Origin of the sequence: Ideonella sp. (assembly GCF_041287625.1) — a bacterium.
Lineage (GTDB): Bacteria > Pseudomonadota > Gammaproteobacteria > Burkholderiales > Burkholderiaceae_C > Ideonella.
Genome location: NZ_JBGGNH010000061.1, coordinates 1 through 92,676, shown reverse-complemented (window position 1 = coordinate 92,676; position 92,676 = coordinate 1). Strand labels below are relative to the sequence as shown.

Sequence of the window (92,676 nt, the reverse complement as noted above, 5' to 3'; positions counted from 1 at the left end):
GCCAGCCGCTGCGCGAGGCCCTGGGCCCACGCCTGGCCTGGCAGGCGGACCAGCGCAGCGAGCAGGCGCAGCTGCGCCTGTCGCCGCCGCAGTTGGGCCACATCGACATCCAGATCCGCCACGAGGGCGGCAGCCTGCAGGTGCAGCTGTCGGCCAGCCATGCCGAAGTGGCGCGCCAGCTGGCCCAGGTCAGCGACGGGCTGCGCCAGGACCTGTCGCAGCGCCATGCCGGCGAAGTGCGGGTGCAGGTCAGCCAGGGCGCGGCCAACGGCAGCGACTTCGGCCAGTCCGGCCGCCAGCAGCAGCAGCAGCGCGCCACCTCCGATGAAGCGCAGGCCCCCGGCCGCGCACTGGCCGAGGCCGATGCAGAAACCGGCACGGCCACCACCCCCTTCCGTCTGCGCAAAGGCTGAACGCGATGTCCAAGAAACTGATCCTCGGCGGTGTCGCCACCGTCCTGCTGTTGTCCGCTGGCGGTGCCGCGGCCTGGTGGAAGCTGAAAGACCATGGGCCGGCCGGCGAGGCCAAGGCGCATGTGGCCGAAGCGGTGGACTACAAGTACGTCACGCTGGACAAGGTCATCGTGATGCTGCGCAACGGCGAACAGGAAAGCGGCTCGCACTACCTGGCCGTGGACCTGGTCTTCAAGGCGCCGCCCAAGACCGAGAAGCAGACCCGGGACCACCTGCCGCTGCTGCGCAGCGTGGCGGTGAAAGCGCTCTCGGAGCGCACCCGCGCCCAGGCCAGCTCGATGGGCGTGGACGCCCTGGCCAGCACGCTCAACGAGGCGTTCCATGAGGCCTATGCAGCCGAGCATCAGGAGATGCCGTTTGCCGAGGCCATGATCGGCAAGCTCATCGTCGAATGACCATGGACTTGCACGCGGGTCATTTCGAGGTGGCGGCCTATGCCGAGGCGGGCGGCGAAGCTGCGCGCGCCGCGCTCGACCCGGCCCGCGAGCAGCGCGAGCTGATCGCGCACACGCCGCTGGTCAAGCGCGTGGTGCGCCAGCTCAGCGCCCAGCTTTGCGCCACCATGGACCGTGACGACATGCAGCAGATCGGCCTGATGGGGCTGCTGGAAGCGCTGCGCCGCTACGGCCCGCCGGACGAGAAGTTCGCCGCCTTTGCCTCGCTGCGCATCCGCGGCGCGATCCTCGACGAACTGCGCCGCCAGGACTGGCGCCCGCGCAGCGTGCGCCAGGACAGCCACAAGCTGCGCGACGGCCTGCGCGAGATGACCCGCCGCCTGGGCCGCGAGCCGACCGAGGCCGAAGTGCTGAAGGTGCTGAAGCTCACGCCCGAGGCCTACCAGGCCCACCTCGCCGCAGAGAACGCCGAGCAGATGGCCAGCTTCGACGAACTGCTGCACGAGATGGCCGAACTGCCCTCGGCGCAGCGCTCGCCCGAAGAGATCCTGATCCAGCGCCGCAGCCTGGCGCAAGCCCTGGGCGCGCTGGACCAACGTGAACAACGCGTGATCCAGCTGTACTACGAGTACGAGCTGAGCCTGAAGGAAATCGCCGCGGTGCTGGACCTGACCGAAGCCCGCATCTGCCAGATCAACAAGGCCGCGCTGCAGAAGATGAAGCGCCACCTGGCCACCTGACGGCCGCCTGACCCGCCAGAACCTCAAGAGACCACCCCATGCAATCCATCCTCGGCATCCTCATCATCGTCGGCTGCGTCTTCGGCGGCTACATGATCCACGACGGCGACATGAAGATGATCTGGCAGCCCACCGAGCTGCTGATCATCGTTGGCGCCGGCGCAGGCGCCATCGTGCTGGGCAACCCCAAGCACGTGCTCTCGGAAATGTGGCTGCAGGTGCGCAAGGTCATGATGCGCAAGAAGCCCGGCGAGGAATTCCAGCGCCAGCTGCTGCTGCTGATGTACGAGCTGCTGCAGACGGCGGCCGGCGGCCTGAAGGCACTGGACGCACACGTTGAAGCGCCGCATGAGAGCGATCTCTTCAAGCGTTATCCGCTGATCCTCGAAGAGCCCAAGCTGCTCCACTTCATCGTCGACAACTTTCGTTTGATGGCGATGGGCAAGATCAATGCACACGAGCTCGAAGGTGTGCTCGAACAAGAGATCGGAGCGATCCATGAAGAAATGGCGCAGCCGGCCAAGTCGCTGGCCAAGATCGGGGAGGCGATGCCGGGCTTCGGCATCCTGGCCGCGGTGCTGGGCATCGTGATGACGATGAACGTGGTGGCCGAAGGCGCAGGCACGGCCGAGATCGCCGTGCGCGTGGGCGCCGCGATGGTCGGCACCTTCATCGGCATCTTCATGTGCTACGGCGTGCTGGACCCGATCAGCAACATGATGAAGCAGCTGGTCAGCGAAGAGCTGCAGGCTTTCGAGTCGGTCAAGGTGGTGCTGGTCACGCATGTCTCGGGCAAGCCGGCACTGCTGGCGATCGACGCCGGCCGCCGCCTGGTGCAGCTCAACATCAAGCCCAGCTTTGCCCGCCTGGAAGGCTGGATCAACGCCATGCAAGGCGGCGGTGACCCCGGCGCCACCCCGCAACGCCGCGCAGGAGACAAGCGTGTCCAAGCCTGATGCCCACGGCGAAACTGTCGTCAAGCGCGTCTCGGCCAAGGGCCACGACGACGCCCACGGCGGCGCCTGGAAAGTGGCCTTCGCCGACTTCTGCCTCGCGCTGCTGTGCCTGTTCCTGGTGCTGTGGCTGCTGGCCTCGCGCGACAAGGAAGCGGCCGAGCAGAACCTGCTGTCCGTCATGGGCTCGCCCATCGACGAAGGCAGCCAGGGCCACATCCCGGACCTCAAGGGCAGCCAGTTCGGCAGCCTGATCACCCGCGAGCCGGTGCCCGGCCAGGGCGGCACCAACGCGGCCCAGGGACCGAACCAGGGCAACGGCCAGACCGACCAGGCGCACCCGCTGCAGCGCAAGCACATGGACGGCCCGGAAGACATGCAGCTGCTGGCCCGCAAACTCTCCGGCCTGGCCGAAGACGCCGGCCTGGAAAGCCACCTGAAGACCGAAGTCACGCCACAAGGCCTGCGCGTGCTGCTGCACGACACCGAAGGCGAAGGCATGTTCGCCCGCGGCAGCGCGGTGCCCAACACCAAGTTCCGCAAGCTGCTGACCCAGATGGGCCCGCTGTTCGCCGAGATCGACAACCAGCTGCTGGTGCTGGGCCACACCGACGCCACGGCCTATGCCAACACCGACGCCGCCGCGTTCTCGAACTGGACGCTGTCCAACCAGCGCGCGATGGCCGCCCGCCTCAGCCTGACCTACGGCGGCATGCCGGCGACCAGCGTGCTGCAGGTCATCGGCATGGCCGACCGCGCACCGATGAAGATCGAAGACCCGCGCGCCGCCGTGAACCGCCGCATCGAAATGGTGGTGCTGAGCACGGCCCAGGCCCGCGCGCTGGCCGCCGCTTTCGGCATGCCTGGCCAGGTACAGCCGCTGGCCGAGGGCGCCGACATGGTGGTCAGCCAGGCGGCACCTTTGCGCAACGGTGCGACGTCGACTTCGAAGATGGGCCTGCACCCGACCCGCCTGCCCACGGCCGAAGCCTTGCCGCAGAAGGCCACCGAAGCCGAAATCGCCAAGCTGCGCCGCCAGCTCGCCCAACAAGCCTCGACGCTCGCGGAGCGCTGAGATGCACACAAAGACCACCCGAGGAGCCCGCATGCGAATCACCGGCCGAACGACCCTGGACCCCCTGACCGGCGCCGCCGCGCCCGTCGCTGCCGAACCAGTAAGCGCCGCCGCCCCCGTTGGCGCCAGCGCGGCCGCCGACACCGCTGCGCCGCTGCAGTCCGACGCGCTGGCCCCCGCGATGCAGGCGCTGGACGCGATGCCGGAGATCGACAGCGCCCGCGTGGCCGAGCTGCGCGACGCGCTGGCCCGCGGCGAGATCAAGTTCGACGCCGACCGGCTGGCCGGCCTGGTGCAGCGCTTCCACAACGGCCGCGGCTGAACCTGCCATGAGCCACGTCCAAGCCCGCGCCAACAACAGCCGCCAAGCGACTGCGCTGCTGCTGCAGGACCTGCGCAGCGACTTGCAGGAGGCGCGCCAGCTGCAGGTGCTGCTGAACCTGCAGTTCGACGCGCTGCTGAAGCACGACCCCAGGCCGCTGCCGGCACTGGCGGCCGACATCGTGGTCTGCGTCGAGCGCATGCACAAGCGCCGCACCCGGCGCAGCGCGCTGGTCGCACGCCTGGTCGGCCCGCAGGCCGGCATGGACGAGGTGCTGCAAGGCCTCGGCCCGTCGCTGCAGTCGACCGGCACGGCCTGGTGGAAGGCGCTCGAAGACCTGGTGCGTGCCTGCAAGGACGCCAACCTGCGCAACTGCGCGCTGCTGACCCAGCAGCACGAGCTGATGCAACGTGTGCTCGAACCCGACAGTGACCTGTATGCGCCTGCCTGACCCGTTCACCACCGCCACCCCGGCCACCGCGCCAACGGCCGCCACCCGGCCCACCGCGGCGCTGGGCGCCGCCGGCGCGGGCGGCTTCGGTGCCGTCTACGACAGCCTGGGCCACTCGCTGCGCCAGGACGTGCAGCATTTCATCGAACAAGGTGACAGCGGCGAAGCCTTCAGCAGTGCCGGTGGCCTGAATGCCGAAGCACGGGCCCGCCTGGCCACGATGAACGGCATCACACCGCCGGTTGCCGGCGACAGCGCCGTGCCGGCCGGCCCGCAAGGCCCCTTGACCGGCCCGCAGCAAGCCTTCCTCGAACAGCTGGCGCCACTCGCTGCCGAAGCCGGTGCGCGGCTGGGCGTGTCGCCGCATGTGCTGGCGGCGCAGGCCGCGCTGGAATCCGGCTGGGGTCAGCGGCCGCTGCGCGACGCGCAGGGCGCCGACAGCCACAACCTGTTCGGCCTGAAGGCCGGCCGCGGCTGGCAAGGCGCCAGCGGCGACAACACGACCACCGAATACGCGGGCGGCGAAGCCGTCTCCGAGGTGGCGCGCTTTCGCGCTTACGACGACCCTTCGGCCTCGTTCAAGGACCTGACGCAGCTGCTGCTCAAGGCGCCGCGCTACCAGGGCGCGCTGAACACCGGCCATGACGCGCTGGCCTATGGCCAGGGCCTGGTGCGCGGCGGTTATGCCACCGACCCGGCCTACGCCGCCAAGCTGGCACGCGTGGCGGGCCAGATCCGTCAGTCGCGGGATTGATCGGGCGCCGCCATGTTGCTGCTGTCCATCTCCACAGGCACCACCTCACCGGCACCGGTGATGCGCGCGCGCAGGATGCGGCCGGTGCGGCTGTTGCGCACCCGCACGGTCTCGTTCAGCCGGCCCGGGTCCATCGCCTCGCCGGCGTTGGTGACCTCCACCGGCCCGCTGCGCGCGACGATGCGCACCGACTCGCCACGCCGCACCAGCAGCGGCGCAGACAACATTCTCTTCTGCAGCACCTGGCCGGCCCGCAGCGCGCGGCGCGGGCTCATGCCGACCAGTTCGGCCAGGTCCGAGCTGGCGTCGGGCAGCGTGCTGATGTCGCGCCGCTCCAGTGCCACGTCGCGCTCGGCAATCGGCTGGTTCGCATTGAGCGCCACCAGCGCCACGCCGACCTCGGCCGACAGGGTGGCCCGCACGTTCACCAGCTGCCGCGCACCCACGCCGGGGCAGACCAGCACAAAGCGCATGTGCGCCGGCTGGCGCAGGTCCACCGGCTCGATGCGCGGCTCCGCGCAGGTGGGCGGCGTGCTCGGCACGGCGGCCAGCTCGGCCTCGACTTCCACGCCCTGCAGCCCGTCGCGCTCGGCCTGCTCCATCACCGCCTGGCGCGCTGCCGCCGCCACGCGCGCGGCCAGCGGTTCTGCCGCCTGGGCCGCAGACAGCAGCAGCGGCAGGCAGGCCAGCCCCCACTTCACGTTTGACCGTCGTCCTGAACAAAGGAATCGCATGAGCATCGACTTCACCAAGGCCCTGGGCACACACCCCGAGGCGCTGCGCTTGCGCGCCGAACGGACACAGGTCCTGGCCGCCAACCTGGCCAACGAAAGCACCCCCGGCTACCAGGCCCGTGACCTGGACTTCGGCGCCGCCTTGCACACTGCCACCGCCGACGAGGCCAGCGGCCTGTCGCTGGACAGCGACGGCTCGGCGAAATACCGGGTGCCCAACCACCCCTCGGCCGACGGCAACACCGTGGAGCTGGGCGTGGAGCAAGCGGAATTCTCTCAGAACGCCAGCGACTTCCAGGTCAGCCTGACCTTTCTGAACATGCAGCTCAAAGGCCTCGCCAAGGCCATCGCAGGACAGTGACATGCCATTCCACGACATCACCCGCATCGCCGGCTCGGCGATGACCGCCCAGACCGTGCGGCTCAACACGGTGGCCAGCAACCTGGCCAACGCCCAGTCCGCCGCCAGCAACGCGACCGACGCCTACCACGCCCGCAAGCCGATCTTCGCCGCCGTGATGGGCCACGACAGCGGCGCCGGCGCCCGCGTGCAGGTGCTGGACGTCGTCAGCAGCACCGAGCCGCTGCGCGAAGCCTACGAACCCGAGAACCCCATGGCCAACGAGGAGGGCAAAGTGTTTTATCCGAACGTGAACCCGGTCGCCGAAATGACCGACATGATGGCCGCCTCGCGGGCCTTCGAGACCAACGTCGAAGTGCTGGGCCGGGTGCGCTCGATGCAGCAGTCGGTGTTGCGGCTTGGGGAGGCATGAGCATGAGTGACACGCTCACCACCCAGACGCAAAGCACGGGCAGCACCAGCGCCTTGTCCAACGCGCTGGTCAGCGCCAACGGCAGCGGCACCGACCTGTTCACCACCCTGCTGGTGGCGCAGATCCAGAACCAGAACCCGCTGGAGCCGAACGACCCGAGCGACTTCGTCAACCAGCTCACGCAGCTGAGCCAGATGGAATCGCTGCAGTCGCTGAGCAGCCAGAGTGCGGCCACCAACACGCTGCTGGACAGCCTGCAGACGCTGGCGCTGGGCAACCAGGTCGGCAACAGCGTGGACGTGGTGACCGACCACGTGCAGCTGGACGCCTCCGGCACGGTGCCGGCGAAATTCACGCTTGCCAGCGCCGAGAACAACGCCACGCTGGTGCTGACCGGTGCCGATGGCGTGAAGCACAACGTGGACCTCGGCAGCAAAGGCATTGGCGAGGTCTCGCTGACGCTGGACCCGGTGGCGCTGGGCCTGCCGGCCGGCACCTACGACATCGCGGTGAAGACCACCAGCGGCGCGACGCCGGCCGTCGCGGTGACCGGACGGATCCAGAACATCCGCCTGTCCACCGCCGGCATGACGCTGACCGTCAGCCACCTGGGCGAAGTCTCGCCCGGCAACATTTCCCAATTCAACGGCAAGTCCTGAACTTTCCCGTCAGCACCTTCCCGTCAGCTTTCCCAAGGAGTCCCCACCATGAGCTTCGAAATCGCCCTGTCCGGCATCAACGCCGTCAACACCCAGCTCGACAGCATCAGCAACAACATTGCCAACTCCGGCACCTACGGCTTCAAGTCCAGCCGCGCCAACTTCAGTGCGATGGTGGCCGGCGCCAGCCCCACCGGCGCCGAGATCGGCTCGCTGACGCAAAGCATCGGCACCGGCGGCAGCACGCTGTCCACCGGCCGTTCGCTGGACGCCGCCATCCAGGGCCGCGGCTTCTTCGCGCTGCGCGACAGCACCGGCCTGATGAGCTACAGCCGCGTCGGCAACTTCGTGGTCGACAAGGCCGGCATGCTGGTCGACGCCAGCGGCCGCAAGGTCCAGGGCTACGCGGTGACGCCGGGCACGACGGCGCTGGGCGCGATGGGCGACATCAGCGTGCCCAGCGGCCAGATCGCGGCCCAGGCCAGCAGCAAGCTTTCGTACTCGGCCAACATGTCGAAGGACTGGACCACGCCGACGCTGACGCCTTTCGACAAGACCAACGCGCAGACCTTCAACAGCTCGATGGTCTCGGTGGTCTACGACTCGCTGGGCACCCAGCACACCATGACGCAGTACTTCGTCAAGTCCGGCAGCAACGCGGTGGACGTGCACTACACGATGGACGGCAACGACCTGGGCACGACCAACACGCTGAGCTTCAGCACCAACGGCGTGCTGACCGCACCGGCCGGCGCGGTGACCCTGGCACTGGGCACACCGGACGGCGCCAGCGCGCTGAGCATCGACGTGGACTACACCGGCACCACGCTGTACGCCGGCGAGGCGACCAACAGCGTCAATGCCGCCGACGGCTATGCCTCCGGCACGCTGACCGGCACGACGATCTCCGACGACGGTTCGGTGCTGGCCCAGTACAGCAACGGCCAGAAGCAGACCATCGCCAAGCTGGCCCTGGCCACCTTCCCCAGCGAAGACGGCCTGACCCCCACCAGCGACACCAGCTGGACGGCCTCGCAGGCCTCGGGCCAGCCGCTGTACTACGCCCCCGGCACCGGCATGGCCGGCTCGCTGACGGTGGGCGCGCTGGAGCAGTCCAACGTGGACATGACCGGCGAGCTGGTGAACCTGATGTCCGCCCAGCGCAACTACCAGGCCAACACCAAGGTCATCTCGGCCGAGAGCGAGATGATGCAGGCGCTGTTCCAGGCCGTCTGAGGCAAGCCGCATGGACGCCCTGATCTACACCGCGATGAGCGGTGCCGAACGCGCACTGCGGGCCCAGCAGGTGCACGCCAACAACCTGGCCAACCTGGACACCTCCGGCTTCCAGGCCGACATGGAGCTGGCCACCAGCCAGACGGTGACCGGCTTCGGCTACGACGCGCGCCACCTGAACAAGCTGCAGGCCAACGGCGTGTCGGCCCGCGAAGGCACGGCCAAGCCCACCGGCCGCGACCTGGACGTGGCCCTGCAAGGCGGCGGCTACCTGACGGTGCAGTACGGCGCCAGCGAGGCCTACACCCGGGCCGGCCAGCTGCAGCTGGCCGAAGACGGCGCGCTCACTGTCAACGGCAGGCCGGTGATGGGCGAAGGCGGCCCCATCGTGCTGCCGCCGTACCGCAAGCTGGAGATTGCCAGCGACGGCTCGATCTCGATCCAGCCGGCCGGCGAAGAGGCGATGCAGGTCGTCGACAAGCTGAAGCTGGTCAAGCCCGAGGCCAAGGACGTGGTCAAGAACGAAGCCGGGCTGATCGTCTCGCGCCGTGGCGACACGCTGGAGAGCGACGACAGCGTGCGCGTGCACGGTGGCTTTGTCGAAGGCAGCAACGTCGGCGCGGTCGAGGAGATGGTCGCGACGATGACGCTGAACCGCGACTTCGAGATCCAGATGAAGCTGTTCCACGCCGCCGACAGCATGGCCGACAGCGGCAACCGGCTGATCCGCGATTGAGCGGTCTTCCCAAGCAACCCAACAGGAGCTCCCTATGAATCCCGCCATGTGGATCAGCAAGACCGGTGTGCAGGCGCAAGACGCCAAGCTGCAGGCCATTGCCAACAACCTCGCCAACGTCAACACCGTCGGCTTCAAGCGCGACCGGGTGATGCTGGAAGACCTGTTCTACCAGGTCGACAGCCAGCCTGGCGCGCAGAAGGCCGAGGGCACCACTTCGCCGGTCGGCACGATGCTGGGCACCGGCACGCGCGTGGTCGGCACCCAGAAGGTGTTCACCAACGGCAACCTGCAGACCACCGGCCAGAGCCTGGACGTGGCCATCGTCGGCAACGGTTTCCTGCAGGTCGCGATGCCCAATGGCGAAACCGGCTACACCCGCGCCGGCCAGCTGCAGGTCAATGCAGAAGGCAAGCTGGTCAACTCGCAAGGCCTGGCGCTGCAGCCCGAGATCACCGTGCCGGCCACGGCCACCGCGGTGTCCATCTCCGAGTCCGGGCTGGTCACCGCCACCGTGAGCGGCAGCACCGCACCGACCGAACTCGGCCAGCTGCAACTGGCCGGTTTCATCAACCCGGCCGGCCTGATGGCGCGCGGCGAAAACCTGTTCCAGGAAACCGCCGCCAGCGGCACGCCGACCACCGGCAACCCCGGCAGCGACGCCTTCGGCAAGCTCAAGCAGGGCGCGCTGGAAGGCTCGAACGTGCAGGTCGTCGAAGAGATGGTGGACATGATCGCGGCGCAGCGCAGCTACGAGATGAACACCAAGGTGCTGTCTGCGGCCGACAACATGCTGCAATCCCTGGCTCAGGCGGTGCGCTGAGATGCGCGCCCTCCTGCTTGCCGGCCTGGCGGTGGCGGCCGTGTTGACGGGCGGCTGCGCCAGCATCGAGCCGCCCAAGGTGCCCGAGCTGGCGCCGCCGTCACCGCTGCCGCTGGTGCAACAGGCGCCGCGCCGCGGCAGCGCGGGGGGCGTTTTCGTGGCCGACAACGGCTGGTCGTTGACCTCCGACGTGCGCAGCTTCCATGCCGGCGACGTGCTGACCGTGCTGCTGGACGAGACCACGCAGGCCAGCAAGAAGGCCAACACCAGCTTCGGCAAGAACAGCGACGTGTCGGTCTCGCCGGTGACGCTGGCCGGCAAGGCGCTGAAGAGCGACATCGGCCTGAGCAGCCAGAACAATTTCGCCGGCAATGCGGCCAGCACCCAGCAGAACACGCTGCAGGGCGCCATCACGGTGATCGTGCACGAGGTCATGCCCAACGGCTTGCTGCGCGTGCAGGGCGAGAAAAGCCTGTACCTCAATCAGGGCGAGGAAATGATCCGCCTGAGCGGTTACGTGCGCGCGGCCGACATCACGCCGGACAACCGCGTCTCTTCGCAGCGCCTGGCCGAGGCCCGCATTGCCTACGCCGGCAGCGGCGCACTGGCCGACACCAACAACGCAGGCTGGCTTTCGCGCTTCTTCGCCAGCCCCTGGATGCCGTTCTAAAAGAGACCCCACATGACTGCTTTGCGTTGGATCGCCGCGCCCCTGATCACCGCCTTGCTGCTGGGCCAGGCCCATGCCGCCACACGCGCCGCCGCCGAGCCTGTCGGCCAGCCGCTGCGCCAGCTGGTCAGCATCGAGGGCCAGCGCGAGAACCAGCTGCTGGGCTACGGCCTGGTGGTGGGCCTGAACGGCAGCGGCGACAGCACGCAGGTGAAGTACGCCGGCCAGTCGGTCAACAACATGCTCAAGCAGTTCGGCGTGAAGCTGCCGGACAACGTGGACGCGAAGTCCAAGAACGTGGCCACGGTGATGATCAGCGCCAGCTTTCCGCCGGGCTACCGCAAGGGCCAGACCATCGACGTGACCGTGGCCTCGTTGGGCGACGCCAAGAGCCTGCGCGGCGGCGTGCTGCTGCTGACGCCGCTGCGCGCGGCCAACGGCGAGGTCTATGCGATCAGCCAGGGCAACGTGGTGGTGGGCGGCATGACGGCGCAAGGTGCCAGCGGCTCCAGCGTGACCATCAACACGCCGACGGCCGGCCGCATCCCGAACGGCGCCAGCATCGAGCGCGAGATCGAATCCGACTTCGACCAGAACCCCAGCGTGCGCCTGAGCCTGCGCCGGCCGCACTTCCAGACCGCGACCAACATCGTCGACGCGATCAACAAGCGCTGGGGCGCGATCGCCACCGCGCGCGACGGCACCAGCGTGGAGGTCCAGGCGCCGATGAACCCGACCCAGCGCGTGGCCTTTGTCGCGCAACTGGAAGCGATGAACATCGAGTCCGGCCTGGGCCGGCCCAAGGTCATCTTCAACTCGCGCACCGGCACCGTGGTGATCACCGACGGCGTGCGCGTGCGGCCGGCAGCGGTCTCGCATGGCTCGCTGAAGGTGGTGATCTCCGAAAGCTCGCAGGTCAGCCAGCCCAACGCCTTCGGCCAGGGCCAGACGCAGGTCACGCCGAACTCGCGTGTCAGCGTGGACCAGGGCCAGTCGCACATGTTCAAGTGGGCACCCGGCGCCAACCTGCAGGCCATCATCGACGCGGTGAACGCCACCGGCGCGACGCCGGACGACATCATGTCCATCCTGCAGGCGCTGGACCAGGCCGGTGCGCTCGACGGCGAGCTGGAGGTGATCTGATGCCCATGCTGCCGATCCAACCCACCACGGAACTGGCGCTGCCGGACAGCTTCACCGAAGCCGTCAAGCCCGCCCGCCCCGACCCGATGCAGGCTGCGGCGAAACAGGCCGCGCAGCAGTTCGAGAGCCACTTCATTGGCCAGATGCTGCACGACATGCGGCGCAGCAGCCGCGTGCTGAGCGACGAAAACGAGACCCAGCGCAGCGGCGAGGACATGCTGGACATGGCCGACACCATGGTGGCCGACCAGCTGGCCACGCAAGGGGCGTTTGGCATTGCCGACCTGATGCTGCGGCAGGTGATGCCGTCGGCGTCGTCCGCGTTTAAGTCCCCACCGCCGCAGGTCGCCTCTTCCGAAGAGAAGCCCTGAACGCACAGGGCGCACGCCTTCCACCTCTCTTCACCCACGCTGTCATGACGCTCATCACCAACGCCCTGTCCGGCGCCCAGGCGGCGCAGGTCGCGCTGAACACCACCAGCCAGAACATCGCCAACGTGATGACGGCCGGCTACACCCGCCAGGGCGTGCTGCTGCGCTCGGTGCAGCCTTCGCGCAGCGGCGTGGCCGCGGCGGGCGACGGTGTGGCCTCGCCTTCGCTGTTCCGTTTCAGCGACAGCTACAAGAACCTGCAGCTCTGGCAGTCCAACACCCAGCTCGGCCAGCACAGCGTGGCCCAGCCCTACCTGACCCAGATGGAACAGGTGATGGGCAACGACGACGCCAGCATTGCCACCGGCCTGGACAACTTCTTCGCGTCGCTGAACGCAGCCAGCGTGGAGCCCACGTCCACACCGCTGCGCGACGGCGTGATCGGCGCGGCGCAGGCGCTGGCGCAGCGTTTCAACAGCCTGCGCCAGACCCTGTCCAGCCAGCAGGCGGCGGTGAGCCAGCAGCGCCAGGACCTGGTGACGCAGGTCAACGGCCAGGCGGCCGAGATTGCCGACCTGAACAAGCGCATTGCCGCGGCCCAGGCGGGCGGCATGAACGCCTCCGGCCTGATCGACCAGCGCGACCAGAAGATCGACAGCCTGTCCTCGCTGGTCGGCGTGCAGGTGGTGACGCAGCCCGATGGCAGCACCAATGTCTCGCTGAGCGGCGGCCAGCCGCTGGTGGTCGGCCAGCTGAATTCCGCGCTGACGCTGACGACCCAGCCCGACGGCAGCCAGGTGATGGCGCTGAAGTTCGCCAGCGAAAGCTTTGGCGTCAACACCACGCAGATGGGCGGTGAACTTGGCGGCCTGGCGGACTTCGAAAGCCAGCAGCTCAAGCCCATGGTGCAATCGCTGCAGGACATGGCCAAAGGCCTGGCCGATGGCGTCAACAGCGTGCTGAGCGCCGGCTACACGATGAGCGGCGCGGCCGGCAAGCCGATGTTCATTTTCGACCCGACCAGCAGCACCGCGATGCTGAAGGTGGACCCGACCTTGCAGGCCGCCGACCTCGGTCTTTCCGGCAGCGCCACCGAGCCGGGCAACAGCGACCAGTTGCTGGCCTTGATCGCGCTGAAGCAGCAGCCGGTCGCCATCAGCTCGCTGGGCAATGTGCTGCTGGGCGACGTCTACACCCAGCTGGTCGGCCGCGTGGGCATGGCCAGCCAGTCCAACCAGACGGCAATGGACACCGCGCAGACCGTGCGCGACCAGGCCGATGCGAACTGGAAGGCGACCAGCGGCGTCAACGAGGACGAGGAAGCCGTCAACCTGATGCAGTACCAGCAGATGTACCAGGCCAACATGAAGGTGGTCTCGGTGGCCAACGACCTGTTCGACAGCCTGCTGTCGATGATCCGCTGAACGACCAGGAGACATCGCCATGCGCATTGCCAGCACCCAGTACCACACGACGATGAACACGGCCCTGCAGCGGGCCAACGAGAAGCTCGAACGCATCATGGAGCAGATGTCGACCGGCGCGCGCGTGCAGCTGCCGTCGGACGACCCTGTGACCAGCGTGCGGCTGTCGCGCCTGACGCGCGAGGACGCCGCGCTGACGCAGTACCGCAGCAACATCTCGGCGCTGAAGTCGCGGCTGTCGAACAACGAAGCCCAGCTGACCAGCATGACCGACGACATGCAGCAGGCGCGCGACCTGCTGCTGTGGGCCACCAACGGCAGCAACACCACCGAAGACGTGGCCGCGATGGCCAGCTCGCTGACCGCGCTGCGCGACAGCCTCTACGACACCAGCAACAGCCGCGACCAGGAAGGCCGCTACCTGTTCTCCGGCACGGCCAGCGGCACGCCCACCGTGACGCTCAACAGCAGCGCCGCCGCCGGCAGCCGCTACAGCTACACCGGCAACGGCGCGCTGCAGCAGGTGGTGGTGGGCAATGGCGTGACGCAGGCCGCCAACGTGGTGCTGCCCGAATCGGCCGGGCTGCTGAACCAGCTGGACCTGATGATCCAGACCCTGGGCACGCCGGGTGTGAACGTCAACGACCCCACCGTGCAGGCGACCCTGAAGACGGGGCTGAACGGGCTGGACAGCGCAATGAACTCGGTCAGCGCGCGCATCTCCAAACTCGGCGGCGCGCAGAACATGCTGGACACGCTGGACGGCGGCCACGCCAGCATCAGCCTGTCCAACGGGCAGGCCGCGCTGACGCTGGGCCAGCTGGACTACAACCAGGCGGCGGTGCTGCTGAACGGCTACACCACGGCCGTGCAGGCGACCCAGAAAGCCTACGCCAAGGTCAGTGAACTGTCCTTGTTCAACGCAATGTGATGCCGTGAATCCGCGAGACTGACGGCCATGCAGACGCTCACCCTGGACCCGTCGGGCCCGCTGCGGCCGGCCACGCCCGCCGGCTCGCCGCCGTCCTCGTCGACCAACGCCACAAACCGGACCGGCGCCGCGAAGGCAGTGCCCTTCGACCAGTCGGCCAGCGCCAACGCGCCCTCGCTTGCCGCAGCCGGCACCGGCCCGGCCTTGCGCGCCAGCGCGCTGCGGGCCTGGGTGCCGGGCCAGCAGCAGCAGGTTTCCGCCACGCAGCAGACGGCCGACTACCTCGGCCGGCTGGGCCAGGCACTGGGCGAGTTCAAGCAGGGCCTGAGCCAGGCCATCGCGCTGAAGCTGCCTGCGAGCAGCACGCTGCTGGCCCAGCGTGACCAGATCACCCAGCTCTGGCAGCAGCGCAGCAGCGCCACCGCCGGCACGCTGGACGCACAAGGCCAGCGCACCGAACCGGGTGCCGCGCGCCAGAACTTCCTGATGCGCGGCCTGGACCAGGCCTCGCTGACCAGCCCGGTGCGCGAAACGCTGAGCCTGAACGTGCCCGGCCAGCGCCAGGCCTTGACCGTCGTGCTGGGCAACAGCAGCGGCGTGCCGGCCGAGCCGGGCAGCGCGCTGCGCCAGCTCAATGAGGCGCTCGCCCCGGCCGACCTCAAGGCCACGCTGAACAGCGAAGATGGCTCGGTGCAGCTCTCGGTGCCCGAAACCCAGTGGCCGGCCGTGCGCGACGGGCTCAGCCTGCGCGGCGGCGGCCAGCGCTTCCCCGCCGGCCAACCGACACGCCCGCGGCTGGAAGCCCAGCCCGAGGCCCTGCAGCCGGCCCGCTGGCAACTGGGCGACGCGGCCAGCCAGCGCGAAACCTTGCATGCCGTGCTGGGCGCCGAGCGCCTGGTGCGTGAGCGCAGCCACGAAACGCGCAGCGAACTGGCCGAGCTGCAGGCTGCCGCCAACACTTCAGGCGCAGAGTCCCTGGCCTCGGCCCAGGACCGCGCGCAAGCCACGGCCGGCAAGCTGTCGGCCACGCCGGCCTATGCGAGCTGGCGCGAGCTGCTGCCGGCCGTCAATGCACTGCGGCGCGACCGCGTCGACAGCCTGCTGTCCTGAAATTCAATACAGCCGCGGTTCGCCCGGCGGCCGGGTCTTGAAGCGGCGGTGCACCCAGTAGTACTGCGCCGGCTGCTCGCGGATGCGGGCTTCCAGCCAGCGGTTGAAGGCTGCGGTGGCAAGCACCGGATCGGGGTCGTGGAAACCCGGCGGCGGGTCCTGGAACGACACCCGGTAACCGCGGCCGCGCGGCAGCATCGTGATGACCATGGGCTGCACGCGCATCTTCATCGACTGCACCATGCGCGCAGGCGAGGCCAGCGTGGCGGTCTGCACGCCGAAGAAGGGCACGAAGACGGCGTCCTTCTCGGCGAAGCGGCCAAAGTCCATGTCCGGCAGGTTGACGAAACCGGCGCCGTCCTGGATCGCCCGCACGATGGGCCGGATGCCGCTGCGGCGCTCGATCAGCCGCGCATTGCCAAAGCGCGCACGCGACTTGTGCAGCCGCGCGTCCAGCACCGGGTTGCTCTGGCGCTGGTAGATGTTGATCGCAGGGCGAGACTGGAACAGCGTCAGCGCCGGGGCCGCGTAGTCCATGCCGACGAAGTGCGGCAGCAGCCACATGATGGGCGCGCCGGTGCGCTCGGCCAGATGGACGTCGCCCTCGACATGCACCAGCCGCCGCACCCGCGCCTCGCTGCCGAACCACAGCACGCAGCGTTCCAGCAGGCTGCGCACCAGGAACACGAAGTGCTCACGGCCCAGCTGTTCGCGCTGGTCCTCGCTCTTCTCCGGGAAGCACAGCCGCAGGTTGGTCCGCACGATGCGCCGGCGCGACTTCAGCAGCGGCCACAGCAGTCGCCCCAGCACCTCGCCGAAGAACGCCAGCACCGGCGTCGGGAACCAGTGCAGCAGCCACAGGCCGAAGATCAGCGCGCGGGCGCCGCCGTGCGAGAACTTCGCGCGCCAGCCGGTCTTGTGTCGTTTGCTCATCCAGCAGCTTTCTTTTTGTCGTTCGGCTGGGCGGCAGGTTCTGCGGCCGGCTTGCGCGGATTCTTGTAGCGGTTGTAGCCCCAGATGTATTGCTCCGGGCACTGCGAGATGACCCATTCCATGGCCTGGTTCATCGCGGTGGTCACGGCGAGGTCGTCGGCTTCTGCGTCACCCGTGGGCACCGGCAGTGGCGCAGGCAGCGGACGATAGCTGAGCCGGAAGCCCCGCCCGCCGGGCAGGCGTTCGCACCAGGTGAGCAGCACCGTGCAGCCGGTCTGCATCGCCAGCCGCGGTGCCAGCGTCATCGTGTAGGCGGGTTGGCCGAAAAACGCGGCCCAGGCGCCCTGCCCCCTGGGCGGCACCTGGTCGGGCAACAGGCCGACCGTCTCGCCTTTTTTAAGGGCCCGCAGCATCTGCCGCACGCCGGCCAGCGAGGCCGGCGCCACCCGCATGCCGGGCGCGTTGCGCGAGTGCACCTGCAAGGCCGCGAGGCTGGCCTTCTTGGACGGACGGTACAACGCGGTGATGGGCTGCTGCGCACCCCAGCGTTCGGCATAGCCACGCGCTGCAAACTCGAAACCACCCAGGTGCGGCGTGAGCAGCAGCAGGCCGCGGCCGGCGGCCAGTGCGGCGTCCACCTGATCGGCCCCGTCCCAGACCAGGTAGGGCGCCAGCGAACGGCCCGCATCCCGGAACCACAGCCAGGGCGCCTCGGCCGACATGCGGCCGGCCTGCAGCGCCGAGCGCCGGGCCTGGGCGGCCGTGAGCCCGGCCAGCGCGGCGTTGGCCAGCAGGCGGCGGCGGTAGGACGGCGACAGCGCCCACGCCAGCCAGCCCAGCGCCGCGCCCAGGGATTGCACCCAAGCGAGCGGCAAGCGCGAAATACCTCGCAACAAGAACATCAATGCTTCGGATAAGATCGGCCCCATCGCCGAGTTAACAGGACAACTTGCGGGGCGATGCGCCAGGTTTTCGACCGATGGCGCCGGGTAGATTCTCTTCAGAATCGCCTGCCAAATGCCGCTAAAGCGTTCGCCGCTCTCTCAGGTTGCCGAGCTGGACGACGCGTCATCGACACAGCAACCGGAGAACCGCCAGTGGCGAACGATTATCTCTTCACCTCCGAATCCGTTTCGGAAGGTCACCCCGACAAGGTCGCTGACCAGATCTCCGACGCAATCCTCGACGCGATCTTCGCGCAGGATCCACTGTCCCGCGTGGCGGCCGAAACGCTGTGCAACACCGGTCTGGTGGTGCTGGCCGGCGAAATCACGACGCAGGCCAACGTCGACTACATCCAGGTCGCGCGCGACACGATCAAGCGCATCGGCTACGACAACACCGAGTACGGCATCGACTACAAGGGCTGTGCGGTGCTGGTGGCCTACGACAAGCAGAGCAACGACATCGCCCAGGGCGTGGACCGCGCCAGCGACGACTACCTGAACATCGGCGCCGGCGACCAGGGCCTGATGTTCGGCTATGCCTGCGACGAGACGCCCGAGCTGATGCCCGCGCCGATCTACTACGCACACCGCCTGGTCGAGCGCCAGGCCCAGCTGCGCAAGGACGGCCGCCTGCCCTTCCTGCGGCCGGACGCCAAGAGCCAGGTCACGCTGCGCTATGTGGACGGCAAACCGGTGTCCATCGACACCGTCGTGCTGTCGACCCAGCACGCGCCCGAGATGAGCCTGGGCGACAAGATGAAGCCCGAGTTCTACGAGGCCGTGCGCGAAGAGATCATCAAGCCGGTGCTGCCGGCCGAGTGGCTCACCGCCGAAACCAAGTACCTGATCAACCCGACCGGCCGATTCGTCATTGGCGGCCCGCAGGGCGACTGCGGCCTGACCGGCCGCAAGATCATCGTCGACACCTACGGCGGCGCCTGCCCGCACGGCGGCGGCGCGTTCTCCGGCAAGGACCCGACCAAGGTCGACCGCTCGGCCGCCTACGCCGCCCGCTACGTGGCCAAGAACATCGTCGCCGCCGGCCTCGCGCGGCAATGCCAGATCCAGGTCGCCTACGCGATCGGCGTGGCCCGCCCGATGAACGTCACGGTCTACACCGAAGGCACCGGCGTGATCCCCGACGAGCAGATCGCCAAGCTGGTCAATGACCTGTTCGACCTGCGCCCCAAGGGCATCATCCAGATGCTGGACCTGCTGCGCCCGATCTACTCGAAGACCGCGGCCTACGGCCACTTCGGGCGTGAGGAGCCTGAGTTCACATGGGAGCGCACGGATCGCGCTGCCGCACTGCGCGCAGCGGCCGGGTTGTAAACGCCCCGGTCCAAAGACAAAGGCCGCCACCGGGATCCCGGTGGCGGCCTTTTTTCATGGGCAAGTGGCGTGCTCAGCCCATCCCGCAAATCTTGCGAAACGGCCCCAGCACCGCGTCGCCGCGGAAGGGTTTGACGATCCAGCCGTTGACGCCCAGGGCCTTGGCACGCTCGCGCATCGCCGGGTTGTCCTCGGTCGTCAGCATCACGATGCGCACCGCCTGGTTGCCCAGCTCGCTGCGGATCTTCTCGGCCATGGTCAGGCCGTCCATGTTGGGCATGTTGATGTCGCTGACCACCAGCCGGATGGCGGGGTCCTTGTTCAGCTGCACCAGGCCGTCGCGGCCATCGGTCGCCAGCGCCACCTCGAAGCCGTTTTTGCTCAGGAAGCTGGCCACGATCTCCCGCATCGTGTTGGAGTCATCAACCACCAGAACGTGGGCCATGACGGTGTCCTCTTTGAGGTCTTGGGGAATGAGACATGGGGCCGCGCGCGCTCAAAACAGCTCGAGCTCGCCAGTGGCCGCGCTGCTGCCGCTGGAAGCGTCGGCAAACACCGCAAACTCCTCGGGCGACCAGTGCAGGTTGAAGATCAGGCGCTGCACAATGGTCAGCGGCGGCAGGCCGGGTCGGCGCGGGTCCGAAAGCTGGTAGCGCACGCACAACTGCGGGTCCTGCGAGCCGAACGAGATGTACTTGTGCTCATGGTTGATCACGATGGGCACCTGGCTCTGCTGGTTGGCAAAGGCCTTGGGCGGGATGTAGCGGTTCTTGAACGCACCCCAGATCAGGTTGGTCGTCTCGCCCAGCAGGTGATTGAGTTCGCGGAAATTCAGGTCGCCGCCCACGCCTTCGTAGCCCATGCCCTGCATCAGGCCCTGGCGCAACGCACCCTCTTCCGTCTGCAGCATCATGTAGCCGCGGCACCAGGTGCTTTCCAGCGGGATCAGTGTCGACACCTGGCCGAAGATGATGCGGTCATGCACCACGTAAGGCGACTCTGCCTTCACCGTCGCATGCGGGAACATCGAGCACATCGCCGAACAGGTCAGCTCCACCACGCCGTTCACCAGCTCGGTCGGGTAACGCAGGCTGAAGATGCTGCGCTCGACGCAGGACTGCAGCTGCGCCAGGTCGCCGGTCGTCCACGGATGGCGAATCGCAATTTCCTGCTCCTCGCTCAGCGGCCGGTTGCTGGTGCGGCGCAGGAAGATCGGCAACTCCGGCCGCAGCTTGTGGATGCTGCAGGCCAGCGCCAGGCTGTCGTTGCCCTCCAGCGGCAAATCCTCGGCCAGCATCACGCCGCCCAGGTCCTTGTGCTGCGACAAGGTGGCCAGCGCGTCCGGCGCACTGCGCGGCATGGCCATCAAGCCCATGCGCTCGCAAAAATCCATCAGGCATTGGTACTGCTTGGCGTCATGCTCCAGCAGCAGCACCTTGGCGGCGAGATTGGTGGTCTCAGTCACGGCATCCTCCGAAACCCGGGCGTGAACAACACGACCGACCCACACGAGCCAGCCGCTTCATGCATGCTTATCGGCAGGTGGCGGCCGGGCTGGAGGGCGCGGCGGACCTACAGGTTCAAGAGTCCCAAGACCTTGCCCGCCTTCACAAGCCGCGTGTCGAAGCAGGCGAACACCACCTCACCGGGCAGTTCGCGGTTCAAGGTCTGCGCCGAGGCCAGCTGCACGCTGTCGTAGGCACGCAAGGCGAAGGTATCGGCATAGTCGCCAGCCAGCTCGACCAGGGACTGGTCGACTTCCACCTTGACGTAGTGCGGCCAGTCGGCGGTGAAGCGGTCTCGGGCCAGTGCGAGCGCAGCAGCATCTTGCGGCTGTTCGCGGGCGCGCCGGGCCATGGCGGAGACGGCTTCGACCCAGGCGATGCGGCTGACCGCCACCGCGTCGGCTTCTGCCGCGCGGCGCATGACCTGTTCGGAGCCCTCTTCCTGCACGTACAGCTTCACCAGCGCCGACGTGTCGCAGAAGAGGATCAAGCGCGGTCCTCCGCGACCATTTCGCCGAGGGTTTTGCCGTCAGCAGTGAGTTCGACTGCGGGTTGCAACGAAGGCTTCTCGCCGCTCCACTGCACTGCACCGCTGGCCAGCAGCCGGGCAAGTCCGGGCACTTCGGCCTGAGGAATGCCGACCAGTCTGGCCACGGGCTTGTTGTGAGAAGTCACTTCAATGACCTCGCCAGCACGCGCCTGGGCGAGGTACTTCGAGAGACCGGCCTTCAATTCGTGGATGGCGACTTGCATGGGGTCATATTTTCATCCATTGCGAGAAAAATATGACCTCTATTTTTATCAAGCCTTGCGCGGCTTGACCTTGCTGGCCGCCAGTTTGGCCTGCACGCGGGCCCTCTCGACGTCCGCGTCGTGCACCAGGGCCACACCCATGCGGCGCTTGGTGAAGCTTTCGGGCTTGCCGAACAGGCGGACGTCGCTGTTCGGGATGCGCATCGCGTCGGCCACGCCGTCGAAGACGATGCCGTGGGCGTCGACGCCGCCGTAGATCACGGCGCTGGCGCCGGGGCTCTTCAGCGAGGTGTCCACCGGCAGGCCGAGGATGGCGCGGGCGTGCAGCTCGAACTCGTTCTGCCACTGCGTGATCATCGTGACCATGCCGGTGTCGTGCGGGCGCGGGCTGACTTCGCTGAACCAGACCTGGTCGCCCTTGACGAACAGCTCGACGCCGAACAGTCCCTGGCCACCCAGGTTGTCGGTGACGGCCTTGGCGACGCGGCGCGACTCGGCCAGCGCGGCCGGGCTCATCGGGTGCGGCTGCCAGCTCTCCACATAGTCGCCGCTGACCTGCACGTGGCCGATCGGGTCGCAGAACGAGGTCTCGACCTGGCCGCTTTCACCGACCGCGCGCACCGTCAGCTGAGTGATCTCGTAGTCGAAATCAATGAAGCCTTCGACGATGACGCGGCCCGGGCCGACGCGGCCGCCGGCCATCGCATGGTCCCAGGCCTCTTGCACATCGGCCGGGCCATCGATCTTGCTCTGGCCCTTGCCGGAACTGCTCATCACGGGCTTGACGATGCACGGGTAGCCGATGCCCGTATCAATGGCGGCTTGCAGCTCGGCCAGCGAGTCACAGAACTTGTACGGGCTGGTCGGCAGGCTCAGCGTTTCGGCGGCCAGCCGGCGGATGCCTTCGCGGTCCATCGTCAGCCGCGCGGCGCGGGCAGTCGGGATGCAGCGCAGCTTGCCCTCGGCTTCCAGCGCTTCCAGCACTGGCGTGGCAATGGCCTCGATCTCGGGCACGACCAGGTCCGGCTTCTCGGCTTCGATCAGCGCGCGCAACTGCGTCGGGTCGCTCATCGTGATGGTGCGCGCATGGTGTGCCACCTGCTGGCCGGGTGCGTTTTCGTAGCGGTCGACCGCGATGGTCTCCACACCCAGGCGCTGCAGCGCGATCAGCACTTCCTTGCCGAGTTCGCCGGAGCCAAGCAGCATCACACGGGTGGCGGAAGGGGACAGCGGCGTTCCAAGGGTGGTCATGGCGGAGGTCAATCTCGGTATTTCGATGAGGCCGGCATTGTCGCCGCTGCGGCATCATCCCGGCCATGCCCGCCCCGACCCTGGACGACCTGCGCCGCCATGCGATTGCCCGCAGCCTCTTCAAACCCACCACCCTGCCCCGCGCGCTGCAGCGCCTGGGCTTTGTGCAAGCCGATCCGCTGCGCGCACCGGCCCGCGCACAGGACCTGACGCTGCGCCACCGCGTGCTGGACTACCGCGCCGGCGACCTGGACAAGCGCTACACCAAGCTGCCGTACGAGGAAGATTTCTTCGTCAACTACGGCTATGTGCACCGCGACACCCAGGCGCTGATGCACCCGCGCGAGGCCAGGCAGGAGTGGACGCCCGAGCGCTGGGCCCAGGCCGCGGACGTGCTGGCCTTTGTGCGCGAACGTGGCGTGGTGCACCCGCGCGAAGTGGACGCGCATTTCGCGCACGGCAAGGTGACCAACTGGTTCGGCGGCTCGTCCAACGCCAGTACCGAGCTGCTGGACGGCATGCACTACCGCGGCCTGCTGCGCGTGGCGCGGCGAGAGGGCGGCACGCGGCTGTACGCGGTGCGCGAGGCCGCGGCGGCACCGGTCGACCGCGACGTGGCCTTCGACACGCTGATCGACCTGGTGGTCAACAAATACGCGCCGCTGCCGGCCACGACGCTGGCGCAGCTGACGCGCTTCCTCGGCGGCGGCGTGCCGCAATGGCGCGCGCACCGGGCCGAAGCGCTGGGCCGGGCCCGCGAGCGCCTGGCCAGCGCCACGGTGGACGGCGTGCAGTGGTTCTGGCCGGCCGACGAGAAGCCGGCTTCGAAGCGCCACCAGGTGCCTGAGGCCGTGTGGCTGCTGGCACCGTTCGACCCGGTGGTCTGGGACCGGCCGCGCTTCGAGCATTTCTGGGGCTGGGCCTACCGCTTCGAGGCTTACACCCCCGCGGCCAAACGCCTGCGCGGCCACTATGCGCTGCCGCTGCTGTGGCGCGAGCAGGTGATCGGCTGGGCCAACCTGAAGGTGAGCGACGGCCGGCTGGTGCCGGACCTCGGCTTCGTCGACAAACGGCCCCGCAGCGCGGCCTTCAACCAGGCGCTGGACGAGGAGCTGCAGCGCATGCACAGCTTCCTCGGGCTGGACTGAGCACGCTCAAACGTTGACGTTGGCCATGCCCGCCTCCGGGTAGCGCGTGCCCGAGACCGGGTGTTCGGCCAGCACCGCCATCAGTTGCTCGCGCAGCGCCGGATCCAGCGTGATGCGTGCGGCCGCAGCGTTTTCGTCCAGCCGGGTGCTGCTGCGGGTGCCGGGGATGGGCACGATGTCGTCGCCCTGGTCCAGCAGCCAGGCCAGCGCCAGCTGGGCCGGCGTGTGACCGTGGTCGCGGGCCAGCATGCCCAGCGCGTTGGCCAGCGCCAGGTTGGCGTCCAGGTTGCCGGCCTGGAAGCGCGGGTTGGCGCGGCGCCAGTCGTCGGCCGCCAGTTGGTCGGTGCTGCGGATCGCGCCGGTCAGGAAGCCACGGCCCAGCGGGCTGTAGGGCACCAGCGCGATGCCCAGCTCGCGGCAGGTGGGCAGCACCTCGTCTTCGACGTCCCGGGTCCACAGCGAATACTCGGTCTGCACCGCGGCAATGGGGTGCACCGCGGCGGCGCGGCGGATGGTGGCGGCCGAAGCTTCGGACAGGCCCAGGTGCTTGACCTTGCCGGCCTTGACCAGCTCGGCCATCGCGCCGACGGTCTCTTCGATCGGCACGTTCTTGTCGACCCGGTGCTGGTAGTAGAGGTCGATCTGCTCGACGCCCAGGCGCTGCAGGCTGGCCTCGCAGGCCTGGCGCACGTAGGCGGGGCTGCCGTCGATGCCCAGGATCTTGCCGTCCGGCGCGCGCACGTTGCCGAACTTGGTGGCGATCACGACTTCGCTGCGGCGCTTGGCCAGCACTTGCGAGATCAGCTGCTCGTTGCGGCCCACGCCATACATGTCGGCGGTGTCGAAGAAATTCAGGCCGATGTCCAGCGCGTGATTCAGCACGGCCAGGGACTGGGCGTCGTCCCGCGGGCCGTAGAAGTCGGACATGCCCATGCAGCCCAGGCCGATGGCCGGGACTTCGGGGCCCTGGGTGCCCAGGCGGCGGCGCGGCAGCGCGGCGGTTGGCTTGGTGGTGGTCATGGCAATCTCTCCTTGTGAGCGGGCAACGGCCCTGTGCCGCTGCGATGGACCGAAGCTTAGGCAGCGCCGCCACGCCGGCACAGTGCAAAGCTCGGCCATCCTTGCCTGATCCTCCGATCCTGCGGCCACCGGACAACCAGGGCCAATGCGGCGCTTGCACAATCGACAGCATGGCCGAATCGACACTTGCTGCTGCTCCATCCACTGCCGAACCTGAACTGGATGCCCTGCGACAGCAGGCCCTGGCCCTGGCGCTGCGCAGAGCCACCGGCGATGGCACGCACGCCACCGCGGTGCCCGGCCTGAAGCTGATCCGCGCCAGCGCACCGGCCGCGCGGCTGCCGGTCGTCTACGAGCCCGGCCTGGTGCTGGCGCTGCAGGGTGCCAAGCAGGTGCAGCTGGGCGAAGAAGTGCTGACCTACGGCCCCAGCCATTGCCTGCTGGTGGCCATGCCGCTGATGCCGCGCAGCCACGTGATCCAGGCCACGCCGGAACAGCCTTACATCTGCCTGCGCTTCAACTGCGACACCCAGGCGCTGGCCGACCTGCTGCTCGAACTCGATGCCGGCCCGCCGGTGACGGCAGTGCCGGCCGAACCTGCCGCCATGGGCCTGAACCTGGCGCCGGTGACGGCGCCCCTGCTGGACGCCGCGCTGCGCCTGCTGCAGCTGCTGGACACGCCGCAGGACCTGCGCATGCTGGCGCCGCTGGTGCAGCGCGAGATCTTCTACCGTGTGCTGACCGGGCCGCTGGGCCCGCGGCTGCGCGCGCTGGCAGCCGGCGACAGCGCCGCGCCGCGCATTGCTCGCGCGGTCGAGCAGCTGACGCAGCGCTACGACCAGCCGCTGCGCATCGACGAACTGGCCGCCAGCGCGGCGATGAGCCCGTCCACGCTGCACCTGCGCTTCAAGCAGCTGACGACGCTGTCGCCGCTGCAGTTCCAGAAGTCCTTGCGGCTGCAGCACGCGCGCCGGCTGATGCTGGCCGAAGGGCTGGATGCCAGCACCGCTGCGCACCGTGTGGGCTACGAGAGCCCCTCGCAGTTCAGCCGCGAGTACCGCCGGCTGTTCGGCACGCCGCCGCGGGCTGACATCAGCCAGCTCAAAGCCCCCGCCGGCGCGACATAAGTCCCGGAACCGGCGCCCGCGGTACCGCACCCGCGGCAAGGGGAGCCTCGCCATTGGCTGCGGCGCTGGTTAGAATCCGGGCCTCGGTTCCGAGGAGCGTTGCAAGGCCAGCAGGCCCCAGGCTCGGAACTTCCTGCTTTGCAACTGCGCTCACCCGCACAACCCTGCGATCCAGGGTTCGTGGCGCCCAGGGTGAGTTGTGTCCCGCTTGTGTCGGTGCACGCGTGTTGTCCATCCTGTACGCCACCGCGGGTCAACCCTTTGACTTCCGGAGCTCCCGATGAACGCTGCTACGCCCACCAGCCAACTGCTGGCCACCGACTCCCACGTGATTGCCGACCTGTCGCTTGCCGCCTGGGGCCGCAAGGAAATCAAGATCGCCGAGACCGAGATGCCCGGCCTGATGGCGATCCGCGAGGAATTCGCCGCCGGCCAGCCGCTCAAGGGCGCGCGCATCACCGGCTCGCTGCACATGACGATCCAGACCGCCGTGCTGGTCGAGACGCTGCAAGCCCTGGGCGCGCAGGTGCGCTGGGCCTCGTGCAACATCTTCTCCACGCAGGACCATGCCGCCGCTGCGCTGGTCGCGAACGGGGCAAATGGGGTGGGCACCCCCGTCTTCGCCTACAAGGGCGAAACGCTGAAAGATTACTGGGACTACACCCACCGCATCTTCGACTTCGGCGCCAAGGGCACGGCCGGCGAAGGCCCGAACATGATCCTGGACGACGGCGGCGACGCGACGCTGCTGATGCACCTGGGCCAGAAGGCCGAGAAGGACCTGTCGGTCATCGCCCACCCGAAGAGCGAAGAAGAAACCGAACTCTTCGCCGCGATCAAGGCCAAGCTGGCGGTGGACCCGAGCTGGTACACGCGCAAGAGCGCCGAGATCATCGGCGTGACCGAAGAGACGACCACCGGCGTGCACCGCCTGAAGGAAATGAGCGCTGCCGGCACGCTGCTGTTCCGCGCCATCAACGTCAACGACTCGGTCACCAAGAGCAAGTTCGACAACCTGTACGGCTGCCGTGAATCGCTGGTGGACGGCATCAAGCGCGCCACCGACGTGATGATCGCCGGCAAGGTCGCCTGCGTGGCCGGTTATGGCGACGTGGGCAAGGGCTCGGCGCAAGCACTGCGCGCGCTGTCGGCCCAGGTCTGGGTCACCGAGATCGACCCGATCAACGCGCTGCAGGCCGCGATGGAAGGCTACAAGGTCGTGACCATGGAGTACGCGGCCGACAAGGCCGACATCTTCGTGACCACCACCGGCAACAAGGACGTCATCCGCCACGCGCACATGGCCGCGATGAAGGACCAGGCCATCGTCTGCAACATCGGCCACTTCGACAACGAGATCGACGTCGCGTCGCTCGAGAAGTACGAATGGGACGAGATCAAGCCCCAGGTCGACCACGTCATCTTCCCGGACGGCAAGAAGATCATCCTGCTGGCCAAGGGCCGCCTGGTGAACCTGGGCTGCGGCACCGGCCACCCCAGCTTCGTGATGAGCTCCTCGTTCGCCAACCAGACCATCGCCCAGATCGAGCTGTTCTGCCACCGGGACGGCTACGACGTGGGCAAGGTCTACGTGCTGCCCAAGCACCTGGACGAGAAGGTCGCCCGCCTGCACCTGAAGAAGGTCGGCGCGATGCTGACCGAGCTGACGGACGAGCAGGCGGCCTACATTGGCGTGCCCAAGCAAGGCCCCTACAAGCCCGACACCTACCGGTATTGAGCGGGGCTACTGCGCGGCGCTGAGGCGCCGTTGGGCGGTGCTCGGAATCCTCACGTACAGGAAGTACGTTCCGGTTCCTGTGCGCCGCCCGCCTAGCCTGAGTGCCGCTCGCGACGCCCGAAACGTTTCCGACATCAAAAGAAGACCCCATGCGCGCTGACCAACTGATTCTTCAACGAGGCCTCGTGGCCACCCGGTCGGCGGCTCAGCGCTTGATCGAGAGCAACGCCGTGCGGTGGAAGGGGCCCAAGGGTTGGGCGGTGATCAACAAGGCGGGGCTAGACGTGCCGGAGGACTGCGAGCTGCAGGTGACCGACGACGCCGAGCTGCGCTTTGTCTCGCGCGGTGGGCTGAAGCTGGAGGGCGCGCTGAAGGCCTGCAACATCGACGTGACCGGAAGGCACTGCCTGGACCTGGGGCAGAGCACCGGCGGCTTCACCGATGCGCTGTTGCAGGCCGGCGCGGCCCATGTGGTGGGCATCGACGTGGGCCATGGCCAGTTGCACCCCAAGCTTCAGGCCGACGCGCGCGTGACGAGCTTCGAAGGCCAGAACGCACGGGACGTGGAAGGCTCGCCTTTTGCGGCCAGCTACGAGCCGCACAGCTTCAACTTCGTGACCGGCGACCTGTCCTTCATCACCTCCACCCACGTGCTGCCGACCATGGTCGAGTACCTTGCGCCGGGTGGCGACCTGCTGGTGCTGATCAAGCCGCAGTTCGAGCTGCAGCCCGCGCAGATCGGCAAGGGCGGCATCGTCAAGGACAAGGTGCACTTCATCGAGGTGGAAAACCGCCTCTGGCAGGCCTGCAAGGCGCATGGCCTGAAGGTGCAGAAGTACTTCGAAAGCCCGATCAAGGGCGGCAACGGCAACACCGAATTCTTCGTCTGGGCAAAGCAGCCCGTTTGACCCTGCGAGTCAGATCGACATGACCCCCATCAGCTTAGAGTTTTTCCCTCCGAAGACGCCCGAAGGCGTGGTCAAACTTGCTGCCGTGCGCCAGCAGCTGTATGCGCTGAAGCCCGAGTTCTGCTCGGTGACCTACGGTGCCGGCGGCTCGACGCAGGACGGCACGCTGGCCGCCGTGCAGGCCATCCTGGCCGAGGGCGTGGACGCGGCCTCGCACTTCACTTGCGTGGGCGCCACGCGCGCGTCGGTGCGCGAGAAGCTGCAGCTGTTCCAGGGTGCCGGCATCCGCCGGCTGGTCGCCCTGCGCGGCGACCTGCCCAGCGGCTACGGCAGCTTCGGCGAGTTCCGCTATGCCAGCGACCTGATCGCCTTCATCCGCGAGACCACCGGGCAGCACTTCCACATCGAAGTAGCAGCCTATCCGGAGATGCACCCGCAGGCCAGGTCGCCGCAGGCCGACCTGGAAGCCTTCGCCACCAAGGCGAGGGCCGGTGCAAATTCCGCGATGACGCAGTTCTTCTTCAATGCCGATGCGTATTTCCGCTTCGTCGACGAAGCCCGCGCGCTGGGGCTGGACCTGCCCATCGTGCCCGGCATCATGCCCATCACCAATGCCAGCGGCCTGATGCGCTTTGCCGACAGCACCGGCGCCGACATCCCGCGCTGGATCCGCATGCGGCTGCAGAGCTTTGGCGACGACACGGCCAGCATCAAGGCCTTCGGGCTGGACGTGGTGAGCGCACTGTGCGAGCGCCTGCTGGCCGGTGGCGCGCCGAGCCTGCACTTCTACACGATGAACCAGAGCACGGCCACGCTGGCACTGTGCGAGCGCCTGGGCCGCTGAAGCCAGCGTGGCGAGCACGCATCATGCGGCCCGCCCGCTGCTGACCTGGATCAAGACCCGTGCTCGGGCGCGGCCACGCGCACCGGCGACTTGCGCCAGCACAGCTTGACGCACCCCTTGCAAGGTTGCAATGACATCACGCCATGTCATTCAACAACAAGGAGTTCGCCATCATGCGCAAGACCCTCATCGCCCTGGCAGCCGTTGCCGCCGCCCTCGCCCCGCAATTCGCCGCTGCTCAAAACAGCGGCCAGTGGTTGCTGCGCGCCCGCGCGCTCTACCTGCAGTCCGACAACAGCGACAGCACCGGGCTGGACCTGAAGATCAACGACAAGGCCTTTCCCGAGTTCGATGTCAGCTACTTCTTCACGCCCAACATCGCCACCGAACTGGTGCTGACCTACCCGCAGCGCCACACCATTCGCTCGGGCGACACCATCATCGGCAGCCTCAAGCACCTGCCACCCACGCTGACGCTGCAATACCACTTCACCGGCCTCCAGGCGCTGCGCCCCTACCTGGGCGCTGGCGTGAACTACACGCGCTTCTCGTCGGTCAGCTTCGAGCCCGCGGTGGACGCGGCGTTGGACCCGTCGGTCAAGAAGAACAGCTTCGGCTGGGCGCTGCAGGCCGGCGTGGACGTGCCGATGTCCAGCGGCTGGCTGCTGAACTTCGACATCAAGAAGGTCCAGATCGAGACCGATGTGAAGTCCGCCGGCACCAAGGTCGGCACCTTCAAGGTCAACCCGTTGCTGATCGGCGTGGGTGTCGGCAAGCGATTCTGATCGGGAGCTTGCCGCCCGCCCTCCCGGCGGGTGGCACGAAGTCGTGTGCCTTATTCAGGCCACTGAACACCTTCTTCGTTCAGCAAGGCATCCAGCGGCACGTCGTGCGGCTCGGGCGCCAACCACGGCACATAGCCGTGGGCATAGCCCAGGCCCGCGGTGTAGGGGCGTGGCTGGATCTCGGCCAGCGTGCGGTCGTAGAAGCCGCCGCCATAGCCCAGGCGCAGGCCGCCCGGCCCGTAGCCTACGCAGGGCACCAGCAGCAGCTGCGGGTGGAAGATCTCGGTGTCCTTGGGCTTGGGAATGCCGTAGGCGTCCTCTTCCATCTCGCAGCCGGGGTACCAGACGTGGAAGCTCAAGCGCTTGGTCTCGCGGTTCATCACCGGCAGGCCGATGCGCCGCGGCGGCTGGCCCGGCTCGGCCGCCTCGCTCCAGCGGTACAGCGCGGGCAGCGCGTCGAACTCGCCCTTGATCGGCCAGTACGCGCCGATCGTGGTCTCGGGCCGCTTGATCAGCCAGACCTGCAGCACTTCCTGCAACTGCGCCGCGCGCTTGTGGCGGTCCAGCAGCCCCATGCGCTCGGCCTGCAATTGCTTGCGCAGCACGGCCTTGTCGCGGGAAGGTTCGAGTTGCAGCTTGAACGGCAGGGTCATGGTCGGGCTCGGTACCAGGAAGCTTTGCATTGTGCGGCCTCGCAGCGGCCAAAATGGGGAATGAAATTCCCTGTGCAAAACCAATCCGCGCGGGCCGAGCGCCGGGCCGCTCCCAAGCCGGCCCGCATCCCCTCGGGGGATCGTCCGACGTACTCGCCGGACGGGGGGTGCCAATGAGCAACGACTTCGTGGCGTGGTGCCGGGAATTGCTGTCGCCGCTGGGCACGGTGCGCAGCCGCCGCATGTTCGGCGGCCACGGCTTTTATGTCGACGACCTGTTCCTTGCGCTGATCTTCGATGAGCGCCTGTACCTGAAGGTCGACGACGAAACCCGCGCGAGCTTCGAGGCCCAGGGCTGCACGCCCTTCACCTACAGCGTGCGCGACGGCGGCCAGCATTCGCTGAGCTACTTCACCGCGCCGGATGACGCGATGGACTCTCCCACTCAGATGCTGCCGTGGGCCCGGCTGGCGTTTGCCTCGGCGCTGCGCGCCAGGGCCAGCAAACCGCCAGCCAGGAAACGCGCACCGGCCGCCACGCCGAGCCCGGCATCGGCACGCAAACGCGCCAAGGGCTGAAGCGCAGGCTGGGCTTGCCAGGCGAGTTGTGCTTGCTGGCCAGCTTCCCACGGGCCGGCAGACAGCCGCTCGCCGCGCTGCACATGCAATGTTTCGCCGGCCTGCAGCACATGGTCGGACAGATCGCCCGCACGGGTGATCCAAACCTGGCCTTGCAGCACCTTGAGGTCGCCGGCACGCGGGGCGCGCCAGGCTTGGGCTTGGCGCAGGGTCATCGCTTGAGAGACTTGAACTTGCATGGTGAGGCTCCTTAAAGCTCGCGGGATCATTGCGTTCTTGCATCAGTGCGGAGGAAGAAGCTCACCGCTGCATGGCCTGAATCATCGGCGTGTGGGCGGTAAAACTCCAATGAGACTTGGCGCAGCGATTGATACCATCCGCGCATGAATACGCCGCTTTCCGGTGCACGCCAGCGCCCGCTCTCGCTGGACGGCCTGCGCAGCTTCGAGGCCGTCGCCCGGCTGCTGAGCTTCAGCGCCGCGGCCGAGGAAATGCATGTCACGCAGCCGGCCATCAGCCGCCAGATCAAGGGCCTGGAGGAAGAACTGGGCGCCAGCCTGTTCAACCGCGGCACCCGCAAGGTCGAGCTGACCGCCGCCGGCCATGCGCTGCTGCGCAGCGTGGCCCCGCTGCTCACGCGGCTGGACACCAGCGTGCGCCAGATCCGCATGGCGCGCTCGCGCACCCAGGTCAGCCTGACGACCTTCCCTTCTTTCGCCTCGCTGTGGCTGATGCCGCGGCTGGTCAACTTCGAGCGCCAGCACCCGAAGCTGGACATCCGCATCTCGGCCACCGACCGGCTGGTGGAAGTGGACGACGCCGAACTGGACCTGGCACTGCGCAGCTGCATGCCAGACAAGGCCCCCGGCGGCGCCATCCGGTTGTTCGACGAGGTCCTCACCCCCGTCGTCGGTGCACGCCTGGCCGACGCCATTGCCCGCGGCGAAGCCCCGCCGCTGCGCACCCCTGCCGACATGAGCGAGCACACCCTGCTGGAGATGGACGACGGCACCGCACAGGCCACCGCAATGGCCTGGCCCACCTGGCTGGAAGCCAAAGGCCTGGGCCGGCTGCAGCCGCGCCGCTGGATCAGCGTCAATTTCACGCACCAGCAGATGCAGGCCGCGCTGGCCGGCCAGGGCGTGGCGCTGGCCCGGCTGCCGATGGTGCACGACGCACTGGCCCGCGGCGAGATCGTCGAGCCCTTCGGCGAAACCGGCCGACTCGCCTCACCCTACAGCTACTGGCTGGTCCCGCTGGGCGCCAACCCGGCCGAGCGGCCCGAACTGCAGGCCTTCACCGCCTGGCTGCTGGCGCAGTCCAAAGAGACATGTGACGCAGTGGGTTGCAGCGGCCGTGACATACGATGAGGCCATGCAGCTCTACATCGGCAACAAGAACTACTCGTCCTGGTCCATGCGCCCGTGGGTGCTGATGCGCCACTTCGGCATCCCGTTCGACGAGGTCATGGTGCGATTCGACAGCTTCGAGGCCGACTCCGCCTTCAAGGCCACTGTCAATGCGGTGGCACCCACCGGCAAGGTGCCGCTGCTGGTCGACGAAGGCTTCGCCGTGTGGGACACGCTGGCCATCGCCGAATACCTGGCCGAAAAGTTTCCCAACCTGCCGCTGTGGCCGGTGGACCAGCGCCAGCGCGCCCGCGCCCGCAGCCTCTGCGCCGAGATGCATTCCGGCTTCGGTCACCTGCGCAACCATTGCTCGCAGAACCTCGAAGCCTCGCTGCCCGAAGTCGGCGCCAGGCTGATGGCAGAACAACCCGGCGTCGTGTCAGACCTGCAGCGCCTGCAGGCCATGTGGACCGAAGCCCTGGCGCAATCCGGCGGCCCCTTCCTGTTCGGCAGCTTCGGCATCACCGACGCCTACTTCGCCCCGGCCGTCGGCCGCATCCGCACCTACGCGCTGCCCGTCTCCGACATCGTTGCCGAGTACATCGCCAACGTGTGGGAGACGCCGGGTGTCGCGGCGTTTGTGGGTGAAGCGCTGGCGGAGAAGGACTTCCGGGAATTCGAAGAGCCGTATCGGAAGTCTGCGGCGGGTTGATTTCAGGTTTTCGCAACCAACGCGGCACGCAGGCGCCCCGGTGCCATGCCGTAGTGCTGCTGGAACAAGCGGATGAAATGCGCCGAGTCGGCGAAGCCGCTGTCGGCCGCAATCACGCTGATGGCCGCGTCCGTCGTGGTCAACAACCAGCGGCCGAACTTCAGGCGCGAGCGGCGGTAGAACTCCGCGGGTGACAGGCCCGTCTCGGCGGCAAACACCCGCTCCAGCTGGCGCCGGTTGCAGTCCACCAGCCGCGCGATCACGCCGATTTCCAGCGGCGTGGCGATGTTCTTTTCCATCAGCAGGATGGCCTGGCGCAGCTTGTCGTTTTCGGCGCCGGCGTAGCCGAGCGCGTGGCGGCGGGCGACGTGGGAGCTGGCGGCGCGGCGCGAGACCGTCATCTGGTGAACGACCTTGGCGGCACGGTCGGCGCCGCAGTGGCGGCGCACCAGCTCGGTGGCCAGCTCGATGATGGACACGCCGCCGGCACAGGTGATGCGAGAGCCGTCGAAGAGGTAGTCGCCGTGCGTGCTGTGCGGCAGCGCGGGGAACAGGCGCTGCCAGTCGGCCACGTGGAACGGGTGCACGCAGGCGGTGTGGCCATCCATCAGGCCGTGGTGCGCGAGCACGAAGCTGCCGGTGCAGATGCCCAGCAGCGGCACGCCCGAGGCCGCGGCCTGCTTCAGGAAGCGGACCTGGCGGCGGTCGGCCTTGTCCAACTGCGGCAGCAGGCCGCCGATCACCGCGATGTAGTCGAAGGTGGCGTCCGAGCCCAGCGACTGCTGCACCGGCACCTCGATGCCGCAGCTGGCCGCAATGCGCTCGCCCGGCGTGCCCAGCACTGTCCAGCTGCAGCGCAGTTGCTGGCTCTGGTCGCCGATGTCGGCGGCGTGGCGCAATGCGTCGCAGAGGCCGGCCAGCGACAGCAGCGGGAACTGCGGCCACAGCAGGATGCCGATGCGCAGCTCGACGCCGCCCGCGGCGGGCGCGTCCAGTCGCGCAACCAGCGCGTCGGCGCCGGTGTCGGGCGCAGTTTTCACGGTTCGGGAGGCTTGTCGCATGCGTTCAATTCGGGGGGCTGCGCCTTCAATGCAAGAAGCAGGCGCGTTCCTAAAGTCGGCTTCGTCCACCCCACCAGTTTGTTCCCGAAGGAGTTGCCGATGAACCCGTTGTTGCCCCTGTTGCGCCGCCTGCTGCCTGCTGCACTGCTGTTGAGTGGCGCTTGCGCCTTTGCGCAAACGCTCGCCACCGTCGAGCCCGGCACGCTGACGATTGCCTTCACCGGTGACATGCCCGGCACCGGCTGGCAGGACGGCAAGATGATCGGCTACGACGGCGAGGTGCTGCAGCACGTGGCCGACACGCTGAAGCTGAAGGTCAAGCCTGCGCTGATGGAATGGTCCGGCACGATTGCCTCGGTGCAGGCCAGGCGCGTGGACCTGATGGCCGGCACCATGGGCTGGACCGAGCAGCGCTCGAAGATCATGCTGCTGAGTGACCCGATCCACTACTTCAAGAACGGCATCACGCAAGTCGACAAGACCAGCTGGACCACGCTGAAGGACCTGGAGAAGAAGAAGGTCGGCACCATCACCGGCTTCTCGTTCATCCCCGAGCTGCGCAAGATCCCCGGGCTGGAACTGTCGCTCTACGACACCTCCGACGCCGCGGTGCGCGACATGCTGGCCGGCCGCATCGACGCGGTGATCGGCGACCCGCCGGTGATGCAGTACGCCATCTCGCGCAACCCGCAATGGCACCTGCGCTTCAACGCCTTCACCGACAACAACCCCGACTTCCCGCTGCTGACCGGCCTGGGCCAGGTCGTGATCGGCCTGAACAAGGATTCGCCCGAGCTGCTGGCGGCCGTCAACGCCGAGATAGCCAAGCTCTGGCAGGGCTGTGAGCTGAAGAAGATCGGCACGCGCTACGGCCTGGTGCAGGACGTCTGGTACATGCCGATCGGCAAGAACTTCCGCGCCGGCGTGGACCGCCCGGCCAGCTGGGCACTGCCCAGCTGCAAGTAAGCCCTGCCGCCGAAAGCTGTCGCCATGAATACCACCGCTCCCCCGCTGCTGCAGGTGCGTGACCTGCACAAGCGCTACGGCCCGCTGGAGGTGCTCAAGGGCATTTCCTTCGACCTGCACAAGGGCGAAACCCTGTCGCTGATCGGGCCCAGCGGCTCGGGCAAGTCCACCTGCCTGCGCTGCCTGAACTTCCTGGAGCGGCCCGACAGCGGCTCGGTGACGCTGGGCCACCAGCGCATCGGCCAGCGCCAGGGCGGCAACGGCCAGCGGCGCTTCATGACCGACAGCGAACTGGCGCCGCAGCGCGCCGGCATCGCGATGGTGTTCCAGCTGTTCTACCTCTGGCCCCACCTCACGGTGCGCGACAACGTGGCGCTGGCCCCGATGAAGGCCATGGGCCTCAGCCGTGCCGAAGCCCACGAATTGGCCGACGCGATGCTGGCCAAGGTGCACCTGCACCACAAGGCCAGCGAATACCCGGAGCGGCTCTCCGGTGGCCAGCAGCAGCGCGTGGCGATTGCCCGTGCGCTGGCCCAGCAGCCGCAGCTGATCCTGTTCGACGAACCCACCTCGGCGCTGGACCCGGAGCTGGTCGGCGAGGTGCTGAACGTGATCCACGAACTGGCCGACGAAGGCCGCTCGATGATCCTGGTGACGCACGAGATCCGCTTCGCCCGCGAGACGGCCGACCGGGTCATCTTCATGGAAGGCGGCCACATCGTCGAACAAGGCAGCGCGGCCGAGCTGATCGACCGGCCGCAGGCGGCGCGCACGCGGCAGTTCCTGGGCCAGATGCTGACTGCAGCATGAACACCCTCGACGTGCTCCCGTCCATCCTCGCCACGCTGGCGGCCGGCGCCTGGACCGCCGCGCGCATTGCCGCCGGCGCATTGCTGATCGCGCTGGCCGGTGGCCTCGCGCTGGCGCTGCTGGTGCATGCCAGCAGCGGTGGCTCGCCGGCCGGCCGGCTGCTGCGCGGCCTGATCGCCGCCCTGATTGAATGGGCGCGCAACGTGCCGGCGCTGGCCCACCTGTTCCTGTTGTACTTCGGCCTGGCCTCGGTCGGCCTGCGGCTGTCGCCGATCAGCGCGGCCATGCTCGGCCTGGGCGGCATTGGCGCGGCCACGCTGTGCGACGTGTTTGTCGCCGCGCTGAAGTCGCTGCACGTCGGCCAGCGCGAAGCAGCCCTGGCCGCGGGGCTCACGCCCTGGCAGACGCTGCGCTTCGTGCTGCTGCCGCAGATGCTGCGGCTGGTGATGCCGGCGCTGGCCAACTTCGCCAGCCAGCTGCTGAAGGACACCTCGCTGGCCTCGGCGATTGCCGCACCCGAGATCATGTTCTTCGCCCGCCAGCTGGTCACCAGCACCTTCCAGACGCCGCTGATCTACGCCAGCGCGCTGGCGCTGTACGCCGCGATGCTGCTGCCGCTGGGCTGGGCCCTGTCCCGCTTCGAAACCCGGCTCACCCGCGGCCGGCTGGAGGCCACGCCATGACCGAATTCTTCGCGCTGTATGCCGACCAGCTGGCCGACTGGTTGCCCCGGCTGCGCCAGGCCGCGCTGCTGACCATCGCGCTGTCGCTGCTGGGCTTTGTGCTGGCGCTGCTGCTGGGTGCCGGCTGGGTTGCGATGCAGCGCAGCGGTCGCCCGTGGCCGCGCCGCGTGGCGCAGGCCGCCATCCAGGGCCTGCGCACCGTGCCGCTGCTGGCCTTGCTGCTGGCGCTGTATTTCGCGCTGCCGGCGCTGGGCCTGCGGCTTTCGGGCTTCTGGGCCGGCCTGCTGGGCCTGGGCCTGCATGGCTCGGCGTATGTGGCCGAGTTGCTGCGCGGCGGTCTTTCCTCCGTTCATCGCGGCCAGCGGGAAGCCGCGTTGGCGGCAGGGCTCACACCGCTGCAGGCCCTGCGCCATGTTGTCCTGCCGCAAGCCCTGCGCGTGATGCTGCCGCCGCTGCTGAACAGCTACGTGGCGCTGCTCAAGGACAGCTCGCTGTGCGCGCTGATTGCCACCGACGAGCTGATGCTCACCGCCCGCGCCATTGCCAGCGAATCCTTCCTGCCGCTGCACATCTTCCTGCTGGTCGGCGCCTTCTACTTCGCCATCGCCTTCCCGCTGTCCATGGCTTCTCGGCTGCTGCAGCTGCGGCTGTCTCGCGGCCGGCGCGGTCTCGGTGCAACATGACGTCTCCCATGCAACCCATCCCGGTTCAAGCCTCCATCGCCCAGCTCTCGGCCGCGCTGCGCGCCGGCCTGCTCACCAGCGAACAACTGGTGCAGGCCCAGCTCGCCCGCGCCCGGCGGCTGGACGGCCAGTTGCACGCCTTCGTCGAGCTGTATGCCGACGAGGCGCTGGCCAGCGCGCGTGCGCTGGACGCGCTGCGCCGCGCCGGCACCACGCTGGGCCCGCTGCACGGCGTGACGGTCGCGGTGAAGGACTTGTTCGAGATCGAAGGGCGCTGCATCACCGGTGGCGCCAGCGCGCTGCCGGCCCGCCGCTCCACGCTGGACGCAACGGTGGTGCGCCGGCTGCGCGCCGCCGGCGCGCTGCTGATCGGCAAGACCCACACCGTCGAACATGCGTTTGGCGGCTGGGGCACGAATGCCACGATGGGCACGCCGTGGAACCCCTGGGACCTGGCGACGCACCGCGTGCCTGGCGGCTCCAGCAGCGGCTCGGCCGTCGCCGTCGCGGCCGGCATGGCCAGCGCCGCGCTGGGCACGGACACAGGCGGCTCGGTGCGCATTCCCGCCGGCCTGTGCGGCCTCACCGGCCTGAAGACCACGCACGGCCTGATCAGCCGCCACGGCCTGCTCGAACTCTGCCCCACGCACGACACCATCGGCCCGCTGGCGCGCAGCGCAGAAGACGCCGCGCTGCTGCTGGACGCGATGGCCGGCCCGGACCCGGCCGACCCGGTCTCGCGCCTGTCGCCGGTGCGCCGCGTGGCAGGCGAGCAGTTGCAGCGACCGGTGGCCGGCCTGCGCGCCTGGGTGCTGCCGGCAGCGGAGCGTGACCACGTTGCGCCCGAGGTGCTGGCGGCTTACGACACGGCGCTGCAGGCCTTCCAGCGCCTGGGCCTGCAACTGGTGGAACGCGCCTTGCCGCAGCCGCTGGCCGAAGCGATGGCGCTGGCCGGCGAGCTGATGAGCGCCGAAGGTTATGCGCAGCTCGGCCCGCTGTACGAACGCGAAGACCTGAACTGGGACCCGCACGTGCGCCGCCGCATCCTGCTCGGCCGCCAGACCAGCGCGGCGCGCTACCAGCAGCTGTTGAAGGCCCGCGCCGGTGCGATGGCCGCGATGACGGCGGCGATGGACGGCCTCGACGTCTGCCTGTTCCCCACCAACGCGATCAGCGCGATTCCGGTGGCCGAGGTGGACGAACTCGCCACGCCGCTGTCGCGCCTGGGCCGCTTCGTCAACTGGCTGGACCTGTGCGCGGTGGCACTGCCGGTGGGCCTCTCGCCACAAGGGCTGCCGGTCTCGCTGCAGGTGATTGGCCGGCCGCTGGCCGAACCGCTGATCCTGCGCGTGGGCCACGTGTTCCAGCAGGCGACCGAATGGCACCTCGCCGTGCCGCCGGGGCTGCAGGAGGCCGCCGCATGAAGGTCGGGGTGATCGGTGCCGGCCTGATCGGCTGCGCCACGGCCTATGCGCTGGCGCGGGAAGGCCACGAGGTGCTGCTGCTGGACGCCGCCAGCGGCCCCGGCCAGGCGGCCAGCCGGGCCAATGGCGCGCAGCTGAGCTACAGCTACGTCGAGCCGCTGGCCTCGCCCGGCACGCTGCGCGGCCTGCCCAGGCTGCTGCTGGACCCGGCCTCGCCGCTGCGCGTGCGCCCGGTGGCCGACTGGCGGCAATGGGCCTGGGGCCTGCAGTTCCTCGCCGCCTGCACCACCGCGCAGGTGCAGCGCGGCACCATCGAGCTGCTGGCGCTGGCGCGCACCAGCCGGCGGGTGCTGGAAGCCTGGCTTGCCGAGGAAAACTGGGACATCGCGTTTGCCCGCAACGGCAAGCTGGTGCTGTGCGGCAGCGAAGCCAGCCTGGCGGCGCAGCGTCGGCAAATTGACTTCCAGGTCCGCCATGGCGCCGCGCCGCAGCAGGTGCTGACGGCAGGCGAATGCATCGCCCGCGAACCGGCGCTGGCCGGCCAGGCCGGGCGCATCGCCGGCGGCGTGTGGACCGAAAGCGAATGCGTGGCCGATCCGTTTGCGCTGTGCCGCGCGTTGCTGGCCGGGCTGTTGCGGCACGGCGGGCAGGCACGCTTCCACTGCACCGTCAGCGGTTTTGTCAGCTCGGGCCGCCAAGTGCGGGCGGTGCGCAGCTCACTTGGCGAGATCGAGGCGGACCAATGGGTGCTGGCCGCCGGCAGCCAGAGCGCACGCCTGGCCGCGCCGCTGGGCCTGCGCCTGCCGGTGTGGCCGCTGAAGGGCTACAGCCTGACGCTGCCGCTGCGGCGGCCCGAGCGGGCGCCGCGAGTGAGTGTGACCGACCTGTCGCGCAAGACGGTGTTTGCGCCGCTGGCCGGGCAGCTGCGCGTGGCGGCAATGGCCGAGCTGGGCGGCCATGATCTGGCCATTCCGCCGCAGCGCGTGGCGCAGATGAAGGCCTCGGTCGAGGCGCTGTTCCCCGGCGCCTGCGACCTGGACAAGCCGTGCCCCTGGGCCGGCCTGCGCCCGGCCACGCCCACCGGGCTGCCGCTGATCGGCCCGGCGCAAGGATGGGACAACCTGCTGCTGAACGCCGGCCACGGCGCGCTGGGACTGACGCTGGCGGCTGGCAGCGCGGCCCGCGTCGCCGGGCTGTTGAAACTGCCCTGAAGCCCCTGCGCCACGCCTGCCGAAGCGAGGGCTCGCCGACCCCCTGCGGTACAGTGCCCGCACGATGCTTCGCGCCCTGTCCAGCCTGTTCCGAACCGCTCATTCCCGCGCAGCTTCGCGCCCCTGGTCGAAGCTGCTGCTGATCGCCGCAAGCACCGTGGCGGCACTGGCCGGCCCTGCTGCCGCCCAGGACCGCGACGACGCCATTCGCCAGGCCCGCGATGCCTTTGTGAAGCGCGACCGGCTCAAGCTCGCCACGTTGCGCCAGCAGGTGCTGGACAGCCGCCACCCGCTGGCGCCCTGGGTCGACTACTGGGAGCTGACCGCCCGGCTGTACGAAGTGCGCGTGGACGAGGTCGAGGCCTTCTACGCGCGCTGGCCCGGCAGCTATGTGGAAGACCGGCTGCGCAACGACTGGCTGCTGGAGCTTGGCCGTCGCCGCGACTGGGCCAACTTCACCCGTGACCAGCCGCGCTTTCGCATGAACGACGACCGCGAGGTCACCTGCTACACGCTGCTGGCCGAACAGGTGGCCGGCCGCGACACGCGCGACGGCGCCAAGCGCGCCTGGATGGCCCAGCCCAGCCCCGACGAAGGCTGCCAGGCCCTGGCGCAGACGCTGATGGACGCCAAGCTGCTCGGCAGCGACGACGCGTGGCGCAAGCTGCGCCACGCGGTGGAGCACAACCGCCAGAAGCTGGCCCGCAACACCGCCAACCTGCTGGGCGACGACGTGGCCAAGCCGCTGGGCGAGATCTTCGACAACCCGGCCAAGTACCTGGCCAAAAAGGCCAGCGCGCGCAATGCCACGCATGCCTGGCTGAGCGCGCTGGCCATCGCCCGCCTGGCATCTGGCGACGTGGACGTGGCGGCCAAGCAGCTCAACGAACGCTGGGGCACGATGCTGCCGCCCGAACAGGCCGCCTGGGCCTGGGCCATCGTCGCCCGGCAAGGGGCACTGGGCCTTCACCCGGACAGCCTGGACTGGCAGAAGAAGGCCTGGTCGCTGCTGAAAAAACGCGAGGCCGAGCGCCCGGACTGGAGCGACGAAACCCTGGGCTGGATGACCCGCAGCGCCTTGCGCCTGGGCCAGGGCAATGAGCGCTGGGCGCAGGCACTGCGCGACATCGAGGCGATGGGCACGACCGAGCGCAACGAGCCGGTCTGGCAGTACTGGCGGGCGCGTGCGGTGCTGGCGCTGGCCAAGCCCGGCGAGGCCGGCAATGTGGACCGGCAGGAAGCGCGCAAGCTGCTCGAAGCGCTGGCGCCGCAGTTGGGCTACTACGGCCAGCTGGCCTCGGAAGACCTGGGCGCCGTGCAGCCGCTGCCGCCGCGCCCGGCACCGCTGACCGCGCCTGAACGCCAGGCCGCGCAAAGCCACCCCGGCCTGCAGCGGGGGCTGATGGCGCTGGCCGCGGGGCTGCGCTCCGAAGGCGCTCGCGAATGGAATTTCTCGCTCATCGGCATGAGCGACCGCGAGCTGCTGGCCGCCTCGCAGCTGGCCTGCGAGCGCGAGGTGTGGGACCGCTGCATCAACAGCAGCGACCGCACCCGCGCCGAGTTCGACCTGAACCAGCGCTACCCGACGCCGCACCGCGAGCAACTGCTGCCGCGCGCCGCCGAGATCGGGCTGGACCCGGCCTATGCCTACGGGCTGATCCGCCAGGAGTCGCGCTTCTACGTGGATGCGCGCTCGGCGGTCGGCGCGTCCGGCCTGATGCAGGTCATGCCGTCGACCGCAAAATGGACCGCCAAGAAGATCGGCCTTGACTACCGGCCCGACATGCTGAGCGACCGCGACACCAACCTGCGCCTGGGCACCGCCTACCTGAAGCTGGCGCTGGACGACTTCGGTGGCTCGCAGACCCTGGCCGCCGCCGCTTACAACGCCGGCCCCGGCCGGCCGCGCCGCTGGCGCGATGGCCCGGTGCTGGAAGCCGCGATCTGGACCGAGAACATCCCGTTCAACGAGACCCGGGACTACGTGAAGAAGGTGCTGTCCAACGCCACCTATTACGCTGGCCTGATGAGCGGCAAACCGGCCTCGCTGAAGGCGCGCATGGGCGGCAGCATCGGCCCGCGCGACAGCAGCGTGCCGGAGCCGGCACCGGACCTGCCTTCCCGTGTGGATCCCAGCAACGAAGGTGGCATGAAATGAACCAGGTGCTGATCCTCGGCGGCAGCGGCTTTGTCGGCCGCACCCTGTGCGAACTGCTGGTGCGCAGCGACCAAGACGCCGATGCTGCCGGCGGCGGCTTCCACGAGGCCCTTGGCAACGCACTGGGCCGGCGCGACACCGCGCTGCGCCTGGTGGTGCCGACGCGCCGGCGCGTCAACGCACGCAACATCCTGCCGCTGCCGCTGGTCGACCTGCTGGAGGCCGACGTGCACGACGACGCGGCGCTGGACGGGCTGCTCCTGGGCTGCGACGCGGCCGTCAACCTGATCGCGAAGCTGCACGGCAGCGAGGCCGAGCTGGACGCCGTCAACGCCCAATTGCCGGCCCGCCTGGCCGCCGCCTGCCAGCGCATGGGAGTGAAGCGGGTGGTGCATGTCAGCGCGCTGAGCGCGGCGGCCGATGCGCCTTCGCGCTACCTGCGCAGCAAGGCCAGGGGCGAAGCGGCGCTGCAGGGCAAGGGGCTGGCGGTGACGGTCATCCGCCCTTCGGTGATCTTCGGCGACGGCGACCACATCACGCCGCTGTTCGCCTCGCTGCAGCGGCGCTTGCCGGTGCTGCCGCTGGCCGGCGCCGACGCGAAGCTGCAGCCGGTGTGGGTGGGTGACGTGGCCGCTGCCATCGCCAAGGTGCTGAGCTGGCCGGCCACGCGGACCATGCCGCCGGTCGTCGAATGCGCCGGGCCGGAGATCGTCACGCTGGCCGGGCTGGCACAGCAGGCGGGGGCGGCCGCCGGCCAGGTTCGGCCGGTGTGGCCGCTGCCGGGCCCGCTGGCCACGCTGCAGGCGCTGCTGATGGAGTTGGCGCCCGGCGAGCCGCTGCTGAGCCGCGACAACCTGGCCAGCCTGACCGTGCCCAGCGTCGCCAGCCCGGCCAGCGCAGGCATTGCCAACCTGGCAACGCTGGGCATCCGGCCGCAGCCGATGTCGGCCGTACTGCCGGCCACGCTGGGCCGCGACCAGCGCTGCGGCCGGCTGGACCGCTGGCGCGCGCGCCACCGCTGAGAACGCAGGCCGTGGCGATCAAAGCCTATGTGGTCGGCGGCGCGGTGCGCGATGCGCTGCTGCAGCGGCCAGTCAATGACCACGACTGGGTCGTCGTCGGCGCGGCGCCGGAGGAGATGATCGCCGCCGGTTTCACGCCCGTCGGCGCCGACTTCCCGGTCTTCCTGCACCCCGAGACGCATGAGGAATACGCGCTGGCCCGCACCGAGCGCAAGACAGCGCCGGGCTACAAGGGCTTTGTGTTCCACACCTCGCCCGAGGTCACGCTGGCCGAGGACCTGGCCCGCCGCGACCTGACGATCAACGCAATGGCGCGCGACGACGACGGCGCGCTGGTCGACCCGTTCAACGGCCGGCGCGACCTGCAGCAGCGCGTGCTGCGCCACGTCGGCGAGGCCTTTGCCGAAGACCCCGTGCGCATCCTGCGCCTGGCCCGCTTCGCCGCCCGTTTCGACGACTTCACCGTCGCCCCCGAGACCGAGGCGCTGATGCAGCAGATGGTGGCGGCCGGCGAGGTGGATGCGCTGGTGCCCGAGCGCGTCTGGCAAGAGGTCTCACGCGGGCTGATGGAAGCAACGCCCAGCCGCATGTTCGAGGTGCTGCGCCGCTGCGGCGCGCTGGCGCGGCTGATGCCCGAGCTGGACCGGCTGTGGGGCGTGCCGCAGCCGCCTGCGCACCACCCCGAAGTGGACACCGGCGTGCACGTGATGCTGGTGCTGGACATGGCCGCGCAGATGGCCGCGCCGCTCACGGTGCGCTTCGCATGCCTGTGCCACGACCTGGGCAAGGGCACCACGCCACCCGAAGAGTGGCCGCGCCACCTGGCCCACGAAGCCCGCAGCGAAAACCTTGCGCGCGAACTGGCGCTGCGCCTGAAAGCGCCCACCGAGTGCAGCGAACTCGCCCAGCTGGTCGCCCGCGAGCACACCAACATCCACCGCGCCACCGAGTTCAACGCCCGCGCACTGATGCGCCTGATCGAACGCTGCGACGCCTTCCGCCGCCCGCAGCGCTTCAAGGAAGCGCTGGTCGCCTGCGAAGCCGACGCCCGCGGCCGCACCGGTTTCGAGACCCGCCCCTACCCCAGCGGCCCACGGCTGCTGGCCGCATTCGAAGCCGCCAACAGCGTGGCCACCAAGCCAGTCGCTGAAGCGGCGATGGCCAAGGGCGCCCAAGGCCCCGCGGTGGCCGCTGCCATTCGCCATGCGCGCTTGCAGGCGGTGGCGCAGGCGCTGGATGAGCGGCTCGACGATGCCTGAGGGATGCGACGGAGGTTCGGATCAGATCGCGGCTGCGCGAGGTCCGGCCTTGTTCGTCAGGCCGCGCTGGGCCACTTGATCTCGACTCGCCTGTTCTGCGCAAGGCAATCGCGAAGGTACAGGTTGATCAGGCTCTGATAAGGGACCCCGGCCTCTTCGGCCATGCCTTTGAAGTAGTCGACCACGTCCTCCGACAAGCGCATCGTGACCGGCTTCTTCAGCTTGGACGCGTATGGGTTCTTGCGGGACTTCATCTTCGAAAAATCGTATTCAGCCTTCATTTCAGCCACCTCGATAAAACGCGGCCTCGCCGCGAGTCGCCTTGCGCGCCGAGATGATGCGAATGACTTCGCCTTCGGCGCGTTCACAGTGACAAACCACAAGCAGCTTGGCGCTCAAGCTCATCCCGAGCATGATGAATCGCTCTTCGGTTGAAGAATGATCCTCATCGAAGAACTGCACCGCAAAGTCGTCGAAGAAGACCGACTTGGCCTCCTCGAAGGACACCTGATGCTTCTTGAGGTTCGCAGCTGCCTTGACTCGATCCCACTCGAAGTTCATGCATACATTGTATGTACGCGGCAGGGACGGTCAAGGCACGCTCTGTTGGAATGAATGGGGCAGCGATCGACGGTGGCGCTGCCAAGGTCGACAACCACCTCACAACACCATCATCACGCCCGACGCCACCAGGCTGAGCAGGATGCAACTCGCAAACGGCAGGAAAATTTGCCGGCCGAAGATGCGGAAGCGCACGTCGCCGGGCAGGCGGCCGAGGCCGAGTTTCTGCAGCCAGTCGCCGGCGCGGTTGAAGATCAGGCAGATCAGCAGCAGGACGATCAGCCAGCGCATGGGGTTCCCGTCATAGCCGGTGCATGCGGTCGCCGTGCGCAAAGCCCAGCGGGTTGAACTGCAGGCCGGGAGTGGCGAAGGCGATGACCTTGAACAGTTCGCCCATCTCGTGTTCGGTGACCAGCTTCTGGCCCATGGCGCGTTCGCGCAACTCGGCGCCAGCCATCATCTCGGCGATGCCGCAGTTGAAGAGGAAATGCGCCTGGCTGGTATAGCCGATCACGTCCAGCCCGGCTTGCTGGCCGGCCAGCGCAATGCCGGTGAAGTTGACGTGCGCGGTGAGGTCCTTTTCGCCCGGGTCGCCCAGCGGGTCATGGTCAACCTGGTGCAGCCGGTGCGCGATGAGCGTGCCCTGGTGGCGCTGCAGGTGGTAGTACTCGGCTTCGGGGAAGCCGTAGTCCAGGAAGAACGCCGCGCCGCGCTGCAGGTGTTCGGCCAGGCTGTGGATGAAGGCCTCGGCCTGCGGGTGGATTTCGGTGACCATGCCGGGCAGCACGGGGCCGCCTTCCACGTCGATGAAGGGAATCGTCAGCTCGCTGGGCCGGTCGGCGAAAACCAGCTCGCCGGCTTCGCCCAGCACCACACCGCGCTCGTGCCAGCCGCCCTCGGGCTGGCGCACCAGCAGTTGCACCGGCATCGCGTCCAGCACCTCGTTGCCGACCACCACGCCCTGCATCGCGGCCGGCCATTCGCTGGCCCATGAGACCCGCTCGCCAAAGCGCGCGAGGCGCAGGGCTTGGCGGGCGCGCAGCGTGCCGCTGAGGTCGATGATGGTGTAGCGAGTGAGCGGCTGGCCCAGCGCGTCCAGTGCGCTGATCAACTGCTCGGCCAGCGCGCCGGAACCGGCGCCGAATTCAAAGATTTCCGTCGTGCCGCTTTCGCGCAGCGCCTGCGCGACCTGCACCGCAAGCGCCTGACCGAACAGCGGCGTGAGCTCCGGGGCGGTGACAAAGTCGCTGCCGCTTTGCGGCATCAGGCCGAACTTGCGGCTGCTGTTGGCGTAATAGCCCAGGCCGGGCTGGTACAAGGCCATGGCCATGAAACGGTCAAACGGCAGCCAGCCGCCGTTGACGGTGATGGCTTCGGCGATCAGCGTGCGCAAGTCGGCAGACGCAGCGCCGGGCAAGGCCTCACCCGGCCGCTGTTCCGGCGGCACCGATACACTGTCGGGTTGGCTTTTTCGCATCGCGAGATTGTAGGTTCCATGGCTTCGCCCTCCTCCCTTGCCGCCTCACCGCCCGCTGGCGTACGCCCGGTTTCGCTGGTCACCGGCGGCGCGCGGCGCATTGGCCGCGAGATCGCGCTGCACCTGGCGCGCCACGGGCACGACCTGGCGCTGCACTGTCGGCAATGGGATGACGAGGCCGACACGACCGCGGCCGAGTTGCGGATGCTGGGCGCACGGGTGGCCGTGCTGCAGGCCGAGCTCGGGGACGAGGCCGAATGCCGGGCGCTGGTGCCCGCCGCGGTGGCCGGCCTGGGCCGGCTGGACACGGTGGTCAACAACGCGTCGCTGTTCGAATACGACGATGCGGCCAGCGCCGGCACCGAGGCGATGGCGCGCCACTGGGCCGCGAACACGGCAGCCCCGGTGCAGCTGGCGCAGGCACTGGCTGCGCATGTGAGCGAGCGCGCAGCGACCGACACCGCCGCAAACGGCTGCGTGGTCAACCTGCTGGACCAGAAGCTCTGGAACCCGAACCCGGACTATTTTTCGTACACGCTGAGCAAGGCTGCGCTGCGCGAGGCCACGGTGCTGCTGGCCCAGGCGCTGGCGCCTCGCGTGCGGGTGGTCGGCGTGGCGCCAGGCGTCACGCTGGCGTCCGGCCCGATGACCGAGGCGGAGCTGGCACAGGCCAGCCGCATGACCCCGCTGCAGCGCTCGTCCAGCCCGGCCGACATTGCGCGTGCGGTGCTGTTCCTGATCGAGTCGCCCGCCATCACGGGCACCACGCTGCTGGTGGACGGTGGCCAGCACCTGAGCGCACAGTCGCGTGACGTGCTGTTCCTGGCGCAGGCCCAGGCCGCCGCCGCCGCCCTTCCCGCTTCTTCTTCGCAAAGCTGATCGCCATGTCGACCACTGCCCTGCTTCATCCGCGCCTGGCCGATTGCCGCCGGCTGTTCCTGCGCAACTACGAGGTGTGGATCAACATCGGCGTGCACGACTTCGAGAAGAAGGGCGAGCAGCGGGTGCTGTTCAACATTGAACTGTTCGTGCCGCTGGCCATGTCCACGCCCAAGGCCGACGAGTTGCACGAGGTGCTGGACTACGACTTCATGCGCCGCAGCATCGCGCAGCGGGTTTCGCTGGGCCACATCCATCTGCAGGAAACCTTGTGCGACGAGGTGCTGGCGCTGATGCTGGCCCACCCCAGCGTGCGCGCCGCGCGGGTCTCGACCGAGAAGCCCGATGTCTACCCGGACTGCGACGCGGTGGGCGTCGAAGTCTTCGGCCTGAAGGATTGAGCCGCCATGAACGCTTCCACTGACACCGAGGGCCTGCGCGCCGCCGAAGCCTTTGCCGCCGAGACGGCGGAAGCAGCCGAGGCCAACAAGAAGGCCAAGAAGGCCGCCTTCGAGAACAACAAGCTGAGCAAGCGGCTGCACCGCCAGGTCGGCCAGGCGATCGCCGACTTCAACATGATCGAGGACGGCGACAAGGTCATGGTCTGCCTGTCCGGCGGCAAGGACAGCTACGCGATGCTGGACATCCTGCTGAACATGCAGCAGCGCGCGCCGATCAAGTTCAGCATCGTCGCGGTGAACCTGGACCAGAAGCAGCCCGGCTTCCCGGAAGACGTGCTGCCGACCTACTTGAAAAGCCGCGGCGTGGACTTCCACATCGAGGAGCAGGACACCTATTCCATCGTCACCAACCTGATCCCCGAGGGCAAGACGATGTGCAGCCTGTGCTCGCGGCTGAGGCGTGGCATCCTGTACCGCGTGGCCAAGGAGCTGGGCGCGACCAAGATCGCGCTGGGCCACCACCGCGACGACATGGTCGTGACGATGCTGATGAACATGTTCTTCGGCTCTCGCCTGAAGGGCATGCCGGCCAAGCTGGTGAGCGACAACGGCGAGCATGTGGTGATCCGCCCGCTGGCCTACGTGGCCGAGACCGACCTGGAAAGGTGGGCCGTGCACCGCGCGTTCCCCATCATCCCGTGCAGCCTGTGCGGCAGCCAGGACAACCTGCAGCGGGTGCTGATCAAGCAAATGATCCGCGACTGGGACAAGCAGTACCCGGGCCGCATCGACAACATGTTCACCGCGATGGGCAACATCTCGCTGTCTCACCTGATGGACCGCAAGCTCTACCCGTTTGCCAGCATGCGCGCCACCGGCACACCGGACCCGCAAGGCGACAAGGCCTTCGATGAGGACGAGGACTGCGGCAGCACGCCGGGCGGCACGGGCGAGGGCGCGGTCCAGACGATCAAGCTCGATTGGACCTGAGCGCGCCTTGACCGGAAACCGACAGGTGCACGGTCAGCGGAGCTCGGACCTGGCCCGTTAGCAGTTGACGGCGCGCTGCGGCTCAGCAGCGCCAACATCAAGGAGATTCCCGTGCAAGCTGTTTTCCGGATGCCACCTTCTTCCCGTCGCCGATGGCTGGGTGCCGCAGCCGCCGCCACGGCGCTGTTCACGCTGGCCGGCTGCGCCGGCTGGAACATGCTGACCAGCCAGGTCACCACCTTCGGCACTTGGCCGGCCGAGCGCAAGCCTGGCACCTTCGCCTTCGACCGGCTGCCCTCGCAGCAGGCACATGCCAAGGACCAGGATGCCGTCGAGCAGATGGCACTGCCGGGGCTGACCGCCGCCGGCTTCGTGCCCGCGGCGCCCGGCACCCAGGCCGACGTGCTGGTGCAGATCGGCGCCCGCTTCGACCGCCAGGACCGCTCGCCCTGGGACGACCCGCTGTGGGTGCGCCCGTGGGGCCCGCGCTGGGTGGGCACGCCCTGGGCCGGCCCGTACTGGCGCGACTACGCGCTGCGCAACCCGGGCTACACCCGCGAGGTCGCGGTGCTGATCCGCGACCGCAGCAGCGGCGAGGCGCTGTACGAAGCGCGAGCCTCCAGCGACGGCACCACGCAAGGCGGCACCGCCATCTTCACGGCGATGTTCAGCGCGGCAATGAAGGGCTTTCCAGCGGTGCAGAGCGAGCCGCACGATGTGACGGCCAGCCTGCCAGGCTGACGATTCGGACACCGCAGGCAACGGCGCTCTCGGGTGCCGTTTCGCTTTCCGCGCCGCCGATAATCACGGCATGAACCTGAACGTCGTGATCATGGCCGCGGGCAAGGGCACCCGCATGCGTTCCGCGCTGCCCAAGGTGCTGCACAAGCTGGCCGGCCTGCCTTTGCTGCAGCATGTGCTGCGCAGCAGTGCCGAGTTGCAGGCGCAGCGCACGGTGCTGGTCACCGGCCACGGCGCCGAGGCGGTCGAGGCCACGGTCGGCACCGATGTGCGCTGCGTGCGCCAGATGCCGCAGCTGGGCACCGGCCACGCGGTGCAGCAGGCGGTACCGGCACTGGACGACGCGGCCAGCACCACGCTGATCCTCAACGGCGATGTGCCGCTGATCCGCCCGGCCACCGCGAAGGCGCTGGCCGAGGCCTGCGGCGGCGAGCGCATGGCGCTGCTGACGGTGACGCTGGCCGACGCCACCGGCTACGGCCGCATCGTGCGCAGCGCGGACGGTCAGGCGATCCAGGCCATCGTCGAGCACAAGGACGCCAGCGAGACGCAGCGCCAGATCCGCGAGGTCTACACCGGCATGATGGCCGCGCCGACGGCGCTGCTGAAGCGCTGGGTGGCCGCGCTGAAAAACGACAACGCGCAGCAGGAGTTCTACCTGACCGACATCGTCGCGATGGCGGTGGCCGAGGGTGTGCCCGTGGTGAGCGCGCAGCCGGCCGACGAGACCGAGGTGCTGGGCGTCAACAGCCCCGCGCAACTGGCCGACCTGGAGCGCCGGCTGCAGCGCCGCCAGGCCGACGCATTGATGGAATCCGGCGTGCGCCTGGCCGACCCGGCGCGCTTTGACCAGCGTGGCACGCTGGTTTGCGGGCAGGACGTGGAGATCGACGTCAACTGCATCTTCGAAGGCACGGTGACGCTGGGCGACGGCGTGCAGGTCGGCGCGAACTGCGTGATCCGCAACGCCGCCATCGCCGCTGGCGCGCAGATCCGCCCATTCACCCACATCGACGGGGAGGCGGATGGCGTGACGGTCGGCGAAGGCTCGCTGATCGGCCCGTTTGCGCGGCTGCGGCCGGGCGCGGTGCTGGGCCGCGAGGTGCACATCGGCAACTTCGTCGAGGTCAAGAACTCGACGCTGGCCGATGGCGCCAAAGCCAACCACCTGGCCTACCTGGGCGACGCGACCGTGGGTGCGCGCGTGAACTACGGCGCCGGCAGCATCACCGCCAACTACGACGGCGCGAACAAGCACCGCACGGTGATTGGCGACGACGTGCACGTGGGCTCGAACTGCGTGCTGATCGCACCCGTCACGCTGGGCGCCGGCGGCACGATTGGCGGCGGCTCGACCATCAGCAAGGACACGCCCGCAGGCCAGCTCACCGTGTCCCGCGCCAAGCAGCTCAGCCTGCCGAACTGGACGCGGCCGGTGAAGGCCAAGAAGAGCTAGGCGCTGGCTAACTGGCGACGGTAAACCGACATCGCCAGGCACAGGTCTTCCCAGGTCTTGGCCTTCTCGGTCAGCTGGCGCAGCAAATAGGCCGGGTGGTAAGTGACGATGACCGGCACGCCGGCATGCTGGTGCACCCTGCCGCGCAGCTTGCCGACCGATTCGTCGGTGCCCAGCAACTGCTGGATCGCGAAACGCCCCATGGCCAGGATCAGCTTGGGCTGCACCAGCTCGATCTGGCGCGACAGGAAGGGCGAACACCGGGCCAGCTCTTCGGGCAGCGGATTGCGGTTGCGCGGCGGCCGGCACTTCAGCGTGTTGGCAATGAAGACCTGCTGGACAGCCTCACCGTCCTGGCGGGTCAGGCCCACGGCCTTCAGCATCTGGTCCAGCAACTGGCCGGCGGCGCCGACAAAGGGCTCGCCGAGCCGGTCTTCCTGCTCGCCCGGCGCTTCGCCGACGATCATCCAGTGGGCGTTCGCATGGCCGACGCCGAACACCGTCTGCGTGCGGCTTTCGCACAGGCTGCAGGCGGTGCAGCCTGCCACGGCCTCGCGCAGTGCCGGCCAGTCCATGCTGCCGACCGGACTGTCGCTGCGCGGCACATGCACGGCCACCGGCGCCGGTGCCGCGGGCCGGGCCACAGGTGCGAGTGCAGGCGCGGAGACGGGCGCGGCTTGCACCTGTGCTTGCACCTGCGCGGCCGGCGCTGGCCGCTCGATCGCCTGGGCGGGCGGCGCCACAGCAGCAGGTGGCGGCGGCGTGTCCAGCAACGGTTCTGCGGCAGGCGGTGGCACCCAGACCTTCAGGCCCATGCCGCGCAGCATCGCCTGCTGGCGTTCAGACCAGGCCATGTGAATCCTCTGCACCACCCAGCTGGGCTGGCAACAGGCCGGGCGCCTGCAGCAGGGCGCGCATCACCACCGCATCTTCGCGCAAGCCCTGGCCGGCCGGGTAATAGGCTTTGCGGCGGCCAACTTCAGTGAAACCGCTGAAGGCGTAGAGCCGACGCGCGCGATGGTTGCTCTCACGCACCTCCAGCCACAGCGTGCGTGCGCCTTCGGCCCAGGCTTGCGTGGCCAAGTGTGCCAGCAGCCGCCGCGCGTGGCCCCGCCCCTGGGCAGCGGGGGCCACCGTGATGTTGAGCAAATGCGCTTCCTCGACACCCGGCATCGCGACGTAATAGCCCAGGCAGCCCGGCTGGCGCTCGGCCCGGCGAACACCGGGCGCCGGTGGGTCGATCAGCAGCCAGGCGGCATAACCCGCGGCCAGCGAATCGGTGAAATTGCCGCGGCTCCACGGAAAGCTGTAGGCCTGCTGCTCCAGGTGGCAGACCAGGTCCAGGTCGGCCATCGTCATCGCGCGCAGCGCCATCCCATCCAGCGAAGGCCAGGACGGCAGGCCAGCGGGCTCGGGCATCTCGGGGCGCGCACTCATGCCTGGCTGGCCTTCAACGCTTGGCGCTCGGCCGTGGTCAGCGCCACCTTGTCGCGAACGTAGACTGGCAAGGCCTGTTCGGGCGGCACAGCGGCACCATCGGCCCAGGCGGCGCGGGCCAGCCGCAACAGCGCGGCGGCACGGTCGGCCTGCTGCGGCCAGCATTGCGCCTGGGCAGGCACAGGCAGGCGCTCGCCGAAGGCTTGCATCGCGTTGCCGGCAACGTGCCGCGGCGGCTGCGCTGCCCAGCGCAGTTGCAGCGTCTCCAGGTCATGGAGCGCAGGCGCGTGCAGCGTGGTCCAGCGCTGGCCGTCGTGCACATAGGCGGCGGCGTAGACCTCGTCCATGCGGGCGTCCATCGCGACCCAGAGCACTTCGCCCGCAACGGCGGCACCTTGGCCGCGGGCGTCTTCGGCGACGATCAGCAGGCTGTCGATGCACAGCGCCGGCTTGCCGATCCCAAAGGCCAGGCCTTGGGTGACCGACACCGCCGTGCGCAAACCGGTGAAGGCCCCGGGGCCCTGGCCACAGGCAATCGCGTCCAGCTCGGTCATCGCGAGGCCGGCCTCGGCCAGCAGCGACAGCACCAGCGGGATCAGCGTGGCCGAGGCCGCGGCGCCACCGGTTTCGTTGCGCGCGAGGACCCGATCGCCATGGCAGAGCGCCACGGCCATCTGCTCGGTGGCGGTGTCCAGCGCCAGCAGCTTCATGAGGCTCGCCGGCCGCGCGCTGACGGACCGGACCAGGGAGAAGACGAGGCAACGCGCATCGCGGAAGTGTAGCCGTGCGATCATTTCCGCATGCACCTTGCCCTCCCTCGCAGATGCCGCCGGCCGGTCTTCGCGGCACTGTTGATCGTGGCGCTGGCGCCATTGGCGAAAACGGCCCTGGGCGCGGAAGTCCAGTCGCTGCCCGCCGAAGTGCAGGCTGCGCTGCGCCGCGCCAAGCTGCCGGAAAGCGCGCTGTCCGCCGTCGTGCAGGAGGTGCGCAACGGGCCTGAGCAGAGCCCGCCGCTGCTGCGCTGGAACGAGGCCCAGCCGGTCAACCCGGCCTCGGTCTTCAAGCTGCTGACGACTTTTGCCGCGCTGGACCTGCTGGGCCCGGCCTGGACCTGGAGCACCCCTGTTTACTTCGGCGGCCCGGTGCGCGAAGGCGTGCTCGAAGGCTCGCTGTACCTGCGAGGCAGCGGCGACCCGACACTGGTGATGGAGCGCGTGTGGCTGATGCTGCGCCACCTGCAGCAACTGGGCGTGCGCGAGATCCGCGGCGACATCGTGCTGGACCGCAGCGCGTGGTCCCTGCCGGCCAGCTCGCCGGCCGACTTCGATGGCGAATCCAGCCGGCCCTACAACGTGCGGCCCGACCCGCTGCTGCTGAACCTGAAGGCCTTCACGCTGACGCTGCGGCCGGACCCGGCCCATGGCATCGCCAGCGTCAGCATGGAGCCGCTGCTGGCCGGCGTGGCGGCCGACACCAGCGTGCCGCTGGCCGCCGGCCCGTGCGAGGACTGGCGCACTGCACTGAAGCCCGACTGGAGCGACCCGGGCAAGGTGCGGCTGACCGGCCGCTACCCGGCCAGTTGCGGCGAACAGCCCTGGCCCGTCGCCTACAGCGACCCGGCCAGCTTCAACGCGCGGCTGCTGGCGCAGACCTGGTTCGAGCTGGGCGGCAGGCTGGGCGGCAAGGTGCTGGACGGCACTGTGCCCGCGGGGCTGAAGCCGGCCTGGGAGCAACGCTCGCCGCCGCTGGCCGAGGTGGTGCGGGACATCAACAAGTTCAGCAACAACGTGATGGCCGAGCAACTGTTCCTCAGCCTGCCCGGCGCGACGCGGGCCGACGCCAGCCTGAGTGGCTCGCGGCCGGAGGACGCCCGCGCGCTGCTGCAGCGCTGGCTGCAGGCGCGGCTGGGGGATGCGGTGCAGCGCGAGGTCGTGGTGGCCAATGGCTCGGGGCTGTCGCGCGACAGCCGGGTCAGCGCGCAGGCACTGGCGCTGCTGCTGGCGCAGGCCTGGCAAAGCCCGGTGATGCCGGAATTGATCTCGTCGCTGCCCGTCAGCGGCATGGACGGCACGCTGCGCCGCTCCAGCACCACGCTGGGCCGCGCCCACCTGAAGACCGGCTCGCTGCGCGATGTGAATGCGGTTGCCGGCTTTGTGCTGTCCAACAGCGGCCGGCGCTACGTGGTGGTGGCCATGCTGAACCACCCGCTGGCCGGCGCCGGCCGGCCGGTGCTGGATGCACTGGCGCAATGGGCAATCGACGATGCGAAGCGCTGAAAGACAAGCGCCGCCCTGAAGGCGGCGCTTGTGAGACCAGGCAGGGCCTGATCAGAACGGGTTGTTCACGGCGCGCGAAATGGCAGCGTTGCCAAGCTGTGCCTGCGCCAACGGAGCGATCAGGCGCAAGCCATCGGCCCACAGGTTCTTGGTGGCTGCGGTGTCCGAGGTCACGGTCGCGGTGGTACAGGTGCCCAGCGCGTCGCCGCCGTCCAGGTAGCCATCGGCGTCGGCGTCCACCCCGTTGATGGTCTCGACATGGTCCTCGTTGCAGGCCAGGTCCGAGGTGTTGTAGCCGCCATAGCGGTTCAGGTTGGCGACGATGTCGTTCAGCGAGAGCAGGCCGATCTTGGTGCCGTCATTGATCAGCGCCAGGCGCAAGCCGGTGTTGAAGGCGTCGCTCATGCTGGTCATGGTCTTCGCCTCGGCCGCGCCTTGCGACAGCGCCCAGGGGCTCAGGCCGACGTCGAAGATCTGGCTCACCAGCACCCGCGGCCCCAGGCCGGCCAGCTTGTTCACCAGCGCGCCAACCTGCGCGCCGCGGTTCTGGGCTTCGGCGACCTTCTCACCTTCGGCGCTGAAGTTCAGGTTGTCCTGGAAGATCTCGACAATGTCGTTGACGCCGACCAGCACGGTGATCAAGTCCTTGTTGCCCAAGGGATCATGCACGATGTTGGCCTGGAAAGCGTCAACCTGCGGCTCCAGCGTGCGCACCGTGGCACCGTAACGGGCCAGCATGTAGGCCTGCAGCTGGTCTTCGTTCAGCGCGCTGGGGTTGCACTCCTTGAAGGCAAGTCCAAACTGACCAGCCAATCGTTGCACCCAGATTTCCTGAACGGTGAGATTGCAGGCGATGGTGCCGTTGGTCGTGTCGCTGGGGTTCAACCCGTTCATCGCGAAGTTGTAGCCGTTGCCGTTGCCGTCACGGTCCACCAGCGCACTGATTTCGTCACCGAGCACGATCAGTCGCGTGGGGATGAACTGGTCCACGCGAGAAGTGCTGCCGCCGCAGGCGGCCAGCAGGCCGGCCGACAGCAGCGCGGCGCCCAGGCCACGCAGCAGTTGGCGGGCAGGAAACAAAAACGTCATCATGGCTCCAGTGTCATTCAACTCAGGTGTGGCGCAGCGCAGGCCGTTCAGGCGGCCGCGGCGCGTTGCAGCCGGTCTCGCACGCCCTCCCAGGCGGCGTCGGCAGGCGGGGTTTCGATCCAGATCAGCGGCACGCCCAGCGCATCGAGCGCGCGCAGTGCTGCAAACAATTCGTGGGCGGCGGCCGCTGCGTCCTGCGGCATGGCCCGGTAAGGCATGCGCCGGCTGGCCGGCCGCACCGTGCGGGAATATACCGCTGCCAGCGGCTTGGCCCCCGGCTCGCCGTCGCCCAGCACCTGCAGCGCGGCCTGCAACTGCGCAGCGTCCATCAGCCTGACCTTGGCACGCGGCGCGTAATGCGCCTCCAGCGTGCCGGGCGCGCGCGGCGCCGCCGCGTCGCGGTCCTGCAGCGGCTCGCCCAGCACGGCCTCCAATTCGGCGCGCGTCAGGCGGCCAGGACGCAGCAACACCGGCCTGCTGCGGCTGCAGTCGACGATGGTCGACTCGATGCCGACCTCGCAGTCGCCGCCGTCCAGCACCAGCAGGTCCTCGCCAAATTCGCCGGCCACATGGGCGGCACTCGTCGGGCTGACCCGGCCGAAGCCATTGGCACTGGGCGCGGCCACGCCCGGCACGCCAAGGGTGGCGGCTGCCTTCAATACCGCCAGCGCAACCGGATGCGCCGGGCAGCGCAGCCCGATGCTGTCCTGCCCGCCCGCAGCGGCTTCGGCCAGGCCGGCCCGCCTCGGCACGATGACCGTGACCGGCCCCGGCCAGAAAGCGCTGGCCAATCGCTGCGCGCTGGCCGGCCATCCGGCGGCGAAAACCTGCGCTGCGGCCACGTCGGGCACGTGAACGATCAGCGGATGGTCGCTGGGCCGGCCCTTGGCGGCGAAGATGCGCGCCACTGCGGCCGGTTTGTCGGCCCGCGCGCCCAGGCCGTAGACGGTCTCGGTCGGCAGCGCCACCAGCTCGCCGGCGGCCAGGCGCTGGGCAGCCAAGGTGATCGCGGCCGGGTCACCGCCCTGGAGAATGCTCATCTCGGCGGCGGGCTCAGAAAGCGGGCAGGCCCAGCAGCGCGGCAGCACGCAGCGCGGTGTCGCGGGCCGCCTGGGCGTCCGGGCCGGTCAGCGTCAGGTGGCCCATCTTGCGGCCGGGCCGGGCATCGGTCTTGCCGTACAGGTGCAGGTGGGCACCAGGCAGGGCCAGCACCTGCTCCCAGGCGGGCGTCACCGGCGCGGCCTCGCCGTCGCGCAGCCACAGGTCGCCCAGCAGGTTCAGCATCACGCAGCAGGAATGCAGGCGCGGCGGCGCCAGCGGCAGCCGGGTCATGGCGCGCACCTGCAGCTCGAACTGCGAGACATCGCAGGCGTTGAGCGTGTAGTGGCCGGAGTTGTGCGGGCGCGGCGCCATCTCGTTGGCGACCAGCCGCGGCTCGCCGCCATCGTCGTCCGCCAGCACGAAGAATTCGACGCACAGCACGCCGACGTAGCCGAGTTCGGCGGCAATCGCCGCCGCACACTGCACGGCTTGCTGCGCCAGCTGCGGCGAGATGTCCGGCGCCGGCACTTCGGTGACGGCCAGGATGCCGTCGCGGTGCAGGTTCTGCTGGACCGGGAAGTTCACCAGCTGGCCATCGGCGCCACGCGCGACGATCACGCTCAACTCGCGCAGCAACGGCAGCCGCTGCTCCAGCACGCAGGCCACGCGGCCCAGGCGCTGCCAGGCGGCCGCCAGCTCGGCCGCGTCGTTCACGCGCGCCTGGCCCTTGCCGTCGTAGCCCATGCGCGCAGTCTTCAGAATGCCGGGCAGCAGGCTGGCCGGCACTGCCGCCAGGTCGGCCTCGCTGCGGATCACCGCATGCGGTGCGCAGGGCACGCCGGCGCGACCGAAATGGGCCTTCTCGTCGGCCCGGTCCTGGCAGATCGCGACCGCGTCGCCCGCGGGCGCCACCGGCCTGCGCTCGGCCAGCACACGCAGCGACTGCGCCGGCACGTTCTCGAATTCAGTGGTCACCGCATCGGCCACGTCGGCCAGCAACGCCAGCCCGGCCGGGTCCAGGTAATCGGCCTGGATGTGGCCATGCGAGACCAGCCCGGCCGGGCTGTCAGGGTCCGGATCCAGCACTGCAGTGCGGTAGCCCAGGGACTGCGCGGCGTGCACGAACATCCGGCCCAGCTGGCCGCCGCCCATCACACCCAGCGTGGCCCCGGGCAGCAGGGGCCGGTCGACTTTCGGCTGGGTCATTGCAAGTCCTGCGTCATCGCCCGCGCGACTTCGGTCTGGCGCGTCCGGAAGGCGGCCAGTTGCTGGCGCAGCGCGGCGTCCTGGCTGGCCAGCATGGCCACCGCGAACAGCGCAGCATTGGCGGCCCCGGCAACGCCGATCGCGAAGGTCGCGACCGGAATGCCCTTGGGCATCTGGACGATGGAATGCAGCGAATCCACCCCTTGCAAGTGCCGGCTGGCAACCGGCACGCCTAGCACCGGCACCAGCGTCTTGGCAGCCAGCATGCCAGGCAGGTGGGCTGCCCCGCCGGCACCGGCGATGATGGCTTGCAGGCCACGCGACTGCGCAGCCTCGGCATAGGCGAACATCTCGTCCGGCATGCGGTGGGCCGAGACAACACGCGCCTCATGGGCGATGCCGAACTCGGCGAGAATCTGGGCCGCGGCCTTCATGGTCTCCCAGTCGCTGGACGACCCCATGACAATGCCAACCACGGGCGAGGCGCTGTTCATCAAGGCTTCTGACTCCGGATCACACAAAACGCGGATTTTAGGCTGCGCTTGTTTCCAGCCGGTGAGGCCTCATTTGCGACCCTGCCGCCGGTGGCTTGAAGCGGGCCGTCAAACCGCCTGAAAACAGTGCCCGGCCCACGCTACCCGCCAGCTTTTCCAAGAACACCATGATCGACATCACCATTGAGAATTTCCAGGCCGAGCTGATCGAAGCCTCGATGCAGCAGCCGGTCCTGCTCGACATCTGGGCGCCCTGGTGCGGCCCCTGCAAGTCGCTCAGCCCGGTGCTGGAAAAGCTGGAAACCGACTACGACGGCCGCTTCCTGCTGGCCAAGCTCAACAGCGACGAGCAACCCGAGATCGCCGGCCAGCTGAGCCAGGCCTTTGGCGTGCGTTCCATCCCCTTCTGCGTGATGTTCTCGCAAGGCCAGCCGGTGGACGGCTTTGTCGGCGCGCTGCCGGAAGCGCAGATCCGCGAGTTCCTTGCCAAGCATGTGCCGACCGAGGACGAACTGGAAGCCGAGGCCGAAGCCGAAGAGGCCGAGCAGTTGATGGCCGAAGGTGGCGACGTGGAAGACGTGCTGGCCAAGCTGCAGGAAGCGGTCGCCATCGACCCCGCAAACGACAACGCGCGGCTGGACTACCTGAAGCTGCTGCTGAGCCTGGCACGCGACGAACCGGCCCGCATCGAGCAGGCCCGCCACGCCTTCGAGCCCGCCGCAGCCAAGGTGCTGTCCGACGCCCGCTTCTCCGCCGTGGAGCATTGGCTCAAGGCCGCCGAGGCCCGGGCACAGGCCCGCCCGCTGGCCGAGCTGGACGCCGCCATCGCAGCAAACAAGCGTGACTTCGATGCACGCTTCGAGCGTGCCCAGCAACTGCTGGTGGCCGGCGAGCCGACCGCAGCGATGGACGAACTGCTGGAGATCCTGATGCGCGACAAGGCCTGGAGCCAGGACCTGGCGCGCAAGACCTACGTGGCCATCCTGGAGTTGATGACCAAGCCCGCGCCCAAGGCCGCAGCGGAGGCCGCCACCAAAGGCACGCTGGAAATCGCCGGCAAGGCCGCGGTGACCTCGTCCGATCCTGTGCTGGACCAGTACCGCCGCAAGCTCAGCATGGTGCTGTTCTGAACCCTTGTTGATGGCCAGAGCAGCCGGCGTCGGATGGTCCCCACGGCGAGGAGGCCGGGTGCCCCCATCGATTCAGATCACTTCGCTCAGGGTGGTCGCCAGGGTTTCGCGCATCGACTGCTGATGCACCTTGTGCAGCGCCAGCGACTCTTCGGCGCGGGCCTGGTGCACCGCCGCTTCGTCGGGCAGCTGGCAGGCGCCAAACACACAGGCCAGGCGGGCGTGGGTCGCCGCCCAGTCGTCGGCATCGAACTGCGAGGCCAGGCCACGCTCGGCCTGGCGCGCATCCCGCAGGCCCTCGGTCAGGCGCTGGCTGCGCACATGGCACCAAGCCCGGTCGGCCAGGAAACGCGGCTCGCGATAGGCCAGGCCTTCACTGCGGGCGCGGCCCAGGTAGGCATCGAACAAGGCCACGGCCTCGTCGAAACGGCCAAGCACGACCAGCAACTGCGCGCGCAGCTGGATTGGCACCATCGCCGTCAACGCCACGGCGCCGGCGCCCCAGTCGTAGTTCGCGGTGGATTCGGCTTCCAGCAAGGCCTTGGCGGCCACGTCCAGGTCGGTGCGGCCAAAGGCATCGTCCAGCCCGATGCGGGCCGAACGCATGGCCGAGATGTTGTGCAGCAGCGCGCTGATCATCGAGCCGTCGCCGTCGGCGCTGGCATGGGTGCGGGCCTTCAGGTACCAGACCTGCGAGGCTTCGTCGTCACCCGCGAAGCGGTAGGCATCGGCCAGCACCAAGCCGGCGCGGGCCCGGGCGCTGTGGTGGTCCGGCGCGGCCAACTGCAGCGTCTCCCGCAGCTGCCCGGCCATCTGCGTCATGCTGGACTCGTTCCAGCTGCAGCTGGCCAGCCAGGCCGAAGCCAGGGCCTGCATCGCGGTGTCGCCAGCCTCGATGGCCAGTTCGCGGCTGCGGCGGAACTTGTCCTTGGCCTTGGGCGCCAGCGCCTCGAAGTGATCGATCTGCCCGTCGACCAGCCAGACCCAGGCACTGAGTCGGGCCGAGCGCCGCCGCTGGCTCTGGGTGCGCAGGCCGGCGAGCGCAAAGCGGGCGTCGGCCAGCAGGCCGTGGCGGGCCAGCGCGCCGGCGCGCTCGGCCTTCAGACATTCGCGTTGGACAGGGTCGTCGGCGCTGACGATTGCCGCGTCCAGCCGTTCGATCAGACGGGAGGCCATGCGCAGCGCCCCGCCTCAGCCGGTGAGGCGCTCAAGCGCCTCCCGGTACTTGGCGGCCGTGTGCCGCACCACCTCGGCCGGCAGCGCCGGGGCCGGTGCGGTCTTGCCCCAGGGCTTGCCATCCACGGTCGCCTGCTCCAGCCAGTCGCGCACGAACTGCTTGTCGTAGCTCGGCGGGTTGATGCCTTCCTGGTAGCCCTCGACCGGCCAGTAGCGCGACGAGTCGGGCGTCAACACTTCGTCCATCAGCGTCAGTGTGCCGTCGGCGTCCAGGCCGAACTCGAACTTGGTGTCGGCGATGATGATGCCCTTCGTCAGCGCGAAGGCCGCGGCCTCTTCGTAGAGGCGGACCGCCACCGCGCGCATGCTGGCCGCAAGCTCAGCGCCGATCTGCTTTTCCATCTGTGCAAACGAGATGTTCTCGTCGTGCTCGCCCATCTCGGCCTTGGTGGCCGGCGTGAAGATGGGCTGCGGCAGCTTGGAGGCGTTTTTCAGGCCGGCCGGCAGCTTCTCGCCGCAGACCGACTGGCTTTCCTGGTATTCCTTCCAGCCGGAGCCAGCCAGGTAGCCGCGCACCACGGCCTCCACCGGGATGGGTTTCAGGCGCTTGACCAGCATCGCGCGGTCCTTGACCTGCGCCACCTCGTCGGCCGCGACGACCGACTCCGGCGCGTCGCCGGTCAGGTGGTTGGGCACCAGGTGGCCCAGCTTGTCGAACCAGAACAGCGCCATCTGCGTCAGCAGCGCGCCCTTGCCGGGAATCGGCTCGGCCATGATGACGTCGAAGGCCGACAGGCGGTCCGAGGCGATCATCAAAAGCCTGTCCTCGCCGACCGCGTAGTTGTCTCGCACCTTGCCACGGGCCAGCAGAGGAAGGGAATGCAGGGAGCTTTCGTGCAGCGCGTGGTCCATGGAAAATCTCGGGTGAACAGCAGCCGATTGTAAAACCGCCCGCGCGGCATGGGCTCTGCCGGCGGGCGGTTTTGCGAATGCAGCCTAACAGAGGCCGCCGCGCAAGCCTGTCAGTTGACGGTCTGCGCCAGTTCGCCCAAGGCATAGCGGCGGGCCACGTCCACCAGCGGCAAGGCCTTGATCTTGCCGGCCTGGCCTTCGCAGCCGAATTCCAGGTAGCGCTGCCTGCAGATCTTCATCGCGGCCTCGCGCGCCGGCTTCAGCCATTCGCGGGCGTCGAACTTGTCCGGGTTCTCGGCCAGGAACTTGCGCACGGCGCCGGTCATCGCCAGGCGGATGTCGGTGTCGATGTTGATCTTGCGCACGCCAAACTTGATGGCCTCCTGGATCTCCTCGACCGGCACGCCGAAGGTTTCCTTCATCTTGCCGCCGTACTGGTTGATCTGCGCCAGCAGGTCCTGCGGCACCGAGGACGAGCCGTGCATCACCAGGTGGGTGTTCGGAATGCGCTTGTGGATTTCCTTCACGCGGCTGATGGCCAGGATGTCGCCGGTGGGCTTGCGGCTGAACTTGTAGGCGCCGTGGCTGGTGCCGATGGCAATCGCCAGCGCGTCCAGCTGCGTGGCCTTGACGAACACCGCCGCCTCTTCAGGGTCGGTCAGCATCTGGCTGTGGTCCAGCTTGCCTTCGGCGCCGATGCCGTCTTCCTCGCCGGCGTCGCCCGTCTCCAGGTTGCCCAGGCAGCCCAGCTCCCCTTCGACCGTGACGCCGACCTTGTGCGCCATCTCGACCACGCGGCGCGTCACGTCGACGTTGTAGTCGAACGAGGCCGGCGTCTTGCCGTCCTCGCGCAACGAGCCGTCCATCATCACCGAGCCGAAGCCCAGGTCGATCGCGCCCTGGCAGATCGCCGGGCTCTGGCCGTGGTCTTGGTGCATCACCAGCGGGACCTGGGGCCAGGTTTCCACCGCCGCCTGGATCAGGTGCTTGATGAAATGCTCGCCGGCATATTTGCGGGCACCGGCACTGGCTTGCAGGATCACCGGCGCGTTGACTTCGGCCGCGGCCGACATCACCGCCTGCACCTGCTCCAGGTTGTTGACATTGAACGCCGGGATGCCGTAGCCGTTTTCGGCGGCATGGTCCAGCAGCTGGCGCATGGAAACGAGAGGCATGGTCTGCTCCGAGAGAGTGAAAATCTGGTGGGCGGGCCGGCGGCGGGGCTGCTGCCGGCGGCAGCCCTGCACCCTTCGTAACCACGCCGTAACTCGGCAAATTCTAACGACGGGCCGGCCGCCACGCGACTGCTGGACGTGGGGACGGCTCGATGGCGCCAGGGGCAATGCCGGCAAATCCCCGCAATTCCCATGCCTTTCCCCGCCTTTTCCGGCGCTGCCTGTCGGCCCGGCCGGACAAAACTTGAGCCCAACATCGTTCAAGCAGTTTCAAAGGGCGCCTGCGCGCCGGAGAAGTCCCATGGCCCGCACCGATCTCGCTTCCGCCACCACCTGGATCACCTCGCTGGTGCAGCAGCACCCCAGCGGCCTGGCGAAGGCCGTGGCCGCACGCGCCGGCTGCTCTCTGGCCAAGGCGCGCCGGCTGGTGCACCAGCTGACAGAGCTGGGCTGGCTGAAGCGCTCCGGCCCGCTCAACCGGCCGGAGTTCGAGGCCGGCCCCATGCGCCAGATCGTGCAGCGCTATCCACTGCAAGGCCTGGACGAGGACCGCCCATGGGCGCGTGACTTCGCACCGCATTTCTCGCTGCCGGTCCATGTGCGCGAAATGATGCAGCACGCCTTCACCGAGCTGCTGAACAACGCCATCGACCACAGCGAAGGCACGCAGGTCGCCATCTCGCTGCGCCAGACGAACAACCATGCCCAGTTGCTGGTCTCGGACGACGGCCGCGGCCTGTTCGACAAGATCCGCGAAGGCTTCGACATCGAAGACCCGGCCGCCGCGATGCTGGAGCTGAGCAAAGGCAAGCTGACCAGCAGCCCGCAGCGCCACACCGGCCGCGGCCTGTTTTTCACTTCGCGCCTCGCCGATGTGTTCGATTTGCACGCCAATTCGCACGCTTTCCAGCACCGCGAATGGCGCGAATCACACTGGGTGCAGGGCAAGGCCATGCGCCAGAGCGGCAGCGCGATCTACCTGGCGATTGCGCTGGACACCCCGCGCACGCTGGAACAGGTCATGCGCTCGGCCAGCCTGGACGGCGAGAGCTACGGCTTCGAGCGCACCACGCTGCCGCTGCGCCTGCTGACCGGCGAACACGTGTCCCTCGAATCCCGCTCGCAGGCCCGCCGCGTGGCCGCCCGCCTGGGCCAGTTCAAGCTGGCCGAACTGGACTTCAGCGGCGTCGAACGCATCGGCCAAGGCTTCGCCGACGAACTCTTCCGCGTCTTCGCCCGCGACCAGCAGCAAGTCGAACTGCAGATCCGCAACGCCAGCCACAACGTCGCCGCGATGATCGCCGCCGTCCAGGCGAACTGACCAAGAAAGCGGGCAACATCCCCGCTTCAAAGGCGCACCCCAGCAACCGTCACGGCCGCCAAGCGCAGCCGGCGCCGGGCCGCCCCAAGGCGGCTGCGCAACCCGCTTGGGGGGTGGTTTCGCGTACACGCGAGACCGGGTGCCCCAATCACCTGACCATGCAGACTTTCAACATGTTGGTGCCGCCTGGGTGACCCATCGGCTCGCCGCAGGTGATCGCGTAGGTGTCGCCGGGCTTGAGCGCGCCACGGGCGACCAGCAGCCGCTCGGCCTCGGCCAGCGCCAGGTCACGCTCGGTGTGGGTGGGCATCAGGATGGGCAGCACATTGCGGTAAAGCGCCATGCGCGTCTGCGAACCTGCCTTGGTGGTCAGGCCATAGATCGGCACCTTGATGCGGTAGCGGCTCATCCACAGCGCCGTTGAACCGGATTCGGTCAGCGCGATGATGGCTTTGCAGCCGAGGTGGTGCGCAGTGAACAGCGCGCCCATCGCGATCGACTGGTCAATGCGGCCAAAGCGCTTGTTGGTGAAGTCGGCGTCCAGCCGCACATCGTCGGCGCGCTCGGCTTCCAGCGCGATCTGCGCCATCTGCTCCACGGTTTCCACCGGGTAACGGCCGGCAGCGGTCTCGGCGCTGAGCATCACCGCGTCGGTGCCGTCCAGCACGGCATTCGCCACGTCGCTGACCTCGGCGCGCGTGGGCACCGGGTTGACGATCATCGACTCCATCATCTGCGTCGCGGTGATCGCGATCTTGTCCATCTCGCGGGCCATGCGGATCATGCGTTTCTGCAGCGCCGGCACCGCCGCGTTGCCCACCTCGACCGCCAGGTCGCCGCGCGCGACCATGATGCCGTCGCTGGCCTTCAGGATGGCTTCCAGGTGCGGGATGGCTTCGCTGCGCTCGATCTTGGCAATCATCGCCGGCTTGTGGCGCCACGGCTCGCCAGCCACATTGGCCAGCTGGCGCGCCATTTCCATGTCGGTGGCATTTTTCGGAAAGCTGACGGCGAGGTAGTCGCACTGGAAGCTCATCGCGGTCTTGATGTCTTCCATGTCCTTGCCGGTCAGGGCCGGCGCGGTCAGGCCGCCGCCCTGCTTGTTGATGCCCTTGTTGTTCGACAGCTCGCCGCCGATCTTCACCAGCGTGTAGACCTTGTCGCCCTGCACGCGGTCGACCGTCAGCACGATCAGGCCGTCGTTGAGCAGCAGCACGTCGCCGGGCTTCACGTCACGCGGCAGTTCCTTGTAATCCAGGCCCACGCCTTCGATGTCGCCGGGCTCGGTGCGCGAGGCGTCCAGCACAAACGGCATGCCGTTTTCCAGCATGACCTTGCCCTGGGCAAACTTGCCGACGCGGATCTTCGGACCTTGCAGGTCGGCCATCAGCGCGACCGTCTTGCCGACGCGGGCGGCGCATTCACGCACCAGGTTCGCCCGGTCGATGTGGTCTTGCGCCTTGCCGTGGCTGAAGTTCAGCCGCACCACGTCCACGCCAGCCTGCAACAAGCGCTCCAGGACCTCCGCGTCACTGGAAGCTGGGCCAAGGGTGGCGACGATTTTGGTGGCACGGGACATGAAGCGGTCTCCTGAGGGGGGCCTCATTATCCGCAGCCACGGGCGCTTGGCGTTACAAGCGAATTACCAACGCAAAACGGTGAAACCGCAGACCGCCGCCGTGCGGCCGGTCCGCGCCCGTTTCACTTCGCCGCGGCCCGCTGGGCAGCCACGTCGGCCACCGCCAGGGCGGTCATGTTGACCACGCGGCGCATCGTTGCCGAAGGCGTCAGCACATGCACCGGCGCGGCGGCGCCGAGCAGGATCGGGCCGACCGTCACGTTGTGGCCGCCGGTCACCTTCAGCACGTTGAACAGGATGTTCGCGGCGTCGATGTTGGGCATCACCAGCACGTTGGCGCTGCCGCTCAGCGTGCTCTCCGGCAGGATGGCGCTGCGGATGTCCTCGGACAAGGCGGCATCTCCGTGCATCTCGCCATCGCACTCGATCTCGGGCGCGCGCTGCACGAACAGGTCGCGCGCGGCACGCATGCGCCTGGCGCTGGGCCGGGTCGACGAGCCGTACATCGAGTGGCTGAGGAAGGCCAGCTTGGGCGGCAGGCCAAAGCGCTGCACCTCTTCGGCGGCCATCAGCGCGATGTCGCACAGTTCCTCGGCCGATGGCGCCTCGTTGACGAAGGTGTCGGTGATGAACAGCGTGTGCTGGTCCAGCATCAGCGCATTCATCGTCGCCATCGTCGTGATGCCGGGCCGCGGCCCGATCACCGCCTTGACATGCTCGAAGTGGCCATCGAAACGGCCGACCAGGCCGCACAGCATCGCGTCGGCATCGCCGCGGCGCAGCAGCATCGCGCCGATCAAGGTGTTGGAGCGGCGCAGTGCGGCCTTGGCAGCCTCGGGTGACACGCCGTCGCGGCCCATCAGCTTGTGATAGTCCTCCCAGCAGGCGCGGTAGCGCGGGTCATCTTCCGGGTCCACCACCTCGAAGTCCAAGCCGGGCTTCAGGCGCAGCCCGGCACGTTCGATGCGCATCGCGATCACCGCCGGACGCCCGATCAGGATGGGCTTGGCCAGGCCTTCGTCCAGCACCGCCTGCACCGCGCGCAGCACCCGCTCGTCCTCACCTTCGGCATAGACCACGCGTGCCGGCTGCAGCTTGGCTGCGGCGAACACCGGGCGCATGAACATGCCGGTCTGGTAGACGTAGCGGCTCAGCACGTCGCGGTAGGCGTCCATGTCGGTGATGGGCCGGGTGGCCACGCCGGAAGCCTCCGCCGCCTTGGCGACGGCCGGGGCGATGCGCAGGATCAGCCGCGCGTCGAACGGCGTCGGGATCAGGTATTCCGGGCCGAACTTCAGCTCCTTGCCGGCATAGGCCGCGGCCACTTCGTCGGAGGCCTCGGCCTTGGCCAGCGCGGCGATCTCGCGCACGCAGGCCAGCTTCATCTCCTCGGTGATGCGCGTGGCGCCACAGTCCAGCGCGCCGCGGAAGATGTACGGGAAGCAGAGGACGTTGTTGACCTGGTTCGGGTAGTCCGAACGGCCGGTGGCGATGATGCAGTCCGGCCGGGCGGCCTTGGCCAGCTCGGGGCGGATCTCCGGCTCCGGGTTGGCCAGCGCCAGGATGATGGGCTGGCTGCCCATCTTCTTGACCATCTCGGCCGTCAGCACGCCAGCCGTGGAACAGCCGAGGAACACGTCCGCGCCCTCGATGACGTCGCCCAGCGTGCGGGCCAGCGTGACGTGGCAATAACGCTGCTTGGATTCATCGAGCTTGCCGCTGCGCGCGTCCTCTCGCTCGCTCTGGATCACGCCCTTGGAGTCGCAGACGAAGACGTGCTCACGTTTCACGCCCAGGCCGACCATCACGTCCAGGCAGGCAATGGCCGCAGCACCAGCGCCGGAAACCGCCACCTTGACCTCACCGATCTGCTTGCCCACCAGTTCCAGCCCGTTCAGCAGCGCGGCACTGGAGATGATGGCCGTGCCGTGCTGGTCGTCATGGAAGACGGGGATGTTCATGCGCTCGCGCAGCTTCTTCTCGATGTAGAAGCACTCAGGCGCCTTGATGTCTTCCAGGTTCACGCCGCCGAGCGTGGGCTCCATCGCGGCAATGATCTCGACCAGCTTGTCGGGGTCGTTCTCGGCCAGTTCGATGTCGAACACGTCGATGCCGGCGAACTTCTTGAACAGGCAGCCCTTGCCTTCCATCACCGGCTTCGAAGCCAGCGGCCCGATGTTGCCCAGGCCCAGCACTGCCGTGCCATTGGTCACCACGCCGACCAGGTTGGCGCGCGAGGTGTACTCGGCCGCCAGCGAAGGGTCTTGCTCGATCGCCAGGCACGGATAGGCCACGCCGGGCGAATAGGCCAGCGACAGGTCACGCTGGTTCAACAAGGCCTTGGTCGGAGTGACCGCAATCTTGCCGCGCGTCGGGCTGCGGTGATATTCGAGCGCAGCTTCGCGCAGGGCCTGTTCGGCGGGAGACAAGGAAGGCTTGGTCATGGACACTGCAGATGAAGGACAGAAGCGTGGGTGCGCCTGGCCCAACGCCAAGTGCATCCACCCCAATCTATCCCTGCCAAACCCGCCGCCCTAAGGGAAACCCACAATCATGCAAAAAATGCATAACCTCATGTCCACCGTAGGCGGTACTCAGCCTTGCGCGCGCTTGCTCAGGATCTCGAAGGCCGGCAGGGTCTTGCCTTCCAGCACTTCGAGGAAGGCGCCGCCGCCGGTGGAGATGTAGCCCACGTCCTTCTCGATGCCGTACTTGGCGATGGCCGCCAGCGTGTCGCCGCCGCCGGCAATGCTGAAGGCATCGCTCTCGGCAATGGCTCGGGCAATGGTTTCGGTGCCATGCGCAAAAGCGTCGAACTCGAACACGCCGACCGGGCCGTTCCAGACGATGGTGCCGGCGGCCTTCAGTTGCGCAGCCAGCTTGGCCGCAGTCTCGGGGCCGATGTCCAGGATCAGGTCGTCGTCGGCCACATCGGTCGCGGCCTTGACGGTGGCCGGTGCGTCGGCGGCAAAGGTCTTGGCGCAGACCACGTCGGTGGGGATCGGGACCTCGGCGCCGCGCGCCTTCATGGCCTCGATCACCGCCTTCGCCTCGCCCAACAGGTCCGGTTCGACCAGGCTCTTGCCGATCTTCAGGCCGGCGGCCAGCAGGAAGGTGTTGGCAATGCCGCCGCCGACGATCAGGCCGTCGACGTTCTTGGCCAGCGACTGCAGGATGGTCAGCTTGGTCGAGACCTTGGAGCCGGCGACGATGGCCACCAGCGGGCGCTTCGGGTTGGCCAGCGCGAGGTTGATCGCGTCGATCTCGGCCGCCAGCAGCGGGCCCGCGCAGGCGATCTTGGCGAACTGGGCGATGCCGTAAGTCGAGGCCTCGGCGCGGTGTGCGGTGCCGAAGGCGTCGTGCACGAAGATGTCGCACAGCGCGGCCATCTTCTTGGCCAGCACTTCGTCGTTCTTCTTCTCGCCCTTGTTCACGCGGCAGTTTTCCAGCAGCACGACCTGGCCCGGCGCCACGTCCACGCCATCGACCCAGTCGGCCACCAGCTTGACCTCCCGGCCCAACAGCTCGCCCAGGCGCACGGCGACCGGCGCCAGCGAATCCTCGGGCTTGAACTCGCCTTCGGTCGGGCGGCCCAGGTGGCTGGTGACCATCACCGCAGCACCAGCCTTCAGCGCCAGCTCGATGCAAGGCACCGAAGCGCGCACGCGGGTGTCTTCGGTGATGTTGCCCGACTTGTCCTGCGGCACGTTGAGGTCGGCGCGGATGAACACGCGTTGGCCAGAGACTTTGCCCTGGGCCACGAGGTCTGCAAAGCGGATGACGTTCATGGTGGTGTGATGGTTGAAGTGGAGGAAGAAAACAGCGGCGCGGCGCTCACCAGCCCAGCGTGAGGCGCAGCGCCAGCAGCACCACGGTGCCGCAAACGATGGTGCCGAGGATGCCGCGGCGCCACCAGAACCACAGCGCGCCGGCCGCAGCGGCGAACAGCCGCGCGTCGCGCCAATCATGGATGAGATGGCCCTGTGTCATCACTGTTTCCGGCACGACGACGGCCACCAGCGCGGCCAGCGGCGCATGCCGCAGTGCCTCTCGCAGCCACTCAGGAATGGGCACCTCGCGCTCGGGCAGCAGGAAAAAGCCGCGCGTGAGCACGGTGATGGCCGCGAGCCCGACCAGGGCGACCACGGTTTCCCATGCGCTCATGTCTTGTCCTCCGGCGCGGCCATGCGCGCCGGCAGCGCCGGGGCCTTGAAGTGGTCCATCAGCACGCCGATGGCGACTGCAGCGGCGATGGCCGTCACGATGTTGAGCTTGAGCGGCAGCGAATAGGCCGCAACGGCTGCGCAGCCGGCCACCACGGCGGCAATCCAGGTCGCCCGGTCCGACAGCAGCGAACCCACCAGGCCCAGCAACGCCAGCGTGCCGGCAAAGCCCAGCCCCCAGGCGGTGGGAATGGTGTCGGCCAGGAAGATACCCAGCAGCGACAGGATTTGCCAGGCCAGCCAGTTGACGACCGCGCCGCCCCAGAAATACGGCAGTTGCTCTGGCGAGGGCCTGGGCTCCGGGAAGCGCCGCATGAAGCAGACGTAGTTCAGGTCGGCCGTGAAGTAGGCCTGCCACATGCGCTGGCGCCGCGGCAGATGGCCGAAATAAGGCCGCCAGCCGGCGCTGAAGATCACGAAACGCAGGTTCACGCAAATGGCCGTGGCCCAGACGACCCAGATCGGCGCGCCGGAGACGATCAGCGGCAGCGTTGCCAGCTGCGCGCTGCCGGCAAACACCAGCAACGACATCAGCACCGAAAGCGGCACGCCCAGGCCTGTCTTGACCATCGCCACGCCGGTCACCAGCCCCCAGGCCGCGATGCCCAGCGCGATGCCGACCATCTCCCTCGCGCCACGCCGGAATTCAGGATGCCGCCACAACGGCTCGGAAACACTCATGCCGGCATTGTCCTACGGGCCAAGCGGCGGGAGTTTCAGGCGGGCATCGGCGCGCTGCGCCGTTGGCGTGCTTCAGTGCGCGAGCTTTTTCGCTTCCTTTGCATCCTTGCCAGGCCGCAGGTCCTTGCCGTCTTTCCCGGCTTCGCTGGCGGCAGGCTTGCTGTCGTCTGCGGCTGCTTCCTCGCCTTCGGCCGGTTTTGGCTTCTTCTCTTCCGGCTTGATCACCGGCACCACCGGTTCGATCTTGTTTTCACGCATGTAGTCGTCCATCTCGCGCCAGCCGGCGTAGATGGCGGCCTTCTCGGCCTTCTTGTTCAGCGTGTAGCAGTCTTCGATGGCGCGGCCTGCGTGCCGACAAGCCGCGCCAATGGCCTTGCCCTCGGCGGATTTCTTCTCGGCGGTGACCGTGGCGGACTCGATGCCCAGCTGGTCGCAGCCGGCCAGCAGGCTGGCCAGGACAAGGATGGGCAAGAGGATGCGGCGCATCCCTGGTGTATCGGCCCACGGAGCCGCGGGCTTGAGCCCGCGATGGCCGGATCTCGCGCAGGAAAGATGGGCTTCTCAGCGCCCGGCGGCCATGGCGAGCAGGCGCTCGACGCGTTCCTCGGTGGACGGATGGGTAGAGAACAGCCCGCGCAGGCCACCGGCGGAGAGCGGGTTCATGATCATCATCTGAGCGGTTTCCGGGTGGCGTTCGGTGGTTTCCAGCGGCAGGCCCTGCGCTGCGCGGTGGATTTTCTGCAGCGCCGAGGCCAGGGCCTGCGGATCGCCGGAGATCTGCGCACCGCCGCGGTCGGCTTCAAACTCGCGCGAGCGGCTGATGGCCATCTGGATCAGGCTGGCGGCCAGCGGCGCCAGCAGCATCACCAAAATCGAAACGATGGGGTTGACCGGGCGGCCCTCGCTGTCGCGCCCGCCGAACAGCATCGCAAAATTGGCCAGCATGCCGATCGCACCAGCCATGGTCGCGCTGATGGTCGAGATCAGGATGTCGCGGTGTTTCACGTGCGCCAGCTCGTGGGCCATCACGCCGCGCAGTTCGCGCTCGCTGAGCACGCGCAGGATGCCGGTGGTCGCGGCGACCGCGGCGTGTTGCGGGTTGCGGCCGGTGGCAAAGGCGTTGGGCGCGTCTTCCTGGATCAGGTAGACACGCGGCATCGGCAGCTCTGCTCTGGCCGCGAGCTCGCGCACCAGGCGGTAGAACTGCGGCGCGGTGGTTTCGTCGACTTCCTGCGCGTTGTACATGCGCAGGACCATCTTGTCGGAGAACCAGTAGCTGAAGAAATTCATCCCCAGCGCGACGACCAGCGCCAGCACCATGCCTTGCTGGCCGCCCAGCAGCCGGCCAATGGTCATGAACAGCGCGGTGATGGCCGCCATCAGCACGGCGGTCTTCATCAGGTTGAACATGGCAACTTCCTTCCAGCATCGGATGACACACGCCAACACCAGGTGGCGCGACCGGCGCGGCCGATTGACCGCGTCGCTGGATCAGATGGCGGCGGGCAGCCGAAGTTCAACCGCCGCGGCGGTTCACAGCTTCCCAGGCAGCGACAGGGTCTGGCCGACTTGGCCGGGCCGAACCTGCAGCAACGCCGACACCGGCACGCGCTTGCCGCCAGGCCGTTGCACCTGCTGCAGCGCCAGCGCACCGTCGCCGCAGGCGACGACCAACTCGTCGCCCGATGCGGCCAGCACCTGACCAGGTGCTGCACCGGCAGAGGCCGGCCGCAACTCAGCCTGCCAGAGTTTCACGACTTCATCGTCCCAGGCGAAGCTGGCGCCCGGGAAGGGGTCGAAGGCGCGCATGCGGCGTTCGATCAACGCAGCGGGCGAGCGCCAGTCGATGCTGCCCTCGGCCTTGTCGATCTTGTGCGCGTAGGTGATGCCGTCCGCCGGCTGCTGCGTGGCCGGCAACGGCTGCCCGCGCTGCAGGGTTTGCAGCGCCTGCACGATCAGCTTGCCACCCTGGACGGCCAGGCGGTCGTGCAGCGTCGCGGTGCGATCGTCCGGCTGGATGGGTTGCTCGCCGATCAGCAGCATGTCGCCGGTGTCCAGGCCCGCATCCATCTGCATGATGGTGATGCCGGTGCGCGCGTCACCGGCCTCGATGGCGCGGTGAATGGGCGCGGCGCCACGCCAGCGGGGCAGCAGCGAGGCATGGATGTTCAAGCACCCCAGGCGCGGCAAGGCCAGCACCCAGGCTGGCAGGATCAGGCCGTAGGCGGCGACGATCATCACGTCGGGTGCTGCGGCCAGCAAGGCTTCGCGGGCCGCAGCGGCGTCTTCCGGGTACTTGCCGTCCAGCCGCAGGCTGCGCGGCTGGCTGACCGCCAAGCCGTGCTGCAGCGCCAGCGCCTTGACCGGTGAAGCCTGCAGCTTCATGCCGCGGCCGGCCGGGCGGTCCGGCTGGCTCAGCACCAGCGGCACTTCGAAGCCGGCGGCCAGCAAGGCCTGCAGGGCCACGGCGGCGAACTCGGGCGTGCCGGCAAACACCAGTTTCAAGGGCGGCGAGGCCGGGGAGTCCTGAGAAGACGGGGAAACATCCATGCGGATCAATTCCGGCGCGCTCAACGCAATTTGGCGTCGTCGCGCGTCTTTTTCAGCATCTTGGTCTTGATGCGGCCTTGCTTGAGCGGGCTGAGGTATTCGACAAACACCTTGCCGGCCAGGTGATCCATTTCATGCTGCACGCAGACGGACGTCAGGCCCTCTGCGTCGAATTCATAGGGCTGGCCATCCCGGCCCAGCGCACGCACGGTCACGCGGGCATGGCGCGGCACCTCGTCGTAAATCGCAGGCACCGACAGGCAGCCCTCCTCGGCCATGGTCATCTCGTCGCTGAGCTTCAGCAGTTCCGGGTTGATCAGCACCAGTGGCTGGTCGCGGCCCTCGGAGGTGTCCATCACGATCACGCGGCGGTGCACGTCGACCTGGGTCGCGGCCAGGCCGACGCCTTCGGCCTCGTACATCGTGTCCAGCATGTCGTCGACCAGTTGCCGGACTTCGGCGTCCACCGCCAGCACCGGTTCGGCCACCTTGTGCAGGCGGGGATCGGGATATCGAAGAATCGGGAGCAGGGCCATGGTATGGGAATGGATGGAAATCGATCTGTCAGCGGCGCGCAAAGGGAAGCAAGCGCATTCGCCATTGTTGACCCTGCACAACGTGCGGTTTCACAACACAGCTGTTTCAGCCTGTTTCGTTAAACCGATTTCATTGCGGCATCAAGGGTTTAGGGGCAGAATTTGCCGGAGTTTCTAGCATTGCCCGCCGGTGGTCATGCGACGGCAGGCCTCCAGCGCCCGGCCGCCGTCAACCGGAATTGTTGCACTGTCACAAATTTCCGGCTCATCGTCCGGGAGTCTCCATCCATGAGCCGTCTGTCATTCCACTGCCTGCCCCCTTTGTTCTTCGCCCTGGCCGGCTCACTGAGTGCCGCTGGCGCCTTTGCGGTGGACTACCCCATCACGCCAGGCCAGCGCAACACGGCGCAGCAGGTGGCCCAGGCCGGTGTTCCGCTGTCCGAGCTAGTGCCCAATGCGCCTGACAGCTACACCATCAAGAAGGGCGACACGCTCTGGGACATCTCCAAGCTGTTCCTGAAGAGCCCGTGGCGCTGGCCCGAGCTCTGGGGCATGAACATGGCGCAGATCCGCAACCCGCACCTGATCTACCCAGGCCAGGTGCTGTTCCTCGACAAGTCCAACGGCCGCGCGCGGCTGACGCTGGGCCGCCCGGTGGGCAACGAGGAAAAGCTGTCGCCACGTGTGCGTTCCGAGCCGCTGATCACCGATGCGATCTCCTCGGTGCCGATGCACCTGATCGGCCCGTTCCTGAACGACGCGGTGGTCTTCGAGACCAACCAGCTGGAACTGTCGCCGCAAATCGTGGCCACACAGGAAGGCCGCGTGCTGCTCTCGCGCGGCGAAACCGCCTACGTCAAGGGTGACGTGGATGCCGCCCGCAACTGGCAACTGTTCCGCGAACCCAGGCCGCTGGCCGATCCGGAAACCGGCGAGATCCTGGGCTTCGAGGCCCGCCACGTCGGCACCGCAGAGCTGATCGCCAAACCGGACACAAGCGCGATCTCTGCCGCGAATGAGATCGCCCCGTCGGTGTTCCGCATCAACACGCTGCGTGAAGAGGCCAACATCGGCGACCGCCTGGCCCCGCTGCCCCCACGGGACACCAGCCCGTTTGCGCCGCATGCGCCGTCCAACGGCCTGAAGGGCCGCATCATCGGCGTCTACGGCGATGGCCTGAATGCCGGCCAGAACCAGATCGTTTCGCTGAACCGCGGCCTGCGTGACGGCGTCGAGCGCGGTCACGTGCTGGCGCTGTGGCGCGCCGGCACCCGCCGCCCGGACCCGACGGACAAGAGCCAGATGCTGGTGCTGCCGGACGAACGCCACGGCCTGCTGTTCGTGTTCCGCGTCTTCGAGCGCGTGTCCTACGCGCTGATCCTTCAGGTGCAGGACCCCGTGCACGCTGGCGACAAGTTCACCCAGCCCTGAGCCTGCCACGGCAGGCCGCACTGGCCTGCCGCGATGCGCTCGCCCTCAGCGCCGGTTCCGCCCCCATGAGCACCACGACGCTGCCCGAGGCTGAAGCCCGGGCCTGGCTGCTGCTGGTGCACACGCCGGGCGCTGGCGGCGAGTCGGTTCGCCGGCTGCTGGCGGCCTTCGGCTCGCCGCAGGCCGTGCTGGCTGCACCCCGCAATGCCTGGCATGAAGTGGCCGGCGCAGCATGCGCCCAGGCCTTGTCCGCCCCCAACGGCGAGACGCTCGCGCTGGTCGACCGGACGCTGGCCTGGTTGGCCGAGGCGCCAGCCCAGCGTCATTTGCTGACGCTGGGCGACAGGGCTTATCCCGCGCCGCTGCTGCAGACCGTCGATCCGCCCGCCCTGCTGTATGCCGTGGGTGACCTGAACCGGCTGCAATACCCGGCGCTGGCCATCGTGGGCAGCCGGGACGCCACGCCGCATGGCCTGGAACATGCGCGCCGCTTCGCCGACACCGCCAGCAAGGCCGGCATCTGCGTGGTCTCCGGCCTCGCGCTGGGCATTGATGGCGCTGCACACGAAGGCGCGCTGGACGGCATGGGCGGCACCATCGCAGTGGTCGGCACCGGGCTGGACCTGATGTACCCGCGCCGCCACCTGGCGCTGGCGCGCAAGATTGCCGAACAAGGCCTGATCCTCAGCGAGTTTGCGCTGGGCACGCCTTCGCTGCCGGCCAATTTCCCACGCCGCAACCGCATCATTGCCGGGCTGGCCCAGGGCACGCTGGTGGTCGAGGCCACGCTGCATTCCGGCTCGCTGATCACCGCCAAGCTGGCGCTGGATGCCGGCCGCGAAGTCATGGCGCTGCCCGGTGCCATTGGCTCGGCCCAGTCGCGCGGCTGCCATCAGCTGATCAAGGATGGCGCGGCGCTGATCGAGTCGCCGCAGGAATTGCTGGAACTGCTCGGCTGGGCCGCGCCGACACCGCCGCCCGAAGGCAGCCGGCCGCGCGCGCGCCGCGGCAGCGCGCACCCGGTGCGCACCACGGGTGCCGTCGCCTGGAACCCGCAGACGCCCGCCCCCGAGCCGAAAGCCCCGGCCCCAGCGCCGCGTCCCGACAAGGAAGACCCGCTGCTGACCGCCATGGGCCACGAGGCAGCAACGGTGGACGCACTGGTCGCCCGCACAGGCTGGCCCGCCGACCGCCTGCTGGCCAAGCTGCTCGAACTGGAGCTGGACGGCCTGGTCGTGCGCCTGCCCGGAGGGCTGCTACAGCGCCGCACGACGGGCTGAAACACACACCGCGCAGTGCGCCAAACACCCGGCTGACAGGCTGGCTTCTTTGCGCCAGCGTGTCAAACGCAAACGGTTATAGTCAGTTCATGTTCGATGTTCTGGTCTACCTGTACGAAAACTACTGGCGGCCCGATGCCTGCCCGGATCACGACCAGTTGACGCGAAAGTTGTCGGCTGTCGGGTTCGAGTCCGACGAGATCCAGGAAGCCCTGAGCTGGCTGGATGGCTTGGCCGCCACTGCCGACAGCACTCAGAGTGCGCCGCAAAGCCCGCAGAGCCTGCGGGTCTACCTGCCGCGCGAGTTGGACTTGCTGGGCGATGAATCGGTGGGATTCATCAGTTTTCTGGAGTCGGCGGGGGTTTTGCCGCCGCCCATGCGTGAGCGCGTGATCGACCGGGCGACCGCCGTCGGCAGTCCGCTGACGCTGGACGACCTGAAGATCATCGTGCTGATGGTGTTCTGGAGCCAGGGCGAAGAACCCGACGCGCTGATCCTCGACGAACTCTTCGTCGCGCCGGAAGACCGGCTGATCCACTGAACCCCTGCAAAAAGCCCGGTCACCCGGGCTTTTGTGCTTCTGGGGGAACTGGCGCCGCGTGCGCGTCAGACGTTGGCCATCAGGCGCGACGGGTCGGCGCTGAGCTTGCGCAAGGCGTCACGAGTGGCCGAGATGGTCAGCGACTCGTCCTGCACCGGCACCAGCAGGCCCGCCTGCAGGAAAGCTGCCAGCCGTGTCTTCTGGAACAGCACACAACGCCCTTGAGAGCCGACAAACAGCGACAGCTGCTTGTGCATGCCCTGCCACGACAGCCGAACCGTTTCGCGCCGGCCGCGAAGCTCCAGCGTGTAGGCGCTGCCAGGCTGCAGCTGCGCAGCGGCCGCCAGCATCGACGGCCCCGGCATCGAACCGCCCTCCGAGACGATTTCCAGGCCCTCGTTGCGATGGTTGGTCTCGTCCAGCACCCAGGAATCGTCCAGTTCGACATCGTCGTCCGGCATCAGCTCCTCGATGGTCGCCAGTCGCTGCTTCAGGTGCTCCAGCTGCTCCGGGCTGACGGACGTGGCGCGGGCGCTGAACGCCGCGGTCAGCGCCAGGTTCAGCGCCTTGACGGCGTCCTCCTGCTTGCGCGCGTCCAGTCCGGCGGCGTTCATGCCACGGCGGATCACGCCGAGCAGCGGCGGCAGCCTCCGGATGACCTCGGCGCGCTCCTCGCGCGTGGTCTTGGCGCCCGCCGCCCACATCAGGTCGGCCGCGGCGTCGCGCACCGTCTTCACCTCGCCGCTGTGCGGTCCGTGGCGCACGGCCATCGTTGCCAGCACGTCGGCCCAGATGTGGAACAGGAAGTCGCGCACGCCTTCCTGCACCGGCAACTCGTTGAGCATCTTGCGCAACTCGATCGTGTACTGGATCGCCAGTGTCTCGCGCTGCTCGATCTGCTGCGCCAGCGACACGCCGGCCTTGGTCGCATCGTTGCGCTCGCTGAAATAGCGCTCCAGGAATTTCTCGAACTCGCTCAACACAGCCTGGAACACACGCCTGCCGGTGTCGGGGAAGGCCTCGACGACCTGCACCACGCGGCGGATCTCGGCTTCCAGCGGCGTGCCGATGACTTCTGCATCGCCTTCGAAGCCCATCACGCAGGCCCCCAAGCGGTCGATCAGTCGGCGCGCCGGGTGGTCGGCACCGGAGAAGAAATCGGGTTCGGCCAGCGCCACCCGCAGCACCGGCATCTGCAGCCGGGCAAACCAGATGCGCAGCAGCGCCGGAATGCGCTCGTCGGTCAGGATGCTTTGGAACAGCAGCGCCACCAGCTCGACCGTGGCCCGCTCTTCCGGCGTGGCCGCGGCCTGCTTGAGCGTCTGCTGGCGCTCGCGCAACTCGGCCACCAGCTGCGCTGGCGAGGCCAGCAATTCGCCGCTGGGGCCCACACCGCCGGCCGCCTGCTGCGCCTCGACCTGGGCCACCACGCGAATCTGCGCCTGGGCCATGGCCTGCGACAGCTGCTGCGATGGGCCGCGGCCCGGCGCCTGGTCGCGGAACCCAGGCAGGTGGCGTTCAAGGATGTCGCTGAACTGGCCCAGCACGGCTTCGGCGCGCTGCAAGGCGCCGCCGCCGGCCTGGCGGGTCATCATGCGGGTTTCGTCGTCCAGCCCGCCGCTCATGCCGGTGGAGGCGCCCGTGTGGTAACCGGTGCTGTAACCCCCGGCGCCGCCGACAACACCGCTGCCCACGCCACCAGGGCCACCTGGCCCGCCAGGTCCGCTTGCCATGCCTCCGCCGACACCCGGTGTGGTCGCGCCGCCCGGACCGGTGGTCCAGCCGCCCTGCCCGCCCTGTCCTCCGGCCATTTCGCCGCCGGGCCCGCCCTGGCCAGGCGCACCGGCAACGCCGGTGCGATAGCCCGCGGCCTGTGGCCGCATCGACAGGCCAGGCCCGCCTGCGCCACCGCGGGCCGCCGTGCCGCCTTGTTGTTGCCCGCCCTGGACACGCTGGCCGGCGGGCTGCTGGCCGCGCTGGCCGCCGCCTTGCGAAAGCGAAGCCGGCATCACCCGGCTGATGTTCGGGCCCAGTGGCTGCGGCTCGCTCCAGCCGGAACTGCCGGACAGGGTGCTGGGTCCGGCCGTGGTCGACGCTGCACCACTGGTGGTGTCAAGCGGCGTCGGGCTGGTGCTGGTGCCGTCGGAGCGGCGAATGAAGGGGCGCAGGTCGACCCGCGGCAGCACGCCACGTTCGATCAGCCATTGGTTGGTCGCGTGAAAGGCTTTTTCCACGTGCTCGGAACAGGCTTTGTGCAGCACGTTCTCCAGCATGCGCCAACTCTCCAGCGTCAGCCCGGCCTCCAGCCAGGCCTTCAGCATGCCGCGCGCCACGACTTGCGGGCGGAACAAGTCGTCGTCGTCCAGGTCGCTCTGGCCCGAAAGGTCGGTCAGGCGTGCACGCAGGTCGGCAAATTCCCAGGTCGTGCGGTCCAGCACAGCCAGCGTGAGCCGGGAGATCAGGATGTTGCGCTGGATGGTCGCGTCGTCGACCAGTTGCAACCCGCCGCCGCCAGCAAAGGCGCCAGCGAATTCGGCCAGCGTGGTGTGCGGCGCTTCCGGTGACAGCTTGGCGCGCAGCGTGCTCGAAACCAGCGGCAACCACTGGCTGCCATTGCGCATCAGGTCCTGCAGCGTGTCCTGGCGCAGCTGCATCACCGCGCGCTCGGCGGTCTGGTCCAGCAGCACATGCGCCTCGGTGATCGCGGCCTCACGCAGCGGCTGCAAATCCTTCAAGACCTGGTCGGCAAAGAAATGCCGGGCCTGGTCTATCGTGGGTGCGCCGGCAACTGCGTCAGGCATGAATCCGTATCTGTTCGAGTGGGCTTTCCACTCTACACCACCGCCCCGCTGTTCGGATCGTTCGGATCACCTTCCTTGGCCGCCGAGAACTTGATCAGGTCCTCGCGCTTGACACCCAGCCACATCGCGATGGCCGCGGCGACGAACACCGACGAGTAGATGCCAAACAGAATGCCGATGGTCAGCGCAATCGCGAAGAAATGCAGCGTGGGGCCACCGAAGACCAGCATCGACAGCACCATCATTTCGGTACAACCGTGGGTGATGATGGTGCGGCTCATCGTCGAGGTGATGGCGTGGTCGATCACTTCGTGGGTGCTCATCTTGCGGTACTTGCGGAAAGCCTCGCGGATCCGGTCGAAAATCACCACCGATTCATTCACCGAGTAGCCCAGCACCGCCAGCACCGCCGCCAGCACCGAGAGCGAGAACTCCCACTGGAAGAAGGCGAAGAAGCCCAGGATGATGACCACGTCATGCAGGTTGGCGATGATGGCCGCGACCGCGAACTTCCATTCGAAGCGGATCGCGAGGTAGGCCATGATGCCCAGCACCACGAAGATCAGCGCCTTGCCGCCATCCCAGGCCAGCTCTTCGCCGACGGACGGGCCGACGAACTCGGTGCGCGACAGCTTCAGCGGCTCTGCGGTGCCCACCTCGCAAGCCTTGCGGCTCACCTGCTCGCCTTGCGGCGTGGTGTATTGGCGGTCGACCACCTGGCCGGATTCCGCGCGGCACAGCTCGACGAACACATTGCTGGCCATGTCGGCCGCCTTGGTCGTCTTGCTGACCGGCAGGCGGATCATCACGTCATGCGAAGTGCCGAAGTTCTGCACCTGGACTTCGCCAAAGCCCATTTTCTCGACCACCTCGCGGGTGCGGGCCAGGTCGGCCGCCTGGGTGTAGGCCACCTCCAGCACCGTGCCGCCGGTGAACTCGTTGGAGAAGTGCAGGCCGCGCGTGACCAGGAAGAACACGGCGGCGACAAAGGTCAGCGCCGAGATGGCGTTGAACACCAGCGCATGCCGCATGAACGGGATGTCGCGCCGGATACGGAAGAATTCCATGGCAGAACCTCTGGGAAAACGTTGCTTGCAGGGCTGACGCGGGTGCGGGTCAGCTGGCGTCGGACGGCTGGATCTCGGCCGCCGGCGGGGTGCCGCCTGGGCGCCAGACCTGGCCAATGGACACCGACTTCAACTTCTTCTGGCGGCCATACCAGAGGTTCACCAGACCACGCGAGAACATCACCGCGGAGAACATCGAGGTCACGATGCCCAGGCAGTGAACCACCGCGAAGCCGCGCACCGGGCCGGAGCCGAAGGCCAGCAAGGCCACGCCGGCGATCAGCGTGGTGATGTTGGAGTCCAGGATGGTGGCGAACGCGCGCTCGTAGCCCGCGTGGATCGCCGCCTGCGGCGAGCTGCCGTTGCGCAGCTCTTCTCGCACGCGCTCGTTGATCAGCACGTTGGCGTCAATCGCCATGCCCAGCGCCAGCGCAATGGCGGCAATGCCGGGCAGCGTCAGCGTGGCCTGCATCATCGACAGCACCGCCACCAGCATCAGCAGGTTGAAGGCCAGCGCCAGCGTGGAGAACACGCCGAACAGCAGGTAATACAGGCACATGAACACGGCAATCGCCGCGAAGCCGTAGGTCAGGCTGTGGAAGCCCTTGGCGATGTTGTCGGCACCCAGGCTGGGGCCGATGGTGCGTTCCTCGATGATTTCCATCGGCGCGGCCAGCGAGCCGGCGCGCAGCAGCAGCGCGGTGTCGGTGGCTTCCTGGGTCGTCATGCTGCCCGAGATCTGGAAGCTGGCACCCAGCTCGCCGCGGATCACCGGCGCGGTGATGACCTCGCCCTTGCCCTTCTCGAACAGCAGGATGGCCATGCGCTTGCCGACGTTGTCGCGCGAGATGTCGCGCATGATGCGCGTGCCCTTGGCGTCGACCTTCAGGTGCACCGCCGGCTGCTGGTGGTCGTCGAAGCCGGGCTGGGCATCGGCCAGGTTGTCGCCGGTCAGGATGACCTGGCGCTTGACGATCAGCGGGCGACCCCCACGCTCGACGTAACGCTCGGTGCCAAACGGCACCGGCCCGCTGCCGGTGGCCGCCGCAGCGGCTTCGGCGCTGTCGTCGACCATGCGCAGTTCCAGCGTCGCGGTGCGGCCGATGATGTCCTTGGCCTTGGCGGTGTCCTGCACGCCAGGCAGTTGCACGACGACCCGGTCCAGCCCCTGCTGCTGGATCACCGGCTCGGCCACGCCCAGTTCGTTGACCCGGTTGTGCAGCGTGGTGATGTTCTGCTTGAGCGCGGCCTGCTGCACCTTGATGGCCTCGGCGGGCTTGAGCGCGCCGCTGAGCGACAGGTCGCCATTGGCGCCGCCGGCCTGCGGCGTCCACTGCACGTCGGGCAGGCTGTCGCTCAGCAGGCCCAGCGCGGCGGTCCGGGTGGCCTCGTCCCGAAAGTTGACGCTGACCGTGTTGCCGTCGCGGGAGATGCCGGAATGGCGCACGTTCTTGTCGCGCAGCAACGTGCGAATGTCGCCTGTCAGCGATTCGGCCTTCTTGGTCAGCGCCGCCTTCATGTCGACCTGCATCAGGAAGTGCACACCGCCTTGCAGGTCCAGGCCCAGGTTCATCGGCAGCGCATGCAGGCTGGCCAGCCATTGCGGCGAGCGCGAGACCAGGTTCAGCGCGACGATGTACGACGGGTCGCTCGGATCAGCGTTCAGTGCCTTGCCGATCACGTCCTTGCCCCGGAGCTGGGCATCGGTATCGGCCAGGCGCGCGCGCACCGAATTGCCTTCCAGCTGCACGTAGTCGGGCTTCAGCCCGGCGGCGTCCAGCGCCTGCTGCACCCGGCCAACCAGCGAAGCGTCGACCTTGACGACGACCTTGCCGCTGGAAACCTGCACCGCTGGCGACTGGCCGAACAGATTGGGCAGCGTGTAGACCAGGCCGATGACCAGCGCGAACGCCAGCAGCACGTATTTCCACAGAGGGTAGCGATTCATGGGCAGTTCGCGGGCTGGGGCACAGCCCGCGCCATGTGACGACGGCCCGCCAAGGCGGGCCGACCGGGATCAGAAGGCAAAGAAACGAAAACGGCGAACGCCAGCGGCGCAGCTTATTTCATCGAACCCTTGGGCAGCACCTGCACCACGGTGTGGCGCTGCACCTGGACTTCGACGTCCTTGGCGATCTCGACAAACAGAATGCTTTCCGAGACCTTGGTGATGCGGCCCAGCAGTCCGCCGCCGATGATGACTTCGTCGCCCTTGGCCAGGGCTTCGATCATGGCCTTCAGCTCCTTCTGGCGCTTCATTTGCGGCCGGATCATGATGAAGTACATCACCACGAAGATGCCGACCATCGGCAGGAACTGGACCAGACCGGACATGCCGCCAGCGGCCTGGGCAAGGGAAACAGAAGAGATCGACACGTGAATTCCTTGTGGGAGAGTGTGGTCGCCACGAGGCGGCCACGCAAAAAGCCCGCGGCACCGACCAGGGTCTTGCTTGGAGACCCGGAGCGCACGGCAACCGCCGATTGTAGGACCCGCTAGGACCCTTGCCCTGACGACAAGTTCAAGCCCGCCTGGGTGGCCTGCACTGGCTCGTGGACATGGCCTGCATGGGCCGGTCCACCATGCACCGCTCGCAGGTGCCCGCCAGCCTTGTTGCCCTGCCCAGGCGCCGCTTCGCGCGCAGCCGATTCCAGCCCCGTCAGGATGCCGCACTGCGCCGCAGCCGAGGCGCCGCTGCACTGCTCGCGCAAGGCCTTGAGCTGTTTCTCCAGCAGGCGCAGTTCGCGGATGCGCTGGCTGACGTGGCCGATGTGCGCGTCCAGCAGTTGGTTCACGTCATGGCAGTCGCCGCCCGGCGCGTCCTTGAAACGCAGCAGCTGCCGCACCTCGTCCAGCGACATGTCCAGCCCGCGGCAGTGGCGGATGAACTGCAGCCGCGCGAGGTGCTCCGGCAGGTAGATCCGGAAATTGCCCTCGGTGCGCGCTGGCGCCGGCAGCAACCCCTGCCGCTCGTAGTAGCGGATGGTCTCCACCGGCGTGGCAGCCGCCTCGGCCAGAACGCCAATCTTCATCTTCGTGACCTCCAAGCCTGGGTGCGGCGATTCTAGGCAGCCAGGCCGCTTCTCCCTGCTGGCCGCAGCGGCTTGACTCTGGAGTGGCTACAGGATTTCCAATCCAGCCAACGCTCTGGAAACCGCCATGTCCACCCACTCCGTCCGGCCGCACGACCACGACCACGACCATCACGGCCACGCGCCAGCGCCCGCCGCTTCCTGCGGAGGCTGCTGCGCCCACGAAGCCGCGCCTGTGCAAGCAGCCAGCGCCGCGCCGGGCCAGTTGTTGCTGCGCATCCCGGACATGGACTGCCCCGTCGAGGAAAACCAGATCCGCGCGGCGCTGTCCACGTTTGGTGCCATCGAGCAGCTGAAGTTCGACCTGCCAGCGCGGGCGCTGGCAGTCTCAGTTCCGGCCGAGGCCTGGCCCGGCGTGGTCTCGGCCATCGAAGCGGCCGGCTTCGCCACCGAAACCCTGTCCGCCCCGTTGCCGGCCGATACCGGCCGCCAGGGCTTGCGGCGCGAAACCATCCGCCTGATCGCTGCGCTGGTCATCGCCGCCGGCGCCGAAATGCTGGACCTGCTCGCACCCGCCACGCCGATCATGCAGGCGCTGGGCATGGGACTGGCCGCGTTGGCCATCGCGCTGGCGGGCTTCAGCGTGCTGCGCAAGGGCCTGGCCGCGTGGCGCCGGCTGCAGCTGAACATCAGCGCATTGATGACGGTCGCTGTGCTGGGCGCGTTTGCGATTGGCGCCTGGCCCGAAGCGGCGATGGTGATGGCGCTGTATGCACTGGCCGAGCTGATCGAGGCGCGCGCGGTGGATCGTGCCCGTGGCGCGATCCAGAGCCTGATGGCACTCACACCCGAAGAAGCCGAGGTGCGCCAGCCCGATGGCCGCTGGCAACGCCAGGCGCTGGCCCAGGTCGCCATTGGCGCGGTGTTGCGCGTGAAGCCGGGCGAGCGCCTGCCGCTGGACGGCGTGGTGCTCAGTGGCCAGGGGGCGGTGGACCAGGCCGCCATCACCGGCGAAAGCGTGCCGGTGGACAAGGCACCGGGCGACACGGTGTTCGCCGGCACCGTGAACCAGGGCAGCGCGCTGGAAATCCGCAGCACGCAGCCGGCGGGCGACACGCTGCTGGCGCGCATCATCCGTGCGGTCGAACACGCCCAGGGCCAGCGCGCGCCAACCCAGCGCCTGGTCGACCGGCTCGCGGCGGTCTACACGCCCGCCATCTTCGCCATTGCCGCAGCCGTCGCGCTCGGCATGCCACTGCTGCTGGACACACCCTGGCTGCAGGCGGCCTACAAGGCGCTGGTGCTGTTGGTCATCGCCTGCCCATGCGCGCTGGTGATCTCGACGCCGGTCACCGTCGTCAGCGGCTTGGCCGCCGCCGCGCGCCGCGGCATCCTGATCAAGGGCGGCGTGCACCTCGAGCAGGCGCGGCTGCTGCGCAGCGTCGCGCTGGACAAGACCGGCACGCTGACACGGGGCGAGCCCAAGCTGGTCGCGCAGCAGGTGTTTGGCGGCAACGAAGCCGCGGTGCTGGGTTGGGCCCGCAGCCTGGCCGCACGCTCGGACCATCCGGTCTCCCGCGCCATTGCCGCCGGCCTGCCGCAGGCCAGCACGGCCGAAGTGGACGGCTTCAGCGCGGCGCCTGGGTGCGGCGTGCAAGGCATGATCGGCGGCCAGGCGCTGCAACTCGGCAATGCGCGCTGGATGCGCGAGGCCGGCCTGCTGACACCGGCCGTGGAGACCGCGATGCAAGCCCACGAACAGGCCGGCCGCAGCGTGACGCTGCTGGCCGACGCGCAGGCCGTGCGCGCCCTGCTGGCGGTGGCCGACACGGTCAAAGCCCATGCGGCCGAAGCCGTGGCCGAGTTGAAGACGCTGGGCGTGACGCCGGTGATGCTGAGCGGCGACAACGCAGCCACGGCGCAGGCGATTGCCGCCGGCGTCGGCATTCAAGACGTGCGTGCGCCGCTGCTGCCCGAGGACAAGCTGAAGGCCATCGAGGCCTTGCAGGCTCAAGGCCCGGTGGCAATGGTCGGCGATGGCATCAACGACGCGCCGGCGCTGGCCCGCGCCAGCCTGGGCTTTGCGATGGGCGGCGCCGGCACCGACGTGGCCATCGAGGCGGCCGACGTGGTCATCATGAACGACGACCTTCGGCGCGTGCCGGAAATGCTGCGGCTGTCACGCCGCACGCACACGGTGCTGTGGCAGAACATCGCGTTGGCACTGGGCATCAAGGCGGTGTTCCTGGCACTGGCAGTGGCCGGCCAGGCGACCATGTGGATGGCGGTGTTCGCCGACATGGGCGCCAGCCTGCTGGTGGTCGGCAACGGGCTGCGGCTGCTGCGCTTCGGGCGCTGAACGACGTCCTCAGGCCTCGGCCGGCGGCGCATCGGCGCCGTGGCCGGCGTGCCAGTAGGCGGCGGCGCGGATCGCGTGCTTGTCGTGGCCTTTTTCTTCGACCAGCACACGGCGCAGCTCGGCCATCAGCCCACCCTCACCGCCGCCCCACACGTAGCCTTCGCCGGCTGGCAGCGCCCACGCGCGGACGGTAGCCAGACAGGCCTCGGCATCGTCCACCCATCGCACGTCAAGCTGCGCTGCGCTGCCCAGCGTCCGGCGGTCGGCTTCGGGCACTTGGCCGATCACGGTCACGCGGGTGCTGGTTGGCAGTTCTTCAAGGCGGCGGCAGATCGCCGGCAGCGCGGTTTCGTCGCCCACCAGCAGATGCCAGTCGTAGTCCACCGGCACCAGGAAGGAGCCGCGTGGGCCGCCGATGCGCACGTGCTGGCCCACGGTGGCCTGCTCGGCCCACGCGGCGGCCGGGCCGTCGCCATGCAGCGCGAATTCCAGCGTCAGCTCGCCGCGTGCGGCGTCGAAGCGAGGCGTGTAGTCGCGCCGGGCTTCTTCGCCGTTGGCCTGGGCGATAAACAGCTTGATGTGGTCGTCGAAGGCCGGGCTGTTGAAGTCTTCCAGCGGACCCTTGAACACCACGGCGCGCATGTGCGGCGTGATGTCAGAAACACGCACCACCTCCAGCTCGCGGAATTTCAGGTCATGCCGCACACGCTGCACGCGCTTGGCGGACGGATTCGGATCGGCAAGGTCTGCGCTCATGGTCAGGCTGTTCGAATTGATTGACAATGTCATCCATCATGCGCAAATCAATTGACAATGTCAACCAAAAGGCTTTGAGCACCGCGAGCCCGAAAGAGGCCCGCGGCGAAGAGCTGATGGAGCTTGTGCACACCGTGATGCACCAGCTGCGCTCGGCCCAGTACCAGGCGCTGCGCGACAGCGAAGGCCTGTCGGAGCTGACCCACCTGGAGAGCAAGGTGCTGGGATTTTTTGGCCGCCGGCCTGGCAGCACGCAGAGCGACCTGGCGCAGCACAGTGGCCGCGACAAGGCCCAGCTGGCCCGCATGATCAAGGGCCTGCGCGACCGCGGCCTGCTGGCGGCCGAAGCCGATGCGCAGGACCGCCGTCACCAGCACCTGCGCCTGACGCCAGCCGCCGAAGGGCTGATGGAAAGTCTGGACGCGCAAGGCCGCACCATCGGCCGCCAGGCCGTGACCGGGCTGTCGGCCGCCGAGCAGGCTCAGCTGCTGAGCTTGATGCGGCGCGTGCGCGACAACCTGCAGGCCGAGCTCGAAGCGCCGGAATGAAAAAGGCCTGCGCCGGAAACCCGGTGCAGGCCTTTTCTTTGGTTCTTGGTTGCGGGGGCAGGATTTGAACCTGCGACCTTTGGGTTATGAGCCCAACGAGCTACCAGGCTGCTCCACCCCGCGACTGAACTGGAAACAAGCACCGCCTGGTACGGCGCCTGTCGATTTGATTGGCTCCACTGCGTGCCCCCTGAAGGCGGGCCGCGCAGCGAACCAAGATCCTGGAATTTTGGTTGCGGGGGCAGGATTTGAACCTGCGACCTTTGGGTTATGAGCCCAACGAGCTACCAGACTGCTCCACCCCGCGACTGAAGCTAGCATTATGTCATGAATTCGGCGGTACCGCCTAGCGGCGAGGAAATGAGTACACGGGATGCCTCAGTACGCCTCCAACGCGGACGTGAACCTGCCACGCGTGTCAAGCGCGCCGCGCTGGTACTTGCTCCAGTCGGGGAAGGTTGCGGGTTCCCAATAGAAGATGCCGGCGCCCTTGTCGCCAAGGGCACGCAGGTCCTGAATCACGTCCTTGAGCATCGCTTGCGAGACAGCCGGCTGCTGCCAGTTCATCCCTGTCTCAACCACCATCACCGGCTTGCCATAGCGACGCACAGCCTCGCCTAAGCTGCGCCGCAGTTGCTGGTTGTCCCCCATCCAGCGCGCCGGATCAGGATAGTGCGATACCCCAAGCACATCCCAGCGGCCACCCGCAGACTGCACGCCGTCGAGGAACTCGCGCAACACCTCCGCCCGACCTCCCCCGGCCAGGTGCACCACCACCTGAGCCTGCGGATAAACCTCCTTGACGCTGTCGTAGCCCGCGTTGATCAATTTGGCCAGCTCCTCATAGTCGGCCTGCTTGCCTTGCACCTGACCCTTAGGCCAGAGCATGCCGGCGTTGATCTCGTTGCCGACCTGAACCCAATGCACCTGAATTCCCTGCTCCTTCAGCGCCGTGAGCACGCGCCGGGTGTGCTGAGCCACATCTTGGCGCAGTTCGGCCAAACGGTGGTCGGACCACGCAGCCGGCGGCGTCTGGTGATGCAGTCCGGCCCAGGTGTCGCTGTAATGGAAATCGATCATCACGCGCTGGCCCTGCCCCTGGGCGCGCCGCGCCTTGCGCAGTGTGTCCTCCAGGTCACACCATGGCGTCTTGGGCTGGACCCATACCCTCAAGCGGACAGCATTCACGCCCAGGCCCTTGAGCAGCACAAACGGGTCCTCGGGTTTGCCTTGGACGTCTCGAAAAACGCGACCGGCCGCCTCTTGCTCAGTGACCGAGCTGATATCGGCACCGCGGGCGAACTCGACCGCCTGCGCGATCAGGGGCGCCAGCAGACACAGCGTTACAAGGATCCGGCCAAGCCGGCTCAGAGGGTTACGAGTCGTCATGCGGAGCCTCTTCCTGGATTTCACTGGCGATAGCCTGCCACAGCCTACAGATGTCAGAGTCCGGCGCCCGTCAGGGTCCTCAAGAAGGCCGGTGCATCCTGGAAGCCGATGATGCGCGAGGGCGCAAGCTCGCGTCCCTGGCGGTCGAAAAAGATCGTGCCGGGCGGGCCGAACAGCTGGAAGCGCTTGAGCAAGGCCTTGTCGTCTGCGCTGTTGGCCGTCACGTCGGCCTTGAGCAGCAGGGCGCCAGCCAGGCGAGAGCGCACCGCCGCGTCGCTGAAGGTGAAACGCTCCATTTCCTTGCAGGACACGCACCAGTCGGCATAGAAGTCCAGCATCACAGGGCGGCCGGCGGTCTTCAGCGCCTGATCGAGCTCGGCGACGCTGCGAATCGGCTGGAACGGCAAGCCTGCTTCGGCGGGCGGCTCGGCGGCACCAGCCGCACGCCCTGACGCGATGTGGGCCAGTGGCTGCAACGCATCGCGGCCACCCGAGGCTGCGCCGATCAGCAGCAGCACGCCATAAACCAGCGCAGCAGCGCCGGCCGCACGCTGCAGCCAAACCCGTGGCGCAGCGCTGTGCGGGCTGGCGTCGAATGGGCGCAGCATGAAGCCGGTGACCAACAGCAGCGCGGCCCAGCCGACCAGCGCGAGAGCGGGCGGCAGCACCGGTTGCACGATCCACAGCGCGACCGCCAGCAGCAGCAGGCCGAAGAAATGCTTCACCACGTTCATCCAGTTGCCAGAACGCGGCAACCAGGCGCCAGCCGAGGCACCGAGGATCAGCAGCGGCGTGCTCATGCCGACCGCCAGCGCGAACAGCGCGGAGCCGGCGAGCAGCACGTCGTGCGTCTGGCTGAGGAACAGCAAGGTGCCAGCCAGCGGTGCGGTGACACAGGGGCTGACGATCAGTGCTGACAGGCCGCCCATCAGGAAGACGCCCACCAGTTTGCCGCCCGGCAGGCTGCGCGACGCGCCGTCCAGCTTGCCGGCGAGGCTGCTGGGCAGGCGCAGTTCGTACACGTCGAACATGGACAGTGAGAAACCGGCCAGCAGCAGGCCGAAGAGCATCAGCACCCACGGCTTTTGCAGCGCCGCGGCCAGGCCCTCGCCGGCCAACCCCGCCGCCACGCCCAGCGCGGTGTAAATCATCGCCATGCCCAGCGAATAGGCCAGCGCCAGGCCAAAGCCGCGCGCTCGTGAGGTCGCGCCACCGCCAGCAATGATGGAGGACAGGATGGGCAGCATCGGCAGCACGCACGGCGTGAAGGCGAGCAGCAAGCCCATCAGCCAGAAGGCACCCCACACAGCCCACAGCGAACCGCCTTGCAGCAGTGCCTGGACGCGGTTGCCCTCGTTGACCGGCGCCGCAGCGACCGGTGCCGGCGAGGGCGATGCAGTCGACGACGTTGCCGGCGTGGCGGTGGCCGCGGCCTGCAGGTCGATGCCCTTCTTCGCGTCAGGTGCTGCGGAGCTGTTGGCACCGGCAGCATCCGGCACGGCGTCCACATCCGGCACGACCTGCACGCTGCCGTCGCCACCAAAGCCTTTCAGCGCGACTTTCAGCGTCAAGGTTTGCGGCGGGTAGCAGAGACCGGCCTCGGCACAACCTTGGTAGACCACGCGCAGCGTGAACGGGCCGCTGGCTTGCTTGACCGGCAGCTTGACCGAAAGGTCACCGTGGTAAGTCTCGACGTTCTTCTGGAAGGTTTGGTCGAACTTGACCGTGCCCTTGGGCAGATCGGCCTCGCCCAGCGTGGCACCGTCAGCCTCGAACTGGAAATGCTCCCGGTACAGGTAGTAGCCGGAGGTGACCTTGAACAGCAGGCCGACGCTGCGGTCGTCCGCTGCCTGCGCCGAGACGACAAAGGCCTGCGCCGGGTCCAGGAACTCCTGTTCGGCGTGGGCGGGGCGCATCAGGCTGACCAGCAGCAGCGCGAAGCACAGTGCCAGCCAGGGCAGCATGGACAGGTTCAACCAGCGCGGCGCGGCGCGTGCGGCACGGAAGGGCAAAAGCATCGAAGACAACGTCATGGTCGAAGTGTGAGGGCTTCGGCGAAGTGAGGTGCGCGCAGGTGCTTGTGGCATCCGCCCGCCGCGACACAGCGCGGGATCGGCACAGTCGAAAAGCAGGTACATCCTGTGACCGCGCCATGAAAAAAGGCCAGCAGATGCTGGCCCTTGTTCTCAGGACTGGGCGATGTGAACCGCCTGTCGTTGAATGGCTTACGCCGCGGCTTCAGCCGTTTCGGCTTGCGCGTCGGGGCGATCGACCAGTTCGACATAGGCCATCGGCGCGTTGTCGCCAACACGGAAGCCCATCTTCAGGATGCGGGTGTAGCCGCCTGGACGGGTCTGGTAGCGCGGGCCCAGCTCATTGAAGAGCTTGGTGACGATGTCACGGTCGCGCAGGCGGGCGAAGGCCAAGCGACGATTGGCCACGGTGGCTTCCTTGGCCAGCGTGATCAGCGGCTCGACAACGCGGCGCAGTTCCTTGGCCTTGGGCACGGTGGTCTTGATCGCTTCGTGTTCCAGCAGCGAGACGCACATGTTGCGTAGCATGGCTGCACGGTGTTCGCTGGTGCGGTTGAGTTTACGGAGACCGTTACGGTGACGCATGGTGCTTTTCCTTTCCTAGAGTATTGCCAGCAGCCGGATCAGGTACTGCCGGGGGCACCGGTGAGGCCGTCATGACCTCACCATTTCTTCAAAAATGTCAGCGCTTGTCGAGGCCCTGGGGCGGCCAGTTTTCCAGGCGTGCACCCAAGGTGAGGCCGCGCGAAGCCAGCACTTCCTTGATTTCGTTCAAGGACTTGCGGCCCAGGTTCGGCGTCTTCAGCAGCTCGGTTTCGGTGCGCTGGATCAGGTCGCCGATGTAGTAGATGTTCTCGGCCTTCAGGCAGTTCGCCGAACGCACCGTCAGCTCGAGCTCGTCGACCGGGCGCAGCAGGATCGGGTCGAACTGCGTGTTGCGCGGGCTCGGCATGTCGGTCAGCGTGCTGACTTCGCCTTCGAGCTGTGCAAACACCAGCAGCTGCTCGACCAGGATCTTCGCCGACGCACGGATCGCTTCCTCGGGGCTGATCGCACCGTTGGTCACGATCTCCATCACCAGCTTGTCCAGGTCGGTACGCTGCTCGACGCGGGCGCTCTCGACCGTGTAGCTCACGCGCGAGACCGGCGAGAACGACGCGTCGAGGACGATGCGGCCGATCGACTTGGTCGGCTCGTCGCCATAGCGGCGCAGGTTGCCGGGGACGTAGCTGCGGCCCTTCTCGACCTTGATCTGCATGTCGAGCTTGCCGCCCGACGACAGGTGGGCGATCTCGTGCTCGGGGTTGATGATCTCGACGTCGTGCGGCGTCTGGATGTCGCCGGCCGTGACCGGGCCCTCGCCTTCCTTGCGCAGCACGAGCGTCACTTCATCGCGGTTGTGCAGGCGGAACACCACGCCCTTCAGGTTCAGCATGATGTGGACGACGTCTTCCTGCACGCCGTCGATCGCCGA

Annotated in this window: 96 protein-coding genes, 2 tRNA genes, 1 pseudogene and 1 riboswitch; of the genes and pseudogenes, 52 read left to right on the top strand and 47 right to left on the bottom strand. The window is 68.3% G+C overall.

Annotation, left to right across the window (positions count from 1 at the left end):
* From ACAH41_RS23020 to ACAH41_RS22985, 8 genes are all read left to right on the top strand, one after another.
* The coding region (locus ACAH41_RS23020; RefSeq protein WP_370538487.1) for a flagellar hook-length control protein FliK at nt 1-413 on the top strand (413 nt) is incomplete at its 5' end.
* A 5-nt stretch (nt 414-418) separates the two neighbouring features.
* A complete protein-coding gene (gene fliL / locus ACAH41_RS23015) occupies nt 419-868 on the top strand; it encodes a flagellar basal body-associated FliL family protein (protein WP_325653470.1) in 450 nt (149 codons plus the stop codon).
* Nucleotides 865-1,608 carry a FliA/WhiG family RNA polymerase sigma factor gene (locus tag ACAH41_RS23010; protein WP_370538486.1) on the top strand — a complete coding sequence of 248 codons (744 nt, stop codon included), beginning with the start codon at nt 865-867 and terminating at the stop codon, nt 1,606-1,608. Before fliL ends, ACAH41_RS23010 begins: the two co-directional genes overlap by 4 nt.
* A gap of 38 nt (nt 1,609-1,646) precedes the next feature.
* Nucleotides 1,647-2,564, top strand: coding sequence for a flagellar motor stator protein MotA (gene motA / locus ACAH41_RS23005; RefSeq protein WP_325653469.1), 918 nt, complete (start codon nt 1,647-1,649; stop codon nt 2,562-2,564).
* Nucleotides 2,551-3,636 (top strand): flagellar motor protein MotB, encoded by a 1,086-nt coding sequence (locus ACAH41_RS23000; protein ID WP_325653467.1) that lies wholly within the window; start codon nt 2,551-2,553, stop codon nt 3,634-3,636. Before motA ends, ACAH41_RS23000 begins: the two co-directional genes overlap by 14 nt.
* Before the next feature lie 31 nt (nt 3,637-3,667).
* Nucleotides 3,668-3,958, top strand: a complete 291-nt coding sequence (gene flgM, locus ACAH41_RS22995; RefSeq protein ID WP_325653466.1) for a flagellar biosynthesis anti-sigma factor FlgM — start codon at nt 3,668-3,670, stop codon at nt 3,956-3,958.
* A gap of 7 nt (nt 3,959-3,965) precedes the next feature.
* Entirely contained in the window at nt 3,966-4,409 is a 444-nt protein-coding gene (flgN, locus tag ACAH41_RS22990) for a flagellar export chaperone FlgN (protein ID WP_325653464.1), read from the top strand.
* Nucleotides 4,396-5,163, top strand: a complete 768-nt coding sequence (locus ACAH41_RS22985; RefSeq protein ID WP_325653462.1) for a glucosaminidase domain-containing protein — start codon at nt 4,396-4,398, stop codon at nt 5,161-5,163. The genes flgN and ACAH41_RS22985 overlap by 14 nt, the downstream gene beginning before the upstream one ends.
* Here ACAH41_RS22985 and flgA read toward each other — a convergent pair.
* A complete protein-coding gene (gene flgA, locus ACAH41_RS22980) occupies nt 5,148-5,864 on the bottom strand; it encodes a flagellar basal body P-ring formation chaperone FlgA (protein WP_325653461.1) in 717 nt (238 codons plus the stop codon). The two genes, ACAH41_RS22985 and flgA, sit on opposite strands and share 16 nt — an antisense overlap.
* Before the next feature lie 31 nt (nt 5,865-5,895).
* Here flgA and flgB point away from each other — a divergent pair, with 31 nt between their 5' ends.
* The 12 genes from flgB to ACAH41_RS22920 are packed head-to-tail and all read left to right on the top strand — an operon-like array spanning nt 5,896 to nt 15,773.
* Entirely contained in the window at nt 5,896-6,258 is a 363-nt protein-coding gene (flgB, locus tag ACAH41_RS22975; RefSeq protein ID WP_325653460.1) for a flagellar basal body rod protein FlgB, read from the top strand.
* Between the two features lies 1 nt (nt 6,259).
* On the top strand, nt 6,260-6,670 hold the full coding sequence (gene flgC / locus ACAH41_RS22970) for a flagellar basal body rod protein FlgC (RefSeq protein WP_325653457.1): 411 nt from the start codon (nt 6,260-6,262) through the stop codon (nt 6,668-6,670).
* A 2-nt stretch (nt 6,671-6,672) separates the two neighbouring features.
* Nucleotides 6,673-7,329 carry a flagellar hook capping FlgD N-terminal domain-containing protein gene (locus tag ACAH41_RS22965; RefSeq protein ID WP_141287864.1) on the top strand — a complete coding sequence of 219 codons (657 nt, stop codon included), beginning with the start codon at nt 6,673-6,675 and terminating at the stop codon, nt 7,327-7,329.
* Between the two features lie 48 nt (nt 7,330-7,377).
* Entirely contained in the window at nt 7,378-8,565 is a 1,188-nt protein-coding gene (locus ACAH41_RS22960; protein WP_325653454.1) for a flagellar hook-basal body complex protein, read from the top strand.
* A 10-nt stretch (nt 8,566-8,575) separates the two neighbouring features.
* Nucleotides 8,576-9,301 carry a flagellar basal body rod protein FlgF gene (locus ACAH41_RS22955; protein WP_325653453.1) on the top strand — a complete coding sequence of 242 codons (726 nt, stop codon included), beginning with the start codon at nt 8,576-8,578 and terminating at the stop codon, nt 9,299-9,301.
* 34 nt (nt 9,302-9,335) lie between these two features.
* Nucleotides 9,336-10,124, top strand: a complete 789-nt coding sequence (flgG, locus tag ACAH41_RS22950) for a flagellar basal-body rod protein FlgG (protein ID WP_325653451.1) — start codon at nt 9,336-9,338, stop codon at nt 10,122-10,124.
* 1 nt (nt 10,125) lies between these two features.
* On the top strand, nt 10,126-10,794 hold the full coding sequence (gene flgH / locus ACAH41_RS22945) for a flagellar basal body L-ring protein FlgH (protein ID WP_325653450.1): 669 nt from the start codon (nt 10,126-10,128) through the stop codon (nt 10,792-10,794).
* Nucleotides 10,795-10,806: 12 nt separating this feature from the next.
* The gene (locus ACAH41_RS22940) at nt 10,807-11,937 is read left to right on the top strand and encodes a flagellar basal body P-ring protein FlgI (protein WP_325653448.1); all 1,131 of its coding nucleotides are present in this window, start codon (nt 10,807-10,809) and stop codon (nt 11,935-11,937) included.
* Nucleotides 11,937-12,308: a flagellar biosynthesis protein FlgJ gene (locus ACAH41_RS22935; protein ID WP_325653446.1), complete on the top strand. Its 372-nt coding sequence runs from the start codon at nt 11,937-11,939 to the stop codon at nt 12,306-12,308. Before ACAH41_RS22940 ends, ACAH41_RS22935 begins: the two co-directional genes overlap by 1 nt.
* Nucleotides 12,309-12,352: 44 nt before the next feature.
* Entirely contained in the window at nt 12,353-13,732 is a 1,380-nt protein-coding gene (gene flgK / locus ACAH41_RS22930; RefSeq protein WP_325653444.1) for a flagellar hook-associated protein FlgK, read from the top strand.
* A 19-nt stretch (nt 13,733-13,751) separates the two neighbouring features.
* The gene (gene flgL / locus ACAH41_RS22925) at nt 13,752-14,663 is read left to right on the top strand and encodes a flagellar hook-associated protein FlgL (protein ID WP_325653442.1); all 912 of its coding nucleotides are present in this window, start codon (nt 13,752-13,754) and stop codon (nt 14,661-14,663) included.
* A 27-nt stretch (nt 14,664-14,690) separates the two neighbouring features.
* Nucleotides 14,691-15,773, top strand: a complete 1,083-nt coding sequence (locus ACAH41_RS22920) for a hypothetical protein (RefSeq protein WP_325653440.1) — start codon at nt 14,691-14,693, stop codon at nt 15,771-15,773.
* A gap of 3 nt (nt 15,774-15,776) precedes the next feature.
* On the opposite strand, the gene ACAH41_RS22915 is transcribed toward ACAH41_RS22920, so the two are convergent.
* The gene (locus ACAH41_RS22915) at nt 15,777-16,706 is read right to left on the bottom strand and encodes a lipid A biosynthesis acyltransferase (protein ID WP_325653439.1); all 930 of its coding nucleotides are present in this window, start codon (nt 16,704-16,706) and stop codon (nt 15,777-15,779) included.
* A complete protein-coding gene (locus ACAH41_RS22910; protein ID WP_325653437.1) occupies nt 16,703-17,608 on the bottom strand; it encodes a lysophospholipid acyltransferase family protein in 906 nt (301 codons plus the stop codon). The genes ACAH41_RS22915 and ACAH41_RS22910 overlap by 4 nt, the downstream gene beginning before the upstream one ends.
* A 195-nt stretch (nt 17,609-17,803) precedes the next feature.
* Here ACAH41_RS22910 and metK point away from each other — a divergent pair, with 195 nt between their 5' ends.
* The gene (gene metK / locus ACAH41_RS22905) at nt 17,804-18,985 is read left to right on the top strand and encodes a methionine adenosyltransferase (RefSeq protein WP_325653435.1); all 1,182 of its coding nucleotides are present in this window, start codon (nt 17,804-17,806) and stop codon (nt 18,983-18,985) included.
* A 73-nt stretch (nt 18,986-19,058) separates the two neighbouring features.
* Here metK and ACAH41_RS22900 read toward each other — a convergent pair whose 3' ends face one another.
* From ACAH41_RS22900 to purT, 5 genes are all read right to left on the bottom strand, one after another.
* A complete protein-coding gene (locus ACAH41_RS22900) occupies nt 19,059-19,430 on the bottom strand; it encodes a response regulator (RefSeq protein ID WP_325653433.1) in 372 nt (123 codons plus the stop codon).
* A 51-nt stretch (nt 19,431-19,481) separates the two neighbouring features.
* Nucleotides 19,482-20,450, bottom strand: a complete 969-nt coding sequence (locus tag ACAH41_RS22895; protein ID WP_325653432.1) for a chemotaxis protein CheX — start codon at nt 20,448-20,450, stop codon at nt 19,482-19,484.
* Between the two features lie 107 nt (nt 20,451-20,557).
* A complete protein-coding gene (locus ACAH41_RS22890; protein ID WP_325653430.1) occupies nt 20,558-20,980 on the bottom strand; it encodes a type II toxin-antitoxin system VapC family toxin in 423 nt (140 codons plus the stop codon).
* A complete protein-coding gene (locus tag ACAH41_RS22885) occupies nt 20,977-21,243 on the bottom strand; it encodes a type II toxin-antitoxin system prevent-host-death family antitoxin (protein ID WP_325653428.1) in 267 nt (88 codons plus the stop codon). Before ACAH41_RS22885 ends, ACAH41_RS22890 begins: the two co-directional genes overlap by 4 nt.
* Before the next feature lie 48 nt (nt 21,244-21,291).
* Nucleotides 21,292-22,494, bottom strand: a complete 1,203-nt coding sequence (gene purT / locus ACAH41_RS22880; RefSeq protein WP_325653426.1) for a formate-dependent phosphoribosylglycinamide formyltransferase — start codon at nt 22,492-22,494, stop codon at nt 21,292-21,294.
* Between the two features lie 65 nt (nt 22,495-22,559).
* On the opposite strand from purT, the gene ACAH41_RS22875 reads away from it, so the two are divergent.
* Complete coding sequence (locus ACAH41_RS22875; protein ID WP_325653424.1) at nt 22,560-23,642, top strand: DNA glycosylase AlkZ-like family protein; 1,083 nt, start codon at nt 22,560-22,562, stop codon at nt 23,640-23,642.
* A gap of 6 nt (nt 23,643-23,648) precedes the next feature.
* On the opposite strand, the gene ACAH41_RS22870 is transcribed toward ACAH41_RS22875, so the two are convergent.
* Nucleotides 23,649-24,662: an aldo/keto reductase gene (locus ACAH41_RS22870; protein WP_325653422.1), complete on the bottom strand. Its 1,014-nt coding sequence runs from the start codon at nt 24,660-24,662 to the stop codon at nt 23,649-23,651.
* A gap of 170 nt (nt 24,663-24,832) precedes the next feature.
* Between ACAH41_RS22870 and ACAH41_RS22865 the strand changes: the two genes are divergently transcribed.
* The 5 genes from ACAH41_RS22865 to ACAH41_RS22845 all read left to right on the top strand — a co-directional run bounded on the left by ACAH41_RS22865 (nt 24,833) and on the right by ACAH41_RS22845 (nt 30,064).
* Nucleotides 24,833-25,789 (top strand): AraC family transcriptional regulator, encoded by a 957-nt coding sequence (locus ACAH41_RS22865; RefSeq protein WP_325653420.1) that lies wholly within the window; start codon nt 24,833-24,835, stop codon nt 25,787-25,789.
* Between the two features lie 85 nt (nt 25,790-25,874).
* Nucleotides 25,875-25,948: riboswitch (S-adenosyl-L-homocysteine riboswitch) on the top strand.
* 121 nt (nt 25,949-26,069) lie between these two features.
* Nucleotides 26,070-27,527 (top strand): adenosylhomocysteinase, encoded by a 1,458-nt coding sequence (gene ahcY, locus ACAH41_RS22860; protein ID WP_325653418.1) that lies wholly within the window; start codon nt 26,070-26,072, stop codon nt 27,525-27,527.
* Nucleotides 27,528-27,712: 185 nt separating this feature from the next.
* Nucleotides 27,713-28,435 carry a TlyA family RNA methyltransferase gene (locus tag ACAH41_RS22855; protein ID WP_325653416.1) on the top strand — a complete coding sequence of 241 codons (723 nt, stop codon included), beginning with the start codon at nt 27,713-27,715 and terminating at the stop codon, nt 28,433-28,435.
* 19 nt (nt 28,436-28,454) lie between these two features.
* A complete protein-coding gene (gene metF, locus ACAH41_RS22850) occupies nt 28,455-29,279 on the top strand; it encodes a methylenetetrahydrofolate reductase [NAD(P)H] (protein ID WP_325653414.1) in 825 nt (274 codons plus the stop codon).
* A 173-nt stretch (nt 29,280-29,452) separates the two neighbouring features.
* Nucleotides 29,453-30,064 carry an OmpW family outer membrane protein gene (locus ACAH41_RS22845; RefSeq protein WP_325653734.1) on the top strand — a complete coding sequence of 204 codons (612 nt, stop codon included), beginning with the start codon at nt 29,453-29,455 and terminating at the stop codon, nt 30,062-30,064.
* 50 nt (nt 30,065-30,114) lie between these two features.
* Here the strand turns inward: ACAH41_RS22845 and ACAH41_RS22840 are convergent, their stop codons facing one another.
* Nucleotides 30,115-30,717, bottom strand: coding sequence for a 5-formyltetrahydrofolate cyclo-ligase (locus tag ACAH41_RS22840; protein WP_325653412.1), 603 nt, complete (start codon nt 30,715-30,717; stop codon nt 30,115-30,117).
* Nucleotides 30,718-30,890: 173 nt separating this feature from the next.
* Here ACAH41_RS22840 and ACAH41_RS22835 point away from each other — a divergent pair, with 173 nt between their 5' ends.
* Nucleotides 30,891-31,295 carry a TfoX/Sxy family protein gene (locus ACAH41_RS22835; protein ID WP_325653410.1) on the top strand — a complete coding sequence of 135 codons (405 nt, stop codon included), beginning with the start codon at nt 30,891-30,893 and terminating at the stop codon, nt 31,293-31,295.
* Nucleotides 31,296-31,354: 59 nt separating this feature from the next.
* On the opposite strand, the pseudogene ACAH41_RS22830 reads toward ACAH41_RS22835, so the two are convergent.
* A pseudogene (locus ACAH41_RS22830) lies at nt 31,355-31,510 on the bottom strand (DUF2917 domain-containing protein); the annotation flags it as partial.
* Nucleotides 31,511-31,678: 168 nt separating this feature from the next.
* Here ACAH41_RS22830 and ACAH41_RS22825 point away from each other — a divergent pair.
* Both ACAH41_RS22825 and ACAH41_RS22820 read left to right on the top strand, forming a co-directional pair.
* Nucleotides 31,679-32,665, top strand: a complete 987-nt coding sequence (locus tag ACAH41_RS22825) for a LysR substrate-binding domain-containing protein (RefSeq protein WP_325653408.1) — start codon at nt 31,679-31,681, stop codon at nt 32,663-32,665.
* 4 nt (nt 32,666-32,669) lie between these two features.
* The gene (locus tag ACAH41_RS22820) at nt 32,670-33,356 is read left to right on the top strand and encodes a glutathione S-transferase family protein (protein WP_325653407.1); all 687 of its coding nucleotides are present in this window, start codon (nt 32,670-32,672) and stop codon (nt 33,354-33,356) included.
* Nucleotides 33,357-33,358: 2 nt separating this feature from the next.
* On the opposite strand, the gene ACAH41_RS22815 is transcribed toward ACAH41_RS22820, so the two are convergent.
* Entirely contained in the window at nt 33,359-34,396 is a 1,038-nt protein-coding gene (locus ACAH41_RS22815) for a helix-turn-helix domain-containing protein (RefSeq protein ID WP_325653405.1), read from the bottom strand.
* Nucleotides 34,397-34,516: 120 nt separating this feature from the next.
* On the opposite strand from ACAH41_RS22815, the gene ACAH41_RS22810 reads away from it, so the two are divergent.
* The 9 genes from ACAH41_RS22810 to ACAH41_RS22770 all read left to right on the top strand — a co-directional run bounded on the left by ACAH41_RS22810 (nt 34,517) and on the right by ACAH41_RS22770 (nt 44,633).
* Nucleotides 34,517-35,383 carry an ABC transporter substrate-binding protein gene (locus ACAH41_RS22810; RefSeq protein ID WP_325653403.1) on the top strand — a complete coding sequence of 289 codons (867 nt, stop codon included), beginning with the start codon at nt 34,517-34,519 and terminating at the stop codon, nt 35,381-35,383.
* A gap of 24 nt (nt 35,384-35,407) precedes the next feature.
* Nucleotides 35,408-36,193 (top strand): amino acid ABC transporter ATP-binding protein, encoded by a 786-nt coding sequence (locus ACAH41_RS22805; protein ID WP_325653402.1) that lies wholly within the window; start codon nt 35,408-35,410, stop codon nt 36,191-36,193.
* On the top strand, nt 36,190-36,876 hold the full coding sequence (locus tag ACAH41_RS22800) for an ABC transporter permease subunit (protein WP_325653401.1): 687 nt from the start codon (nt 36,190-36,192) through the stop codon (nt 36,874-36,876). The genes ACAH41_RS22805 and ACAH41_RS22800 overlap by 4 nt, the downstream gene beginning before the upstream one ends.
* On the top strand, nt 36,873-37,559 hold the full coding sequence (locus tag ACAH41_RS22795) for an amino acid ABC transporter permease (RefSeq protein ID WP_325653399.1): 687 nt from the start codon (nt 36,873-36,875) through the stop codon (nt 37,557-37,559). The genes ACAH41_RS22800 and ACAH41_RS22795 overlap by 4 nt, the downstream gene beginning before the upstream one ends.
* Before the next feature lie 8 nt (nt 37,560-37,567).
* Nucleotides 37,568-38,983, top strand: coding sequence for an amidase (locus ACAH41_RS22790; RefSeq protein ID WP_325653397.1), 1,416 nt, complete (start codon nt 37,568-37,570; stop codon nt 38,981-38,983).
* Complete coding sequence (locus ACAH41_RS22785; RefSeq protein WP_325653395.1) at nt 38,980-40,194, top strand: D-amino acid dehydrogenase; 1,215 nt, start codon at nt 38,980-38,982, stop codon at nt 40,192-40,194. The genes ACAH41_RS22790 and ACAH41_RS22785 overlap by 4 nt, the downstream gene beginning before the upstream one ends.
* Before the next feature lie 64 nt (nt 40,195-40,258).
* Nucleotides 40,259-42,352 carry a transglycosylase SLT domain-containing protein gene (locus tag ACAH41_RS22780; RefSeq protein ID WP_325653393.1) on the top strand — a complete coding sequence of 698 codons (2,094 nt, stop codon included), beginning with the start codon at nt 40,259-40,261 and terminating at the stop codon, nt 42,350-42,352.
* Complete coding sequence (locus ACAH41_RS22775; protein ID WP_325653391.1) at nt 42,349-43,374, top strand: complex I NDUFA9 subunit family protein; 1,026 nt, start codon at nt 42,349-42,351, stop codon at nt 43,372-43,374. Before ACAH41_RS22780 ends, ACAH41_RS22775 begins: the two co-directional genes overlap by 4 nt.
* Before the next feature lie 17 nt (nt 43,375-43,391).
* Complete coding sequence (locus tag ACAH41_RS22770; protein WP_325653732.1) at nt 43,392-44,633, top strand: multifunctional CCA addition/repair protein; 1,242 nt, start codon at nt 43,392-43,394, stop codon at nt 44,631-44,633.
* A 56-nt stretch (nt 44,634-44,689) separates the two neighbouring features.
* Here the strand turns inward: ACAH41_RS22770 and ACAH41_RS22765 are convergent, their stop codons facing one another.
* The 4 genes from ACAH41_RS22765 to ACAH41_RS22750 form a co-directional block, all read right to left on the bottom strand.
* Complete coding sequence (locus ACAH41_RS22765) at nt 44,690-44,914, bottom strand: BrnA antitoxin family protein (RefSeq protein ID WP_325653389.1); 225 nt, start codon at nt 44,912-44,914, stop codon at nt 44,690-44,692.
* Between the two features lies 1 nt (nt 44,915).
* Nucleotides 44,916-45,194: a BrnT family toxin gene (locus ACAH41_RS22760; RefSeq protein WP_325653387.1), complete on the bottom strand. Its 279-nt coding sequence runs from the start codon at nt 45,192-45,194 to the stop codon at nt 44,916-44,918.
* 99 nt (nt 45,195-45,293) lie between these two features.
* Complete coding sequence (locus ACAH41_RS22755; protein ID WP_325653385.1) at nt 45,294-45,485, bottom strand: DUF2905 domain-containing protein; 192 nt, start codon at nt 45,483-45,485, stop codon at nt 45,294-45,296.
* A gap of 10 nt (nt 45,486-45,495) precedes the next feature.
* Nucleotides 45,496-46,671, bottom strand: a complete 1,176-nt coding sequence (locus ACAH41_RS22750; RefSeq protein WP_325653383.1) for an SAM-dependent methyltransferase — start codon at nt 46,669-46,671, stop codon at nt 45,496-45,498.
* Nucleotides 46,672-46,689: 18 nt separating this feature from the next.
* On the opposite strand from ACAH41_RS22750, the gene ACAH41_RS22745 reads away from it, so the two are divergent.
* From ACAH41_RS22745 to glmU, 5 genes are all read left to right on the top strand, one after another.
* Entirely contained in the window at nt 46,690-47,550 is an 861-nt protein-coding gene (locus tag ACAH41_RS22745) for an SDR family oxidoreductase (protein WP_325653381.1), read from the top strand.
* A gap of 5 nt (nt 47,551-47,555) precedes the next feature.
* A complete protein-coding gene (locus ACAH41_RS22740; RefSeq protein ID WP_325653380.1) occupies nt 47,556-47,951 on the top strand; it encodes a dihydroneopterin aldolase in 396 nt (131 codons plus the stop codon).
* A gap of 6 nt (nt 47,952-47,957) precedes the next feature.
* Nucleotides 47,958-48,941 (top strand): tRNA 2-thiocytidine(32) synthetase TtcA, encoded by a 984-nt coding sequence (ttcA, locus tag ACAH41_RS22735; RefSeq protein WP_325653378.1) that lies wholly within the window; start codon nt 47,958-47,960, stop codon nt 48,939-48,941.
* A gap of 129 nt (nt 48,942-49,070) precedes the next feature.
* Nucleotides 49,071-49,682, top strand: coding sequence for a DUF4136 domain-containing protein (locus tag ACAH41_RS22730; RefSeq protein WP_370538485.1), 612 nt, complete (start codon nt 49,071-49,073; stop codon nt 49,680-49,682).
* 70 nt (nt 49,683-49,752) lie between these two features.
* Complete coding sequence (gene glmU, locus ACAH41_RS22725; protein ID WP_325653375.1) at nt 49,753-51,138, top strand: bifunctional UDP-N-acetylglucosamine diphosphorylase/glucosamine-1-phosphate N-acetyltransferase GlmU; 1,386 nt, start codon at nt 49,753-49,755, stop codon at nt 51,136-51,138.
* On the opposite strand, the gene ACAH41_RS22720 is transcribed toward glmU, so the two are convergent.
* The 3 genes from ACAH41_RS22720 to tsaB are packed head-to-tail and all read right to left on the bottom strand — an operon-like array spanning nt 51,135 to nt 53,285.
* Nucleotides 51,135-51,992 (bottom strand): uracil-DNA glycosylase, encoded by an 858-nt coding sequence (locus tag ACAH41_RS22720; protein WP_325653373.1) that lies wholly within the window; start codon nt 51,990-51,992, stop codon nt 51,135-51,137. The genes glmU and ACAH41_RS22720 overlap by 4 nt on opposite strands.
* Nucleotides 51,979-52,575: a ribosomal protein S18-alanine N-acetyltransferase gene (rimI, locus tag ACAH41_RS22715; RefSeq protein WP_370538484.1), complete on the bottom strand. Its 597-nt coding sequence runs from the start codon at nt 52,573-52,575 to the stop codon at nt 51,979-51,981. Before rimI ends, ACAH41_RS22720 begins: the two co-directional genes overlap by 14 nt.
* Nucleotides 52,572-53,285, bottom strand: coding sequence for a tRNA (adenosine(37)-N6)-threonylcarbamoyltransferase complex dimerization subunit type 1 TsaB (gene tsaB / locus ACAH41_RS22710; RefSeq protein ID WP_325653371.1), 714 nt, complete (start codon nt 53,283-53,285; stop codon nt 52,572-52,574). Before tsaB ends, rimI begins: the two co-directional genes overlap by 4 nt.
* A 90-nt stretch (nt 53,286-53,375) precedes the next feature.
* Here tsaB and dacB point away from each other — a divergent pair, with 90 nt between their 5' ends.
* Nucleotides 53,376-54,851, top strand: coding sequence for a D-alanyl-D-alanine carboxypeptidase/D-alanyl-D-alanine-endopeptidase (dacB, locus tag ACAH41_RS22705; RefSeq protein WP_325653369.1), 1,476 nt, complete (start codon nt 53,376-53,378; stop codon nt 54,849-54,851).
* 51 nt (nt 54,852-54,902) lie between these two features.
* On the opposite strand, the gene ACAH41_RS22700 is transcribed toward dacB, so the two are convergent.
* From ACAH41_RS22700 to purE, 4 genes are read right to left on the bottom strand one after another with little or no spacing between them, the layout of a single operon-like run.
* The gene (locus tag ACAH41_RS22700; RefSeq protein ID WP_325653367.1) at nt 54,903-55,940 is read right to left on the bottom strand and encodes a hypothetical protein; all 1,038 of its coding nucleotides are present in this window, start codon (nt 55,938-55,940) and stop codon (nt 54,903-54,905) included.
* A 47-nt stretch (nt 55,941-55,987) separates the two neighbouring features.
* Nucleotides 55,988-56,980 carry an L-threonylcarbamoyladenylate synthase gene (locus tag ACAH41_RS22695; RefSeq protein ID WP_325653365.1) on the bottom strand — a complete coding sequence of 331 codons (993 nt, stop codon included), beginning with the start codon at nt 56,978-56,980 and terminating at the stop codon, nt 55,988-55,990.
* Nucleotides 56,981-56,993: 13 nt separating this feature from the next.
* A complete protein-coding gene (locus ACAH41_RS22690; RefSeq protein WP_325653363.1) occupies nt 56,994-58,187 on the bottom strand; it encodes a 5-(carboxyamino)imidazole ribonucleotide synthase in 1,194 nt (397 codons plus the stop codon).
* Nucleotides 58,184-58,681, bottom strand: a complete 498-nt coding sequence (purE, locus tag ACAH41_RS22685) for a 5-(carboxyamino)imidazole ribonucleotide mutase (protein WP_325653361.1) — start codon at nt 58,679-58,681, stop codon at nt 58,184-58,186. The genes ACAH41_RS22690 and purE overlap by 4 nt, the downstream gene beginning before the upstream one ends.
* A gap of 167 nt (nt 58,682-58,848) precedes the next feature.
* On the opposite strand from purE, the gene ACAH41_RS22680 reads away from it, so the two are divergent.
* Nucleotides 58,849-59,811, top strand: coding sequence for a tetratricopeptide repeat protein (locus tag ACAH41_RS22680; protein WP_325653359.1), 963 nt, complete (start codon nt 58,849-58,851; stop codon nt 59,809-59,811).
* Between the two features lie 72 nt (nt 59,812-59,883).
* Here ACAH41_RS22680 and ACAH41_RS22675 read toward each other — a convergent pair whose 3' ends face one another.
* From ACAH41_RS22675 to fba, 3 genes are all read right to left on the bottom strand, one after another.
* Complete coding sequence (locus tag ACAH41_RS22675; protein WP_325653357.1) at nt 59,884-60,987, bottom strand: hypothetical protein; 1,104 nt, start codon at nt 60,985-60,987, stop codon at nt 59,884-59,886.
* Between the two features lie 15 nt (nt 60,988-61,002).
* On the bottom strand, nt 61,003-61,899 hold the full coding sequence (locus tag ACAH41_RS22670; RefSeq protein ID WP_325653355.1) for a phosphoribosylaminoimidazolesuccinocarboxamide synthase: 897 nt from the start codon (nt 61,897-61,899) through the stop codon (nt 61,003-61,005).
* 110 nt (nt 61,900-62,009) lie between these two features.
* Entirely contained in the window at nt 62,010-63,074 is a 1,065-nt protein-coding gene (gene fba, locus ACAH41_RS22665; RefSeq protein ID WP_370538483.1) for a class II fructose-bisphosphate aldolase, read from the bottom strand.
* A gap of 301 nt (nt 63,075-63,375) precedes the next feature.
* Between fba and ACAH41_RS22660 the strand changes: the two genes are divergently transcribed.
* Nucleotides 63,376-64,395, top strand: a complete 1,020-nt coding sequence (locus ACAH41_RS22660; RefSeq protein ID WP_325653352.1) for an STAS-like domain-containing protein — start codon at nt 63,376-63,378, stop codon at nt 64,393-64,395.
* Between the two features lie 148 nt (nt 64,396-64,543).
* Here ACAH41_RS22660 and pyk read toward each other — a convergent pair whose 3' ends face one another.
* The 9 genes from pyk to def all read right to left on the bottom strand — a co-directional run bounded on the left by pyk (nt 64,544) and on the right by def (nt 73,964).
* A complete protein-coding gene (gene pyk, locus ACAH41_RS22655; RefSeq protein ID WP_325653350.1) occupies nt 64,544-65,974 on the bottom strand; it encodes a pyruvate kinase in 1,431 nt (476 codons plus the stop codon).
* A 122-nt stretch (nt 65,975-66,096) separates the two neighbouring features.
* Entirely contained in the window at nt 66,097-68,418 is a 2,322-nt protein-coding gene (locus ACAH41_RS22650) for an NADP-dependent malic enzyme (protein WP_325653349.1), read from the bottom strand.
* A gap of 150 nt (nt 68,419-68,568) precedes the next feature.
* The gene (locus ACAH41_RS22645; protein ID WP_325653347.1) at nt 68,569-69,762 is read right to left on the bottom strand and encodes a phosphoglycerate kinase; all 1,194 of its coding nucleotides are present in this window, start codon (nt 69,760-69,762) and stop codon (nt 68,569-68,571) included.
* A gap of 46 nt (nt 69,763-69,808) precedes the next feature.
* Nucleotides 69,809-70,138 carry an AzlD domain-containing protein gene (locus ACAH41_RS22640; protein WP_325653346.1) on the bottom strand — a complete coding sequence of 110 codons (330 nt, stop codon included), beginning with the start codon at nt 70,136-70,138 and terminating at the stop codon, nt 69,809-69,811.
* On the bottom strand, nt 70,135-70,878 hold the full coding sequence (locus tag ACAH41_RS22635; protein ID WP_325653345.1) for an AzlC family ABC transporter permease: 744 nt from the start codon (nt 70,876-70,878) through the stop codon (nt 70,135-70,137). The genes ACAH41_RS22640 and ACAH41_RS22635 overlap by 4 nt, the downstream gene beginning before the upstream one ends.
* Nucleotides 70,879-70,950: 72 nt before the next feature.
* On the bottom strand, nt 70,951-71,349 hold the full coding sequence (locus tag ACAH41_RS22630; protein ID WP_325653344.1) for a hypothetical protein: 399 nt from the start codon (nt 71,347-71,349) through the stop codon (nt 70,951-70,953).
* Nucleotides 71,350-71,439: 90 nt separating this feature from the next.
* Nucleotides 71,440-72,288 (bottom strand): zinc metalloprotease HtpX, encoded by an 849-nt coding sequence (gene htpX / locus ACAH41_RS22625; RefSeq protein ID WP_325653343.1) that lies wholly within the window; start codon nt 72,286-72,288, stop codon nt 71,440-71,442.
* Nucleotides 72,289-72,411: 123 nt separating this feature from the next.
* Nucleotides 72,412-73,383 carry a methionyl-tRNA formyltransferase gene (gene fmt / locus ACAH41_RS22620; RefSeq protein WP_325653728.1) on the bottom strand — a complete coding sequence of 324 codons (972 nt, stop codon included), beginning with the start codon at nt 73,381-73,383 and terminating at the stop codon, nt 72,412-72,414.
* Nucleotides 73,384-73,448: 65 nt separating this feature from the next.
* Nucleotides 73,449-73,964, bottom strand: coding sequence for a peptide deformylase (gene def, locus ACAH41_RS22615; protein ID WP_325653342.1), 516 nt, complete (start codon nt 73,962-73,964; stop codon nt 73,449-73,451).
* A 288-nt stretch (nt 73,965-74,252) separates the two neighbouring features.
* On the opposite strand from def, the gene ACAH41_RS22610 reads away from it, so the two are divergent.
* The 3 genes from ACAH41_RS22610 (at nt 74,253) to ACAH41_RS22600 (ending at nt 77,217) form a co-directional block, all read left to right on the top strand.
* Entirely contained in the window at nt 74,253-75,395 is a 1,143-nt protein-coding gene (locus tag ACAH41_RS22610) for a LysM domain-containing protein (protein ID WP_325653340.1), read from the top strand.
* A 65-nt stretch (nt 75,396-75,460) separates the two neighbouring features.
* A complete protein-coding gene (gene dprA / locus ACAH41_RS22605) occupies nt 75,461-76,675 on the top strand; it encodes a DNA-processing protein DprA (RefSeq protein ID WP_325653338.1) in 1,215 nt (404 codons plus the stop codon).
* Nucleotides 76,676-76,764: 89 nt separating this feature from the next.
* Entirely contained in the window at nt 76,765-77,217 is a 453-nt protein-coding gene (locus ACAH41_RS22600) for a DUF494 family protein (protein WP_141291160.1), read from the top strand.
* A 65-nt stretch (nt 77,218-77,282) separates the two neighbouring features.
* On the opposite strand, the gene ACAH41_RS22595 is transcribed toward ACAH41_RS22600, so the two are convergent.
* The 5 genes from ACAH41_RS22595 to cadR all read right to left on the bottom strand — a co-directional run bounded on the left by ACAH41_RS22595 (nt 77,283) and on the right by cadR (nt 84,117).
* Complete coding sequence (locus tag ACAH41_RS22595) at nt 77,283-80,018, bottom strand: DUF1631 family protein (RefSeq protein ID WP_325653331.1); 2,736 nt, start codon at nt 80,016-80,018, stop codon at nt 77,283-77,285.
* 32 nt (nt 80,019-80,050) lie between these two features.
* Entirely contained in the window at nt 80,051-81,085 is a 1,035-nt protein-coding gene (gene secF / locus ACAH41_RS22590) for a protein translocase subunit SecF (protein WP_325653329.1), read from the bottom strand.
* A gap of 49 nt (nt 81,086-81,134) precedes the next feature.
* Nucleotides 81,135-83,033: a protein translocase subunit SecD gene (secD, locus tag ACAH41_RS22585; RefSeq protein WP_325653327.1), complete on the bottom strand. Its 1,899-nt coding sequence runs from the start codon at nt 83,031-83,033 to the stop codon at nt 81,135-81,137.
* A 113-nt stretch (nt 83,034-83,146) separates the two neighbouring features.
* A complete protein-coding gene (gene yajC, locus ACAH41_RS22580) occupies nt 83,147-83,419 on the bottom strand; it encodes a preprotein translocase subunit YajC (RefSeq protein ID WP_325653726.1) in 273 nt (90 codons plus the stop codon).
* A gap of 161 nt (nt 83,420-83,580) precedes the next feature.
* Complete coding sequence (gene cadR / locus ACAH41_RS22575; protein ID WP_325653325.1) at nt 83,581-84,117, bottom strand: Cd(II)/Pb(II)-responsive transcriptional regulator; 537 nt, start codon at nt 84,115-84,117, stop codon at nt 83,581-83,583.
* Between the two features lie 127 nt (nt 84,118-84,244).
* Here cadR and ACAH41_RS22570 point away from each other — a divergent pair, with 127 nt between their 5' ends.
* Nucleotides 84,245-86,476, top strand: a complete 2,232-nt coding sequence (locus ACAH41_RS22570) for a cation-translocating P-type ATPase (RefSeq protein WP_325653324.1) — start codon at nt 84,245-84,247, stop codon at nt 86,474-86,476.
* A gap of 9 nt (nt 86,477-86,485) precedes the next feature.
* Here ACAH41_RS22570 and ACAH41_RS22565 read toward each other — a convergent pair whose 3' ends face one another.
* Entirely contained in the window at nt 86,486-87,232 is a 747-nt protein-coding gene (locus ACAH41_RS22565; RefSeq protein ID WP_325653322.1) for a siderophore-interacting protein, read from the bottom strand.
* Between the two features lie 38 nt (nt 87,233-87,270).
* On the opposite strand from ACAH41_RS22565, the gene ACAH41_RS22560 reads away from it, so the two are divergent.
* The gene (locus ACAH41_RS22560) at nt 87,271-87,780 is read left to right on the top strand and encodes a MarR family winged helix-turn-helix transcriptional regulator (RefSeq protein WP_370538482.1); all 510 of its coding nucleotides are present in this window, start codon (nt 87,271-87,273) and stop codon (nt 87,778-87,780) included.
* A 46-nt stretch (nt 87,781-87,826) separates the two neighbouring features.
* On the opposite strand, the gene ACAH41_RS22555 is transcribed toward ACAH41_RS22560, so the two are convergent.
* The 6 genes from ACAH41_RS22555 to rpoA all read right to left on the bottom strand — a co-directional run.
* Nucleotides 87,827-87,903, bottom strand: a tRNA-Met gene (locus ACAH41_RS22555).
* A gap of 107 nt (nt 87,904-88,010) precedes the next feature.
* A tRNA-Met gene (locus ACAH41_RS22550) sits at nt 88,011-88,087 on the bottom strand.
* A gap of 71 nt (nt 88,088-88,158) precedes the next feature.
* Nucleotides 88,159-89,169, bottom strand: a complete 1,011-nt coding sequence (locus tag ACAH41_RS22545; protein ID WP_325653318.1) for a glycosyl hydrolase 53 family protein — start codon at nt 89,167-89,169, stop codon at nt 88,159-88,161.
* Between the two features lie 53 nt (nt 89,170-89,222).
* The gene (dsbD, locus tag ACAH41_RS22540; RefSeq protein ID WP_325653316.1) at nt 89,223-91,202 is read right to left on the bottom strand and encodes a protein-disulfide reductase DsbD; all 1,980 of its coding nucleotides are present in this window, start codon (nt 91,200-91,202) and stop codon (nt 89,223-89,225) included.
* Nucleotides 91,203-91,394: 192 nt separating this feature from the next.
* Nucleotides 91,395-91,787, bottom strand: coding sequence for a 50S ribosomal protein L17 (gene rplQ, locus ACAH41_RS22535; RefSeq protein WP_141285590.1), 393 nt, complete (start codon nt 91,785-91,787; stop codon nt 91,395-91,397).
* Nucleotides 91,788-91,884: 97 nt separating this feature from the next.
* The coding region (gene rpoA / locus ACAH41_RS22530; protein WP_370538481.1) for a DNA-directed RNA polymerase subunit alpha at nt 91,885-92,676 on the bottom strand (792 nt) is incomplete at its 5' end.

What these genes read in the sequence shown, in the direction of transcription:
- ACAH41_RS22640 (WP_325653346.1), bottom strand. Translation starts at nt 70,138, where the DNA reads ATGAGCGCATGGGAAACCGTGGTCGCCCTGGTCGGGCTCGCGGCCATC.
- ACAH41_RS22755 (WP_325653385.1), bottom strand. Translation starts at nt 45,485, where the DNA reads ATGCGCTGGCTGATCGTCCTGCTGCTGATCTGCCTGATCTTCAACCGC.
- ACAH41_RS22900 (WP_325653433.1), bottom strand. Translation starts at nt 19,430, where the DNA reads ATGGCCCACGTTCTGGTGGTTGATGACTCCAACACGATGCGGGAGATC.
- ACAH41_RS22800 (WP_325653401.1), top strand. Translation starts at nt 36,190, where the DNA reads ATGAACACCCTCGACGTGCTCCCGTCCATCCTCGCCACGCTGGCGGCC.
- ACAH41_RS22955 (WP_325653453.1), top strand. Translation starts at nt 8,576, where the DNA reads ATGGACGCCCTGATCTACACCGCGATGAGCGGTGCCGAACGCGCACTG.
- ACAH41_RS22795 (WP_325653399.1), top strand. Translation starts at nt 36,873, where the DNA reads ATGACCGAATTCTTCGCGCTGTATGCCGACCAGCTGGCCGACTGGTTG.
- ACAH41_RS22785 (WP_325653395.1), top strand. Translation starts at nt 38,980, where the DNA reads ATGAAGGTCGGGGTGATCGGTGCCGGCCTGATCGGCTGCGCCACGGCC.
- ACAH41_RS22960 (WP_325653454.1), top strand. Translation starts at nt 7,378, where the DNA reads ATGAGCTTCGAAATCGCCCTGTCCGGCATCAACGCCGTCAACACCCAG.
- secF (WP_325653329.1), bottom strand. Translation starts at nt 81,085, where the DNA reads ATGGAATTCTTCCGTATCCGGCGCGACATCCCGTTCATGCGGCATGCG.
- ACAH41_RS22745 (WP_325653381.1), top strand. Translation starts at nt 46,690, where the DNA reads ATGGCTTCGCCCTCCTCCCTTGCCGCCTCACCGCCCGCTGGCGTACGC.
- metF (WP_325653414.1), top strand. Translation starts at nt 28,455, where the DNA reads ATGACCCCCATCAGCTTAGAGTTTTTCCCTCCGAAGACGCCCGAAGGC.
- cadR (WP_325653325.1), bottom strand. Translation starts at nt 84,117, where the DNA reads ATGAAGATTGGCGTTCTGGCCGAGGCGGCTGCCACGCCGGTGGAGACC.
- ACAH41_RS22545 (WP_325653318.1), bottom strand. Translation starts at nt 89,169, where the DNA reads ATGACGACTCGTAACCCTCTGAGCCGGCTTGGCCGGATCCTTGTAACG.
- flgH (WP_325653450.1), top strand. Translation starts at nt 10,126, where the DNA reads ATGCGCGCCCTCCTGCTTGCCGGCCTGGCGGTGGCGGCCGTGTTGACG.
- motA (WP_325653469.1), top strand. Translation starts at nt 1,647, where the DNA reads ATGCAATCCATCCTCGGCATCCTCATCATCGTCGGCTGCGTCTTCGGC.
- fliL (WP_325653470.1), top strand. Translation starts at nt 419, where the DNA reads ATGTCCAAGAAACTGATCCTCGGCGGTGTCGCCACCGTCCTGCTGTTG.
- ACAH41_RS22805 (WP_325653402.1), top strand. Translation starts at nt 35,408, where the DNA reads ATGAATACCACCGCTCCCCCGCTGCTGCAGGTGCGTGACCTGCACAAG.
- ACAH41_RS22920 (WP_325653440.1), top strand. Translation starts at nt 14,691, where the DNA reads ATGCAGACGCTCACCCTGGACCCGTCGGGCCCGCTGCGGCCGGCCACG.
- ACAH41_RS22790 (WP_325653397.1), top strand. Translation starts at nt 37,568, where the DNA reads ATGCAACCCATCCCGGTTCAAGCCTCCATCGCCCAGCTCTCGGCCGCG.
- ACAH41_RS22670 (WP_325653355.1), bottom strand. Translation starts at nt 61,899, where the DNA reads ATGGACCACGCGCTGCACGAAAGCTCCCTGCATTCCCTTCCTCTGCTG.
- def (WP_325653342.1), bottom strand. Translation starts at nt 73,964, where the DNA reads ATGGCCCTGCTCCCGATTCTTCGATATCCCGATCCCCGCCTGCACAAG.
- ACAH41_RS22965 (WP_141287864.1), top strand. Translation starts at nt 6,673, where the DNA reads ATGAGTGACACGCTCACCACCCAGACGCAAAGCACGGGCAGCACCAGC.
- ACAH41_RS22840 (WP_325653412.1), bottom strand. Translation starts at nt 30,717, where the DNA reads ATGACCCTGCCGTTCAAGCTGCAACTCGAACCTTCCCGCGACAAGGCC.
- ACAH41_RS22675 (WP_325653357.1), bottom strand. Translation starts at nt 60,987, where the DNA reads ATGGCCTCCCGTCTGATCGAACGGCTGGACGCGGCAATCGTCAGCGCC.
- ACAH41_RS22690 (WP_325653363.1), bottom strand. Translation starts at nt 58,187, where the DNA reads ATGACCCAGCCGAAAGTCGACCGGCCCCTGCTGCCCGGGGCCACGCTG.
- ACAH41_RS22825 (WP_325653408.1), top strand. Translation starts at nt 31,679, where the DNA reads ATGAATACGCCGCTTTCCGGTGCACGCCAGCGCCCGCTCTCGCTGGAC.
- htpX (WP_325653343.1), bottom strand. Translation starts at nt 72,288, where the DNA reads ATGTTCAACCTGATGAAGACCGCCGTGCTGATGGCGGCCATCACCGCG.
- ACAH41_RS22660 (WP_325653352.1), top strand. Translation starts at nt 63,376, where the DNA reads ATGGCCCGCACCGATCTCGCTTCCGCCACCACCTGGATCACCTCGCTG.
- ACAH41_RS22560 (WP_370538482.1), top strand. Translation starts at nt 87,271, where the DNA reads ATGCGCAAATCAATTGACAATGTCAACCAAAAGGCTTTGAGCACCGCG.
- ACAH41_RS22870 (WP_325653422.1), bottom strand. Translation starts at nt 24,662, where the DNA reads ATGACCACCACCAAGCCAACCGCCGCGCTGCCGCGCCGCCGCCTGGGC.
- ACAH41_RS22635 (WP_325653345.1), bottom strand. Translation starts at nt 70,878, where the DNA reads ATGAGTGTTTCCGAGCCGTTGTGGCGGCATCCTGAATTCCGGCGTGGC.
- ACAH41_RS22915 (WP_325653439.1), bottom strand. Translation starts at nt 16,706, where the DNA reads ATGAGCAAACGACACAAGACCGGCTGGCGCGCGAAGTTCTCGCACGGC.
- glmU (WP_325653375.1), top strand. Translation starts at nt 49,753, where the DNA reads ATGAACCTGAACGTCGTGATCATGGCCGCGGGCAAGGGCACCCGCATG.
- ACAH41_RS22650 (WP_325653349.1), bottom strand. Translation starts at nt 68,418, where the DNA reads ATGACCAAGCCTTCCTTGTCTCCCGCCGAACAGGCCCTGCGCGAAGCT.
- tsaB (WP_325653371.1), bottom strand. Translation starts at nt 53,285, where the DNA reads ATGAAGCTGCTGGCGCTGGACACCGCCACCGAGCAGATGGCCGTGGCG.
- ACAH41_RS22740 (WP_325653380.1), top strand. Translation starts at nt 47,556, where the DNA reads ATGTCGACCACTGCCCTGCTTCATCCGCGCCTGGCCGATTGCCGCCGG.
- ahcY (WP_325653418.1), top strand. Translation starts at nt 26,070, where the DNA reads ATGAACGCTGCTACGCCCACCAGCCAACTGCTGGCCACCGACTCCCAC.
- flgB (WP_325653460.1), top strand. Translation starts at nt 5,896, where the DNA reads ATGAGCATCGACTTCACCAAGGCCCTGGGCACACACCCCGAGGCGCTG.
- ACAH41_RS22645 (WP_325653347.1), bottom strand. Translation starts at nt 69,762, where the DNA reads ATGAACGTCATCCGCTTTGCAGACCTCGTGGCCCAGGGCAAAGTCTCT.
- ACAH41_RS22720 (WP_325653373.1), bottom strand. Translation starts at nt 51,992, where the DNA reads ATGGCCTGGTCTGAACGCCAGCAGGCGATGCTGCGCGGCATGGGCCTG.
- dsbD (WP_325653316.1), bottom strand. Translation starts at nt 91,202, where the DNA reads ATGACGTTGTCTTCGATGCTTTTGCCCTTCCGTGCCGCACGCGCCGCG.
- ACAH41_RS22775 (WP_325653391.1), top strand. Translation starts at nt 42,349, where the DNA reads ATGAACCAGGTGCTGATCCTCGGCGGCAGCGGCTTTGTCGGCCGCACC.
- ACAH41_RS22810 (WP_325653403.1), top strand. Translation starts at nt 34,517, where the DNA reads ATGAACCCGTTGTTGCCCCTGTTGCGCCGCCTGCTGCCTGCTGCACTG.
- ACAH41_RS22610 (WP_325653340.1), top strand. Translation starts at nt 74,253, where the DNA reads ATGAGCCGTCTGTCATTCCACTGCCTGCCCCCTTTGTTCTTCGCCCTG.
- ACAH41_RS22935 (WP_325653446.1), top strand. Translation starts at nt 11,937, where the DNA reads ATGCCCATGCTGCCGATCCAACCCACCACGGAACTGGCGCTGCCGGAC.
- ACAH41_RS22940 (WP_325653448.1), top strand. Translation starts at nt 10,807, where the DNA reads ATGACTGCTTTGCGTTGGATCGCCGCGCCCCTGATCACCGCCTTGCTG.
- ACAH41_RS22730 (WP_370538485.1), top strand. Translation starts at nt 49,071, where the DNA reads ATGCCACCTTCTTCCCGTCGCCGATGGCTGGGTGCCGCAGCCGCCGCC.
- ACAH41_RS22565 (WP_325653322.1), bottom strand. Translation starts at nt 87,232, where the DNA reads ATGAGCGCAGACCTTGCCGATCCGAATCCGTCCGCCAAGCGCGTGCAG.
- ACAH41_RS22595 (WP_325653331.1), bottom strand. Translation starts at nt 80,018, where the DNA reads ATGCCTGACGCAGTTGCCGGCGCACCCACGATAGACCAGGCCCGGCAT.
- ACAH41_RS22820 (WP_325653407.1), top strand. Translation starts at nt 32,670, where the DNA reads ATGCAGCTCTACATCGGCAACAAGAACTACTCGTCCTGGTCCATGCGC.
- ACAH41_RS22600 (WP_141291160.1), top strand. Translation starts at nt 76,765, where the DNA reads ATGTTCGATGTTCTGGTCTACCTGTACGAAAACTACTGGCGGCCCGAT.
- pyk (WP_325653350.1), bottom strand. Translation starts at nt 65,974, where the DNA reads ATGTCCCGTGCCACCAAAATCGTCGCCACCCTTGGCCCAGCTTCCAGT.
- dprA (WP_325653338.1), top strand. Translation starts at nt 75,461, where the DNA reads ATGAGCACCACGACGCTGCCCGAGGCTGAAGCCCGGGCCTGGCTGCTG.
- yajC (WP_325653726.1), bottom strand. Translation starts at nt 83,419, where the DNA reads ATGTCCGGTCTGGTCCAGTTCCTGCCGATGGTCGGCATCTTCGTGGTG.
- flgG (WP_325653451.1), top strand. Translation starts at nt 9,336, where the DNA reads ATGAATCCCGCCATGTGGATCAGCAAGACCGGTGTGCAGGCGCAAGAC.
- ACAH41_RS22680 (WP_325653359.1), top strand. Translation starts at nt 58,849, where the DNA reads ATGATCGACATCACCATTGAGAATTTCCAGGCCGAGCTGATCGAAGCC.
- flgM (WP_325653466.1), top strand. Translation starts at nt 3,668, where the DNA reads ATGCGAATCACCGGCCGAACGACCCTGGACCCCCTGACCGGCGCCGCC.
- flgN (WP_325653464.1), top strand. Translation starts at nt 3,966, where the DNA reads ATGAGCCACGTCCAAGCCCGCGCCAACAACAGCCGCCAAGCGACTGCG.
- flgK (WP_325653444.1), top strand. Translation starts at nt 12,353, where the DNA reads ATGACGCTCATCACCAACGCCCTGTCCGGCGCCCAGGCGGCGCAGGTC.
- ACAH41_RS22910 (WP_325653437.1), bottom strand. Translation starts at nt 17,608, where the DNA reads ATGTTCTTGTTGCGAGGTATTTCGCGCTTGCCGCTCGCTTGGGTGCAA.
- ACAH41_RS22750 (WP_325653383.1), bottom strand. Translation starts at nt 46,671, where the DNA reads ATGCGAAAAAGCCAACCCGACAGTGTATCGGTGCCGCCGGAACAGCGG.
- ACAH41_RS22835 (WP_325653410.1), top strand. Translation starts at nt 30,891, where the DNA reads ATGAGCAACGACTTCGTGGCGTGGTGCCGGGAATTGCTGTCGCCGCTG.
- purT (WP_325653426.1), bottom strand. Translation starts at nt 22,494, where the DNA reads ATGACCACCCTTGGAACGCCGCTGTCCCCTTCCGCCACCCGTGTGATG.
- ACAH41_RS22845 (WP_325653734.1), top strand. Translation starts at nt 29,453, where the DNA reads ATGCGCAAGACCCTCATCGCCCTGGCAGCCGTTGCCGCCGCCCTCGCC.
- ACAH41_RS22695 (WP_325653365.1), bottom strand. Translation starts at nt 56,980, where the DNA reads ATGAGCATTCTCCAGGGCGGTGACCCGGCCGCGATCACCTTGGCTGCC.
- ACAH41_RS22570 (WP_325653324.1), top strand. Translation starts at nt 84,245, where the DNA reads ATGTCCACCCACTCCGTCCGGCCGCACGACCACGACCACGACCATCAC.
- ACAH41_RS22760 (WP_325653387.1), bottom strand. Translation starts at nt 45,194, where the DNA reads ATGAACTTCGAGTGGGATCGAGTCAAGGCAGCTGCGAACCTCAAGAAG.
- ACAH41_RS22885 (WP_325653428.1), bottom strand. Translation starts at nt 21,243, where the DNA reads ATGCAAGTCGCCATCCACGAATTGAAGGCCGGTCTCTCGAAGTACCTC.
- flgC (WP_325653457.1), top strand. Translation starts at nt 6,260, where the DNA reads ATGCCATTCCACGACATCACCCGCATCGCCGGCTCGGCGATGACCGCC.
- purE (WP_325653361.1), bottom strand. Translation starts at nt 58,681, where the DNA reads ATGAACAGCGCCTCGCCCGTGGTTGGCATTGTCATGGGGTCGTCCAGC.
- ACAH41_RS22765 (WP_325653389.1), bottom strand. Translation starts at nt 44,914, where the DNA reads ATGAAGGCTGAATACGATTTTTCGAAGATGAAGTCCCGCAAGAACCCA.
- ACAH41_RS22865 (WP_325653420.1), top strand. Translation starts at nt 24,833, where the DNA reads ATGGCCGAATCGACACTTGCTGCTGCTCCATCCACTGCCGAACCTGAA.
- ACAH41_RS22700 (WP_325653367.1), bottom strand. Translation starts at nt 55,940, where the DNA reads ATGACGTTTTTGTTTCCTGCCCGCCAACTGCTGCGTGGCCTGGGCGCC.
- ACAH41_RS22875 (WP_325653424.1), top strand. Translation starts at nt 22,560, where the DNA reads ATGCCCGCCCCGACCCTGGACGACCTGCGCCGCCATGCGATTGCCCGC.
- dacB (WP_325653369.1), top strand. Translation starts at nt 53,376, where the DNA reads ATGCACCTTGCCCTCCCTCGCAGATGCCGCCGGCCGGTCTTCGCGGCA.
- rplQ (WP_141285590.1), bottom strand. Translation starts at nt 91,787, where the DNA reads ATGCGTCACCGTAACGGTCTCCGTAAACTCAACCGCACCAGCGAACAC.
- flgL (WP_325653442.1), top strand. Translation starts at nt 13,752, where the DNA reads ATGCGCATTGCCAGCACCCAGTACCACACGACGATGAACACGGCCCTG.
- rimI (WP_370538484.1), bottom strand. Translation starts at nt 52,575, where the DNA reads ATGAGTGCGCGCCCCGAGATGCCCGAGCCCGCTGGCCTGCCGTCCTGG.
- secD (WP_325653327.1), bottom strand. Translation starts at nt 83,033, where the DNA reads ATGAATCGCTACCCTCTGTGGAAATACGTGCTGCTGGCGTTCGCGCTG.
- fba (WP_370538483.1), bottom strand. Translation starts at nt 63,074, where the DNA reads ATGCCTCTCGTTTCCATGCGCCAGCTGCTGGACCATGCCGCCGAAAAC.
- ACAH41_RS22985 (WP_325653462.1), top strand. Translation starts at nt 4,396, where the DNA reads ATGCGCCTGCCTGACCCGTTCACCACCGCCACCCCGGCCACCGCGCCA.
- ACAH41_RS23010 (WP_370538486.1), top strand. Translation starts at nt 865, where the DNA reads ATGACCATGGACTTGCACGCGGGTCATTTCGAGGTGGCGGCCTATGCC.
- ACAH41_RS22780 (WP_325653393.1), top strand. Translation starts at nt 40,259, where the DNA reads ATGCTTCGCGCCCTGTCCAGCCTGTTCCGAACCGCTCATTCCCGCGCA.
- ttcA (WP_325653378.1), top strand. Translation starts at nt 47,958, where the DNA reads ATGAACGCTTCCACTGACACCGAGGGCCTGCGCGCCGCCGAAGCCTTT.